This is a genomic window from Paracoccus sanguinis (assembly GCF_900106665.1).
Taxonomy (GTDB): Bacteria; Pseudomonadota; Alphaproteobacteria; order Rhodobacterales; family Rhodobacteraceae; genus Paracoccus; species Paracoccus panacisoli.
Window position 1 is genome coordinate 784,184 of sequence record NZ_FNNA01000002.1, and the last position, 112,921, is coordinate 897,104.

The window sequence follows — 112,921 nt, forward strand, 5'->3', positions numbered from 1 at the left end:
CGCTGACCCGCTTCGCCCCCGACGGCAGCATCGCCCCCGCCCTCGCCGAAAGCTGGGAGGCGAAGGAGGGCGGCAAGGTCTACGAGTTCAAGCTGCACGGCGGGGTCAAGTTTCACGACGGCGCGGACTTCGACGCCTCGGACGTGGTGTTCTCGCTCGACCGCGCGCGGGCGCCCGACTCGGTCAACGCGCAGAAGGCGCTGTTTGCCGACATCGAGGCGGTCGAGGCGGTGGCCCCCGACCTCGTGCGGGTGACGCTCAAGGCGCCGGACGCGGATTTCCCGTGGAAGATGGCCTGGGGCGACGCGGTGATGATGGACCCGGCCTCGGCGGCGGATGCGGCGACGAAGCCGGTCGGCACCGGGCCCTTCAAGCTGGGCGAGTGGACCCAGGGCGACCACGTCACGCTGACCGCCTTTGACGGCTACTGGGGCGAGAAACCGGCGCTGAAGACCGCGACGTTCCGCTTCATCGCCGATCCGACGGCGGCCTTCGCGGCGATGATGGCGGGGGACGTCGACGCCTTCCCGATCTATCCCGCGCCCGAGACGCTCGACCAGCTCAAGGCCGACCCGCGCTTCAAGGTGATCGTGGGCACGACCGAGGGCGAGACGATCCTGTCGATGAACAACCGCAATGCGCCGCTGGACAATCCCAAGGTGCGCGAGGCGATCGCGCTGGCCGTGGACCGGCAGGCGATCATCGACGGGGCGATGTTCGGCTATGGCACCCCGATCGGCAGCCACTTCGCCCCGCATCACCCGGACTACGTCGACCTGCTCGACCGCTCGCCGCATGACCCCGAGAAGGCGCGTGCGCTCCTGGCCGAGGCGGGGGTGTCGGGGCTGAAACTGCGCCTCGCCCTGCCGCCGCCGCCCTATGCCCGGCGCGGGGGCGAGATCGTCGCGGCGCAGCTGCGCGAGGTCGGGATCGAGACCCAGACCACCAACATGGAATGGGCCCAGTGGCTCGAGACGGTCTACAAGAACCACGATTTCGACCTGACCATCATCAGCCACGTCGAGCCGATGGACATCGGCATCTATGCCCGCGAAGGCTATTACATCGGCTATCAGAACCCCGCCTTCAACGCGCTGATGGAGAAGCTCAAGGCGGCGCTGGACCCGGCCGAGCGCAGCGCGATCCTGAAAGAGGCGCAGGAGATGTTGGCCGACGATCACCCGGTGGCGTTCCTCTTCCAGCTCGCCAAGACCGGCGTGGCCGATGCCCGGATCGAGGGCCTGTGGGAGAACGCGCCCTCGCCGGCCAACGACCTGACCAAGGTGCACTGGAAAGAGTGATCCCGGCGCCGCGCCTCGGGGCGCGGTCGCAGAATATGAGGCTGAAAGAAGATGGAGGCGGGCGGTGCCGGGGGGCGCCGCCCGTATCACATCGCGGAACCCCGGGGGCGCGGAGGAGGCCCGGGGCGCGTTCCGCGAACTGGAACGCGACGCGCAGGCGGTTGGGGGCGACAGGCGGCGCGTGCCTCAGTTCTTCAGCACGATGCAGCGGCCGCCGAGGGCGCGGAACTGGTTGCAGAAGGCGTTGGCCTCGCCGCGCGAGGAATAGCCGATCTGGGCCGTGTAGACCTTGCGCCCCGAGCCGGTCATCGTCTTACGCACGTAGCTCACCCGCTTGCCGCCGAGGATCGGGCGCAGTTGCCGGTTCAGCCGGCTCACCTGGCTCTGCGCCCCCGACTGCTTGGGGTGCGAGGCGAGGATCACGCCCCACGGCCACGCCCGCTGCTTGGTCGTGAACTCCTTGAGCGCGCGGTTGCCGGCGAGCTTGATGCAGGCCTCGCGGAAGGGCCGGTCCTTGTCGAGCCGCAGGTCGAGCGTCCCGGGCGGCTCGTCGCGCCATTTCCAGGCGTTGTGGCCGGTGATCGCCTCGACGTAGTCCTGCGTCTCGTAGGGCAGCACCTGTCCGCCGTTGTAGAAGCGCAGCGCCCGGGCCTCGCCGCCGTTATAGGCGACCGCGGCGAGCCCCATGTTGCCGAACCCGTCGATGAGGTAGCGCAGATAGTCGGCCGAGGCGTGGATGGCCTTGGCCGGGTTGAACGGGTCATCGAGCCGGCGGATGCGCGCCGTCTCGGGCATGAACTGGGCGATCCCCTGCGCGCCGACCGGCGAGACCGCCTCGGGCTCGAACATCGATTCCTTCCAGAGCAGGCGGGCGAGGAAGTTGGGGTCGAGCCGGTTCTCGGTCGCGGCCCGCTCGATCACCGTGCAGACGTCCGAGACGTAGGAGGCGACCTTGATGCAGCTCCGCCGGTCCGCCGTGCAGCGCTCGGTGCGGGTGTCGGCGGGCTGGTGCGGGCCGGCCATGGCGGGGGGCGGAGCGGGCGTGGTGGGGTCGGCGGGCGCCTCGGGCGCCGGATCGGCGGCGCGCGCCGGGGCGTTCGCCGCCGCGGCGGCGTCAGTGGGGGGCGCGGGGTCGGGTGACGCCTCGGCGGTGGCGGGCGGGAGCGTGTCGGTTGCGGGTGCGGGCGTGTCGGTCGCGGGTGCGGCAGCGGTTGCGGGTGCGGGCTCAGCAACGGGCGCGGGTGCGGCAGCGGTCGCGGGCGTGCCGGTCGCGGGTGCTGGCTCGGCAGCGGTCGCGGGTGCGGGCGCAGGCGCGGCGCCGGCCGCGCCGTCCTCCGGCGGCAGCCCGGGGTCCGGGCGGACCTCAGCCTGCGGCGCGGGAGGGGCGGTGTCTGGCGAGGCCGCGGGCGTGGGCGCTTCCTCGGCGGGGGTGGGCGCGGCTGCCCCGGGCGTCGGCGCGGCCGCTCCGGGCGTGGCGGGCACGAGCATCACCGAGCCGTCCGGCGCGGCGGCCACGCCTGCGGCCTCTGCCGCGAGCGGCAGGCCCAGCAGCATCGCCACGCCTATGCGGTATCGCCAGCCCACCCTGCCCCCAATCGCGGTTGTCCGCCTCTGAAATAGCAGACCGCCGGGGGCATGGGAACCGGCGGTTGGCGAAGCGCGGGTGTGGTGGGCGGCCGGGTGTCTCGGGCGAGGGCACCGCGGGCGACGGTGAGTCGCGGCAGCGCCGCCACCCAATCGCAGAGGCGAGCGTCCACGCCCCCCGCCACCGCGGGAGGCAGCTCGCAGGGAGCTTAAGACGCTCTCAATGGCGCCGCGTGCGAGGCGGGGCAATCCGCCCCGCCGGTGTGCGCTCAATCAGACAAGTCGCGGCGAGGCGACCAACGAACACCTGCGATGCGGCCCTCCGAGAAAGCCGCTCGCCCCCGCCCCCAACTCAGGCCTTGGACTTCCCGTCCTTGCCCTTGCCCTTCTTCTGCTTCTCGCCCTTGGCCTTGCCGGCCTTCTTCCCGGCCTTGGGCGCTTTCGCAGCCGCGCCCGCGTCCCCCTCGGCAAGGCGGGCGGCCTTGCGGGCGGCCTTTTCGGCGTCCTTGGCGCGTTTGCGCTCGGCCTTCTCTGCCTCCTTCACCCGCTTGCGCTCGGCCTTCTCGGCGGCCTTGCGCGCCTTGGCCTCGGCCTTGGCGTCGAGATCGTCGGCGCGCACCGCGGCGCTGTCGGCCTGCGGCGGGCGCGCCGGTTTCGGCGGCCGCACGTCGGCCGTGCGGGGGTCGGCCGGGCGCACCTCGGCGGCCGGGCGGGGCGTCGCGGCTGCGGCCGCCGCGCGGCCCCGGCCGCGGGTTGCGGCGGCGTCGCGGACGGCCGGGCGGCGCGCCGCCTGAGGGGCCGAGGGCTTGGCGGCCACAGGCTTTGCCGCTGCCTCGGCGGGGGCCGGTGCCGGACCTGAATCGGCCTTGGCCGCGCCCGCGTTGCGCCCCCGGGCCCGGGGCGTCTCGGCTGCGGCGCCCTCGGCGCGCGGCGCGTCGGTCGCCTCAGCCTTCCGCACCGGCTTGCGCCCCGCAGCCTGCGCCGCCTTGCCGGCACCCGGCCGGCCGCGCCGCTCGGCCGGGGCGGGGCTGCCGCCCTCGGACGCCGCGAGCCGCTTCTTCGCCTCGCCCTTGACGCGCCGCAGCGCCGCCGCGATCGCCCGCGCCGCCTCGGGGTCGGCGCCCGCCTCGGCGCTGGCGGCGTCGAGCTTGCGCATCAGGCCGGTCAGCGTGCGGTCGGCGTGCCGCGACAGCGCCGGCTCGCGCGTGCGGTCGATCAGCTTTGCCACGTCAACGGGGGGTTTGGCGGTCGAGGGGGGATTGGCCATGGTCCATACCTTTCACGCGCCGATCCGGCGCAGGCTGTCACGCGCCGATCCGGCGCACAGGATCGCGCCCCGGATCAGGGCGGCAGGATGGCCGGAATCAACCCGCACGCCGCCGCAAATGCAAGACGCCCGGCGATGGCTCGCCGGGCGTCCGTTGCGTTCGTTCGGTGCCTCAGCGCCCGATCAGCGCCCGATCAGCGCCAGGCGGCGGGCACGGCGCTTTCCACGACCGGCACGCCGGCGGGCGACATCGCCACGACCGGGGCAGCGGCGGCGGGCTCGAGATACCCGTCCGGCGTCTCGACCAGCGGGCCTTCCAGCGCGCGCGATTCCGCGGCCGTGCGGACCTTGACGCGGGTGCCGGTCGGCACGCGGTCGAACAGGTCAATGATGTCCTGGTTGAACAGCCGGATGCAGCCGGCCGAGGTCGCCTTGCCGATCGACGAGGGGTCCATCGTGCCGTGGATCCGGTACAGCGTGTCGCGGCTGCCCTGGTACAGGTACAGCGCGCGCGAGCCCAGCGGGTTGTCCAGACCGCCGGCCTTGCCGTCCTTCACCGGGCCGTACAGATCCGGCTCGGTCGCGACCATGTTGGCGGTGGGGGTCCAGGACGGCCAGCGGGCCTTGCGGCCGACGGTGGCGGTGCCCGAAAAGCCCAGGCCCGCCTTGCCCACGGCGATGCCGACGCGGGTGGCGGTGCCGCCCGGCTCGACGAGATACAGGAAGCGCGCGTAGGGATCGACGACGATGCTGCCGGCCGGATCGGGCCCGTTGTAGGGCACCTGGGCGCGGACGTTGCGGTCGCGCAGGTAGGCGGGCTTGATCGCCGCGATCGGCAGCGGCTCACCGCCGGGGCCGGTATCGGTGCGGGCCTGATAGATCGCCGGCGTGACGGCCGGGGTGGCGGGGGTGGCGGGGGCGACCTGCGCGGCCGGGTCGGGGCCGCAGGCGGCCAGACCGAGCACGGCAGCGAGCAGGACGGCAGAGGCGATGCGCATCGCGAGATCCTCATGATTCGGGACGGCCCTCGGCGGCGGACCGCGGTGGGCAGTGAGGTGGCAGCTCACATCGGGCGAATCGCGCGCAAGCACGGCGCGCAGCCCGACGACAGGACGTCCCCATAGGCGGCGCAGGGGCGGAAAGGTCAAGGCAAACCGCCGCACGGGCGGCCTGCGGACGCGGGTTTGCGTTGCAAGAATGTCGCGCGCGCAGGATTTTTACCGGCCGTGATCTGTGGCCCTGATGTCACAACCCGCAGAGTTCCCGAGGCCATCACGTCGAAAAGACCCCATCGGCGGAACCCTGCCGGTTTTCATGGGGTTGTGCCGCCGTCTCCGCCAATGACGGCGGTCAGGAACTGCGCTTCGAAAGGGAATCCCATGGGTCTCATCATCGCCATCATCATCGGCGCCATCGCGGGCTGGCTCGCCGGCCAGATCGTCAAGGGCCACGGCCAGGGCACGCTGATGAACATCATCGTCGGCGTCGTCGGCGCGGTCATCGCCTCGCTGCTCTTCCCGGCCCTCGGCTGGAACCTCGGCGCGGCCCCCGCCACCGGCAACACCGTGGCCGGCACCAACATCCTCGGCTCGATCGTGTTCGCCACCATCGGCGCCGTGATCCTGCTGCTGGTGCTGCGCCTCTTCAACCGGAACTGATCGGCGCCTTGCGCTGAGCAGACAGCGGCCCCGCCCAGCGCGGGGCCGTTTTCGTTTTACCCCGCCGCCTGCCGGCGGATGACCGCCCCCAGATCGAGCGCCTCGCCCGCGCCCAGTCCACCGCTGCCGTCGTGCCCGACGACCCGCTCCCCGCGGTCCAACGCGCCCGCAGCCTGAGCCCCATCCCCGACCGCCCGCACCTCCGTCGCCGTGACCAGCAGCACCGTGCCGCCGGGCAGCCCCGCGCCGCCGTAATGCGCCACCAGCGCCGGGTCGCGCAGCACCACCACCTCGGCGCCGCGGCCGTCCATGATCGCCCTCAGCGCCATCTGCCGGGTCCGCAGCACGGCCGTGTCGGTGTCGGGCTCGTCCATCTCGCTCTCCCCCCTGCCGGGCCTGTTGCCCCACGCGCCGGGGCGGGTCAGAGTGCCGGGCGAGCGCCGATGATGTCCAGACCCGCACCGCCCCCCTTGCGCGATCCCGCCCCGCCTGCGTCGTCCTCGGCGCTGGCGCCGTTCCGGCACGCGGCCTTCCGCAACCTCTGGGCCGCGACGCTGGTGTCGAACTTCGGCGGGCTGGTGCAGGCGGTGGGCGCGGCGTGGATGATGACGCAGCTCACCGACAGCGCCACGCTGGTGGCGCTGGTGCAGGCGTCGAACACCCTGCCGATCATGCTGTTCGCGCTGCTCTCGGGCGCGCTCGCCGACATCTTCGAGCGCAAGCGGCTGCTGCTCGCGGCGCTGGCGATCATGGCGGGGGTGTCGCTGTTGCTGGCCGTGGTGGCGTGGCGGGGCTGGCTCGACCCCTATTCGCTGCTGGCGCTGACCTTCCTGATCGGCGTCGGGCAGGCGCTCTACAACCCGCCGTGGCAGGCGAGCATGGGCGACCTCGTCCCCCGCGCCGACCTGCCGGCGGCGGTGACGCTGAACTCGGTCGGGTTCAACCTGATGCGCTCGGTCGGGCCGGCGGCCGGGGGGCTGATCGTCGCGGCCTGGGGCGCGGCGGCGGCCTTTGCGGTCAACGCCGCCAGCTATCTGCCGCTGATCGTGGCGATGCTGCGCTGGCGCCCCCCGGTGCGCGAGCGCGCCTATGCGCCCGAGCCGCTCGGCCCCGCAGTGGCGGCAGGGCTGCGCTACGTGGTGCTGTCCCCGAACCTGATGCGGGTGCTGGCGCGCGGCGCGCTCTTCGGGTTTTCCGCCGTCGCGGTGCTGGCGCTGCTGCCGCTGATCGCCAAGAGCCATCCCGAGGGCGGGTCGCTGATGCTGGGGCTGCTGCTCGGCTGCTACGGCTTCGGCGCCATCCTGGGCGCGGCCGCCAACCCGCGGCTGCGCGAGCGGATGAACAACGAGAACGTGGTCCGGCTGGCGTTCCTCGGCTTTGCCGTGGCCTGCGCCACGCTGGCCCTGACCGACAACGTCTGGCTGCAGGGGCTCGCGCTCTTGCCCGCCGGGGCCTCGTGGGTGCTGGCGCTGTCGCTCTTCAACGTCACCGTGCAGCTTTCGACCCCGCGCTGGGTCGTGGCGCGGGCGCTGGCGCTCTATCAGACCGCGACCTTCGGCGGGATGGCTGCGGGGGCCTGGGTCTGGGGGATGGTCGCGGGCGCGCAGGGCGTCTCGCAGGCGATGCTGTGGGCGGCCGCGCTGCTGGTCGCCGGGGCGGTGATCGGGCGCTGGTTCAGCCAGCCCGAGTTCGGCAAGCTCGACCTCGACCCCGCCAACCGTTTCCGCGAGCCGGCGCTGGCGCTCGACCTGCGGGGACGCTCGGGGCCGATCATGGTGATGGTGGATTACGTCATCGCCCACGCTGACACGGCCGAGTTCCTGCGCCTGATGGCGCGGCGCCGCGCGATCCGGCGCCGCGACGGTGCGCGGAACTGGGCGCTTCTGCGCGACCTCGAGAACCCCGACCACTGGAGCGAATCCTATCACATCGCCACCTGGGACGAGTACGTCCGCCACAACCTGCGCCGCACCAAGTCGGACGCCGAGGTGACGCTGGCCCTGAGGGCGCTGCATCAGGGCGAGGGCGACCCCAGCGTCCACCGGATGATCGAGCGCCACAGCGTCACCCCCGCCGACGACCTGCCGCTGCTGGGCAAGATCAACGTCCCCGGCGCGTGAGGGGGATGTCCGGGCGTTGAAACGGGTGCGCCGATGGAGTATGTGAATGGCGTGGGTCTGGCCTTCGACTACGAGGCCACCGAGGGGTCCATCGCCACGGCGAGCTTTGTGCTCGACGGGCTCGAGATCCGGGTGATGGCGGACCTGCGGCAGCACGGCCAGACGCTGCGGCTGGCCGGGGTTCACGTGGACGCGGTGGGGCGCAGCCTCACGCGGTCCGATATGCGACGCATCGCCGAGGCGGTGATGGAGGTGTTCGGCTATGACGGCGTTGTCGTTGAAGGAGCGGTTCGAACGACTGGGCGCGGCGCGGGCCGTCGTCCCAAACCGCTCCGGTTCGCCCGTCGAGGCGGCGCTTGAACCCAATGACCGGCGCATCGACATCTTCGCTGCGGTGCCGGCGCTGGTCGAGGCGGGGTTGACCATGCTTCAGGCCAAGCGGCTGGTCGAAAAGGTGATGTATGAGGGACCAGCCCACGCCACCCTGCCGGCGGTGGCCGATCTGGACGCCACCACCCGCACGCTGGCCGCTGCCGGGCTGGCGCTGACCCCCACCGCCCCGCCCGAGACGGTGGACGTGGCCGCGCTGCGCAGCGGGCTGAACCTCACGCAGACCGAGTTCGCGCTACGCTACGGGCTGGACGTCAAGACCCTGCGCAAATGGGAAACCGGCCGCTCGCGCCCGGAGAAGGCGGTGCGCAGCTACCTCAGCCTCATCGCCCGCGACCCCGAGGGCGTGCTGCGGATCGCCGGGCAACGATGACCGCGGGCGGCGCGCCGCAGGCCCCGGCGCCGGACCGAGGGCTGTCTGCCCCCGGACCCCCGAGGATATTTGTCTCCAGCCCGAGGCGCGAGCTGCGGCCATGAGCCTCGGGCTGGACCGAAGTATCCCGGGGTGAGCCGCGCGCGCCCCGCGCGCGGCGAGGGGCAGAGCCCCTCTCTGCGGCGGCCATCGGCGCATGGCGCTGGACCTGACGCCGGACGCCGCCTAGCGTCCGTGCCATGTCGCCGATCCTCCGCCGCCTGCTCTCGCTGATCCTCAGCCTCGCTGTCGCCTCGGCGGTGATCTTTGCCGTGGTCGATCTGGTCCCCGGCGACCCGGCGAGTTTCATGCTCGGCACCGGCGCCCAGCCCGACACGGTGGCGGCGCTGCGCGAACAGATGGGGCTCGACCTGCCGTGGCCGGTCCGCTACGCGCGCTGGCTCGGCGGGGTGCTGACGGGCGATCTGGGCACCAGCCTCGCCTACAAGACGCCGGTGGCGGGGATAATCCTCGCCCGGGTGCAGGTCTCGCTGCCGCTGGCACTGATGGCGCTGGGGCTGGCGGTGGCGGTGGCGTTCCCGGTCGGGATGCTGGCCGCCCGCAAGCGCGGCGGGCCGGCGGACGCGGCGGTGATGGGGGCCACGCAGCTTGGCATCGCGCTGCCGAACTTCTGGTTCGCCATGCTGCTGGTGCTGGTCTTCGCGGTGAAGCTGCGCTGGCTGCCGGCCGGCGGCTTCCCCGGCTGGTCGCACCCCGGCGCGGCGCTGAAGTCGCTCATCCTGCCGGCCATCGCGCTGGCCCTGCCGCAGGCGGCGATCCTCGCCCGCGTGCTGCGCTCGGCGCTGATCGAGACGCTGGGGCAGGACTACATCCGCTCGGCTCGCGCAAAGGGCCTGTCGCGCGGGCAGGCGCTCAGGCGCCACGCCCTGAGGAACGCGCTGATCCCGGTGCTGACCATCCTCGGGATGCAGTTCTCGTTCCTCATGGCCGGCGCGATCATCATCGAGAACGTGTTCTACCTGCCCGGCCTCGGGCGGCTGATCTTCCAGGCCATCACCCAGCGCGATCTGGTGGTGGTGCAGTCGGCGGTGCTGGTGCTGGTCGCGGCGGTGATCCTCGTCACCTTCCTCGTCGATCTGGCCTATGCGGCCGTCGACCCGCGGCTGAGGCGGCGATGACGCGCCGCCTGGGCCTTATCCTTGGACTGGCGCTGACCGCGCTGGCGCTTGGGGCGGCGCTGCTGTCGTGGGTGTGGACGCCCTATGGCGTCACCGGCATCAGCATCGCCGACAAGCTCAAGCCGCCCTCGGCGGCGCACCCGTTCGGGACTGACCATTTCGGCCGCGACATCCTGTCGATGGTGATGGTGGGGGCGCGCACCTCGCTCGCCGTGGCGCTGGTCGCGGTGGGGATCGGCGTGCTGGTCGGGGTGCCGCTGGGCCTGATCGCCGCCGCCCGCCGCGGCGGGTGGCTGGACGAGGCGATCATGCGCGGCAACGACCTGATCTTCGCCTTCCCCTCGCTGGTGATCGCCATCCTGATCACCGCGGCGCTCGGACCCTCGGCGGTCAACGCCATCCTCGCCATCGGGATCTTCAACATCCCCGTCTTCGCCCGCGTCACCCGGGCGGGGGCGATGCCCTTGTGGACGCTCGACTACATCCGCGCGGCGCAGGTGGCGGGCAAGGGGCGGGCGCGCATCAGCCTCGAGCATATCCTGCCCAACATCGCCAACCTGCTGATCGTGCAGGGCACCATCCAGTTCAGCCTCGGCATCCTCGCCGAGGCGGGGCTGAGCTACGTCGGCCTCGGCGCGCAGCCGCCGACGCCGAGCTGGGGGCGGATGCTGGCCGAGGCGCAGACGCTGGTCACGGTGGCCCCGCACGTCGCCATCGCCCCGGGCCTCGCCATCGTCGGCACGGTGCTGGGGCTGAACCTGCTGGGCGACGCGCTGCGCGATGCGCTCGACCCGCGGCTGCGGCTGCGGTCCACCGGGCTGGGGGTGGCATGATCTCGGTCCGCGACCTCGGCGTGACCATCGGCGGGCACCGGGTGCTCGAGGGGGTGACGCTCGACCTCGCCCCCGGCCGCGTCACCGGGCTGGTGGGCGAGAGCGGGTCGGGCAAGTCGATGACCGCGCTGGCGGTGATCGGCCTCTTGCCCGAGGGGGCCGCCGCGACCGGCGAGGTCGTGCTGGACGGCACCAACTTGCTGACCCTGCCCGAGCGGGCGCTGAACGACCTGCGCGGCCGCCGCATCGGGATGATCTTTCAGGAACCGATGACGGCGCTCAACCCGCTGATGACCATCGGCGACCAGGTGGCCGAGGTGCTGACCCGGCATCACGGCATGGGCCGGGCCGAGGCGCTGGCGGTGGCGCGGGCGCGGCTCGACCGGGTGGGGCTGGCGGCGCCGCGGTTCCCGCTGACGCTCTATCCGCACGAGCTGTCCGGCGGGCAGCGGCAGCGGGTGGCGATCGCCATGGCCATCGCCGACGCCCCCGACCTGCTCATCGCGGATGAGCCGACCACGGCGCTGGACGTGACCACGCAGGCACAGATCCTCGACCTGCTGGCCGGGCTGGTGCGCGACGAGGGCATGGCGCTCATGCTCATCACCCACGACCTCGCGGTGGTGGCGGGGGTGGCCGACCGCGTGGCGGTGATGCAATCCGGCCGGATCGTCGAGCAGGGCGAGACCGAGGCGCTGTTCCGCACCCAAAGCCACCCCTACACCCGCGCCCTCTTCGCCGCCGCGCGCCACCAGCCGCCGCGGGTGACGGTCGCGCCCGACGACACCCCGATCCTGCGGGTCGAGGGCGCGGTGCGCGCCTACCGCCTGCCCCGCCCGCGGATCGGCGCGCCGCATGGGGTGCTGCGCGCGGTGGACGGGGTCTCGCTCAGCGTCGCGGACGGCGAGTCGGTGGGGCTCGTGGGCGAGTCCGGCTGCGGCAAGTCCACGCTGACCCGCGCCATCCTCGGGCTCGACCCGCTGCAGGGCGGCCGCATCCTGTTGGACGGCGCGCCGGTCACGGCGCGGATGCCGCGCGCGCTGAGGGCCAAGGTGCAGGTGGTGTTCCAGGACCCCTATGGCAGCTTCGACCCGCGCTGGCGGGTGGACCGGCTGGTGGCCGAGCCCTTCCACCTGACCGGCCGCCCCCGCAACTGGCGCGACCGCGTGGCCGAGGCGCTGGCCGAGGTCGGCATCCCCGCCGAGGCCATGTCCCGCCACATCCACCAGTTCTCGGGCGGGCAGCGCCAGCGCATCGCCATCGCCCGGGCGCTCATCATCCGCCCCCGGCTGGTGATCCTCGACGAGGCGGTGAGCGCGCTCGACGTGCAGGTGCGGGCGCAGGTGCTCGACCTGCTGGCGCGGCTCAGGGCGTCGCACGGGATGGCGTGGCTGTTCATCAGCCACGACCTGTCGGTGGTGCGCCGGATCACCGACCGGGTGTTGGTGATGGAGAAGGGGCGGATCGTTGAGGACGGCCCGACCGAGGCGATCCTGACCGCTCCCCGCCACCCCTATACCCGGCGGCTGGTGGCCGCGACGCCGCGGATTCCCGCCGACTGGACGCCCCCCGACGATGCGGGCCCCGCCGCCGCCATTCCCCCCTTGCAGGCGGCCCCGCCTGCCCTAACTCTGCCTGAACAGAGGTGAGGAGCGGCCATGCAGTGCCCCGTTGACGGCGAGACCCTGGTGATGACCGAACGCAGCGGGGTCGAGATCGACTACTGCCCCAAGTGCCGGGGCGTGTGGCTCGACCGCGGCGAGCTGGACAAGATCATCGACCGCGCCGCGCCGCCCGAGCCGCCGGTGGTGATGCAGCCGCCGCCCCAGCCGGGCTTCGTCGCCCCGCAGGGCTCGGGCGCCTTCGCCCCCGCGCCCGCCGCCCACCCCGCCGCCGCGCCAGACCTGCACGGCGCCCCGCAGTTCCGGGGCGAGCCGGGCGGTGGGCGCCCTGACGATTGGCGCTCGGACGACCGGCGCCCCGATGACTGGCGCCACGACGAGCGGCGCGAGGCCGACCGCTACGGCGACCGCTACGACGGACGCCGCCGCGACCGTGACCGCGACGATGATGACGACGACGACCGCCGCTATCGCAAGCGCAAGCGCGAGTCGTTCCTGTCGGACCTCTTCGACTTCTGAACGGGGCCGTTCGCCCGGCCCCGCCCCTCCCCCGCCCTGATTCTCGACTGCAAGTCCCTGGCTCTTAACGGTTTCTCAATCTCCTGCGCCTAGACGGTTGAATTGGGCCGACGGGTTGTGACAGGTTCGCCCCCTTCACAACCCTGCGAGTCCCGATGACGAGGATGAGATGACAGACCCCACCCGCCAACCCGGGGCGCGTGACCTGACACGCGCCGACACCGACCAAACCGACCCCGCCGCGGATCGCCTTGTCCCCGAGGCGGACCTGGCCGAGACGGCAACCGAGCCCCTGCCCGAACCCGAGGGGCCGACCGAGATCATCGAGACCCCCTACGAGATCGGACAGGACAACGTCAGCCGCGCCGTCACGTTCGAGATCGACATCCACAAGGTGGTCTTCATCGTCTCGGCCGTGGTGATCGCGCTCTTCACCGTCGGCACCCTGGTCGGGCAGATCCTGACCGCCCAGCCCCCCATCGACGGCGTCGCCCAGCCGAGCGGGGTCGAGACCGCCTTCACCAGCCTGCGCGGCGCGCTGACCGGCAACCTCGACTGGTTCTTCCTCGCCGCCGGCAACGTCTTCGTGCTGCTCTGCCTCGGGCTGATCGTCTCGCCGCTGGGCAGTGTCCGGCTGGGGGGCCCCGAGGCGTCGCCCGACTTCTCGCTCTTCGGCTGGTTTGCGATGCTGTTCGCGGCCGGCATGGGCATCGGGCTGATGTTCTACGGCGTCAGCGAGCCGCTGGGCCATTTCGACGCCGCCCTCGGCGGCGTGGTGATCGAGGACGGCGTGCGCACCGACTGGGCCCCGCTCGAGGGCGCCGCAGGCGATCCCATGGCCGCCCGAAGGCTGGCGATGGCGGCCACGATCTTCCACTGGGGGCTGCACCCCTGGGCGATCTATGCGGTGGTGGCGCTGGCGCTGGCGCTGTTTTCCTACAACAAGGGCCTGCCGCTGACGATGCGCTCGGTCTTCTACCCGCTCTTCGGCGAGCGGATCTGGGGCTGGCCCGGCCACATCATCGACATCCTCGCGGTGTTCGCGACGATCTTCGGCCTGGCGACCTCGCTCGGCTTCGGGGCCGAGCAGGCGACGGCGGGGCTGCATTACCTCTTCGGCATCCCGGCCTCGCTGACGACAAAGATCGTGGTGATCATCGCCATCACCATCGTCGCCGGCCTGTCGGTCGGGCTGGGGGTCGAGCGCGGGGTCAAGATCCTGTCGCAGGCGAACATGATCCTCGCCATGCTGCTGCTGGCGTTCATCATCGCGGTCGGGCCGACCTGGCAGATCGCCACCGGCTTCTTCGGCAACCTGTCGGCCTATGCGCGTGACCTCGTGCCGCTGTCGAACCCGTTCGGGCGCACCGACGACAACTTCCGTCAGGGCTGGACGGCCTTCTATTGGGCGTGGTGGATCAGCTGGTCGCCGTTCGTGGGGATGTTCATCGCCCGCGTGTCGCGCGGGCGCACGGTGCGGCAGTTCCTGACCGCGGTGCTGGTGATCCCGGCGCTGATCTCGGTGCTGTGGATGACCGCGCTCGGCGGGACGGCGATCACGCAGTATCTCGGCGGGTTCACCGGCGCGGTGGACGCGGCGCTCGAGCTGCAGCTCTTCCAGATGCTCGGGCAACTGCCGCTCGCGCAGGTGACCAGCCTGATCGGCATCGTGCTGGTGATGGTGTTTTTCATCACCTCGGCCGATTCGGGGTCGCTGGTGATCGACACCATCGCCGCCGGCGGCAAGGTCGACGCCCCGGTGCCGCAACGGCTGTTCTGGGTGAGTGTCGAGGGGATGCTGGCCATCGCGCTGATGCTCGGCGGCGGCCTCACCGCACTGCAGGCGATGGCGGTCTCGACCGGACTGCCGTTCACGCTGGTGCTGCTCGGGGCGAGCTACGCGATCATCAAGGGGCTGATGGGCGAGCGTCGCGAGGTCAAGGCCGCGGACTGAGGCCGTTCCCCGAACAACGAAGGCCCGGCGCGTGCCGGGCCTTTTTTGTTTTGGAACAGTTGTCTGGGGGGATCCCACCGGGCGCGCAGGCGGAGCGTAGTGTTTCCGGCGTGTCGGTGATGCGGGGGATTGGGGCTGCACCGCGTCACGCGAGCCGGGCCTTCAACAGAGACAGGCCCCGCAATGCAGCGGGACCTGTCGCTCCTCCCCCGATTGGCGGCTGGGCCTCCCCGCCGTGCCGCCCGGGTATTCGTCTCGTCAGCGCGTTGCCGCCTCGGCGATCAACTCTGCCTGACGCACGATCACTTGTGCCTGACGAATCGACGCGATGTCAACCAGTCGACCTTTGTATACCGCGGCCCCGGCCCCGGATTTCTGCGCCGCATCCATCGCGGCGAGGATCTCGCGCGCTTCGCCCACCGCGGCCTCGGACGGCGAGAACACCTCGTTGGCGAGCGCCACCTGGCTCGGATGGATCGCCCATTTCCCGACCATGCCCAGCGTCGCCGAGCGCAGCGCCTGGGCGCGGAACCCGTCCTGGTCGCTGAAATCCCCGAACGGGCCATCGACCGGCAGCACCCCGTGGGTGCGGCAGGCGGCGACGATGGCGGCCTGCGCCCAGTGCCACGGGTCGGACCAGTATTTCTGCCCCTCGCGGGCCATGTAATAGTTTTCCTGGGTGCCGCCGATCCCGGTCGTGGCCATCCCCATCGAGGCAGCGAAGTCCGCGGCGCCGAGGCTCATCGCCTGCAGGCGCGGGGTGGCGGCGGCGATCTCCTCGACATGGGAGATGCCGGCGGCGGATTCGATGATGACCTCGAAGGCGATGGGCTTGGTGCGGCCCCTGGCCTTCTCGATCCCGGTCACCAGCGCGTCGACGGCGTAAAGGTCCATCGCGTTGCCGACCTTCGGGATCATGATCTGGTCGATGCGGTCCGAGGCCTGTTCCAGCAGGTCCACCACGTCCCGATACCACCAGCCGGTGTCGAGCCCGTTGATCCGCACCGACAGCGTCTTGGTGCCCCAGTCGACGTCGCCGATGGCCTGGATGACGTTCTTGCGCGCCTGTTCCTTGTCGTCCGGCGCGACCGAGTCCTCGAGGTCGAGGTTGATCACGTCCGCCGCCGAGGCCGCCATCTTTTCAAACAGTTGCGTCCGCGACCCCGGGCCGAAGAGCTGGCAGCGGTTGAGGCGGGCGGGCGGCTGGGGTTGCAGGCGGAAGGACATTTCGGACCTCGGAACGGCAAGGATGTTTCGTCATGAGCTGCGCCGGTGATAGATAATTGCTGCGCCTGCATCAAGCGGTTCTGCGGCTGCACGGGCGCCCGCGGGCATTGAAGCACCGCGCGGATTGGCGCAGAACACCCCCGATCAGAGAAACCCCGGAGAAAGCCCATGTCCCGCATCGTCCATGTCAACGGCGCCCTGCTGCCCGAGGATCAGGCGACCGTCTCGGTGTTCGACCGCGGCTTCCTGATGGCCGACGGGGTCTATGAGGTGGTCAGCGTCCTCGGCGGGAAATTGCTGGACTTTCAGGGGCATATGACGCGGCTGGCGCGCTCGCTGGGGGAGCTCGGGATCGCCAACCCGCATGACGAGGCGACCTGGCTGGAGCTGCACCGCCAGCTCGTCGCCGAGAATGCGCTCGAGGACGGGATGGTCTATCTGCAGGTCACCCGCGGCAATCCGGGCGACCGGGATTTCGCCTTTCCGCCCAAGGAGTTGCCGCCGACCGTCGTGATGTTCACACAGTCGAAGCCGGGGCTCGCGGACAATCCGGCGGCGCATACGGGCTGGAAGGTCTGCACCCTGCCCGACATCCGCTGGCACCGCCGCGACATCAAGACGGTGCAGCTTCTCTATCCGTCGATGGCGAAGATGGAAGCGAAAGCAAGGGGTTGCGACGACGCCTGGCTGGTCGAGGACGGGTTCGTGACCGAGGGCACCTCGAACAACGCCTATATCGTCACGGGCGGCGCGATCGTCACCCGGGCGCTGTCGCACGACATCCTGCACGGGATCACCCGCGCGGCCGTGCTGCGGTTGGCGCGCGAGGCGCAAATGACTGTCGAGGAACGGAATTTCACCGTCGCGGAGGCGCAGGCGGCGGACGAGGCGTTCATCACCTCGGCCTCGGCCTTCGTCATGCCGGTGGTCGAGATCGACGGTGCGACGCTGGGCGACGGCACGCCGGGCAAGCTCGCCCGGCGGCTGCGCGAGATCTACCTCGAGGAGTCGCGCAAGACCGCGGTCTGAGGCGCAACGGCAGCGCGCGCTGCACCGCGCAACGGTGGCGGCGCGCGGGTCGCGGTTCGGGGTGTTTTCCCGGGAAATCGGCGAAAATCGCGATGCACGGCCCATGCAGGGTTCGTGCATCGTTCGTGCGATGTTCATGCACAGTTCATGCGAACGGTTTTGCGTGTCGGGACCGACGCAGAAGGGGGCGCTCGCGCCCCCTCGGCCGCGGGCGCGGCCTCACCCCCCGAGGATATTTTTGTCCAGCCCGAGGCGACGCGCGCCGGCGGCGGAGGCGACCTGCCGCGCGTGAGCGGTCAGGCCGTCACGGCGGTGCCGGGCAGGTCGCCGCGGCGGAGGGGTCAGGCGCCGGTGGCGGTGCTCTCGGCGGCAGGCTGGGCCTGGACCTGATAGCTCACGTCGCGCACCAGCGTGTCGCGCAGCGTGGTGACCAGATCGCCGTCGGCCATCACCCGCACGTTGTCGCCGTCCTGGACGAGCTCGATCCGCGGCGGGGCCTCGGCCGGGCCCTCGTACTGGATCACCACCCGGTCCTCGGGCGAATAGGCGATGGTCGAGTCGGGATAGGAGGTATGGACGAGGTAGTCGTCGCGGTCCTCGCCACCGTCGGCAAAGTCGCCCGCACCCAGCACGATGCGGTCGTCGCCCTCGCCGCCCATCAGCGAATCGGCGGCGTCGTCGGCCTGGTCGGCGGCGCCGATGGTGTCGTTGCCGTCGCCGCCGTCGATGGTGTCGCGGCCCGCACCGCCGTTCAGCACGTCGTCGCCGTCGTCGTTGTCGCCGGGCAGGATCAGGTCGTCGCCGGCGCCCGCATAGACGGTGTCGTCGCCGGTGCCGCCCTCGATCGTGTCGTTGCCGTCGGCCACGTCGGGGCCTGCGTCCGGGTCGCCGTAGAGGTCGTCGCCCTGGCCGAGGAACACCCGGTCGTCGCCCGCGTCCGCGATCACCGTGTCGTCGCCGAGGCCGCCGTAGATCCAGTCGTCGCCTTCGCCCGCGTCGATGGTATCCTCGCCCGCGAGGCCGCGCAGGATCTCGTCCCCGGCGGTGCCGTCGAGCTCGTCCGGCCCCTCGGTGCCGTCGATCATAGGCAGGTCGGGGACCGGCGTGCCCTCGTCGATCGGGTCATCGTCGCCGGTGCTGAGCAGGCTGCCCACGGCGGCAATGCCGAGCACCCCGAGCAGCAGCATGTACATCTGGTTCATCACGTCCCCCGAGCGTTGTGCGCGTTTTCCGAATCAATGCCCGAGAATCTGCGACAAGAACAGTTTGGTCCGTTCGGATTTCGGATTGTTGAAGAATTCGGTGGGGGTGTTCTCTTCGACGATCTGGCCCTGGTCCATGAAGATCACCCGGTTCGCCACCGCCTGCGCGAAGCCCATCTCGTGCGTGACGCAGAGCATGGTCATGCCGCCCTCGGCGAGTTCGATCATGGTGTCGAGCACCTCCTTGATCATCTCGGGGTCGAGGGCGGACGTCGGCTCGTCGAACAGCATGATCCGCGGCTTCATGCAGAGCGAGCGGGCGATGGCCACGCGCTGCTGCTGGCCGCCCGAGAGCTGGCCGGGATACTTGTGCGCCTGCTCGGGGATGCGGACCTCGCGCAGGAAATGCATCGCGGTCTCCTCGGCCTCGCGCCGGGGCACCTTGCGGACCCAGATCGGGGCGAGGGTGCAGTTCTCGAGCACGGTCAGGTGCGGGAACAGGTTGAAGTGCTGGAACACCATCCCGACCTCGGACCGGACCTTGTCGATGTTCTTGAGGTCGTTGGTGAGTTCGGTCCCGTCGACCACGATGCGGCCGGACTGGTGTTCCTCAAGCCGGTTGATGCAGCGGATCAGCGTCGACTTGCCCGACCCCGAGGGGCCGGCGATGACGATCCGCTCGCCGCGGCGCACGGTCAGGTCGATGTCGCGCAGGACGTGGAAGGTGCCGTACCACTTGTTCATCTTGTCGATCTCGATCGCCACCTGATCGCTGACGGTCATGTGGCTGCGGTCGACGGCCCGGTCGGGCAGGCGCTCGGCAAGACGCTCGGACGGGTGGGAGAGGTCGGTCTGGGTCATGGTCTTGGGCCTCTCAGCGGTGCTCGCGCTTCAGCCGCTGTTCCAGATGCATGGCATAGCGGGACATGGCGAAGCAGATGAAGAAGAAGATGGTGCCGGTGAAGACGTAGGGCTCCCAATAGGCGCCCTTCCATTCGAAGGTGGCGCGGATCGTGTCGGCCATCTGCTTCAGCGGGTCGAAGAGGCCGACGAAGGTCACGAGGGTCGTGTCCTTGAACATCCCGATGAAGGTGCCGACGATCCCGGGGATCGAGATCTTGAGCGCCTGCGGCAGGATGATGAGGCGCTGCGCCTTCCAGTAGTCGAGGCCGAGCGAATCGGCGGCCTCGTACTGGCCGCGGGGAAGGGCTGCGAGGCCGCCGCGGATCACCTCAGCCATGTAGGCGCTGGCGAACAGCGTCACCATGATGATGACCCGCAGGATGATGTCGAAGCTGGTGCCCGGCGGCAGGAAGTAGTTGAGCAGGATCGAGGCGACGAAGAGCAGGGTGATGAGCGGGACGCCGCGGATGAACTCGATGAACATCACGGCGAGCATCTTGACCACGGGCATGTTGGATTGCCGGGCCAGCGCGAGGATGATGCCCAGCGGCAGCGACATGACGATGCCCGCGACGCCGATGGTGATGGCGAGGAGGAAGCCGCCGAACATCCGCGATTCGACGTAAGGGATGGCGAGCGGCAGCATCGCCTGAAGGTCGGTGGCGGCTTGGGGACCGAGCCAGAGCCACCAGCCGATGGCGGCGGCGATGCCGAGGGCCGGGGCGAGGAAGCCGAGCCGCGCGGTGACGCGCCAGACGAGGAAGCCCGCGACGAACCCGGCGAGTGCCATGAGCGGCCCCCAGGCCGAGCCGCCCCAGAGCAGCCAGACCCCGAGGAACGGGAAGAGCAGGCTCGCCAGCAGCGACCAGCCGGGGCGGTACTCGATCAGCGCGGTCCAGAGCACGATGGTCGCGGCGAGGATCATCAGCACCCGCGGCGGCGCGCCCAGCGCCACGCAGGCGGCGAAGGCGGTGACGCCCGCCACCGCCAGCACCCCGCGCCTGAGCCGTGGGCTTTCCGAGAAGAGCACCGGGGCCACGGCGAAGAGCAGCAGCCCCCAGGTCGCGGTCGGGCGCCAGTAGAGCTGCGACGGGTAGAAGCCGTAGAGGAACTGGTTCCAGCGCTCGCGGATCACGGCGAAGCAGGCGCCGGTGGCGCCCTCGCCCGCGCGCTCGGCGATGATGCGCCGGCATTCGCCCATGCTGCCGGCGTTCCAGACGGCGTTGGCGAACCACGGCCAGAGGTGCGAGACGAGGTACCAGACCGCCGCCAGCCCCACGAGGGTCAGGATCGTGTTCGGCGGCCCCGAGAACAGGTTCTCGCGCAGCCACAGCACGGCGCCGGACTGGCGCGCGGGCGGGGCGGCCTGCGGCAGCATGGTGTCGCGGACGAAGGGGACGGTTTCGGCGTGCAGCTCGGACATCTCAGCGCTCCTTCAGCTTCACGCGGGCGTTGTAGACGTTCATCACCCCCGAGATGGCGAGGCTGATGGCGAGGTAGATCCCCATCATCACGATCATCGATTCCATCTCGCGCCCGGTCTGGTTCAGCGTCGTGCCGCCCAGGGTGGCGCGCAGGTCCGGGTAGCCCACGGCGATGGCGAGCGACGAGTTCTTGGTCAGGTTCAGGAACTGCGAGATCAGCGGCGGGATGATGACCCTGAGCGCCTGCGGCAGGATGACGAGGCCCATGATCCCGCGCGGTTGCAGGCCGAGGGCGGCGGCGGCCTCGGACTGGCCGCGGCTGACGGCGAGGATGCCGGCGCGGACGATCTCGGCGATGAAGGCGCCGGTGTAGAGCGAGAGCGCCAGCAGCAGGACGACGAAGCCGTTGTCGAGGTTGAGCCCGCCCGAGAAGTTGAAGCCGGTCAGCTCGGGGCGAATGAAGTGGACGCCGAAGACGCGCGACAGCACGATGAGCGGCACGAGATAGAGGGCGAGCGAGAACGGCCAGGTGAGCGGCCGCCGCCCAGTCGCGTCCTGCCGCGCCTGCGCCCAGCCCCTGAGCCAGCGGTGGATCAGCCAGGCCGCGACCAGCGCCACGACGAAGGCGAGGAACACCGTGTCGAGGCTGACCGGCCCCAGCGCCACGCTGCCCGGGTCGTGATCCACGGCGAGCCGCGGCACGGCGGTGTAGCGGTTGGTCGGCGCCACGCTGTCGAAGAGGATCATCTCGGCCTTCGCGTTGCCGTCCGCGTCGGGGCGGTAGTCGCGCGGGCCCGGCATCACCTCGGTGAAGAGGGCGAGGATCACGAGGATCCAGAGCAGCAGGGGGACGTTGCGGAAGATCTCGACATAGACGGTCATCAGCCGCGCCACGAGCCAGTTGCGCGAGAGGCGCAGCACGCCCACCAGCACGCCGATGATCGTGGCCAGCACGCAGCCGAGGGCCGAGACGAGCAGCGTGTTGGTCAGCCCCACCATCGCGGCGCGCAGATGCGTGTCGGCGGACGAATAGGGGATGATGTGGAACGGGATGTCATAGCCCGCCCGGTTCCACAGGAAGCCGAAGTCGAAGGTCTTGCCCTGTCGGGCGAGGTTCTGGACGGTGTTGTTCACCAGCCACGCCGCGAACAGCATGACGATGATGAACACCAGCGTCTGGATGGTGAGCGACCGGAACTTGCGGTCGTAGATCAGCATGGACAGCCGGAACGGGCGGTCCCCCGGCGCGGTGACCGGAGACATGGGCGACTTGGGCGCCATCGTCGACTCTCCCTGCGGGGCGGCGGCTCTGTCGTCCGCCTTGGACCGCGCGTCGTGTTGGGTCGTGGTGGGGGGGTCGGGGCGGCGCGAGGGCCGCCCGCGACCCGGCTCAGGTCAGGCCGCCCCGCGCGCGCCGGGCGCGCGGGGGGACGGCCCCGGCCCTCAGCGGAAGGGCATCGCGTACATCAGCCCGCCCTGGGTCCAGAGCGCGTTCAGGCCGCGCGCCAGCCCGATCGGGGTCTGCTCGCCGATGTTGGCGGCGAAGATCTCGCCATAGTTGCCCGAGGCGGCGATGGCGCGCTTGGCCCATTCCTTGTCCAGCCCCAGCATCGCGCCGTAGTCGTCGGTCGCGCCCAGCATCCGCTGCACGTCGGGGTTGGTCGAGGACTTCGACAGCTCCTCGATGTTGGCCGAGGTCACGCCGTATTCCTCGCCCGAGATGAGCGCGTAGAGCACCCAGCGGACAATGTCGCCCCAGTTGTTGTCGCCGTGACGCACCGCCGGCCCGAGCGGCTCTTTCGAGATGATCTCGGGCAGGATGATGTGGTTGTCGGGGTCGGCGAAGGCCGCCCGGGTCGCGGCCAGGCCCGAGGCGTCGGTGGTGTAGGCGTCGCAGGCCCCGGCCATGTACTGCTGCTCGCCCTCGGCGTTCGAGTCGATGTTGACCGGCTGGTAGGTCATGTTGTTGGCGCGGAACCAGTCGGCGAGGTTCAGCTCGGTCGAGGTGCCGGTCTGGATGCAGATCGTCGCCCCGTCGAGTTCCTTGGCCGAGCTGACGCCCAGGTCCTTGCGGACCATGAAGCCCTGGCCGTCGTAGTAGTTCACCCCGGCGAAATCGAGCTTGAGGTCGGTGTCGCGCTGGAAGGTCCAGGTCGAGTTGCGGGCGAGCACGTCGACCTCGCCCGAGGAGAGCGCGGTGAAGCGGGTCTGGCCGGTGGTGGGGATGTATTTCACCTTGGTCGCGTCACCCAGCACGGCGGCGGCGACGGCCTTGCAGATGGCGATGTCGAAGCCCGACCAGTTGCCGTTGGCGTCCGGCGCGGCGAAGCCGACGAGGCCGGTGTTGACGCCGCAGTTGAGCACGCCGCGCGACTTGACCTGCGCCAGCGTCTCGCCTTCGGCGGCCATCGCGGCGCCCGCCGCGAGCGCCGCGGTGGCGGCGGTGGCCAGGAACAGCTTGTTGAGCATGGGATTCCTCTCTGTTGGGCGCCCGGACTGTGTTGCCCGGTGCGGTTTTCTTGGATCGCTCTGGCCCGCTCGCGCGGGATGTCCCCCCGCGGCGTCGCACCGTATCGGCAGCATCTTGCCGGTCCCTCCCCACAGGTCAACCCTGTCGCGCAGGCCGGCCCCGTCGCGATCCGGCGCTGGTCAGACCGCAGGCACGAGCAGCGCGAGCAGCCGCTCGGCTACCCGCATCGCGTCGAGCCGGGCGGCGGCGGCGGCCTCGGCCTCGTCGTCGCGGCCCCATTGCTCGGCCTGGTAGTCCTCGTCGAGGCGGGCGAGCCGGTGCGCGGTGGCCGCGTCGATCCGCCCCTCGAGGACCGCGAGCCCGAGGATGAGCGAGCCGGGCAGCGTCACGAGGTCATGCAGCGCGGTGAGCTGCCACGGGGTCAGCCGGTCCAGCCGGTCGCGCAGGCGGGCGAGCGTCGCGGGGTCCTGCGGCACCGGGATCACCCCTTCGGTGATCCTGAGCGGCGCCTTGAGCGCCACCGCCGCCCAGTCGATCAGCGGGTCCCACTCGGCCGCCTGCCGGGTCGCCAGCACCTCGGGGTGGTCGGCGCGGTAGCTGAGCAGGTCGGTGCCGCCATACTCGGCCAGCATGTCGGCGACCGCGGCGAACTGCGGCGCGACCTTCTCGATGGCCGAGTTCGCGGCCCGCGTCAGCGGCATCGCGCCGGGGTCGATGCGGTCGGTCTGGGCGTCCCATTCCTCGGCGATGGCGCGGGCCAGCGCCTCGGTCGGCAGCACGAGGGGCAGCTTGCCCGGGGTGCGGATCGGCTTGCCGTCGAGCGTGACCTGCCAGCCGCCCGCGACCGGCTCGGCCGCGGTCCGGGTCCAGAAGCGGCGCGGAGCCCACTCGCTCATGCCAGCCACGCGTCGATCATGCGGCCGAGCGCGTCCATGTCGGGGGCGACGTCCGCCGCGCCGGCGGCGCGCAGCGCCTCGGGCGTGTGGTGGCCCCAGGCGACGCCGAGCGCGCGGACGCCGGCGTTGCCCGCCATCTGGATGTCGAAGCTGGTGTCGCCGATCATCAGCGCCTCACCCGCGTCCACGCCGGCGGCGGCGAGGCACGCCAGCACCATGCCCGGCGCGGGTTTCGAGGGGTGGTCGTCGGCGGTCTGGGTGGTCACGAACAGCCCCGCGATCCCGTGCGCCGCCAGCAGCGCGTCGAGCCCGCGCCGAGACTTGCCGGTGGCGATGGCCATCAGCACGTCCTCGCGCGCGGCCAGCCGGTCGAGGAGGTCGCGGGCGCCCTGAAACAGGGGCGATTCGCCGCCGCTGCGGGCGGTGAAGTAGTGGCTGCGGTAGGTCTCGACCACGCGGGCGCGGGCGGGTTCGTCCGCCTCGGGCAGAAGCGTGGCGACCGCAACCGGCAAGGACAGCCCGACGATGCCGCTGATCGCGGCCGAGGGCAGCGGCGGCAGGTTGGCCGCAGCGATCCCCGCGTTCATCGAATCCATGATGATCGCGTGGCTGTCGACCAGCGTGCCGTCCACGTCCCAGATGATCAGCCGCATCACGCGTCCTCGAACGGGTCGGCGGGCACGTCGTTCTCGTGCCAGCCGAGGGTTTTCCAGGTCCGCGCCATGTGGTCCGGCAGCGGGGCGGTCAGGGTGATCCGCTTGCCCGTGATCGGGTGGTCGAAGCTGATCTGCCGGGCGTGCAGGTGCAGCTTGCGGCTGATCTCTCCACCCAGTTGCGCGCCCCAGCCGTCGCCGAGGTTTTCCTGCCCCGAGCCGCCGTACTTGCCGTCGCCGATGATCGGGTGGCCGAGTTCGGCCATGTGCGCGCGCAGCTGGTGGGTGCGGCCGGTGACGGGGACGAGCGCGCACCACGAGACGCGGGTGCCGAGCCGGTCGAGCACGGCATAGTCGGTGGTGGCGCGCTTGGCGCCCTCGGTCTGGTCGACCTTGGCGGGGTGGACGGCGACCATCTTCTCGCCCTCGCCGCCGCGGCCGTGGCCGGGCGCCTTGACGAGGCCGAAGCGGACCGTGCCCATCGCGGGCGAGGGCACGCCCGCGACCGCGGCCCAGTAGATCTTGCGGGTGGTGCGGGCGCGGAAGGATTCCGACAGCCGCCGCGCCACCCGGTCGGTGCGGGCGAGCAGCAGCACCCCCGAGGTGTCCTTGTCGAGCCGGTGGACCAGCTTCGGCCGGTCCTTGTAGCCGAACATCAGCGCCGGGGTCAGGCCGTCCACGTGCCGGTCGCCCTGCCCCGAGCCGCCCTGGCTCGGCAGGCCCGCGGGCTTGTTCAGCGCGATGATGTGCTCGTCCTTCCAGAGGACGGCGGACTGGATCATCCGCGCGTCATCCTCGCGCGGGGAACGGGCCTGGGCGGGGGCGCGGGGGGCCTCGGGGGCTGCGTCGGGCAGCGGCGGGATGCGGATGTCCTGCCCCGCCGCGATGCGGGTCGCGGGCTTGGCGCGGGCGCCGTCCACCCGCAGCTCGCCCTTGCGGCACATCTTCTCGATGGCGATCTGGTTGAGCTGCGGAAAGCGTTTCCGCAGCCAGCGGTCGAGGCGCTGGTCGCCCTCGTCCTCTCCCACGCGCAGGGTCTGAACGCCACTCATGCCGGCCGCCCGAGGCTGAGGCCGAGCGCCAGCGCGGCGAGCGAGAGCGCCACCGAGGCGGCGACATAGCCGACCGCCAGCCCCTGCGCGCCGCGGGCCCACAGCGTCACCGCGTCGAGCGAGAAGGCCGAGAAGGTGGTGAAGCCGCCGAGCAGCCCGGTCATCAGCAGCGGCACGTGGGCGCCCGCGCGCGGCAGCAGCGCCGCGGCGAGCACGCCCATGGCCAGCGAGCCCGCGACGTTGACGATCAGCGTGCCGAGCGGGAAGCCGGGCGAGACGGCGGCGGCCGCCCGGGTGACGCCGTAGCGCGCCACCGAGCCCGCCGCCCCGCCGAGCGCGACCTGGAGAATGGGGTTCATCATGGGCTGACCTCTAGGGGGGTTGCGCTCAAAGTCAACCGGAACGCCCCGAAGGCCGGGGGCGCTTCGCCCCCCGGACCCCCCGAGGATATTTGGGCAAGGAAGAAAGGGGGGGCTTTGGGGGGCGTGGGTGCCGCGCGTCCGGGTGGTGCGGGGTGAGCTTCGAGGAGGAGCGATTGCGGGTCTGGGCAGATCGCAGGGCATGGCCGCGCGGCAGGCCTACCCCCCGCGCTTCGCCCGTTGGCCCACGAACCAGTCGAGGCGCTTCTTCAGCTCGCGCTCGAAGCCGCGCTCGACGGGGACGTAGAGGACCGGGCGCTTCATGCCCTCGGGGAAGTAGTTCTGGCCCGAGAACCCGTCCTCGGCGTCGTGGTCGTAGGCGTAGCCGGCGCCGTAGCCCTGTTCCTTCATCAGCTTCGTGGGCGCGTTGAGGATATGCGCCGGGGGGGTGAGGCTGCCGGTGCGCTTCGCCTCGGCGCGGGCGGCCTTGTAGGCCACGTAGCCGGCGTTCGATTTCGGCGCCAGCGCGAGGTAGATCACCGCCTGCGCCAGCGCCAGCTCGCCCTCGGGGCTGCCCAGCCGCTCGTAGAGCGCCCAAGCGTCGAGGCATTGGCGCTGCGCCGCGGGGTCGGCGAGGCCGATGTCCTCGATCGCCATGCGCGTCAGGCGGCGGGCGAGGTAGCGCGGGTCCTCACCCCCCTCGAGCATCCGCGCGAGCCAGTAGAGCGCTGCGTCCGGGTCCGAGCCGCGCACCGACTTGTGCAGCGCCGAGATCAGGTTGAAGTGCTCGTCGCCCGACTTGTCATAGCGCGCGGCGCGGCGCATGAGCCGCTGCGCCAGCGCCTCGCGGTCGAGTTTGGCGTCGGTCTTCCACGCCATCACCTGCTCGACCAGGTTCAGGGCTGCCCGGCCGTCGCCGTCCGCCATCTCGAGCAGCGCGTCGCGGGCCGGGCCGTCGAGCGGCAGGGCGCGCCCCATCTCGCGCTCGGCCCGCTGGGCGAGCAACTCGAGGTCGGCGAGTTCGAGACGGCGCAGCACAACCACCTGCGCGCGGCTCAGCAGTGCGGCGTTCAGCTCGAACGAGGGGTTCTCGGTGGTGGCCCCGACGAGGAGGATCGTGCCGTCCTCCATATGCGGCAGGAAGCTGTCCTGCTGGGCCTTGTTGAAGCGGTGGATCTCGTCGACGAAAAGCAGCGTGCCCTTGCCGTCGGGCTGCTCGCGGCGCAGACGGGCGGCGTCGAACACCCGCCGCAGCTCGGCCACGCCCGAGAAGATCGCGGAAATCTGGACGAACACCCGGTCGGTCTGGTCGGCCAGAAGCCGGGCGATGGTGGTCTTGCCGACCCCGGGCGGGCCCCACAGGATCAGCGAGGACAGGCTGCCCGCGGCGAGCATCGCGCCCAGCGGGCCGGCCTCGCCCAGCACCTCGTCCTGGCCGATGACCTCGGACAGGCGTTGCGGCCGCAGCCGGTCGGCCAGCGGCCGGTGGGCGGCCCTGCCCCCGTCCGCGGCGGTCTGGCGGTCCCGTGACCCACCCTTCCCGCTGCCGTGGGGCTGCAGCGGGGTCGGGGCGGGCGCGGAATCGAACAGGTCGGGCATGGCGCGAGACTATGCCCGACCGCCGGCAGAGTGTATCCCCCGCCGGCGGTGTCGCCTCAGTGCATCTTCCCGGCGAGATTGATGGCGGTGCACTGGTAATACCCATCGTCGATCCAGCAGAGACGGCCGATCGCCTCGGCCTCGATCTTGCAGCGCGAGAACACCCGCGGCCACGCCTCGCCATTGAGCGACAGCAGCCGGGTCGCGCCGACGCCGCGGGCGCAGCTCACCATCGTGTCCACGAGCTGGGCGTGCACCCGGCGGCGGATCGACTGGGGGGTGTCGTGGCTGACGAAGAGGCGCGTCGCCTCCCATGTGTGGTCGTCGACCGGGGCCTCGCCATAGAGCAGGTCCTGCGGGATCGAGCCGCCGAGGATGCCGCGCTGCGCGTCCCGGATCATGTAGGAATAGATGCCGCAGCTTGCGGTGGTGGGGGTCAACCGCATCCCGGCCAGCACCTTGCCGCCGTCATGCACGGCCACCCAACGCGACTGGGGGGTGTCGTACTGGTCGAACTCCATCCCGTCGACCTGGGGAAGGTCCCAGTTGCGCTGGATGATGAAGCTCTGGCGGCGGGCACGGAAGAAATTGGCGAACAGCTCGCCGTAGTTGTGGAGGTTGGTGAACGAGAGGGTCGTGGTTTGCATGGGTCTTCTCCTGGTTGATCGTGTCAACCCGTCGGAGCGCCCGCGTCGAAAGTCCCGTGGCCTTACAGCAAGCGGTAGTCCTTGGCGCGTTGCAGCGCCTCAGCCGTCGTCTTGGCCATCAGGCGTTCGCGGACCGAGATGAGCCGGGCCTTGAACGCGCTTTCGGTGATCCCAAGTTTCGCCGCCGCCGCCGCGTGACGGTCCCCCTCCGCGATGCACCGAAGGGCTTCTTGCTGAGCCTTCGTCAGGCTCTCCGGCGGCTCTGTCGCATCGTGGAGCCGTCGTACCAGTGTCGAGATCGCCTCGATCTCGTCATCCGTGAATTCACGCTTGTCATGCGCGCAGCCGGCAATCGTCCGCGACTTGAGCGAACCGCACGACACGATGACACCGTAGTTGAGCCCGAATCGCGCGCCTTCGGCGATGATCCCGAACGGGTCGGGGATCGGCAGCACCGACCACCGGATCGAGCCGGTGGTCGAGAATCCCCAGGCGATGGTCGGGTCGCGCAGCGCGTAGCCGCGCTCGGCGTAGTGATCGGTCCAGGCCTTGGGATAGGCCTGGAACTGCATGATCGGTGCCGCATAGCGGATATGGAGCCCGATGAAATACCCCATCGGCGCCAGCTTGCGCAGGCGGGCGAGGGTCGCGGTGATTTCTGCTCTGGAGGACATATCTTTTTAGATAAACTGCACACACTAACGTCAATCGGATACAGGAGGTCCGCCCCATCCGATCCATCTTTCCACGCCTCGCCCCGACCACCCGGCCTGATTTCGCCGGACTGAGGCTTTCTTGCACATAACTCGTTAACAAAAAGAGAATCCCGCCCGGGACGGGGCGGGATTCTTTTCGACGTTGCGACGATTTTCGCCTCGGGCGGGTGCGGCAAACTTGCGCACCCGCGGGGCGCGAATCAGGCCTCGTATTCGGTCTCGGCCTCGGCCTCGAGCCGGGCGCGGTCGGCGGCGCCCTTGGCGCTCACGTCGCGGTCAACGAACTCGATGATCGCCATCGGCGCCATGTCACCATAGCGGAACCCGGCCTTGAGGACGCGGACGTAGCCGCCCTGGCGGTCCTTGTAGCGCGGGCCGAGGATCTCGAACAGGCGCGCGACGTGCTGGTCCTGCTTGAGCTGGGCCGCAGCCTCACGGCGGGCGTGCAGATCGCCGCGCTTGGCCAGCGTGATCAGCTTCTCGATCACCGGGCGCAGTTCCTTGGCCTTGGGCAGGGTCGTCTTGATCTGCTCATGCTCGATCAGCGAGCCGGCCATGTTGGCGAACAGCGCCTTGCGGTGCTCGTGGGTGCGGTTGAGGCGGCGGTAGCCGCGGGCGTGACGCATGATGGTCTCCTGGCGTTTTGCTTTGTCCGGCCCCCGTGCGTGGCGGGGACTCTCCTTGGGGCGGGATTGCCCGGGGTGGTGCGGCGGGGGGTGCCCCCCGCCGACTGCTCAAAACTGGTCGTCGAACCGCTTGGCGAGGTCCTCGATGTTCTCGGGCGGCCACTCGACCACGTCCATGCCGAGGTGCAGGCCCATGCCCGAGAGCACTTCCTTGATCTCGTTGAGGGACTTGCGGCCGAAGTTCGGGGTCCGCAGCATCTCGGCCTCGGTCTTCTGGATGAGGTCGCCGATGTAGACGATGTTGTCGTTCTTCAGGCAGTTGGCCGACCGCACGGAGAGCTCGAGCTCGTCGACCTTCTTCAGCAGCCGCGGGTCGAACTCGAGCCCGTCCTCGGCGTCCGAGCTGCGGGCCGATTCGGGTTCCTCGAAGTTGACGAACACCGCGAGCTGGTCCTGCAGGATGCGGGCGGCATAGGCCACCGCGTCCTCGGGCGACAGCGAGCCGTCGGTCTCGACCCGCATGGTCAGCTTGTCATAGTCCAGCACCTGGCCCTCGCGGGTCGGCGTGACCTCGTAGCTGACCCGCTTGACCGGCGAGAAGATCGCGTCGATCGGGATCAGCCCGATGGGGGCATCCTCGGGGCGGTTCTTGTCGGCGGCGACGTAGCCCTTGCCGACCGCGACGGTCAGCTCCATGTGCAGGTCCGCGCCCTCGTCGAGGTGGCAGATCACGTGGTCGCGGTTCAGCACCGTGATGCCCGCGGTCTCGGAGATCTGGCCGGCGGTGACGGCCCCCGGCCCCTTGGCCGAGAGGGTCAGGCGCTTCGGCCCGTCCACGTCCATCTTGAGCGTCACGCCCTTGAGGTTCAGCACGATGTCGGTCACGTCCTCGCGGACGCCGGCGACCGACGAGAACTCGTGCAGCACGTTGTCGATCTGCACCGAGGTGATCGCGGCGCCCTGCAGCGACGACATCAGCACCCGGCGCAGCGCGTTGCCGAGCGTGAGGCCGAAGCCGCGCTCGAGCGGTTCGGCGACGACGGTGGCCACGCGCGCGGCCTGTGCGCCCGGACGGACGTCAAGCTGCGCCGGCTTGATCAGCTCGGCCCAATTCTTGTGGATCATGCGATTGCCTCCATTCCTGTTTCCGGCCCCATGTCCAGCCGCCGGAAACGCCCGAGGTATAAAATGCGACGACCGGCCCCCGCCGGGACGGGCGGGGGCCGGGCAGAAATCGGTCGGGTCAGACGCGCCGGCGCTTGGGCGGGCGGACACCGTTGTGGGCGATCGGCGTCACGTCGCGGATCGCGGTGATGTTGAAGCCGACGGCGGCCAGCGCGCGCAGCGCGGATTCGCGGCCCGAGCCGGGGCCCTGGACCTCGACCTCGATGGTCCGCATCCCGTGCTCCTGCGCCTTCTTTCCGGCGTCCTCGGCGGCCATCTGGGCGGCGTAGGGGGTCGATTTGCGCGAACCCTTGAAGCCCATGGTGCCGGCCGACGACCAGGCGATGGCGTTGCCCTGCACGTCCGAAATCAGGATCTTTGTGTTGTTGAACGACGAGTTCACATGCGCCACGCCGGTGGCGATGTTCTTGCGTTCCTTGCGCTTCATGCGCGTCTTGTCGCGTGCCATGTTGCGCTCTCCTTATTTCTTCTTGCCGGCGATGGGTTTCGCCGGGCCCTTGCGGGTGCGGGCGTTGGTGTGGGTGCGCTGGCCGCGCACCGGCAGGCCGCGGCGGTGGCGCAGCCCGCGGTAGGACCCGAGGTCCATCATCCGCTTGATGTTCATCTGCGTCTCGCGGCGCAGGTCGCCCTCGACGGTCAGGTTCGCGTCGATGTATTCGCGGATCTGCAGCACTTCCGCGTCGGAAAGCTCGTTGACGCGGCGGGCGCGGTCGATGCCGACGGCCTCGCAGATCTGTTCGGCGTACATGGCGCCAATGCCGTGGATATATTGCAGCGCGATCGGAACACGCTTGCCGGTCGGGATGTTGACGCCAGCGATACGAGCCAAGTCCGGTCTTCCTTTTCGTTGCGGGTCCGTAGCACCAGACCCTTTTTTCACAACCAATGGCCCGCGGCGGTCAGCCGTCGGGCCAGGGCTCACCCCGGATGGGTGATTCTCGCATGGAGATGGCGGTTTTTAGTCGCTGGTGACCGGAGCGTCAACCCCGTGGACCCTGTCGGGCGCCGGGATCTGGTCGGGCGGCAGGCCGCTGGAGCCGGGGTAGAAGTGCTCGCAGGCGCAGGCGGCGCGCAGGTTCTGGCCCCAGTCTACCGCCAGCGGGATGGAGTTGCCGGCGTCGCCGATCCCCTGCTCGACCGCCGAAAGGTCGCGCAAGCCCCCCGTGCCCCGCAGCGCCGCGAGGCGGCTGGCGTAGGCGGTCGCTTCGGGCAGCGGCCACGCGGTGCCGGGCGCGATGGCGCGGTCCGAGACGAAGAGCTCGGTGCCCGCGCGGCAGTCCACCAGCTCGATCTCGCGCGAGGCGGAGTGCCCCGAGACCTCGGTGAGCTGGCTGACGAACCCGCCCCCATCGTCCCGCGCGGCCGCGATGTGCCAGGTGCTGCCGGGGTCGTCGCCCTGGGCCGGATAGACCAGCTCGTGCCCGCAGGGCGCCAGCAGCCCGAGCGTGGGGGGCGGCGCGTCGGCCCGCGCTGCCCCCAACGGCAGCGCGACGAGCAGCGCCGCGAGCGCCACCCCGCCGTGGCTCACCCGCTCAGACCGTCCATGATGCCCGCGACCTGCCGGCCCACGGCGTCCATCTCGGCCATGCCGTCGACCGGGTGCAGCTGGCCCTTGGCGTAGTAGTAGCCGATCAGCGGCGAGGTCTTTTTGTAGTACTCGAGCAGCCGGGTCCGCAGGCTGTCGGCGTTGTCGTCGGCGCGGCGGCGCAGGTCGGTCGAGCCGCAGACGTCGCACTTGCCCGGCTCGGTCGTCGGCTTGGTGGTGTCGTGATAGACCTCACCGCAGTTGCCGCAGGTGAAGCGGCCGCTGATCCGGTCCACGAGGGCGGCGTCATCCACCTGCATCTCGATCACCGCGTCGATCTTGCGGCCCATGCCGGCGAGCAGCTCCTCGAGCGCGTCGGCCTGCGGCAGGGTGCGGGGGAAGCCGTCGAAGATGAAGCCGGGGGCGTCCACGGTCTCGAGCTTCTCGCGGATGAGGCCGATCACGATCTCGTCCGTGACGAGCTGGCCCTTGTCCATCACATCGGCCACCACGCGGCCCATCTCGGTCCCCGAGGTGCGCGCCTCGCGCAGCATGTCGCCCGTGGACAACTGCACGAGGCCACGATCCTCGACGAGCGTGCGGGCCTGGGTGCCCTTCCCGGCGCCGGGCGGACCCAGCAGGATGATGTTGATGGTCAATTCGTCCCCCCCTTTAACATGACACCGCGCGCGCCCGGACCGGGCACGCGCGAAGGTTGCGTCAGCGGCGGGCCGGCAGGCGTTTCGGCTTGGCCTCGCCCGGCTTGCGCTTGCCGCGCAGCTGCGACCGCTCGATCAAAGCCTCGTATTGATGCGCGAGCAAGTGGCTTTGGATCTGGTTGATGGTGTCCATCGTCACCGAGACGATGATCAGCACCGACGTGCCCCCGAAGTAGAACGGGATCGACAGCTGGTGGCGGATCACCTCGGGCAGCATGCAGACCGCGGCGAGGTAGAGCGAGCCGATCACCAGCACCCGGTTCACCACGTAGTCGAGGTATTCCTCGGTCCGCTTGCCCGGCCGGATGCCGGGGATGAAGCCGCCCTGGTTCTTCAGGTTCTCGGCCACGTCGTCGGATTTGAAGGCCACGTTCTGGGTGTAGAAGTAGCTGAAGAAGATGATCATCGCGGCGAAGAACAGCAGGTAGAGCGGCTGTCCGGGGCCGAAATAGGCGAGGATCGTCGACATCACCGGGCCGGTCTGGTTGCCCGAGAAGGTCGAGATGGTGATCGGCAGCAGCAGCAGCGAGCTGGCGAAGATCGCCGGGATCACGCCGGCCGGGTTGACCTTGATCGGCAGGTGGCTCGACTGGCCGTCATAGACCTTCATGCCGACCTGGCGGCGGGGATACTGGATGCGGATCTTGCGCAAGGCCCGCTCCATGAACACCACGAAGGCCATGACGACGACGACCAGCACGATCACGCCGAGGATCACCGGGGTCGAGATCGCGCCCGAACGGCCTTGCGCGAAGAACTGCGCGAGGTGGCCGGGGATCTCGGCCAGGATGCCGACGTAGATGATCAGCGAGATGCCGTTGCCGATGCCGCGGGCGGTGATCTGCTCGCCCAGCCACATCAGGAACATCGTCCCGCCGACCAGCGTGATGACCACCGCGGCGCGGAAGAACCAGCCCGGCTCGTGGGCCATGCCGCCCGCCTCGAGGCTGACGGCGAGGCCGTAGGCCTGGAACAGCGCCAGCAGCACGGTGCCGTAGCGGGTGTACTGGTTGATCTTCTTGCGGCCCTGTTCGCCCTCTTTCTTGAGCTGCTCGAGCGAGGGGACCATCGACGCCAGAAGCTGCACGATGATCGAGGCCGAGATATAGGGCATGATGCCGAGGGCGAAGACGCCCATCCGGCCCAGCGCTCCCCCGGTGAACATCGACAGGATGCCGCCGATGCCGGCCTGCGCCTGCTCCATGAAGTTGCGCAGCGCGCCGCCGTCGATGCCCGGCACCGGGATGTAGGTGCCCAGGCGATAGATGATGAGCAACCCGATGGTGAACCAGATCCGCTGGCGGAGTTCGGTCGCCTTGCCGAGCTGGCCCCAGCTCAGGTTCGCGGCCATCTGTTCTGCGGCTGACGCCATGACTGCCCCTTGTCGTTCCGGCCCGCGGGTCGGCATATGTGTCCGGCCGTGGCCGGATTTGGCAGCGCCGCCGGACCCGTTCCGGTCGCGGCGGCGCTGTCCGTCAACTCGGACGCTATCTATGGGGCGGCGCGCGCCCCTTCAACAGCTTTCCGCCCCTCCGCTGCGCCGGGCGTCAGGCCTCGGCGCTCGCCTCGGTGGCGGTCTCGCGCACCGGACGGGTCAGGGTCAGCGAGCCGCCGGCCTTTTCCACCGCCTCGGCCGCGGCCTTCGACGCCCCCGCGAGGGTCAGGTTCAGCGCCGCGGTCAGTTCGCCCTTGGCGAGCAGGCGGATGCCGTCGAGCTTGCGCTTGGTGGCGCCGGCTTCGATCAGCGCGTCCTCGGTGATCGCGTCGCCCGCGTTCAGCTTGCCCGCATCGACCATCGCCTGCAGCTGGCCGAGGTTGACCACCGCGAACTCGAGCCGGTTCGGCTTGTTGAAGCCGCGCTTCGGCAGGCGGCGGTAGAGCGGCATCTGGCCGCCCTCATAGCCCCCGAGCGCCACGCCCGAGCGCGAGGTCTGGCCCTTGATGCCGCGGCCGGCGGTCTTGCCCTTGCCCGAACCCGGGCCGCGCGCCACGCGCTTCTTCTTGCGGTTGGCGCCGTCGTTGTCGCGCAGTTCGTTCAGTTTCATGTCGCTTCTCCTGATGCCGGAAACGTCCCCGGAAGCGAAGGGCGGGACGCACACGGCCTGATGGGTAGGAATCGCCCGCGGACGTGTGCCGAGGACGAACCCGGGGGCCATAAGCGAGAACCGCCCCGGACGCAAGCGCTCAGGCGTCGGGCGCGGGCTCGGGTGCGGGCTCGGGTGCGGGCTCGATGCGGCGCCCGAAGAGCACGAGGTGGTGGTCCACGATGCGGTAGCCGTAGCGCGCCGCGACGCGGGCCTGCAGAGCCTCGATCTCGGCCGAGACGAACTCGATCACCTCGCCCGAATCGACGTCGATCAGGTGGTCGTGGTGGGCCGCGGGCTCGGCCTCGAAGCGGGCGGGACCGGCGTCGAAGCGGTGCTGGCGCAGGAAGCCCTTGTCGGTGAGCGTGGCGAGGGTGCGGTAGGTCGTCGCCTGCGAGACGCTCGGGTCGATCCGGCGGGCCCGGTCCAGCACCGCCTCGGCGTCGGGGTGGTCGGCGGCGCGCAGCAGCACCTCGGCGATGGCCTGGCGCTGGCGGGTGACGCGCAGCCCGGCGCCGCGCAGCATCTCGTCGATCTGCGCCCGCGCCGCGGCGGGATGGTCGGGCAGCGGGGGCGCGGCGGGTGGAGGGGTGAGGGGCGGGTCGCGGTCGGTCATGGGACAAGGGTAGCGCCGCAGGCCGCACCGATCAAGATGAGAGCGGTTCTCGTCTGGCTTGACAGTTGAGAACCGTTCCCGATAACTGGCGGGCAGCGCCCCCGCTGGCGCGCGAAGGATGAGGGTGCAGGCGTGACGGCGACAGGCAGATGGCTGGCGGCAGGGGCGGTGCTGATGGCGCTGCTCGCGGGGCTGATGCTCGCCGCCGGCGGTTCTGGCCCCGGCACGGCGCCCGCGGCCCGCGCGGCGGACGGGCGTCTGGTCGTCGTGACCACCTTCACGGTGCTCGCCGACATGGCCCGCAACGTGGCGGGCGACCACGCCGAGGTCGTCTCGATCACCAAGCCCGGGGCCGAGATCCATGGCTACGAGCCCACCCCGCAGGACATCGTGCGCGCCACCCGCGCCGACCTGATCCTGTGGAACGGGCTGGGGCTCGAGCGCTGGTTCGCGCAGTTCCTCTCGACCCTGCCGCCGACGCCCGCGGCGGTCGTCTCGGACGGGCTGGCGCCGATCGCCATCGCCGGCGGCCACACGGCCGGCGCCCCCAACCCGCACGGCTGGATGGGGGTCGAGGGCGCGCGCATCTACGTCACCAATATCGCCGACGCGCTGGCGCAGGCGGACCCGGCCAATGCCGACGCCTACCACGCCAACGCGGCCGCCTATCTGGACCGGATCGAGGCCGCGCTCGCCCCGGCCCGCGCCCGGATCGCGGCGCTGCCGCCCGAACGGCGCTGGCTCGTGACCTGCGAGGGCGCGTTCCCCTATCTCGCCCGCGACCTGGGACTGCGCGAGCTGTACCTCTGGCCGATCAACGCCGACCAGACCGGTACCCCGCAGCAGGTCCGCGCGGTGGTGGACGGGGTGCGCGCCCATCGCGTGCCGGCGGTGTTCTGCGAAAGCACCGTCAGCCAGAAGCCCGCCCGCCAGGTCGCGCGCGAAACCGGCGCGGCCTATGGCGGCATCCTTTACGTCGACAGCCTGACCCCCGCCGACGGGGCGGTGCCGAGCTACCTCGACCTCTTGCGCGTCACCACCGACACCATCGCCCGCGGGCTGACCGGAGCCGCCTCATGACCGCCTCACCCCCCGTGGACAGCGCCGCGGCCGTCCCGATGGACGGCATCGTCGCCCGCGACGTGACCGTGACCTACCGCAACGGCCTGACCGCGCTGTCGCACGCGAGTTTCGCCGTCCCGCGCGGCACGGTGACCGCGCTGGTCGGCGTCAACGGCGCCGGAAAATCCACGCTCTTCAAGGCGATCATGGGCTTCGTGCCGACCGGCGCGGGCGAGATCACGCTGATGGGCCGCCCGGTCGCGCGGGCGCTGCGCGAGAACCTCGTGGCCTATGTCCCGCAGGCCGAAGAGGTGGACTGGTCCTTCCCGGTGCTGGTCGAGGACGTGGTGATGATGGGCCGCTACGGCCACATGGGGCTGATGCGCCGACCCCGCGCGCCCGACCGCGCCGCCGTCACCGCGGCGCTGGCGCGGGTGGGGATGGAGGCGTTCCGCCACCGCCAGATCGGCGAGCTGTCCGGCGGCCAGAAGAAGCGCGTGTTCCTCGCCCGGGCGCTGGCGCAGGACGGGCAGGTGATCCTGCTCGACGAGCCCTTCACCGGCGTCGACGTGACGACCGAGGAACAGATCGTGGCGCTCTTAGGCGAACTCAGGGCCGAGGGGCGGGTGATGCTGGTCTCGACCCACAACCTCGGCTCGGTGCCGCGGTTCTGCGACCGGGTGGTGCTGGTCAAGGGCACGGTGCTGGCCTACGGCCCGACCGAGACGACCTTCACCCGCGCCAACCTCGCACGCGCCTTCGGCGGGCAGCTGCGCGAGGTCTCGCTGGGCGGGCCGGACCTGCACCACGACGACCACGCCGACGACCGGCGGCTGACGATCCTGACCGACGACGAGCGCGCGGTGGTCCATTACGGCGGCCGCCCGCTGGTGCCGGGGGACGAAGGATGAGCGCGGCGTTCGAGCCCTTCGCCTATCGTTACATGATCGACGCGATCTGGGTGGCGGCGCTGGTCGGCGGGGTCTGCGGGTTCCTGTCCTGCTATCTCATGCTCAAGGGCTGGTCGCTGATCGGCGACGCGCTGAGCCATTCCGTCGTGCCCGGCGTCGCCATCGCGGGCCTTCTGGGCCTGCCCTTCGCACTCGGCGCCTTCGTCGCAGGCGGCCTCGCCGCCGCTGCGATGCTGGCGTTGCAGGACCGCTCGGGGCTCAAGAGCGACGTGGTGATCGGGCTGATCTTCACTGCCTTCTTCGGGCTCGGCCTCTTCATCGTCTCGGTGGCGCCGATGGCGGTGTCGATCCAGACCATCGTGATGGGCAATATCCTGGCGATCCCCCCCGCCGACACGGTGCAGCTGGCGCTGATCGGCGGGGTGACGCTCGCCGTCCTACTGGTCCGCTGGCGCGACCTCGTGGCGGTGTTCTTCGACGAGATCCACGCCCGCACCATCGGCCTGCGGCCGGCCCGCCTCAAGGCGCTGTTCTTCGCGCTGCTCGCGGCCTCGGTGGTGGCGGGGATGCAGACGGTGGGGGCGTTCCTCGTCATCGCGCTGGTGGTGACGCCGGGGGCGACGGCGTATCTGCTGACCGACCGCTTCCCGCGGCTTCTGGCGCTGGCGGTGGCGATCGGGGCGGGGACGAGCGCGCTCGGCGCCTATCTCAGCTATTTCCTCGACGGGGCGACGGGGGGGATCATCGTGCTGCTGCAGACGGCGCTGTTCGTCGCGGCGTTCGTCCTCGCCCCCACCCACGGGCTGCTGGCCGCCCGCGCCCGGGCCCGCGCCGCGCTGAAGCCCCATCCGGCGGCGAGGGCGGAATGAGCACGCTCGCGGCCTTTCAGTTCGACTTCATGCAGAACGCGCTGATCGCGGCGATGCTGATCGCGCCGGCGGCGGCGATGCTGTCGTGCTTTCTGGTCCTCAAGGGCTGGGCGCTGATGGGCGACGCGGCGAGCCACGCCACGGTGCCCGGAGTCGTCGTCGCGTGGCTGCTGGGCTGGCCCTACGCGGTGGGCGGGTTTCTGGCCGCGATGGCCTGCACCGTCGCGGTCGGGTTCGTCTCGGAGAACAGTCGGGTCAAGACCGACACGGTGATGGGGGTGGTCTTCGCGGGGATGTTCGCGGCCGGCATCGTGCTGCACACGGCCACCGGCTCGGGACTGCATCTCGACCATATCCTCTTCGGCAACATGCTGGGGATCGAGCCGGCGGAGCTTTGGACGGCCGGCGCGATCTCGGTCGCGGTGGCCGGGCTGCTGCTGGTCAAGTGGCGCGACTGGCTGCTCGCGGCGTTCGACCCGGTGCAGGCGCGCGCCTCGGGGCTGCGGACGGGGGCGCTGCACTACGGGATGCTGGCGATGCTGTCGGCGATGATCGTGGCGATGCTGTCGGCGATCGGGCTGATCCTCGCGGTCGGCCTGCTGATCGCGCCGGGGGCGACGGCCTTCCTGCTGACCCGCCGGATGGGCGAGATGATGGCGGCGGCCTGGGTGATCTGCCTTGCGGCGATGGCCGGCGGGGTGGCGCTGAGCTTCCGGCTCGACAGCGCGCCGGCGCCGACCATCGTGCTGATCCTGACGGCGATGTTCCTCGCCGCGCTGGGGTGGCGGCAGGTCCGGGTGCGGCGCGCTACCCGCTGAAGGGTTCGAGCGGCAGGTCGTGCGCCTCGGCCAGCGCCCGGACCTCGTCCATGCTGCGGGCGGCGAGGAAGCCCGCCACATCTTCGCCCGCGACCTCGGTCAGCCGGGCCGAGAAATGCGGCTCGAGCGCCGCGCAGGCCACGAACCCGTCGGCGCAGGGATAGATGCGGTAGTCCCGCCCCGCGCCGGACAGAAGCCCGCCGCCGACCGTCGCCCCGTGCCGGACCGCGGCGGCAAAGCGCTGCGCCACCTGCGCGAGGCCGACGCGCGCGTGCCGCCCCGGCAGCCCCCGTTCGCGGCCCAGAAGCAGGGCGCAGGCGGCGGCCGCGGCGGCCTCGGCCCCGCCGAGATCGGCCAGCAGCGTGCGCGGCATGGCGCGCGGATCGACGAGGCCGGCGGCGGCCTGATAGGTCAGGTCGTGGCCCGGCACCTCGGGCGCTTCGGTGTCGCCGACGATTTCCACCCACACCAGCGCCGGGTTGACCTGCGCGAGCGCCGGGACGGTGATCCCGAGCCGCGCCAGCGCCGCGGGGCGGTGGCTCGAAATGAGCACATCAGCGCCGGTCAGGAGTTCGCGGAACCGCGCCTGCCCGGCCTCGGCACGCAAATCCACGGTCTCGACGCGGGCGGCGGCGTTCAGCTCGGCATACCAGCCGGGCATGATGGTGGCGGTCATGTCGCCCGCGGGCGGCTCGATCTTGATCACCGCCATGCCTTGCGCGGCCAGCAGCGCCGCGGCCGCGGGGCCCGGGACGTTGGCGGCCATGCAGACGCAGGTGAGGCCGGCAAGCGGCAGGGTCGGGTCGGGCGAATCGGTCATGGGGGCTCTCCTCGCGCCGAGGGATAGCGCGAAGCGGGGCGGCGATCACCCGGCCTCGTCGGTGCTCTCGTCGGTGCTTTCGTCCGCGGTCAGGTTGACGAAGCTGACCGCCCAGCCGGCGGGGGACGCCTCGATCCGGGTCAGCGACAGCGGCGCGATGCGGAACGCGAGCGCCGCGCCGGGGCTGCCGAGCGCGCGGGCGAGCGCCGCCCGGACGGTGCCCGCGTGCGCCACGACCGCGACCCGGCCCCCGCCGGCAGCCAGCGCTTCGAGCGCCGGGACGATGCGGGCGCAGGCGTCGGCGAAGCTTTCGCCTCCGGGCGGCGCGGTGGCGGCGAGGTCGTCGGCCGAGAGCGGCCCGAGATCGGGCAGATGGGCGTAGGACGCCCCCTCCCACGCGCCGAAATCCTGCTCCCAGAGCGCGGGAAGCTGCGCGGCGTCGCGGTCGGGCCAGAGGGCGGCCGCGGTCTGGCGGCAGCGCATCGCCGGCGACACGGCGATCCGGTCCACCGGCCCGATCCGGCGACCCAGCCGCGCCACCGCGGCGGGGTCGATGCGGATGGTCAGGTCGCGGCGTCCGACCAGCCGGCCCTGATCCTCGACCGGCCCGTGGCGGATGAGCAGCAGCGTGGCCGCGCCGTCGGGGACGGCAGGAGCAGTCGCGGGGGGGCGCGGGGCGCGGGGGGGCTTGGCGGGCATCGGGGTCTCCACCCCCCGGATGTGCCGGAGCGGGGGGCGTGCCGCAACCCTGCGCGGGGTGGGGGGGGCGGTGGGAGGCGTTACGCGTCGGTCCGGGGGATTGCAGCCGCGGGGGCGGCTAGCATGTGTCAGTCCTCGCACAAACCGACGCCGCGCGGCATACCCCGTAGGCCAACGCCGCTCCCAACCCCACAATCGCCCCCACCTCAACGCCCCTGCCCGCTACGCGCGATCTCCTCGCGCACCAGCGCCCGCATCCGTTCGGCGGCGGGCGAGAGGCTGCGGGCCGCGCGCGAGATGAGCTGGCAGGGCGACAGCTCGAACGGCCGGGCGAGCGACAGCGTGGTGAAGCGGTGCCCCTCGCCCTGCGCCAGCCGCGCCACCTCGGCCGAGACCGGGCACAGCGCGTCGGTGTCCTGCACCAGCGCCAGCGCCAGCAGCGGCGAGGACGAGGCGGTGATGTCGGCCGGCGGGTCCAGCCCCTCGGCCCAGAAGGCGCGCTCGACCGCGACGCGGATCGGCGCGCCGCGGTCCTGCAGCACCCACGGATAGCGCGCCGCCTCGGCCATCGGCACGCCGTCGCGCCCGGCCAGCGGGTGGCTGCGGCGGATCAGGCAGCACAGCGTCTCGGCCACCCCCGGCTCGACCCGCAGCCCGTCGGCGGGGTGGCCGTCGGGCACCCGCGCCAGCAGGAAATCGAGCGCCCCCTGCTCGAGCAGCGTCAGCAGAGCGGCGGAGGGCGCGACCTCGACGGCGATCTCGATCCGCGGGGCCAGCGCCTTGAGATGGCGCAGCGCGGGCACCACGCAGCCCAGCGCCGGGCCGGTCACGGCCCCCACGCGGACCACGCCGGACAGACCGTCCCCCATCTCGTCCAGCTCGCGGCCGAGGTCGCTGAGGCCCGTCAGCAGCGCATGGGCGCGCCGGGCGACGATCTCGCCCGCGGCGGTCGGGGTCATGCCGCGCGGGTGGCGGTCGAACAGCGCCGCGTCGAGCAGCCGCTCGATCTCGGCCAGGCTGCGCGAGGCGGCGGGCTGGCTGATCCCCAGTGCCTCGGCGGCGTGGATGATCTGGCGATGCCGGTCGATGGCCGCGATCAGCCGCAGCTGCGAGAGCTTCAGCGACTGGACGGCGCGGACGGACATCAGCCCCCCTGACATACCCGAAATGTCATACCGACCGCGTGTAATCGCATTTGCCGGCGCGGGCAAATGCCCGCTAGCGTGAGGGGCAAGGGCCAGCCGGCGGGGAACCGGCCGCCCTGCGACCAACACGGGGAGGAAACCCATGACGTTCAAGACCCTGATCGCCAGCGCGGCGATGGGCCTCGCGCTGCTGTCCACTGGCGCGTTCGCGCAGGACAAGGGCCTCGTCGGCATCGCCATGCCGACCAAGTCCTCGGCCCGCTGGATCGACGACGGCAACAACATGGTCAAGGAGCTGCAGGCCGCCGGCTACCAGACCGACCTGCAGTATGCCGAGGACGACATCCCTACCCAGCTGAGCCAGGTCGAGAACATGATCACCAAGGGCGCCAAGGCGCTGGTCATCGCCTCGATCGACGGCACCACGCTGACCAACGCGCTGGAGAACGCCAAGGCCGCCGACATCAAGGTGATCGCCTATGACCGGCTGATCCGCGACAGCGACGCGGTCAGCTATTACGCGACCTTCGACAACTTCAAGGTGGGCGTGCAGCAGGCGGAATCGCTCGTCCGCGGCCTCAAGGAGCGGTTCCCGGACGTGAAGCCCTGGAATGTCGAGCTGTTCGGCGGCTCGCCCGACGACAACAACGCCTTCTTCTTCTACGACGGCGCGATGAGCGTCCTGCAACCGATGATCGACGCGGGCGAGATTGCCATCCCGTCGGGCCAGACGGGCATGGACAAGGTCGGCACGCTGCGCTGGGACCCGGCCACGGCGCAGTCGCGGATGGACAACATCCTGTCGGCGAACTACGGCGACAAGCCGCTGCACGGGGTGCTGTCGCCCTATGACGGGCTGTCGATCGGCATCCTGTCGTCGGTCAAGGGCGTGGGCTACGGCTCGGGCGACCTCAAGATGCCCGTCGTCACCGGCCAGGACGCCGAGGTGCCCTCGGTGAAGTCGATCGAGGCGGGCGAGCAGTACGCGACGATCTTCAAGGACACGCGCGAACTCGCCAAGGTCACGGTCGGGATGGTGGACGCGGTGCTCGGCGGGAAAGAGCCGCAGATCAACGACACCAAGACCTATGACAACGGCAAGATGGTGGTGCCGTCCTACCTGCTCGAGCCGGTGCCGGTGTTCAAGGACAACTACAAGCAGGTTCTGGTCGACTCGGGCTACTACAAGGAAGATCAGCTGAAGTGATCCGGCGGGCGGGGCGCACGGCCGCCCCGCCCCCACGACAAAGCCGGCCGCAGATGCCGGCATGACATACGCGAGCGTAACGGCACCCTGGGGAGGAGATTGCCATGACGACACGCAGACACTGGATGCTTGCCGGCGCGCTGGCGCTGGGACTGCCGGCCGCGGCTCTGGCCCAGGGCGGGGGCCTCGTGGGCATCTCGATGCCCGAAAAGGTCACCGCACGCTGGGTCGCGGACGGCGACAACATGGTCAAGGATTTCGAGGCCGCCGGCTATCAGACCGACCTGCAATACGCCAACGACGACATCCCCGCGCAGCTGAGCCAGATCGAGAACATGGTCACCAAGGGCGCCAAGGCGCTGGTGATCGCGGCGCTCGACGGCACCACCCTCTCGAACGCGCTGGAAAGCGCGCACGCGGCGGGAGTCAAGGTCATCGCCTACGACCGGCTGATCCGCGAGACGCCGAACGTCGACTATTACGCCACCTTCGACAACTACAAGGTCGGCGTCATGCAGGGCACCGCACTCGTCGAGGGCCTGAAGGAGCGCTTCCCCGACCAGAAGCCCTGGAACGTCGAGCTGTTCGGCGGCAGCCCCGACGATAACAACGCCTATTTCTTCTACGACGGCGCGATGAGCGTCCTTCAGCCGCTGATCGACGCGGGCGAGATCGCGGTGCCCTCGGGGCAGATGGGGCTCGACAAGGTCGGGACGCTGCGCTGGGACGCGGCCACGGCGCAGGCGCGGATGGACAACATCCTGTCCGCCAACTACGGCGACAAGCCCGTGCACGGGGTGCTGTCGGCCAACGACGGGCTGGCGCGCGGCATCATCTCGTCAGTCAAGGGCGTCGGCTACGGCTCGGGCGACCTCAAGATGCCGATCATCACCGGCCAGGACGCCGAGATCCCCGGCATCAAGGCGATCATCGACGGCGACCAGTATGCGACGGTGTTCAAGGACACCCGCGAGCTGGCCAAGGTCACGGTCGGTATGGTCGACGCCATGATGGCCGGCAAGGAACCCGAGGTGAACGACACCAAGACCTATGACAACGGCGTCAAGGTCGTGCCGTCCTACCTGCTGGAACCCGTGTCGGTCACCGCCGCCAACTGGAAGCAGGTGCTGGTCGACTCGGGCTACTACACCGAGGACCAGCTCAAGTAAGGGCGCGCGCGGCCCGCCGTCCGTGGCCGGGCCGCGCCACCGCGACAGGGGGACGCGCCATGACGGCGATTCTGGAAATGCGCGGCATCGGGAAAAGTTTTCCGGGCGTCCGCGCGCTCGATCAGGTCAATCTCAGCGTCGCACCCGGCGAGATCCACGCCATCTGCGGCGAGAACGGGGCCGGGAAGTCGACGCTGATGAAGGTGCTGTCGGGCGTCTATCCGCACGGCAGCTATGACGGGGAAATCCGCTACGAAGGCCACCCCGTCGCCTTCCGCGACATCCGCGACAGCGAGCGCGAGGGGATCATCATCATCCACCAGGAGCTGGCGCTGGTGCCGCAGCTTTCGGTGGCCGAGAACATGTTCCTCGGCAACGAGGTCGCCCGCGGCGGCGTGATCGACTGGAAGCGCAGTTGGGCCGAGACCCGCCGCCACCTCGCCAAGGTGGGGCTGCGCGAGGCGCCGACCACGCCGGTCGGCAAGCTGGGCGTCGGCAAGCAGCAGCTGATCGAGATCGCCAAGGCGCTGGCCAAGGACGTGCGGCTGCTGATCCTCGACGAGCCCACCGCCGCCCTGCAGGAAAACGACAGCGCGAAGCTTCTGGACCTGATGCTGGAACTCAAGGCGCAGGGGGTCACGCAGATCCTCATCAGCCACAAGCTGAACGAGATCCGCCGGGTGGCCGACCGGGTGACGGTGATCCGCGACGGCTCGACCGTCTCGACGCTCGAGCGGGGCGAGATCACCGAAGAGCGGATCATCCGCGACATGGTCGGCCGCGACCTCGCCCACCGCTACCCCGACCGCACCCCGCAGATCGGCGAGGTGCTGATGCGGGTCCGCAACTGGACCGTGTGGCACCCCGACCAGCCGCGCAAGGTGATCGACGGCGTGTCCTTCGACGTGCGCCGCGGCGAGATCCTGGGCATCGCCGGGCTGATGGGATCGGGGCGCACCGAACTGGCCATGAGCCTCTTCGGCCGCAGCTACGGGCGCGACATCACCGGCCACGCCGAGATCGCGGGCCGGCCCGCCCGGCTCGGCTCGGTCACCGAGGCCATCGCCTCGGGCCTCGCCTACGTCACCGAGGACCGCAAGGAGCTGGGTCTGATCCTCGAGGAGCCGATCCAGCGCAACATCAGCCTGGCGAACCTCGCCGGGATCTCGTCGTCGGGCGTGCTCTCGGCGGGGCGCGAGCAGGCGGTGGCGGAACGCTATCGCCGCGACCTGCGCATCCGCACCCCCAGCGTGGCGCAACGGGTGATGAACCTTTCGGGCGGCAACCAGCAGAAGGTCGTGCTCGCCAAGTGGCTGTTCACCGACCCGCAGGTGCTGATCCTCGACGAGCCGACGCGCGGCATCGACGTGGGCGCCAAGTTCGAGATCTACGCCCTGATGAACGAGCTGGTGGCGCAGGGGCGGGGCGTGGTGATGATCTCGTCCGAGATGCCCGAGCTGCTGGGGATGTGCGACCGCATCCATGTGATGAACGAGGGCCGCTTCGTGGGTGAGCTCACCCGCGCCGAGGCGAGCCAGGAAAGGATCATGGCGCTGATCCTGCAAAGCGAGGGGAAAGCCGCATGACCACCACCGACCGCGAGGGGCAGCAGCCCGGCATCGGCGCCCAACTCGGCGGGCATCTGCGCGAGAACGGCATGGTGCTGGCGCTACTGGTCATCGTGCTCTTCTTCACGGTGCTGATCCGGTCGATGCAGGGCGTCGATTTCCTGTCGGCGCAGAACATCACCAACCTGTTTTTGCAGAACTCCTACGTCATCATCATGGCGCTGGGAATGCTCCTGGTGATCGTCTCGGGCCACATCGACCTGTCGGTCGGCTCGGTCGCGGCCTTCACCGGGGCGGTCTCGGCCTTCCTGACCGTCAAGCTGGGCTGGCCGGTCTGGGCGGTGATCCCGGCCACGCTGCTGATGGGCGGGCTGATCGGGGCGGCGCAGGGCTACTGGATCGCCTTCTGGAAGATCCCCAGCTTCATCGTCACGCTGGCGGGGATGCTGGTGTTCCGCGGTCTGACGCTGTGGCTGTTGCAGGGCCAGAACATCGGCCCCTTCCCGCGCGCCTTTCAGGCCATGTCCACGGGGTTCCTGCCGGACGTGTTCGGCGCCGGGCGGCCCAACATCACCGCGCTGGTGATGGTCGGCCTCGCGGCGCTCGCCATCGTCTGGTCGGGGGTCCGCGGCCGGCGCGCCGACGCGAGCTTCGGGATCGAGCCCGAGCCCGCGGCGCTGTTCTGGGGCCGCCACCTGATCGTCGTCGCGGCGCTGATGTTCGTCGGCTGGAAGCTCGCGCAGTTCCGCGGCCTGCCGAACGTGCTGATCGTCATGTCGGTGCTGATCGTGCTTTACGCCTTCTTCACCGAGCAGACGGTGATCGGACGGCGCATCTATGCGCTCGGCGGCAACGAGAAGGCCGCGCGCCTGTCGGGGATCAAGACCGACCGGCTGGTCTTCGCCACCTTCGCCAACATGGGGGTGCTGGCGGCGCTGGCGGGTATGATCGTGACCGCGCGGCTCAACAGCGCGACCCCCAAGGCGGGCACGGGGTTCGAGCTCGACGTGATCGCCGCGGTCTTTATCGGCGGGGCGTCGATGGCCGGCGGCTCAGGGCGGATCATCGGGGTGGTGGTCGGCGCGCTGATCATGGGGGTGATGAACAACGGCATGTCGATCATGGGGATCGGCATCGACTATCAGCAGGTCATCAAGGGGCTTGTGCTGCTCGCCGCGGTGATCTTTGACGTCTACAACCGCAACAAGCAGGGCTGAGCCGGGATGCCCGACCCCACACGGATCGACACCACACGGATCGCCACCACGCGGATTGCCACCACGCGGATTGCCATCGTCGGGATGGGCAAGATCGCCCGCGACCAGCACGTCCCGGAGATCGCGGCCTCGCCCGCCTTCACGCTCGCCGCGACCGTGGACCCGGTGGCGCGGCTCGAGGGGGTCGAGGGCTACGGCGACCTCGACGCGCTGCTTGCCGCGCGGCCCGACGTGACGGCGGTGGCGCTCTGCACCCCGCCGCAGGTGCGCTTCGCGCTGGCACGCGCGGCCCTGATGGCGGGGCGCGACGTGCTGCTGGAAAAGCCGCCCGGCGTGACCGTGGCCGAGGTGCAGACGCTGGAACGGCTCGCCGCCGCGCGCGGGCGGGTGCTCTTCACCGCCTGGCACTCGCAGTTCGCCCCGGGGATCGAGGCCGCGCGCGACTGGCTCGCGTCCCGCCGCGTCACCGGGATCGAGGTCATCTGGCGCGAGGACGTGCGCTGGTCGCACCCCGGCCAGGACTGGATCTTCGAGCCCGGCGGCACCGGGGTCTATGATCCCGGGATCAACGCCCTGTCGATCCTGACCCGGATCGTGCCCGCCGACCTGCGGGTCGTCTCGGCCGAGCATGACCTGCCCGCCAACCGCGCCGCCCCCATCGGCGCGCGGCTGGTGATGGCGACCGAGGACGGCGCGCCGGTCACGATGGACATGGATTTCCGCGAGGCAGGCGAGGCGCGCTGGGACATGGTGATCCGCACCGACCGGGGCGAGCTCAGGCTCTCGCGCGGGGGGGCGGTGGTGTCGGCGCCGGGGCTTGACGTCGCGCGCACCGGCGGGGCGCTGCCGGACGAATACCGGCGCATCTACGAACGCTTCGCCGACTTGATCGCGCTGCGCCGCTCGGACGTGGACGCGGCGCCGCTGCAACTGACCGCCGACGCCTTCCTCGCCGCCCGCTGGGCGCCGGCCGACGATTTCGCATGGTAGGCGGGGCGGTGTCGGACTGGATCGCACCCGACTGGATCGCGGCGGATTGGGGCACCTCGCGGCTGCGGGTCTGGGCGATCGGCGCGGACGGCGCCATCCTCGACCGGCGCGAGAGCGACGCGGGCATGGGCGGCCTGGCCCCCGCGGGGTTCGAGCCGGCGCTGCTGGCCCTGATCGACGACTGGCTCACCCCCGGCCGTGCCACCGACGTGATCGCCTGCGGCATGGTCGGCGCGAGGCAGGGCTGGGTCGAGGCCGCCTATCGCCCCCTCCCCTGCCCGCCCGTCGGCCCGCCGCTGACCCCGGCCCCCGTCTCCGACCCGCGGCTCAGCGTCGCCATCGTCCCCGGCCTCTCGCAGACCCGCCCCGCGGCGGACGTGATGCGCGGGGAGGAAACGCAGATCGCCGGCGTCCTCGCCGCCGCGCCGAACTGGGACGGGGTGGTCTGCCTGCCCGGCACCCACAGCAAATGGGCCGAGGTCTCGGCGGGTGAGGTGGTCAGCTTCCGCAGCTTCCTGACCGGAGAGCTGTTCGCGCTCCTCGCCGGCCACTCGGTGCTGCGCCACGGGATGGGAGACGGCTGGGACGAGGCGGGGTTCGACGCGGGCCTCGCCGAGGGCATGGCCCGGCCCGAGGCGCTGACCGCGCGGCTGTTCGGGCTGCGCGCCGAGGGGCTGCTGTCGGGCCTCGCGCCCGACACCGCCCGCGCCCGGCTGTCGGGGCTGCTGATCGGCGCCGAACTGGCCGCAGCGAAGCCGTGGTGGCTCGGCCGCGACGTGGTGATCGTGGGCGAGGGACGCCTCGCCGCGCTCTACGCCCGCGGGCTCGTCGCGCAGGGGGTGGCCGCGCGGCGCGCGCCCGCCGAGGCGGCGACGCTCGCCGGGCTCGCCCGCGCCCGCAGCCTCGCCCTGCCGCCCGCCGCCGCAGGTGCCCCATGACCCGCCCCCTCATCGCCATCCTGCGCGGCATCACGCCCGCCGAGGCCGAGGCCCATGCCGCGGCCCTGATCGCCGCCGGGATCACCACGCTCGAGGTGCCGCTGAATTCGCCCGACCCGTGGGACAGCATCGCGCGGCTGCTGGCGCGCTTCGGCGCGCAGGCGCGGATCGGGGCCGGCACGGTGCTGACCCCGGCGCAGGTCCAGCGCCTCGCCGGGATGGGCGCGCATCTGGTCGTCTCGCCCAACGCCGACCCGGCGGTCATCGCCGCCACCCGCGCCGCGGGGATGGAGAGCTGGCCGGGGGTGATGACGCCGACCGAGTGCTTCGCCGCCCACGCCGCCGGCGCGACCGGGCTGAAGCTCTTTCCCGCGTCACTGATCGGCCCGGCCGGGCTGTCGGCGCTGCGCGCGGTGCTGCCGCCCGCGCTGCCGGTCTACGCCGTGGGCGGCGCTGGCCCCGCCAACTTTGCCGAGTGGCGCCGCGCGGGGGCCGCGGGCTTCGGCATCGGTACCGCCCTCTACCGCCCCGGCCAGCCGGTCGAGGCCACCGCCCGCGCCGCGGCCGAGATCGCCGCCGCCTGGGACGCCAGCGGCTGATCCCGCCGCGATCCCGACCGGACCCTCACCGGACCCTTACGGAGCCTTCGATGCAGATTTTCGACGACACGCGCTGCGAGCTGGGCGAGGGCGCCCTCTGGCACCCCGAACGGCAGAGCTTCTTCTGGTTCGACATCCTCGGACGCCGCCTCTACGAGCGCGGCCCCGCCGGCCGCACCGAGTGGGAGATGCCCGAGCTGACCTCGGCGATGGGCTGGGTCGGCGGCGGGCTGGTGGTGCTGTCGTCCGAGAGCGGGCTCTGGCTCTTCGACCTCGACCGCGGGCTGCGCGAGCCGCTCATCGCGATCGCCGCAGACGCGGCCGGGTTGCGCTCGAACGACGGGCGCGCCGACCCGTGGGGCGGGTTCTGGCACTCGACGATGGGCAAGGCGGCCGAGCCGGGCGCGGGCGGCATCTGGCGCTGGCACCGCGGCACGCTGCGCCATCTTTATCGCAACATCACCATCCCGAACGCGATCTGCTTCGACGAGGAGCGGCGGCTTGCCTATTTCGCCGACACCGCGGCGCAGGTGGTCTGGGTCCAGCCGCTCGACGCGGCGGGCTGGCCCGCGGGGCCGCACCGGGTGTTCCTGGACCTCGGCGCCGAGGGGCTGAACCCGGACGGGGCAGTGACGGACGCCGAGGGGCGGGTGTGGATCGCGCTCTGGGGGGCGGGGCGGATCGACGCCTTCGACCCCGAGGGGCGGCGCGTCGGCTCGGTCCCCGTGCCCGCGCGGCAGGTGAGCTGCCCGGCCTTCGGCGGCCCCGACCTCGGCGCGCTGATGGCCACCTCGGCGTGGGAGGGGCTGGACGCCGCCGCCCGCGCCGCCGACCCGCAGGCCGGGTGCTGCTTCGTCGTGCAGTCCACGGCGCGCGGGCTTCCGGCACCGCGCGTGCGGGTGGACTAGGGGTGAGCCGGGGGCGCGGGCGGGGGGGCGCGGGGCTAGAGGGCGGGGGAGCGCGCCGGCGTCTGGTTCGCGCGGCGTTTCGTTCTGTCGCCTCCCGCAGTCCCACCTGTGTATTGGTCCAGTTCTCGGAGCGGTGCAGTAGCGCATGATAGCGCGGGCACGGGATAAGCGGCGGAGGCGCCTCCCGCTGGGACACGCGAAGCCTCGTGCAGATCGGCAAAGCGCAGAGGAGGCTCAGGTGTCCATGCCGACGCTTTCCAGACCGACGCTGTCGGCTCATACGATACTGTATTGGAGCCGACGCACCGTGAGCAGCGTGCCCGACTCTGCCAGTGTCATTAATCCCAGCGGCGCCGCGGTTTTGCGGTAGCATGGGCGTCGGCGCGTCACGTGCCGTCCCCGCCGACGCTGGCGGCCAGCCCCCGGCGCGCCGGTGCCCCCTCCCCGCCCGCGTTGCAATCCATCGGGCGGCGGATCATATATCCGGCGAACAGCGGAAAGGCCGTCCATGACCTATCTCGAGTTTGAAAAGCCCCTCGCCGATCTCGAGGGCAAGGCCGAGGAGCTGCGGGTGCTGGCCCGCAAGGGCGAGGGCGTCGATCTGGAAAAGGAAGCCGCCGCGCTCGACCGCAAGGCCGAGGATCTGCTGCGCGACCTCTACCGCAACCTCGATCCGTGGCGGAAGACGCTGGTCGCGCGCCACCCCGACCGGCCGCACTGCATCGACTATATCAACGCGCTGTTTTCCGAGTGGACGCCGCTGGCCGGCGACCGGACCTTCGGCGACGACCACGCGGTCATGGGCGGTCTCGCACGCTTCCGCGACCAGCCGGTGGTGGTGATCGGGCACGAAAAGGGCAACGACACCAAGTCGCGCATCCACCGCAACTTCGGCATGGCCCGGCCCGAGGGGTACCGCAAGGCGATCCGGCTGATGGACATGGCCGACCGCTTCGGGCTGCCGGTGGTGACGCTGGTGGACACCCCCGGCGCCTATCCCGGCAAGGGCGCCGAAGAGCGCGGCCAGTCCGAGGCGATCGCCCGCTCGACCGAGAAATGCCTTCAGATCGGGGTGCCGCTGGTCAGCGTGATCATCGGCGAGGGCGGCTCGGGCGGAGCGGTGGCCTTTGCCACCGCGGACCGGGTGGCGATGCTCGAGCACTCGATCTACTCGGTGATCTCGCCCGAGGGCTGCGCGTCGATCCTGTGGAAGGACGCCGAGAAGATGCGCGAGGCCGCCGAGGCGCTGCGCCTGACCGCGCAGGACCTGACCCGGCTGGGCGTGGTGGACGCGATCATCCCCGAGCCGGTCGGCGGCGCCCAGCGCGCCCCCGCAGAGACAGTCGCCCGCGTCGGCGACGAGATCGCCCGGTTCCTGAAAGAGCTGTCCGGCCGCAAACCCGCCGAGCTTCTCCGCGCTAGGCGCCGGAAATACGTCGAGATGGGCGCGAAGGGCCTCGCGGCCTGACCGCTTTAGCGGAGGCGCGGGGCGGGCCGCTCTGGTCCCGCCGAAGCCTTGGCGCTGGTTCCCGATAGGGATTCATAGAGTTCCTCCGACAAGTTTAGACTTGCTTGGCAGAGGCGTTCATACCGACTTGATCGAAGCGCTTTCACCTGCGCAAGGGAAGCGCTATTACGATTGCGCGCGACGCATTCTCACCTGCGCCAGAAACGTTTTTCGCCTCATGCGCGGCGGAACCTTACGCACCGGCGGGCGATGCATGACGCTTGACTGTTCCGGTGAAGCGGAAAACTCACGCAAACCAACGCCTCAGGCAAACAGACGCCCCACGCGCACTGACCGCTGCGGATCGTTCCATCCGGTTTGACGTTTGCCCTTCGACCGAACGAACACCGCTACCCTCCCCCCTGATATCCTCGCACCAACGCGGACGCGAGGAGCCCCCAGCCGTCGACCGCCACGAAGAATGCGAGCTTGAAGGGCAGCGCGACCACGGTCGGCGGCACCATCATCATGCCCATCGACATGAGGATCGCCGACACCACCAGGTCGATGATCAGGAACGGCAGCGACACGAGGAACCCGATGGCAAACGCCTTCTGGATCTCGGACAGCATGAACGACGGCACAATCAGCGACAGCGGCGCCGTCTGGGGGTCGTCAGTCACAGGCGCGGCGCCCGCGGGGGTCGGTGCCACGTCGGCGAGGGCCGCCATGGTGTCGGGATCGATGCGCTCTGCCATGAACCGTCGGAACGGCTCGACCCCGCGCTCGAATGCGACGGGGAGGGTGATCTCGCCCCGCTGGAGGGGGGCGCCCGCGACCTGCCAGGCGTCGCGCAGCACCGGGTCCATGACATACCAGCTGAGGAAGATGGCGAGGCTCACGATCAGCATGTTCGGTGGCGACTGCTGCAGCCCGATCGACTGGCGCAGGATCGACAGCACGGTGACCACGAACGGGAAGCAAGTCACCATGATCGCGAGCCCCGGCGCCAAAGACAGCAGCGTAAGCCCGCCCACCAGCAGGATCGCATTCCGGCCGAGCCCGCCCAGCGCCTCGCCCCCTGCGCTGAAGCCCGGGAGGTCCTGCGCCGCAGCCGGGCCGGTCAGCGCGAGACCGATCAGAAGTGCTGCGATGGCCGCGGCGAATTGTGAGGCGCAGCGGGAGGCCGAAACTGATCCGAACACACGGGTGTGCAGACAGATCGCCATGCGCCACAGGGGGTGACTGAACTCAACTATGCAGCATGGGAAAAGGCCTTGGCTGGGATCGCCCGCCGACAACGCGGGTTCCCGACAGCGCGAAACCCCGGTCTGCGACGGGGATCCGCCGGAAAGGATCGGGACAACGAAGTGCACCGAGAGGGCTGAGAACACCGAAACTGCGGACCACACCAGCGTCGCCAGCAATTTTGAGTACTGAGAAGCGCTTAGGACACCGCTCGCCGCGCTGATCCGGCCGCTGCGATGGTGTCCCAGCCGCACCCGCAGACCGACCACCCCCTCCGACACCGCCACGCCACCCCGCCGGGAATGTCCTCGCCAGCCCTGCGGCGGCTCGCCCAGCCGTCGCCCTGCTCTGCCGCAGCTCATGGCGCCGCCGGTCCGACGATCCGCACCGACAGCCGTCCGTCGTCGCCCTCCTCCACCAGTTCGCCCCGGGCCACCACCCGGTCGCCGATGCAGATCTCGACGCCGTCGAGGGCGTCCTGGTCCAGAGGCAGCACATCGTCCGGCTGAAGCCGGGCCAATTCGGCGACCGAGAGGCGGGTCCGGCCAAGCCGGATGCTGATCTCGACCTGAATGTGATGGGTGGGGATGAGGCCGGGTTCCACGTCCATGTCAGTTCGCTTCCATGATGTCCTGAACGATGCCGCGCAGCTGCGCCGCGACCGCCGCCTCGTCCCAGGCGATGACGCCGCCCAGAACCTCGGCCGTGACCGTCCCCGCGGGGCCGGTGGTGTCGATCTCGACCGCCGCGATGCCCGCCGCGGTCAGGCTTGCGGACACGAACGGCTCGAGGTCCGCCCCGCAGCAGAGGCGCAGTTCGAGCGGCGTGACCGTCTCGGCAAGCCGGAGGAGTTCGTCGAGCAGCGCCGCCTCGAGCCGGGCGCGCGCCAGTGCCGGCAGCACGCCGTCCACCAGGGCCCGCACCAGCGGGGCGAGAGCCGCCCCGGCGGCCCGACCCTCCTCGCGGCGCCGGGCATCCCCCGCGGCCATCGCCGCGACGGCGTCAGAGAGGGCCGCGCGCAGGGCGTCGCTTTCGGCCGTGCGCGCAGCAGCCTCGCCGTCGGCCCGGCCGCGGGCATAGGCAGCGGCCAACTCGGCCGGGCCGTAGAGCTCCGGGGCCGCGGACGCGGGGGCCACGTCGAACCGCTCGAGTTGCAAGACGGCGCCCATGATCACGCCTCCTCCCGCGCGCCGATCCAGCCCGACAGCAGCCGCAGGCTTTCATCCTGCCGCTCGCGCATCAGGTCGCGCAGCCGCGCCACGGGGTCGGCGACCGTGCCGGCCGGCGTGAACTCGAAATCCGGCACGTTGAGGGCGAGGTTGGGCAGGGCCAGCGCGCCGTCGGACGGCTCGACCTCGCGCGGGCTCAACGCGGCCGGGGCAAGCAGCTCGGGCATCGCCGGCCCCGAGCTATCCAGCGCCGGCGCTGGCAGGGCGGCCGCGGCGCGGGCCCGCAGGACCGGGCGCATCACCACGAAGGCGAGCGCCAGCGCGAAGAACCCGATGATCGCGAGCCGCGCCAGGTCGTTCAGCGCAAGCCGGCTCAGAAGCCCGCCCGCCTCGGCCGCGGTCCCCTCGCCCCCGACCGCCGAGAAGGGCAGCGACTTGACGGTGATCACGTCGCCCCGCGCCTCGTCAAACCCCACCGCCGAGGCGACCAGCTCGCGCAGCGCCTCGAGCTCGGGCTCGGCCCGCGGCACGATGCTCTGCGTTCCGTCCGCCGCGGTCTGGACCGTGCCGTTGACCAGCACCGCCACCGTCATCCGCCGTGTGGCCCCGGGCTGGCGCACCACCTCGCGGGTCAGCTTGCTCACCTCGTAGTTCTGCCGCTGCCGGGTCTCGGAGCTCGCGGACTTGCTCTGCTCGCCCTGGCTGCCGGTGCCCTCGGGCAGGTTCGAGGACGCCGTCACCGCGCCCTTGTCGGCGTTCGAGGACTGATCCGTCGTCTCTTCGTTCTCTTGCGAGACCAGCGCCCGCGCGTTCGGATCGAACTTCTGCTCGGAGAGCTGCTCGGTCTCGGTCACCAGGTCGACGTTCAGCTCGACGATGGCGTTGCCGGGGCCGACGTGCGGCTCGAGGATGCGTTCGACGTTGCGCTTCATCTCGGCGGCGCGGTCGGCGGCCACGGTCTCCTCGCCGGTCGAGACGATGCCGCGGGCGCTGTCGATCACCTTGACCTTCTCGGGGTCCAGCCCCGGCACGCCCGAGGCCACCAGGTATTGCAGCGACCGCGCCTGACGGCTGTCGAGCGTGCCGCTGGCCATCGTCACGGTGACCGAGGCCGCGCCGCCCGATTCGCGCCGGTAGCCGCGGGTGGCGGGCACGGCGATGTGGACCCGCGCCGCCTTGACGCCGGGCACGGCGAGGATGGTGCGCGCCAGCTCACCCTCTTTCGCGCGCCAGTAGGCCGCGTCGAACATCTGCGAGGTGGTGCCGAAGCCCGACATCCCGTCCAGGATCTCGTAGCCTGCACCGCCCGCCGAGGGCAGCCCGAGGCCCGCCATGACCATCCGCAGCCGGTCGCGCTCGCCCGATTCGACCCAGATCGCGTCGCCGCGGATCTCGGAGGGGACGCCGGTCTTGTCGAGTTCGGCCATGACCTCGCCCGCCCGCGCCGGGTCGAGCCCGGCATAGAGCAGCGCCATCGACGGCCGGTTCGCCACCCAGGCGAAGCCCGCGACGGCCAGGAAGGTCAGCACGAAGGCGGCCGCGATCAGCGCCTTCTGGCTCGTGGACCGCTCGCTCCAGTATTCGGCCAGCTTCTGCATCCGTCCCCCGGTGTCTCGAATCGTTCTCGGCTCGACAGGGAGGGTGATGGCACGGCGCGGATTAAGATTCGGTTAGTGGGCTGCTGTTAGACCGATCCGGCAATGACGGAGAATCAGATGACCGACATCGCCCTGCCCACCCCAGCCGATCCGCCGCGGTCGCGGTTGCGCCGGATGCTGCCGCTGGCCGTGCCGCTGCTGGCGCTGGGGGCGGGTTTTGCCAGCACCTACATGGGGTTGTGGTCGCCGATGGGGCTGATCGGCGAGGGCGACCCGCCCCCCGAGGCGGTGGCGGTCGCCCCTGCGGTCACCTTCGTCGACGTGCCGCGAATCATCCTGACGGTGCCGGGGGAACGTACCCAGACCCTCGCGCTCACGGTCATGATCGAGGTGCCGCCCGAAGGCCGCGCCCAGGCCGAGGCGCTGATGCCGCGGATCACCGACAGTTTTAACGAGTTCCTGTCGCGCATCGACGCCGCCGCCTTCAGCCGCCGCGGCATCCTCGAAATCATCCGCGCCGAGCTGGCGACCCGCACCCGCTTCGTGCTGGGCGATGCCGCCGTCCGCGACCTTCTGATCACGGAGTTCAGGATTCAATGACACTCGCTGTTGCCCTGCAGGCGGCGCTGGTGGCCGCCGGGCTGGTGCTCGCCGCCTTCTGCTGGGAGCTGTCGCGCCGGCTGCGCAAGCTCAACGACCTCGAGACCGGGCTCGGCGGGGCCATCGCCGTGATGGCGGCCGAGATCGCCCGGCTCGAGGCGGCGCTCGCCGCCGCACGCTCGGGCGCCACGACCGCCAGCGACGGGCTCGCGCGCGAGATCGAGAAGGCCCGCTCCGAGCGCGCCTACTGGGCGCTGCAGCGCCAGTTCCTGCCCCCGGGGGCAGAGCCGCGCCGCACCCTGCGCCGCCGCCGTCCGGTCGAGGTGAAGGATGTCTAGCCCCGTCCTCTGGGCCGCGGGCCTCTCGCTCGCCGGGCTCGCAGCGCTTGCCGGCCAGTCCTGGCTCGGGCCCCTGACCGCGCAGGCGGCGCCGGCGGCGCTGCTCGACGGGTGCACCGACGTCCCCGAGGCGATGGCGCTGGCCGACCGGCTGCGCCAGCGCGGCATCGCCGTGGACCGCGCGCTCGCCGACCTCGACGGCCGCAAGCAGGAGCTTGCCGCCGCCGAGGCGCGGATCAAGACCCGGCTCGATGCGCTCAAGGCCGCCAAGGCGGCGCTGACCGACGCGCGCGGCGCCCGCGCCGACGGCACCGCGGCGGGGATCGAGCGGCTGATCGCGGTCTATGACGCGATGAAGCCGGCCGAAGCCGCGACCATCCTTGCGGCCCTGCCCCCCGATTTCGCCGCCGAGATCCTGATGCGCGTCCAGCCCGAGACCGGCGCCCGGATCATCGCCCGCATCGACCCCGGTCAGGCCGCCGTGCTGACCGCCCACATGGGCGCGCGCCGCCCGACAGGAGGCTGACGTGTTCGCCATCATCGGCATCGTCCTCACCTTCGCCATGGTCTTCGGCGGCTATGTCATGGCCGGCGGCAAGATGGCCGTCATCACCCACTCGCTGCCCTACGAGATGATGATGATCGGCGGGGCGGCGATCGGGTCCTATCTGCTGTCGAACGACGGCGCGGTGCTCAAGCACACGGTTCCGGGCATCCTGCGCGCCTTCAAGGGGCCGCGCTGGCACGAGAGCGACAACACCCAGGTCCTCTGCCTGCTGTTCCAGCTGCTCAAGCTCGCCCGAGCCAACCCGGTCGAGCTGGAGGAGCACGTCGAGAACCCGCACAGCTCGTCGATCTTCCAGGCCTACCCGGCGGTGCTGAACGACGAGAACGCCGTGACGCTGATCACCGACACGCTGCGCTCGGCGAGCCTGAACTACGACGACCCCTATCAGGTCGAGGACATGCTGACGCGGCGCATCAATCTGTTGAAGGAAGAGGCGATGCACGTCCCCCACGCTCTGCAGAACATGGCCGATGCGCTGCCGGCGCTGGGGATCGTGGCGGCGGTGCTGGGGGTGATCAAGACGATGGCCTCGATCGACCAACCGCCCGAGGTGCTGGGCGGGATGATCGGCGGGGCGCTCGTCGGGACGTTCCTCGGTGTGTTCCTCGCCTACGGGCTGGTCGCGCCGCTGGCGCAGCGGCTCGGCGCGGTGATGAAGCAGGACCTCGCGTTCTACGACGTCATCAAGTCGGTGCTGATCGCGGGGCTCCACCACCACGCCACCAACCTCTGCGTCGAGGTCGGCAGGCAGGCAGCGCCCGAGCATCTGCGCCCGAGCTTCGTCGACGTCGAGACGGCGCTGCGCGACATGAAGAAGGCGGCGTGATGGGCGGGCAGGTGCGATCCGGCGCGCGGAGGGTCGGGCGGCGGGCCGGGATGGGTCGGGGTATTCAGCGTCGGGCGGGGATGGTGGCGATGGACACGGATCGGCGGCTGATTGGCCGGTCGGGTGGGCGGGGCCTGGACGATCTTTGCGCCGCGCTGTCGGGCCGGCGATCATTTCCGGTCGTCGTCAGCTTCCCTCTCAGGATCGTCGCGAACTGCGCCGGGTTGCGTCTACCTGCTGGTCATCTCCCGCATCGGGTTTCGCGGATCCCAAGGTCTGTTCTGGCTCTCTCGCTCGCAATCGTCGCTGTGGACGCAGTCGCATCTGGCACCGTTCACGCCGAGACTGCCACAGCCTCGCCGCCCGCCGTGATCGCTCCAGGCTTAACCCCCGCCGTGCAGGTGTCCCCGCTCCAAAGCCCCGCGACACCCGAGACGCTGCTGTCCGCCGAGGCCCAACGCTTCATCGATGACGCCACCAACCGGCTGATCGCCGGCGACGAGCTGCCGCGCGATTATCCCATTACCCTCAAGAGCCTTCCGCCTGCCGACCGGCTGCTGGTCATCGTGCACCTGCGCCGCATGGGTTTCCTCACGACGGTCGAGATGCCGATCGACTGGGTGATGGACCCCGCAGTCCCCCCGTCCGCCCAACCGGCAGCGGTGCCCCAGGCGACGGCCCCAAAGTCCGAGACGACGCGATGAGCGCCGTCTCCGCCGTCAGCGGCCGGATCGGCGCGTCGGGAAAGCCGCTCGTCATCACCGGCGCGCTGGTCCTCGTCGTCATGTCGATGGTCATTCCGATCCCGGCCGCGCTGCTCGACGTGGGGATCGCGCTGTCGATCGCCACGGCCACGCTGATCCTCGTCATGGCCAGCGTGGTCACCCGGCCCACCGACTTCCAGGCCTTCCCGGTGATGCTGCTCATCTCGCTGCTGATCCGCTTGTCGCTGAACGTCTCGTCGACGCGACTCATCCTCACCGAGGGGCACACCGGCCCGGATGCGGCGGGCGAGGTCATCAGCGGGTTCTCGGAATTCGTCGCCGGCGGTTCGCTGATGGTCGGCATCACCGTCTTTGCGGTGATCTCGATCGTCAACTTCATGGTCATCACCAAGGGCTCGGGGCGGATGGCCGAGGTCTCGGCGCGCTTTGCGCTCGATTCACTGCCCGGCAAGCAGCTGGCCATCGACGGCGACCTGAACTCGGGCGCAATCACCCACGATGAGGCCAAGCGCCGCCGGCTGCAGGACCAGCGCGAGATCAGCTTCTACGGGTCGCTCGACGGGGCGTCCAAGTTCGTCAAGGGCGACGCGGTCGCAGGTCTGGTGATCACGGCGGTCAACTTCTTCGTCGGGCTGGCGGTAGGGGTGGTCTCGCACGGCGTGCCGATCTCCGAGGCGCTGGCGACCTATTCCCAGCTCACCATCGGCGACGGTCTGGTGAGCCAGGTGCCGGCGCTGATCACCTCGATGGCGGCGGCGCTGCTCTTGTCGCGCGGCGGCTCGACCGATTCCACCGCCGACCTGCTGTCGCACCAGTTCACCCAAGGCTGGCACGCGCCGGCACTGGTGGCGATGGGGATGGGGGTGCTGGGTTTCGTGCCGGGGATGCCGACGCTGGTCTTCCTTGCCATCGCGGGCATTGCGGGCTGGTTCTCCTGGCGCAACGCCACCCGCCCCCCGCCCCAGCCCGAGGCCGCCGCGGCCCCCGTCCTGCCCGCCGATACCCGCCCGCGGATCGGGGATGTCATCGACACCGACGAGATCTGCGTCGAGATCGGGGCCGACCTGATCGCCGCGGCGCTCGATCCGACCCGGGGCCTCGGCGGGCGCATCAACAACCTGCGCATCCACATCGCCCGCAGCTACGGCGTGATCCTGCCCGAGGTCCGGATCACCGACGCGGTCGGGTTGCCGGGCGGCGACTACGTCATCCGCGTCCACGGGGTCATCCGGGCGCGCGGGCGCCTCATCCCCAATCTCGTCCTCGCGCTCGGCGGCGAGGACATCCTCGCCGACATCCCCGGAGAGCCGACGCGCGAGCCCGTCTATGACAGCCCGGCCCGCTGGATCACGCCCGCGCACCAGGACGAGGCCTCGATCGCCGGGGCGAGCGTCGTGACCCCGATGGAAGTGCTCTCGACCCATCTGATGGAGACGGTGAAGTCGCAGCTTCCGGCGCTGCTGACGCTCGGCTCGCTGCAGCGGTTGATGCAGGAGCTGCGCGGCCTCAGCGACGAGGGCCGCGCCCAGTCCTACCAGCGTGTGTTCGACAATCTCGTGCCCGAAAAGGTCGCGCCCGAGCAGTTGCTGGCGGTGTTGCGGATCCTGCTCGAGGACCGCGTGTCGATCCGCAACCTCGGTCTGATCATCGAGGCCATTCACGAATCCCGCAGCTCCGACCCCGAGGTCGCCGCCGAGTTCGTCCGCCGCCGCCTGCGCGGGCAGATCACCGAGGCGCTCTGCGACCCCGACGGGCGGCTCGACGTGGTCCAGCTTCAGCCGGGGTGGGAGGCCGAGTTCCTGCGCGCCGAGGCCGAAACCGGCCGCGGGGCCGGGCTGCTGACGGCGCCGCTCATGCAGCGCATGACCGAAAAGCTGCGCCTGACGGCCGGCGGTCTCACGCCCGACGGTCAGCCGGCGCTGGTCGTGCCCGACCACAGGCGACGGATGGTGCGGGCGATGGTGGCCGCGGCAGGCCTCGGCTGGCCGGTGCTGGGCTTCGACGAGGTGGACCCGCAGGCGCGGGTGAGACTGGTCGGCACGGTCGAGACATGAGCAGCATCGACCTGCCCGCCTGGGCTCTGCCGATCCTGCTGATCTACGGGCGGGTCCAAGCCTTTCTGCTGGCCATGCCCGGCACCGGTGAGAGACTGCTTCCGGTCAGGGTGCGGGCGGCGCTCGCCATGGCCATCACGCCGCTGTTCGCCGCGGTTCCGGCGCCGGTGGCGGCCTCCCCAACCGAGCTTGCGGCCCTCATGGCAGCCGAGATCGTCACCGGGCTGGCCCTGGGGCTCATGGTCCGGGTGGTGGCCATGGCGCTCGACATCGCCTCGACCACGCTCGCGCAGAGCGCCTCGCTGTCGGCGATGCTGGGGGTGTCCGAGGACATGCCGCCGCACCCGATGGGACACCTCATGCATCTCGCGGGCCTTGCGGTGTTGATGGCGATGGGGTTGCCGGTGCTGATCTGCCAGCTGCTGGCCGACAGTTTCGCGCTTCTCCCCCCCGGCACGCCGCCCGCGATCGGGTCGCTCTGGCCCGGCTTTCTCGGCCTCGTGACCCACGGCTTCGTGCTGGCGATGCTTCTGGCGTCTCCGTTCATCCTCGGCGGGCTGCTGTTCCAGATGCTCTCGGGCGTCGTCGCGCGGGTCATGCCGGCGATGCCGGTGGTCTTCGTGGCCGCGCCCGGCGCGGTGCTGCTGGCGCTCGCGGCGATGGCGCTGCTGGTCCCCGGCATCCTCGCGATCTGGGCCCGCGACGTGCTGTCGATCCAGCTGCCGGTGCCGCAATGAGCGAGACCCCGGACAAGGACGACAAGCAGTATGAGCCGAGCGAGCAGAAGCTGCGCCGCGCGCGTGAGAAGGGGGACGTGCCGCGCTCGACCGAGGCCACGACGGCGCTCGTCTGGCTTGGCTTTTTCGGGGTCTTCGTGGTTGGCGTCCCGGCGCTGCTGCCGTCGTGGATGGCCAGCGCGTCGCAGCTGATCGCCGCCGCGGCGAGCCCCGAGACCTCCGCGGCGGCCGTCCGGGGGGCGGCGCTTCTGTCGATGGGGGCCGTCCTGGGGGCGGCCCTGCTGCCGGCGATGCTGGTGGTGCTGGGGCTGGTGCTGCAGCGCGCACTTCTGTTCACGCCGTCGCGGCTGGCGCCCGACCTCAAGCGGATAAACCCCCTCCACAATGCGGGCCAGAAATTCGGCCGCACGGGGCTGGTCGGCTTTGCGATCTCGCTGGGCAAGCTTGCGGCCGTGTCGGCAGGCGGGGTGGTGCTGTTCGTCACGCTTGGATCGCTGATCGCCGCTGCGGCGGCGACGACCGCTGCGGCGTGGATCGCCGCGCTGCCGGTCCTGATCCGGCAGGTGCTCATGCTGGCGCTGGCGGTGGCGATCGTCTTTGCCGCCGTCGATCTGGTCTGGAAGCATCTCGACTTCCGCCAGCGCAACCGGATGACCCGGAAGGAGATGGAGGACGAGCACAAGGAGAGCGAGGGCGACCCGCATCTCAAGGCCGCGCGGCGACAGAAGGCGGTGGACCTCGCGCTTGGCTCGATGCTGGCGGATGTCGAGCGCGCCGACGTGGTGATCGTGAACCCGACGCACTACGCCGTGGCGCTGGAATGGAAGCGGGGCAGCGGCAAGGCGCCGGTCTGCCTGGCCAAGGGAGTGGACGAGGTGGCCGCCCGCATCCGTGAGCGCGCCCGCAGCCATCAGGTGCCGATCTGGTCCGATCCCCCCTGCGCCCGCGCGCTGCACGCCACGACGAAGATCGGCGAAGAGGTCCCGCGCGCCCAGTTCGGCCCCGTCGCGGCAGCGATCCGCTTTGCCGAAGCCATGCGGCTTAAGGCGCGGCGGGGGTATGGCGGGGTGCTCGAGGGGGGTGTGCCGTGATCGGGAGGGGCTGCTGTGGCGTGATTGGGTGGGCTGGTGCTCGCAGGTGGCGCGTCGGTTCCAACGCGGGCACGCGGGGCCACCGGGGGTGGGGTGCCGGAAGGCGGAGACCGGGCGCGGCCGGGCAGTCGGACGGGAGCGGCATTGACGCGGGCTGCGGAGCGATCGGAAGGTCTGTGCCGGGTGGGGCGGCACGCGCGAGGGTGTCCTCGCCGCACCGCCAGATGCGCGGTCCCGCGGATGCGAGCGGCTCGCGAGAGCCTCATTCTTCCGCGAGGCCCTGGGGCGGCACCGGGGGCCGCGCATGAGAGCGAAATCAGAGCAGCTTGGGCAGCTCGCGCGGATCGCGCGGGCGCGGGCGGACTTGGAGTTGCGCCGCTATGCCGCCTGCCGGGCGCAGTCCGACGCGCTGCGCGCTCATGTCGAGGCGATCCGCGCGGAGCTCGCCGCCGCGATCGGGGCGCCCGTCGCGGACTCGGTGGACCAGTGGCGGCGGACCACGGCCCTCGTCGCCTACAGGGCCGGTGAGGTTCACCGCGCGGAAGGCGCGCTGGCCCGGATGCAGCCTGCCATCGACGCGGCCCGGGCGGCCGCTGCGCAGGCTTTTGGCCGAGCGGAGGCGATCAGCGAGCTTCGCTCCCTGCAGCGCAGCGCAGACGCTCAGTCGCGGGCAAGGCGGAGCGTATGAGGGCGTATGGCGAGGTCTGGCGAGGGGGGCAGGAGCCGTTGCGTCGGGCAACGCTCCGCGCCAACCTTTCGATTCCTGAACACGGCGTGATCAGTGGTCGCTCAGGCGACAACGGTCTTATCTTCTGGCCATCTTGTTGAGTCGCAGTCACCCACAGTTCTACGCTTTATTGCGTCGATCAGCCCTTCCCTGGTCAGGTCAAATTGGAGACGGGTTGGGGGGTGCGGCACCGGGAAGGTGCTCATTACCGCTCTTGCCGGGCGCCGGTGGGCGCCTGATTTTTCGGAGTTCTGTTCGGGTCACTCAGCCAGCCTTTTCTTCATTTGCCAGCTGAAGGCGGCAGCGAGGGTGGTTTGGAGAAGGTCGCGTCGGTCGGGGGCATCGGCCACCACTGGTCCCCGAGGAGGGCTAACCCAGTTGCCGAACAGGGACATTGAGTCGGGGTGACGGGTCAAGAGCATCAGTATCTACTCCCCCGGCCTTTTGCCCACCCTTTTGGCGGCAAATCCTGCCTCTGGTGGTCTCATCCCCGGCGGAAAAGCGGAGAGGCGGTTATGGAGGATGGTGAAGCGCTTATGGCGAGAAACATCGCTCGTACCTGCGCCAGCACGCGAGCATTCATTGCGCGCCGCGGCATCAATCTTGAGATCAATAATTTCAAAGCCGGTTCAAGTCCCGCACCCGAGATGCTGATGAAGGTCGCGTGTGATGCTCTCCAGAGGTTCGCGGGTCAAAGCACACGTGACTTTCGTGCCGGCCTGAAAAGGGCGCCCACCCTGCAGTCGTAATTGATGTCAAACCCGCACCCGAGGGGGAAGATCTCATTTGTGCCAGCCCCGTAGTACGGCGACGCGGTCAGCCGCACTGCGGAACCTCGGGCGACGTGTTGGTGAACGCCTCGCCGCCTTCCGGTCGCTCTACACTTGCGGGCCGCCAGCGCGACGGCCTCCTTTCCCTCAATTTGAACCGCAATGTGTCAGGTCACGCCGCAGGACGAGCGCATCGATCCCGTCGCCATAATAGCCGCGGCGGCGGCCCGCCTCGGACCAGCCGGTCGCGGCATAGAGAGCAATCGCGGTGGTGTTATTGGCGGCGACCTCGAGGAAGGCCGTATCGGCGCCTTGCGCGCGGGCGGTGGTGAAGAAGCGGGTGACGAGGGTGCGGCCCTGACCTCGCCGGCGCACGGCGGGGTCCACGGCTAGGGTGAGGAGTTCCGCCTCCGGCCCGATCACCCGTCCGAGGAGAAAGGCGGCGCCGTCCGTTAGAAGTAGGGATCCCGGCGCCTCGGACAGATTGCGGAACTCGGTCGCGCTCCATGGCCGGGGGCGGGTGAAACACAAAGCGTGCAACCGCGCGAGGTCGTCAGGGGTCATACGAGGATACCTAGCTGCGAGGGCAATGGGGAAACCCGTTGATGGGCACCGCCAATCGAAGTGGTGCATCGCTGACTGGACGCACCGGCGCCATGCGGCCGCGCACACAACCGATCCCAACGCTCATCTCGCCGTCTGCACGGTCACCGCCGAACCCCGGGCCGCCCATGCCGGGGGAGTAGCCGCGCCCCGCGCAAATCGAAAGAGGCAAGCCGACCCCAACGCCGCGCCAGCAACACCGGCGGCGCGTGGCGGCGTGGGGCGGCGTCTGTGGGGCGCAGGTAGAGCGGCGCCCTGCAGAAGCACAGCCCCGCTGATGCTGAGCCAGTCGCCGCGCCCCGCGTAAATCCAGTCCGGGCAGCCGACCCCAGCGCAGCGGCCTGCACACGCTCGACGCACCGCGCTCGGCCAAACCAAACCACCCTCCCAGTCACGCCAGCAACACCGGCGGCGCGTCGCGTGGTGGCGCGGCGTCGGCGGGACGCAGGTAGAGGGGCGCCGGTCGGGGCAGCGGCGCACCGTGGCCCAGGCGCCCGGCGGCGACGAGGGCGATGCCCACGGGCAGCGGCCAGCGCGGCGTCCGCGCCGCCGGCCCCGGCGGAAGCGTCCCGGCCGGGGCCAGCGCAGGGCCAGTGCCCGCCTCGGCGCCGAAATCCTCCCACACCACATCGTCGCCGCGCAGCGGGACGACGGCGCGGCAGGGCCGGGGATGACCGGCGGCGGCGGCCTCGGTGGCGGTGACGCCGATGGCGGGGACCTTCAGCGCCAGCGCCAACCCCCTCGCGGCCGCGACCGAGATGCGGATGCCGGTGAAATTGCCCGGCCCCACCCCCACGCCGATCGCCGAGAGCGCGGGCCAGTCGACGCCGGCCTCGCGCAGCACCGCCTCGAGCAGCGGCATCAGCGCCTCGGCCTGGCCGCGGGTCATCGGCAGGGTGCGGGAAGCGAGGACCTGCACCCCGGCGCCGTCGCCCAGAACGCCCCCGCCCGAGACGACGGCGGCCGCGCAATGCGCGGCCGATGTGTCGAACCCCAGGACGAGAGGGCCGGCGTCAGGCAACCGGACGGACCTCGGTCACCTCGGGGATATAGTGACGCAGCAGGTTCTCGATCCCCATCTTCAGCGTCAGGGTCGAGGACGGGCAGCCGGCGCAGGCGCCCTGCATGTGCAGATAGACCACCCCCCGGTCGAAGCCGTGGAAGGTGATGTCACCGCCGTCCTGGGCGACCGCAGGCCGCACCCGGGTGTCGAGCAATTCCTTGATCTGGCTCACGATCTCGGCGTCCGGCCCGTCGTGGGTCGCGTGGCCGCCGGCGGCCGGGGCGGCGCCGGTCTCGAGCGCCGGCTCACCGGACTGGAAATGGTCCATGATCGCGCCGAGGATCGACGGCTTGATCTGGTCCCAGATCGCCGCGTCACCCTTGGTCACGGTCACGAAGTCGGACCCGAGGAACACGCCGGTCACACCGGGCACGGCAAAGATGCGGCGCGCCAGCGGGCTGGTGCCCGCCGCGGTGGCCGCGGGAAAGTCGGCGGTGCCGGAGGCCAGCACCGTCTCGCCGGGCAGGAACTTCAGCGTCGCGGGGTTCGGCGTGGTCTCGGTCTGGATGAACATCGGCGGCTCCTCATGCCTGACCGATATGGTTGCCCGCACCCGGCTTCGTCAAGCCCGCAGCAGCGGCAGGCCGGGTTGCCGTCAGGTGATCTCTTCCAGCCGCTCGCGGGTGATGTCGCCGGGCACGATGGTCAGCGGACAGGGCAGAAGGGCAAGGTCGCGCATCAGCCGGGTGATCAGCGGCCCCGGCCCGCCGCTGCCCGAGGCGGCGGCCAGCACCACCACCCCGATGTCGGCGTCGTCAGCGATCTGGGCCAGCAGCTCGCCCCCCGGGTCGCCCTCGCGCACCACCAGCTCGGGCTCGATCCCGGGGCGGTCGCGCATCCACTTGGCGTAGACCTCGAACTGCGCCTCGATCCGGTCGCGGGCCTCGGCGCGCATGACCTCGGCCACGCCGAAGCCGTGCTGGATCTCGGCGGCCGGGATCACCGACAGGACCTGCACCCCGCCCGCGGTCGAGGCCGCACGAAGGGCCGCATAGCGGATCGCGTTCAGGCATTCCTTGCTGTCGTCCAGCACCACCAGAAACTTGCGCATCGCCCGACCACTCCCCGCCGTTATCCGCCTGCCTGCCGGGGGCGCGCGGTGGCGCGCCGGGCGACAGGCCGGCCCGACAGCGTGACAAATGCGCCCCAGCCGCGCAAGGGTCACGAACAATTCGGTGCGCGTCGCGTTTTCATTGGCGTGCCTCTGTGTTAATCGCCCGTTAACCGGCCGGGAGTCTGGACGCGTGACGATCCATCATGACTGGAATGCGACCGAAGCGGTCGGGATGCGTCCCGTCCGCCCCGGCGTGTGTCCGGATGACTGGGTCGCCGATCACCGCGCCGGCATGACCTGGTCGAAGCGGCTGTTCGACATCGTCTTCGCGCTGCTGCTGCTGATCCCGCTGTCGGTCGTGATGCTGGCCGTGGCCACGATCCTTGCGATCTACGAGGGGCGGCCGATCTTCTACGTGTCCGAGCGGATGCGCGCGCCGGGCGAGGCCTTCAACCTCATCAAGTTCCGCACCATGGCGCAGGTGGACGAGGACGCGGGGGCGACCGGCGCTCACAAGGCGTGGCGGATCACCCGGCTGGGCAAGTTCCTGCGGCGCACGCGGATCGACGAACTGCCGCAGCTCTTCAACATCCTGCGCGGCGACATGAGTTTCGTCGGGCCGCGCCCGCCGCTGCGCGAATATGTCGAGCGCTTCCCGCGCCGCTATTCCGAGGTGCTGCGGACGCGGCCGGGCGTCACCGGCCTCGCCACGCTGATCTATCACGCCCACGAGGACCGCATCCTCGCCAAGTGCCACACGGCCGAGGCGACCGAGGCCGCCTATTACCGCCGCTGCATCCCGACCAAGCTGCGGCTCGACCGCATCTACCAGCGGCGGCGGACGCTGGGGCTGGATCTCTGGATCATCGCCAACACGGTGATGACCGTCATCCGCCCGGGCTGGGTCCGGCGACGCTGATCCCGGCGAAGGGGTCGTCGGGGTAGTCCACCCCGCTCAGATACAGTCCCGAGGGCGGGCAGACCGGCCCGCAGGCCGCCCGGTCACGCGCGGCGAGCGCCTCGGCCACGCGCGCGGGCGGCCACGCCCCCTGCCCCACCCGTTCGAGCGTGCCCACGATCGACCGCACCTGATTGTGCAGGAACGACCGCGCGGCGAGGTGGAAGCGGTATTCGGTCCCGCGCGGCACGGGATGGGCGGTGATCTCGATCCGGTCGAGCGTCTTGATGGGGCTCGCCGCCTGACACATGGTCGAGCGGAAGGTGGTGAAATCGTGCCGCCCGAGCAGATGCGCCGCGCCCGCCTGCATCGCCGCAAGGTCCAGCGGATGCGTCACCTGCCAGACCCGCCCGCGGTCATGGGTGGCCGGCGCGCGCCGCGACAGCAGGCGGAAGAGATAGCGCCGCCCGGTGGCGGAGAAGCGGGCGTGAAAGTCGTCCCCCACCCGCGCCGCCGCCAGCACCGCGACCGGGGCGGGCTTCAGATGCCAGTTCAGCGCCTCGGAAAGCCGGAACGGGTCCCAGTCACGCACCAGGTCCGCGTGGGCGACCTGCGCCGTGGCGTGGACGCCCGCATCGGTGCGCCCGGCCGCCGCCACCCGCGCCCCGGCCGCGAAGCCGGGGTCGAGCCTCGCCAGCGCCGCCTCGAGCGCGCCCTGCACCGAGGGCTGGTCGGCCTGCGCCTGCCAGCCTGCGAACGGCCCGCCGTCATATTCGATCCACAGCGCGAAACGGGGCATGGTCAGCGCGAGCGGTCGCGCAGGCTCTCGCGCAGCTTCTGGCCGAAGGTCTCGGCGGCCGTGGGCTCGGACCGCGCCTCAAGCGCGGGGCGGGCGGGAGCGTCGGGCGCGGGGCGGACGCCCTCGCGGGCCAGCCGGTCGCGCAGCACCTCGATCTCGATGTCCATGTCGGTGCGCCCGCCCTCGTGCAGCCGCTGGGCCAAGGCCGAGAAGCTTGCCTCGAGATCGGCCAGCAGCGCCTCGTAATCCGCAAGCGCCCGCGGGTCGCGGGTCTGGGCGTAGAGGTCGGCGAACTTGATCGTCGCGTCGCGCGCCCCCTCGAGGTAGACGCCGAGATAGCGCCGCGCCGGCGCGAGCCCGCCGGGGTTCTGCTCGACCTGCTCGAAAAGCTGCCGGGCGGTGGCCGCGAAGAGCCCCACCCGCGCCTCGAGCCGCCGGTCGCCGGTCCGCAGGATCGCCTGCGACATGGCGCGGAGGTTCGCCTCGGCCGCCTCGACCATGCGCGCGGCGCGGTCCTGCTGGAAGGCGTCCACCCCCTCCATCCCCTTGTCGGTCATCGGGTCCGGGCCGAAGGCGAGCCAGTGCAGCACCGCCCCCGTCACCCCCATCACCGCCGCCGGCGCGAAGCTGCCCGGCTCGGCGGTGCCTACGGCCAGCCCCAGCCCGGTCAGGATGCCGCCGAAGAGCTTGCGCGGGATCGCCGGGCGCCGCGCCACGCGGCGGGCGTCATAGGCGGCCTCGGCCTGCAGCCCCTCGCGCGTAAGCCACATCGCCCCCGCGGTGATCCCGAAGGCGGCGAGGTTCGCGGCCATGCCGACCGGGTCGTGGAACGGCGCGGCGAGCAGGAAGGGCGTGGCCATCGCCGTCACCCACGAGGTGCGCGACTCGTAGGGGTGGCGCAACCGCTCGGGCGGGCGAGGCAAAGCGCCGCCGGTCTGCCCCGGGACGGGCGAGTGCGGGCCGCCGAACCGACGCGCCATCAGCCCAGCCCCAGCGAGGCGTAGAGCGTGACGCCCATCAGCAGGAAGAACGACAGGCGCTGCATGGCGCGACGGGACATCGGCGGACCTTTCCTTGCGGCTCGGGCCGCCCGGCCGGGCAACCCTCCGGCCATCGGCCGGTGCGCTGCGAATATGGGGGATCGGCGGGGTGGGGAAAAGGGCACCGACCCCGCGGCAGGTCTGGATTGCGGTGCCGGCCCCGGTTGCCGCGCCGCGCCGGGCGGGCGATGATCGGGCATGGCCGACCCGCATCTGCGCCCCGAACTCTTCCTGCGCCTCTACCTTGCCCCCGACGCGATGCTGGGGCCGGGCAAGGCCGCGCTGCTGGCGGGGATCGACCGCACCGGCTCGATCTCGGCGGCCGGGCGCGCGATGGGGATGAGCTACAAGCGCGCCTGGTCGTTGGTCGAGACGATGAACGCGATGTTCGAGGCCCCGCTCGTGGACAGCGCCCGCGGCGGGCCGGGCGGCGGCGGGGCGACACTGACCGAAACCGGGCAGCGCGTCCTCGCCCTCTACCGCCGGATCGAGGCGGACGCGTCCGCCGCCGCCGCCCCCTCGGTCGCGGCGCTCAAGGCGCTGCTGCGAGGGCAGGAGGCGTAATGGAACGCGTCTCCCCGGCCGCTGGGCGCAGCACCCATGCAAACGCCGGCCCCGTGCAGAGCCCCGCGCTCGCTCTCGGTAGGCGCGTTCGGCCGACATGAGCGCCGTGGTCTTCGATCTCGACGGGACGCTGGTGGACAGCGCACCCGACATGCACGCGGCGATGAACCGGGTGCTGGCGGCGCGCGGTCAGGCGCCGCTGTCGCTCGACCGGGTGCGCGGCTTCGTCGGCGACGGGGTGCCGATGCTGGTGCGGCGCACGATGGCGGCGGTGGGCGCCGAGGAGGCGGGCTTCGACGACTGGCACGGCGACTACCTGACCCGCTACGGGGCCGAGGTCTGTCTGCTCACCCGTCCCTACCCTCGCGTTCTCGACGCGCTCGACGCCGTGTCCGGCGCCGGATCGCGGCTGGGCATCTGCACCAACAAGCCGCAGCGCCTGGCCGAAGCGCTCGTTGCGGCGCTCGGCCTCTCGGGGCGCTTCGATGCGCTGGTGGGCGGCGACACGCGCTTCGGCCGCAAGCCCGCGCCCGAGGGGCTGCGCGAGGTCGTCCGTCGCCTGGGCGGCGGGCCCGCCGTGATGGTCGGGGACAGCCGCGCCGATGCGCAGGCGGCGCGCGCCGCCGGGCTGCCGGTGCTGCTCTACACCGGCGGCTACCGCAGCCACAGCGTCGAGGAGATCGCGCCCGACGCCACCTTCGACGACTGGTCGGAGTTGCCGGGTCTGGTGCGGGATGCGCTGGGTGGGTGAACGCGGCGGCTGACAGGGTGCCCGCTGCCCGCAGAGGCACCGCACGTCGCTTCAGGGTCGGGGATTGGAGCGGGTGATGGGAATCGAACCCACGTATTCAGCTTGGAAGGCTGCTGCTCTACCATTGAGCTACACCCGCGCCCGCCCGGACTAGCGCAGCCCCGCCTGCGGCGCAACCCGGCCTGCGGCGCAACCCGGGCGGCGTGCGGCGCGTCGCGCAGGCTCTCACCGGCGCAACCGAGGTCGGCGCGCTTGACCGCTCGCATGGCTGCGGGCAGTCAGGGCGCCATGATCGACGTCCGCCCCGTGATCCACGCGATTTCCAAGCTCGCCATCGTCATGGGCGTGATGATGGCCGCGCCGGCGGCGGTGGACTGGTCGGCGGGCGCCGCGAGCTGGCGGATCTTCGCCGCGACCGGCGCGGGCACGGCGCTCGTCGCCTGGATGGTGATGCTCGCCACACGGCATGAGGGCCGCACGCTGACGCTCGAGCAGGCGTTCCTGCTGACCTCGGGCCTGTGGCTGGTGCTGCCGGTCATCGGGGCCATGCCGATCCGCGCCGCGGTCGCCGGCGCCGGCTTCACCGACGCCATGTTCGAGGCGATGTCCGGCCTCAGCACCACCGGCGCCACCGCCTTCCCCGAACTCGGGGCGCTGAGCGACGGGGTGCATCTCTGGCGCGGGCTGCTGCAATGGTCGGGCGGGCTCGGGATCGTCGTGGTGGCGATGGTGTTCCTGCCGGTCATGCGGGTCGGGGGGATGCAGTTCTTCCGCTCGGAAGGGTTCGACACGATGGGCAAGGTCATGCCGCGCGCGGGCTCGATCGCGGCCGAGATGACCGAGCTCTATCTCGGCATCACCATCCTCTGCGCGATGATCTATGCCGGGCTGGGGATGAGCGGGTTCGACGCGGTGATGCACGCGCTCACCACCTGCTCGACCGGCGGGTTCAGCAACCTCGACGCGAGCTTCGGCGCCTTCATCGGCGCGCCCGAGGTTGCCGCGACGGTCTTCATGATCCTCGCCTCGCTGCCCTTCGTGCGGATGGTGCAGGCGATGCACGGCGATTTCGCGCCGCTGTGGCGGGACAGCCAGATCTGGACCTTCCTCGCCATCATCGCCGTGGTCTGCACGCTGATCGTGATCTACCAGTCGCTGTGGCTGGACGTGCCGCCGTCGCCGGGCCTGCTGCGGGAGGTGGCCTTCAACGTGGTCACGATCATGACCGGGACCGGCTATGCCTCGGTCGACGTGACCCAGTGGGGGCACCTGCCCTTCGTGCTGCTGATCACCGTGGGGCTGATCGGCGGCTGCACCGGGTCCACCTGCTGCTCGGTCAAGGTGTTCCGCTATCAGGTGCTGTTCCAGGCGCTCAGGGCGCAGCTCGCGCAGATGCAGTCGCCGAACCGGGTGCGGCTCTTGAGTCTGCAGGGGCGGCGGCTCGACCCCGAGGTGGTCAACTCGGTCATGGCGCTGTTCACGCTGTTCGTGCTGACCTTCGGGGTGCTGATCGTCGGGCTGGCGCTGACCGGCCTGCACCCGCGCACGGCGCTGACCGCGGCCTGGACCGCCATCGCCAACGTTGGCCCGGCCTGGGGCCCCGAGGTCAGCGGCAACGGCAGCGTGGCGAACTTTCCCACGACCGCCAAGTGGCTGATGATCGTGGGGATGTATCTCGGCCGGCTCGAGCTGATCACCGTCTTCGTGGTGCTCATGCCGCGGTTCTGGCGGCAGTAGTCAGTTCGCCGGGGCCGGCGGGGTGTCTTCCGCATGGGCCTCGCCCGCGGCGGCGGCGTCCGTCGCCGCGCCCGAGGCCTCTGCCGCAGCCGGCTCGGCCGCTTCGGGGACCGCGGTGGGGGCGAGGCTGTCGAGCATCTCGCCCGCCACCCGCGGCTGGTCGGCGGCATCCATCTTGGGCCAGATCAGCACCACGCCCTCGACCCGGCCGTTTTCGACCCGCGCCTCGGCCTGGCCGATGTGGGTCTCGTTCTCGCCCTTGAGGCGGGCGTGGCCGGGATCGATCTTGCGCTCGGGCGCGGGCACCCAGCCCAGCGCGGTGACGAGGCCGGTGAAGTCCAGCATCTCCTGCTGCCCGCCCGGCGCGGCATAGAGGATCAGCGCCGCGCCCGAGCCGTCCTTCGGCCCATAGATCGACATCCCCTGCTCGTTGCGGTCGAACTGCAGCCGGTCCATCGGCGCCATGACCGACAGCCCGGTCTGCGGATCGTCCAGCCGCGTCAGCCCCATCTGCGCGTTCCACGCCACGCGCCGGTCGATCAGCGCCTGCATGGCGCTGGCGGCATCGGGGGCGGCGCGCAGGCCGAGGACCTCGGCGGCGATGGCGGCCTGGGTCTGCGGGCCGTCCTTGCCGTCGATGCGGCCCTCATAGTGCCCCGCCCAGCGCAGCGCGCGCTGGATGTCGATCAGCGCCGGCATCTCGGCCGTGCCGGGCCCGGGCAGGTCGATGGGCTGGCCGGCGTCGATCCCGGTGCCCAGCTCGGACGCCGGCAGCACCGCGCCGGGGCGGCCCACCCGTTCCGCATTGCGGAACGCGGTCAGCCATGCCGCCGCCGCCTCGGGCGCCAGCGGGCCGAGGGTGATCGCATAGCCGCCGTCCGGCTGCTGGTAGAGCCCGGCCTCGGGGAAGTCGCTGCGCCAGGTCTGCAAGGCGGTGTCGGCGGCCTCGCGCGTGTCGAAGCGCTGGAGGCGGAGGTAGTCGCCGGGGGCCGGGGCGGTGAGGGTGACCGCTGGTCCCGCGCCGTTGGCCGGGGCGGCCGGTTCGGTGTCCGCAGGCGGCGTGTCCGTGGTCGGATCGGTCGCCTCGGGAGCGTTCGCCGCGACGTCGGTCGCGCCCGCCTCGGTCGCGGTGGCCTCGCTCGCGGGCGGCTGGGCCGGACTGTCGGCGGCGGCCTCCGGGCTCGCTGCCGCTTCCGCACCCGGCGCCACGAAGGTCGAGGCACCCGCCGCCGGGTTCCCCCCAGCCATACCGTCCGCCGCCATCCCCTCGGCCGCCCCGGGCTCAGCCGGCGCCGCACCCGCGTCGGGCGCCACCGCTGCCACGACCTCGGCCGGGGCGGGGGCGATGAAGCTGTCGCCGGGGATCTCGCCCGCCGCCTTCAGCCGCGCCATCTCGGCCTCGGCGGCGGCACGCTCCATCGGGCCGAGGCCGATGCCGGTCCAGCCGCCCGGCAGTTGAAACGCCACGACATTCGGGAACCGGCCCGCCCAGGCGGCGATCGCCGCCTCGCTCTCGACGCCGCGCTTGGCCTCGATCCTGAGCACCACCGGCTCGGCCAGCGCGGGTGCCGCGACCGACAGCGCCACGACGACGGGCAGGGTGGCGGTCATCAGTCTGGCAAGCGTGCGCATCGGGCGTCCCCATCAGGTGCGGGCAGATTGACCCGCCCCCGGCCGCATCCTATGAGCGGCCTGCATTCGCGCCAGTTATGCGAAAGGACGCCGCCATGACCAGCCCCCAGCCCGCTGCGGCCGCTTCACAACCGCGTCCCCCCTCGCCCGCCGAAGCGAACCGGCCGCGCTGCTTTCAGGACGTGATCCTGCGGCTGCAGAGCTATTGGGCGGCCACCGGCTGCGCGATCCTGCAGCCCTACGACATGGAGGTCGGCGCCGGCACATTCCACCCGGCCACCACCCTGCGCAGCCTCGGGTCGCGCCCCTGGGCCGCGGCGTATGTCCAGCCCTCGCGCCGCCCCACCGACGGGCGCTACGGCGAGAACCCGAACCGGCTGCAGCACTACTACCAGTATCAGGTCATCATCAAACCCTCGCCGCCGGACCTGCAGGACCTCTATCTCGGCAGCCTGCGCGCCATCGGGCTCGACCCGCTGGTCCATGACGTGCGCTTCGTCGAGGACGACTGGGAAAGCCCGACGCTCGGCGCCTGGGGCCTCGGGTGGGAGGTGTGGTGCGACGGGATGGAGGTGTCGCAGTTCACTTATTTCCAGCAGGTCGGCGGCCACGACTGCCGCCCGGTGTCGGGTGAGCTGACCTACGGGCTCGAGCGGCTGGCGATGTATGTGCTGGGCGTGCAGCACGTCATGGAGATGCCGTTCAACGACCCCGATGCGCCGATCCCGCTGACCTACGGCGACATCTTCCGCCAGACCGAGCGCGAGTATTCGCGCTGGAACTTCGAGCAGGCCGACACGGCGATGCTGTTCCAGCACTTCAAGGATGCCGAGGCCGAGTGCGACCGCATCCTGACTGCCCCCGAGGAAGACGCCGCCGGGCGCCGCATCCCGATGGCCCACCCGGCCTATGACCAGGCAATCAAGGCGAGCCACCTCTTCAACCTGCTCGACGCCCGCGGGGTGATCTCGGTCACCGAGCGGCAGGCCTATATCGGCCGGGTCCGGGCGCTGGCCAAGCGCTGCGCCGACCTGTTCGTGACGACCGAGGCGGCGACCGGCGTGGCCGGTGACGCGCGCGCCGCCGGAGCGGACGGCGCGGCCACGGTGGCGCCGTCGGCAGCCGATGCCGGGCCGGATGCCGCGACGCCCGCGGCTGTGGCGGCCCAAGAGCCGTCCACCACCGCCCCGTCCACCGGCACCCCGGCCGCTGAGCGCACCCCCGCGGCCCCCGGCCCCAGCGACGCCGACCCCGCCCCACGCGGGACGACCCCATGACCTCTGGCAAGATCATGGCCTCGATGCTGGTGCTCGTCGCGCTGCTCGCCGGCGTGGCGGCGTGGTATCTGCAAGTCTACGGCTTCTATGACGAGGTGGACGAGATCACCGGCGCCGCCGACATCATGGTGACCCGGCCCGACGGCACGACCCACCCGGTCGCGGTCGCGGGCTTCCGCGCCATCGACGCGACCAGCTCGCCCATCCGCTACCGTGCCTGCATGACGCTCGACCCGGCCGCCGTGGCCGACGCCGCCCCCTACCCCGCCGCGACGCCGCTGAACGGGCCGGGGTGGTTCCAGTGCTATTCGGCCAAGGCCCTGACCCTCGACCTCGAGGCCGGCCACGCCCGCGCCATCCTCGGCCAATCCGAGGTCCGCCCCGACGTGGACCGGGTGCTGATCGTCTATCCCGACGGCCGCGCCTTTGCCTGGCACCAGCTGAACGACAAGACGCCCGCCCGCGGAGTGATGGACTGATGGACCTGCTGATCGAGCTGTTCTCGGAAGAAATCCCGGCCCGGATGCAGCCGCGCGCCCGCGACGACCTGCGCCGCCTCGTGACCGAGGGGCTGGTAGAGGCTGGGCTGACCTATCGCAGCGCCGGGGCCTTCTCGACCCCGCGGCGGCTGGCGCTGGCGGTCGAGGGGCTGGACGCGCAGTCCAAGCCCGTGCGCGACGAGCGCAAGGGCCCGCGCACCGACGCCCCCGAGGCCGCGATCCAGGGCTTCCTGCGCGCCACGGGCCTGACGCTCGACCAGCTCGAGCGCCGCGCCGAGAAGAAGGGCGAGGCGTTCTATGCCGTGGTCGAGCGCCCTGGCCGCCCGGCCGCCGAGATCGTGGCCGAGGTGCTCTCCCGCACGATCCGCGACTTTCCCTGGCCCAAGTCGATGCGCTGGGGCTCGGGCAACCTGCGCTGGGTGCGGCCGCTGCACTCGATCCTCTGCCTGCTCAGCGACGAGGCCGGGGCGCAGGTCGTGCCGCTTGAGGTGGACGGGATCGCCGCCGGCAACACCACCCGCGGCCACCGCTTCATGGCGCCTGACGCCTTTGCGGTGACCGGCTTCGACGACTACGCCGCCAAGCTGCGCCGCGCGCGCGTCATGCTCGACCCCGCCGAGCGCGAGGCCGCGATCCGGCAGGAGGCCGCGAACCTCGCCTTTGTCCGCGGGTGGGAAATCGTGCCCGGCGACGGGCTGATGACCGAGCTTGCCGGGCTGGTCGAGTGGCCGGTGCCGCTGATGGGGGTGATCGAGGCGCGCTTCCTCGACCTGCCGCCCGAGGTGCTGCAGACCTCGATGAAGGAACACCAGAAGTTCCTGTCGGCCCGCAACCCCGCCACCGGGCGGATCGAGGGCTACGTCACCGTCGCCAACATCGAGACCCCTGACCACGGCGCGACGATCCTCGCCGGCAACCAGCGGGTGCTGGCCGCGCGGCTCTCGGATGCGGCGTTCTTCTGGGGCAATGACCTGCGCGAGGCGAAGGGCGGGATGACCGGCTGGGCCGAGGGGCTGCAGGCCGTCACGTTCCACGCGAAGCTCGGCAGCCAGGCCGACCGGGTGGCACGCATCGCCGCGCTGGCCCGCGAGATCGCGCCCGCGGTGGGGGCGGACCCCGATCAGGCCGAACAGGCGGCGCGGACCGCCAAGCTCGACCTGCGCTCGGCGATGGTGGGCGAGTTCCCCGAGCTGCAGGGCACGATGGGCCGCTATTACGCGCAGGCCGCGGGGCTGGGCGAGGCCGTGGCCGACGCCGCCCGCGACCACTACGCCCCGCTCGGGCCGTCGGACGCGGTGCCTTCGGCGCCGGTGTCGGTGGCGGTGGCGCTGGCCGACAAGCTCGACACGCTGACCGGGTTCTGGGCCATCGACGAGAAGCCCACCGGGTCCAAGGACCCCTTTGCGCTGCGCCGCGCGGCGCTGGGGGTGATCCGGCTGGTTCTGGGGAATGGGGTCCGCGCCCCGCTCACGGCATGGATCGCCGCCGGCGATGCGGCGCAGCAGGGCGATGAGGCGCAGAATCAGGCTCATGCCGCCGAGCCTAGCGCCCAATCCTTGACGAACCGTCACCACGACCTTCTGTCCTTCCTCCACGACCGCCTCAAGGTGCACCTGCGCGACCAGGGCATTCGCCATGACGTGATCGACGCGGTCCTCGCCATGCCGGGGAACGACGATTTGACGCTCGTCGTCGCTCGGGCCACGGCGCTCAACGCGATGCTGGCGACCGAGGACGGGACGAACCTCCTGCAGGGGCTCAAGCGCGCCGCCAACATCCTCGCCCAGGCCGAGGCGCAGGACGGCGTCGAATACAGCTTCGGCGCCGACCCGAAGTTCGCCGAGACCGACGCCGAGCGCACGCTCTTCGCCGCCCTCGACGCCGCCGAGCCGCAGATCGCCGCCGCCGTCCGGGCCGAGGACTACCCGGCCGCGATGGCCGCCATCGCCGCGCTGCGCGCCCCCATCGACGGCTTCTTCGAGGCGGTGCAGGTCAACGCCGACAACGCGGTGCTGCGCCGCAACCGCCTGAACCTGCTGCACCGGATCCGCGAGACCGGCCGCCGGATCGCCGATTTCGGCCGCATCGAGGGCTGATCCCGGCTTCCCCTGCGGTGGTTCTCACCTATCCTCGGGGCATGCCCGCAGGGACCGGGGGCACACCGCCCCCGTCCCCGGGCACGACAGGAGCCGCCATGACCGACTTTGCCGCCACCCGCGCCGCGTTCCACCTGCCTGACGGGGTCACCTACCTCGACGGCAACTCGCTGGGCCCGATGCCGGTGCGCGCGGCCGAGCGGGTCGCGGCGATGATGCGCGACGAGTGGGCCGAGATGCTCATCACCGGCTGGAACCGCGCCGGCTGGTACGTGCAGCCACGCCGGGTCGGCGACCGCATTGCCCGGCTGATCGGGGCGGGCCCGGGCGAGGTCGTCATGGGCGACACGCTGTCGATCAAGGTCTTCCAGGCCCTCAGCGCGGCGTTGACGCTGAACCCCGGCCGGCGGGTGATCCTGTCGGACAGCGGCAACTTCCCCTCTGACCTCTACGTGGCCGAAGGTCTCGCGCGGACCGTGGGGGCCGAGCTGCGGGTCGTGGCACCCGAGGCGGTGGCGGGGGCGATCGACGCCGATCTGGCGGTGCTGATGCTGACCGAGGTGGATTACCGCACCGGGCGGCGACACGACATGGCGGCGCTGACCGCGCAGGCGCACGCGGCGGGCGCGCTGACGGTCTGGGATCTCGCGCACTCGGCCGGGGCCATCGACGTGGACCTGCGCGGCGCGGACGCGGATTTCGCCGTGGGCTGCACCTACAAGTACCTCAACGGCGGGCCCGGCGCGCCGGCCTTCATCTGGGTCCACCCGCGCCACGCCGAGGCCGCGCGCCCTTGCCTGCAGGGCTGGATGGGCCATGCCGCGCCCTTCGCCTTCGATCCCGACTATACCCCCGCGCCGGGGATCGAGCGGATGCGGGTCGGCACGCCCCCGGTCATCGCGCTCGCCGCGCTCGAGACGGCGCTCGAGGTCTGGGACGGGGTCGGCATGGCCGAGCTGCGCGCCCGCTCGGTCGCGCTGACCGAGGCGTTCATCGCGGGGGTCGAGGCCGCGTGCCCGGGCGTCACCCTGTATTCCCCGCGCGACCCCGCGGCGCGGGGCAGCCAGGTCGGGTTCCGCCACCCCCAGGCCTATGCGGTGATGCAGGCGCTGATCGCCCAGGGCGTGATCGGCGACTTCCGCGCCCCCGATGTGCTGCGCTTCGGATTTGCCCCGCTCTACAACGGGATGGAGGATGTGGCGCGCGCCGTGGCCACCCTGTCCGACATCCTGCGCACCGGCAGTTGGGACCGCCCCGAGTACCACCGCCGGGCCGCCGTCACCTGACCTAGGCGACCCCGCGCCGGGCGCGCGCCGTTCACGCTCGGTTCACCCTCTTCCCAATTGCCGGGTTCCCTTTGAGCCGCGGGCGTGGCATAGGAATGCGGAGATTGAAAGGCGCATGTCATGCGATCCGGATTTTTGCTGCTGCCGCTGTTGCTCGCGGCCGGGGTGCCGCTTGCGGCCGAGACCCCCTCCGCCCCCTCCCCGCCGGTCGCCGAGGCTGCGCCGCAGGCGCCCGCCGGGGGACCGCTGCTCGCCGTCGAATACGTCCCGGTCGAGACCCGGCCGCTGACCCTCGGGGTGCAGCTCACCGGCACCATCGGCGCGCAGGACAGCATCGATTTGTCCTTCCCGAACGGCGGCCGGATCACCGAGATCCTGGTCGAGGCCGGGAACCGGGTCAGCGCCGGGATGCCGCTGGCGCGCACCGACGCGGTCCAGCAGCAGCAGGCGCTGAACCAGGCCGAGGCCGGGGTCACCGCCGCCGAGGCCGCCGCGCGGCAGGCCGGGCAGGCCGCCGAGCGCGCCGACGAGATGCTGCGCCGGGGGGTGGGCACCCGCGCCGCCCGCGACGCCGCCCAGCAGGCGCTGTCGGCGGCCGAGGGCCAGCTTGAAAGCGCCCGCACCCGTGCCGATCAGGCGCGCCGGGCGCTGGACGACGCGGTGCTCAAGGCGCCCGAGGAGGCCGTGGTCACCGCCCGCACCGCCGAGCCCGGGCAGGTCGTCGGCGCCGCGCAGCCGATCCTGTCGCTCGCCGCGCTGACCGGGCTCGAGGCGGTGTTCCGGCTGCCCGATTCGCCCCGGCTGGACGCGTGGAAAGGGGCGCAGGTGAGTCTCAGCCCCATCGACCACCCCGACCGGCGCCTCAACGGCACGGTCAGCGAGATCGCGCCGCTGGTCGATCCGGCCACCGGATCGGTCGCGGTGCGGGTTGCGATCGACGGCCCGCTTGACCCCGCGCTGCTCGGCGCGGCGGTGGTGGGCACCGCCGAGGTGCCGGCCGGCGAGGGGATCGAGCTGCCCTGGACGGTGCTGACCGTCAGCGGCACCTTGCCCGCCGTGTGGCGGATCGGCGCCGACGACCGCGTGGCCATCGCCCCGGTCGAGGTCGAGCGCTACGAGACCGGCGTGGTCGTGGTCCGCGCCGGCGTGACCTCGGGCGAGGTCGTCGTCGGCGAGGGCTCGCAGCTCATGTATCCGGGCCGCCAGGTCCGCCGCGGGACACCCCGGCCATGAGGGCGGCGTGGGTTCTCTGCGCGGCGCTGCTTGCAGCCGCCGCGGGGCCGGCGGGCGCGCTCGAGCTGCCGTTTTTCGGCCGCGGCGAGGCCGAGGCGCCGCCGCCCGCCCCGCCGCGCCCGGTGGTGACCGAGTTCGCGGCCGATACCGCCGCCTTCAACCGCTCGATCCCCGGGGTGGTGGCGGCCGTGACCGAGGTGCGCATGGCGTTTCAGACCCTCGGGCGGATGACCGCCCGGCCCGTGGACGTGGGCGACCGGGTGGCGCAGGGCGACCTGCTCGCGCGGCTCGCGCCCGAGGACCTCGAGGGCGGCGTCCGCGCGGCCGAGGCCGCCGTCGCCGCCGCCGAGGTGAACCTCACGACCGCCGAGAACACCGCCGAGCGCGCCCGCGCGCTGGCCAGCCGCAACGTCGCCTCGACCGCGCAGCTCGAGCAGGCCGAGCAGGGGCTCGCCGCCGCGCAGTCCGCGGTGGCCCAGACCCGCGCCCAGCTCGAGAGCGCCCGCAATGCCGAGGGGTTCGCGGTGATGACCGCGCCCATCGCCGGGGTGATCTCGGACGTGCAGGCGGCGCCGGGTGCGGTGGTCGCGGCAGGGGACCCGATCATGACACTTTCATCCGAAGACCGGCTCGAGGCGCGGATCGACCTGACCGAGACGCAGCTGCGCGGCCTCGCGCCCGGCGACCCCTTCACCATCTGGCGCGACCCGGCGACCGAGGCCGGCCGCGCCGAGGCCGAGGGCGAGGGCGCCGAAGTGCCCGACCCGGCGCAGGCCGCGTCGGCCGCGGCCGCCCAGACCAGCCCGCCGGTCGAGGGCATCGTCAGCCGCATCGCCCCCGTCGCCGACGCCCAGACCCGGCTGCGGCGGGTCCACCTCGCCCTGCCGATGGCCGTGGGCGAGACCTCGGGGCTCAGGATCGGCAGCCTGATCCGCGCCCGGCGCGCCGGCGCCGACGCGCTGCGCCTGACCGTCCCCGCCGCCGCCGTGGTCGTGGGGCCGGAGGGCGGCGCGGGCGTCTGGACCGTGACGCGTCAGGGCGACGGCGGGACCGTGGCGCTGACGCCGGTGACGCTCGGCGCGACCGAGGGCGGCCGGACCGAGGTCACCGGCGGCCTTACCCCCGGGGCCGAGGTGGTGGTGCGCGGGGTCCACTCGCTCACCCAAGGACAGGCCGTCGGGCCGAGGGTGGCGCCATGATCCGCCGCCGCAGTTTCAACCTGTCGGACTGGGCGCTGCACCACCGCTCGCTGGTGTGGTTCCTGCTCATCGTGTCGATGGTCGCGGGGATCATCTCGTATCGCAGCCTCGGCCGCGAAGAGGACCCCAACTTCACCATCAAGGTCATGGTGATCTCTGCCGCCATGCCCGGCGCCACCATCGGCGAAACGCTGGACCAGGTCACCGACCGGATCGAGACCAAGCTCGAGGAGCTGGACGAGCTCAAGTTCACCCGCTCGGTCACCATGCCCGGGCAGGCGGTCGTCTATGTCGAGCTGCTCGACACCGTGCGCGGCGGCGACGTTGCGCGGACGTGGCAGCGGGTGCGCAACATGATGGGCGACCTGCGACCCGAGTTCCCGGCCGAGTTCGCGGGCTTCCAGTTCAACGACAATTTCGGCGACGTGTTCGGCAACATCTACGCCTTCACCGCCGACGGCTTCACCCAGCGCGAGCTGCGCGACCGGGTCGAGGCGATCCGCAAGCAGGTTCAGGGCCTGCCCGCCGCCGGCAAGACCAGCCTGCTGGGCGTGCGCGAGGAACAGATCTACCTCGAGTTCTCCTCGACCCGCCTCGCCGCGCTGGGGCTGCGGCAGGAGCAGGTGGTCCAGACGCTGGCCGCGCAGAACGCCATCGCACAGTCGGGGATCGTGCAGGCGGGGCCCGAGCGGGTGCTGGTCCGCGTCGGCGGCCAGTTCGACACCGCCGAGTCCATCGCCGCCGTGAACCTGCGGATCGGCGACCGGTTCTTCAACGTGGGCGACGTGGCGACCGTCACCCGCGGCACCGCCGACCCGCCGGCCGCGCTCTTCCGCTACAACGGGCAGGAGGCCATCGGCCTCGAGGTCGCCATGCGGCAGGGCGAGAACATCCAGACCTACGGCGCCCAGCTGGACGCGATGATGCAGACCATCGCCGCCGACCTGCCCATCGGCATCGAGATGCACAAGTTCGCCGACCAGCCCCATGTGGTGACCGAGGCGGTCGGCCATTTCGTCAAGGCGCTGGCCGAGGCGGTGGGGATCGTGCTGCTGGTCAGCTTCGTGAGCCTCGGGTTCCGGGCCGGGTTCGTTGTGACGCTGACCATCCCGCTGGTGCTGGCGATCACCTTCGTGATCCTCGACATCTGGGGGATCACGCTGCAGCGCATCTCGCTCGGCGCGCTGATCATCGCGCTGGGGCTTCTGGTCGACGACGCGATGATCGCCATCGAGACGATGATCTCGCGCCTCGAGCTGGGCGAAAGCCGCAGCGAGGCGGCGAGCTATGCGTGGACCTCGATCGCCTTCCCGATGCTGTCGGGGACGCTGGTGACGGTCGCGGGCTTCATCCCCATCGGGCTGAACAGCTCGGCGGCGGGCGAGTTCACCTTTTCGCTCTTCGTCGTCATCGCCGTGTCGCTGCCGGTGTCGTGGATCGTCGCGGTGCTGTTCGCCCCGCTTCTGGGGGTGACGCTGCTGCCGGCGAAGATGGCCCATCACGCCGGCCGGGCCGGGCCGCTGCGGCGGGCGTTCCACGTCATGCTGCGCGCCGCGATGCGGTTCCGCTGGGCGACGGTGATCGCCACGGCGCTGATCTTCGTGGGCTCGGTCTGGGGGATGCGCTTCGTCGAGCAGCAGTTCTTCCCGACCTCGGACCGCACCGAGATCATCATCGACGTGACCGAGCGCCACAACGCCTCGATCGCCCGCACCGACGCCTCGATCGCCCGGATCGACGCCTTCCTGAAAGAGCAGCCCGAGGCGAAGTTCTGGACCAGCTACGTCGGCCGAGGGGCGCCGCGCTTCGTGCTGGCGATGGATGTGCCGACCCCGGGGCCGTTCATGGGGCAGGTGGTGATCCAGACCGCGAACCTCGTGGACCGCGACGCGCTCAAGGCGCGGCTGAACGCCTGGGCCGCGACCGAGATGGTCGGCACGGACGTCTATGTGAAGAACCTCGAGATCGGCCCGCCGGTCGGCAAGCCGGTGCAGTACCGGGTCAGCTCGAACGACCTGAACGAGGCGCGCGACGCGGCCCGCGGCCTCGCCGCGGTGATGGCGGCCGAGCCGCGGCTGCGCGACATCTCGCTCGACTGGAACGAGCCGGCCCGCGTGGTCCGGGTCGAGGTCGATCAGGACCGAGCCCGGCAGCTCGGCCTCTCCTCGACCGACATCGCCGGCGCGCTGGCGGCGCTGTACTCCGGGAAGGGGGTGACCCAGCTGCGCGACGGGATCTTCCTGATCGACGTGGTGGCGCGCGGGGCCGAGACCGACCGGCAGTCACTCGATTCGATCCAGAACCTCGAGCTGGCGACGACGACCGGCACGCCCATCCCGCTCGCCGCGCTGGCGCGGCTGAGCTATGAGACCGAGCAGCCGCTGATCATGCAGCGCGACGGCCGCCCGACCGTGACGGTCAAGGCGGCGGTGGCGACCAAGGACCAGCCTGCGACGCTGGTCACTGCCCTGACGCCGGCGGTTGAGGCCTATGCCGCGACCCTGCCTCCCTCGGTCCAGATCGTGATCGGCGGGACGGTGGAAAGCTCGGGCCAGAGCCAGGCGCCGATCGCGGCGGTGGTGCCGGTGATGCTGCTGATCATGGCGACGCTGGTGATGATCCAGATGCAGAGCTTCCGGCTGTCGCTGATCGTCTTTGCCGCCGCCCCGCTGGGGCTGATCGGCGTGGTCGCGGCGCTGGTGCCGTTCCGGGTGCCGATGGGGTTCGTGGCGATCCTCGGCATCCTCGCGCTGATCGGCATCCTGATCCGCAACTCGATCATCCTCGTCCACGAGATTCAGGCGCTGCTGGCGCGCGGGCGGTCCAAGTGGGACGCGGTGTTCGAGGCCTCGGACAGCCGCGCCCGGCCGATCCTGCTGACTGCGGCGGCGGCGAGCCTCGCGCTGATCCCGATCTCGCGGCAGGTGTTCTGGGGGCCGATGGCGTTTGCGATGATGGGCGGAATCATCGCCGGGACGCTGATCACGCTGCTGTTCGTGCCGGCGCTCTACTGCGTCGTGTTCGGGGTGCGGCGGCCGCAAATGGAGACAGGCGGGCCGGGGGCTCTGCCCCCGGACCCCCGGGATATTTAGGTCCAGCCCGAGGAGGGCGGGGCGAGCATCCCCGGCAGGGCCGCGACGAGGCCGGGCCAGCCGCGCGGGCGCCAGCCCAGAGCGGTGAGCCGCGCGCAGCCCATCTGCGAGACCGGCGTCTTCGCCCGGGGCGGCGGGGCGTAGGGGCAGCCGGTGAGGCGCTGCACCACGGAGAGCAGGTCGTGGCGGTCCACGAGCAGGTCCGAGACGTGGAACGCGCCCCGGCCCTGCCGGTCGAGCACCAGCGCCAGCGCGGCGGCGAGGTCGTCGCCGTGCACCTCGGTGCCCCGGCGGGGGGCGATGGGGCGGCCGTCGCGGTAGTCGGCGAACAGCGTTTCCCATTTGTGCCCCGCGCCGGGGCCATAGACGCCGGTGGCGCGCAGGCTGGCGGCGGCGAAGCCGGGGCCGTCGAGGGCGGCGAGGCCCGCCTCGGCCTCGACCTTGACCTTTGCGTAGAGGCTCGCGGGCATGGGCGGGGTGCCGTCGGGCAGCGGGGTGCCCTCGGGTCGGCCGTCATGGACGGCGCGGGATGACAGGAACACCACCTGCCCCACCCCCGCCGCCTTCGCCTCGGCAAAGAGCCGCAGCGAGGCGTCGAGGTTCAGCGCGACGAAGCGGTCGGGGTCGTCGCCCTCGCCGCCCCGGTATTTGCCAGGGACATGGGCGAAGGCGGCGTGGACCAGTGCTGCGCAACCCTCGAGCGGGGCCGGCTGGCCGAGCCGCCAGCCGGGAAGCGGGTCGACCTCGTGCCCCGCCGCCGCCAGGCCGCGGGCGAGGAAGCGCCCGACCAGGCCGCTGGCGCCGGTAAGCGCGACCTTCATGCGGGATCAGGCACGGGAGGGTTGGGCAGGCTGCGGCTGTCGGGCACCGGCCCATCGCCGGCATAGGCGCGCCAGAGGTCGATCAGCGGCGCCAGCCGGTCGGCCTTGGCGTGGTCCTGCCACGGCTTTTCATACTGGAAATGCAGCACCCGGATGTCCGCCCACGACCACAGCGCCGGCAGATTGAACCACACATATTGCAGCATGTTGTCGAACACCGGCAGCCCGTGCCAGGCGGGGAAGGCCGCCTGCAGGAACGTCTGGTCGGTGCGCCGCCAGAACGCGCCGGGCACGTCGAGCTGCGCCATAAGCCGCTCGAACGTGGCCGGATCGGGCCGGGCGGTGAACACGCCCGAGTTCATCCGGTGGAAATCCTCCAACCCCTCGTAGACGTTGGGGGCGGCGCAAAGCTCGGGGTAGTCGAACAGCCGGTCGATCGGTTGCAGCACCAGCGTGTCGGCATCGAGGAACACCACCCGCTCATAATCCAGCTGCCACAGCCGCAGCTTGGCGAAATTGTCGAGCGGGGTGTGGAAGGCGGGCTTCTCGCCCCTGGTGAAGGGCGCGAGGCCGTGGATGCGGTCTCGCGCGTGCGCGGCGTTGAAGGCGTCCGAGGTCGGCAGCAGCTCGACCCGGACCAGCCGCGGCTCGAAGGCCCTGAGCGGCGCCAGCGCCGCCTCGGACACGCCGCCGGTGTGCATGACGCAGAGATCGGCGCGCGTCCCGGTCAGGCGCAGCGAGCGCAGCAGCGCCCGCGCGCCGCGTGCGAAGTCGTCGTTGGTGACGAGCGTCACATAGGCGTTGCGCGCGCCCCGGTCGCGCGCCGCGTCGAGCCCCTCGGGCAGCACTCAGACCGCCTTGAGCCGCTTGCCCTCGGGGTCGTGGTCGACCCGCTGGGCGATGTCGCGCGTCCAGGCGCTGACCGCGGGCACCCGGGTCCGGTCGATCCGGTGGGCATACTTGCGCGCCACGTCCACCACCTCGGCCAGCAGCCCCTCCTGCAGGGTGATCGGGTTGAGGCCGAGCGACAGGAACTGGTCATTCTTGACCAGCAGGTCGTTCTCGTCGGCCTCCTTGCGGGGGTTGGGCAGGAACTTGACCTCGGCGCCGGTCAGCCGCGCGACCAGCTGCGCGAGGTCGCGGACCCGGTGCGTCTCGGTCATCTGGTTGAAGATGCGGACGCGCTCGCCCGCCTTGGGGGCGTCCGACAGCGCCAGCTCGATGCAGCGCACGCAGTCCTGCAGGTGGATGAAGGCGCGGGTCTGCCCGCCGGTGCCGTGCACCGTCAGCGGATAGCCGATCGCCGCCTGGATCAGGAACCGGTTGAGCACCGTGCCGTAGTCGCCGTCATAGTCGAAGCGGTTGATGAGCTGCTCGTGCCGGCGGGTCTGGTCGGTGTGGGTGCCCCAGACGATGCCCTGATGCAGGTCGGTGATCCTGAGCCCGTCGTTCTGGGCGTAGAACTGGAACAGGATCTGATCGAGGCTCTTGGTCATGTGATAGACCGAGCCGGGGCGCGTCGGATACAGGATCTGCTGCGGCTTCTTGCCGGTCGGCGTGTCGATCTCGATGTCGAGATAGCCCTCGGGGATCGGCGCGCCGACCGAGGAATAGCCATAGACGCCCATCGTCCCGAGATGGACCAGATGCGCGTCGATGCCGGTTTCCACCAGCGCCGCCAGCACGTTGTGGGTCGCGTTGACGTTGTTGTCGACGGTGTAGACCTTGTGGCGGTCGGTCTTCATCGAATAGGGCGCGGCGCGCTGTTCGGCGAAATGGATCAGCGCGTCGGGCTTGTGGTCCGCGAGCCACGCCTTGAGCCGCTCGTACTCGGTGGCGAGGTTCAGCAGGTGGAAGTGGATGGTGTTGCCGCTCTCCTGCTTCCAGATCCGGCAGCGCTCCTGGATCGAGTCCATCGGGGTCAGCGACTGCACGCCCAGTTCGGTGTCGATCCAGCGGCGGCTGAGGTTGTCGACGATGTGGACCTCGTGCCCGAGGTTGGAGAGGTGCAGCGAGGTGGGCCAGCCCACGAATCCATCGCCACCGAGAACCGCGATCCGCATTGAGGTCATCCTTCTTCATCGGGTGCGCAGGGCGGCCCCAGGCCGGGTGCGCGCTGCCGCCCCACTTATGGCGACAGCGTGACGGTTTCACGACAACGCGGCAAGGGCGCGCCGGTTGCCACCCGGCGGCGTGCAGCCGATGCTGCCTTGACCCCGGGAGAGAGAGCCATGACCGCACCCCCAGCTTCCACCATACCCCTCGCCGCGCTCGAGCGGTTCTGCTGCGCGGCCTTCGCCGCCATCGGGGCCGATGAGCCGACGGGTGAGGCCGCGACCCGCGCCATGCTGCACGCCACCAAGCTGGGGGTGGACAGCCACGGGGTCCGGCTCCTGCCGCATTACCTCAAGGCGCTCGAGGGCGGGCGGCTGAACAAGGCGCCGCGGCTCACCCGCGCGGGCGGGCTGGGCGCGGTCGAGGTACTCGACGCGGATCACGCGCAGGGTGCGCTCGGCGCTTATCGGGGGATGGAGCGCGCCTGTGACCTTGCCGCCGACTTGGGGGTGGGGGCGGTGGCGGTGCGCAACTCGTCGCATTTCGGCGCCGCCGGGGCCTATGCGATGGCGGCGGCCGAGCGGGGCTTCATCGGGCTGGCGTTCTGCAACTCGGACAGCTTCGTGCGGTTGCACGACGGCGCCGAGCGGTTCCACGGCACCAACCCGATCGCCGTGGGTGTGCCGGTGGCCGGGTCGGACCCGTGGCTGCTCGACATGGCGACGAGCGCGATCCCCTACAACCGGGTGCTGCTCTACCGCAGCCTCGGGACGGTGCTGCCCGAACAGGTCGCCTCGGACGCGGGGGGCGCGGACACACGCGACGCCGAGGCGGCCGAGATGCTGGCCCCGCTGGGGGCCGCGTTCGGGTTCAAGGGCGCGGGGCTGGCCGGGGTGGCCGAGATTCTCTCGGCAGTGCTGACGGGGATGCAGCTCAGCTTCGACATCCCGCTGATGGAGGGGCCGGATTTCGCCACACCGCGGCGGCTCGGCGCCTTTCTGCTGGCGCTGAACCCCGAGGCGTTCCTGGACCGGGCGCAGTTCGACGCCGGCATGAGGCGCTATCTCGACCGCCTGCGCGGCTCGGCGGCGCGCGCGGGCGGGCGTGTGATGGCCCCGGGCGACCGCGAATGGGAGGTGGCGGCCGAGCGACGGATCGCGGGCGTGACGCTCGACCCGGCGACCGCGGCGGCGTTTGCCGAGATCGCGAGGGACCTAGGGATCGACCCGGCCGCCTGACATCGGCAAAACGGTATACCATATTTTTCTTGACGTGGGGATGATTCGTCCGCCATGTGGCGGAAGTGGTCTGACCAGTTGACCGCCCGTCGCTGCGAGGAGGTAGCCGGGCAGCGCCGTCCGACCCGATCCGATCGGAGCCCTGGGGAGGTCGCCCGATGCCCACCGACACGCGCAGCCATCGCGCCTGGCGCCAGACCGCCGACCTGATCCTGACCCTGGTCGAGGCGCACCGGCTTGCACCCGGCGACCGGCTGCCGGGCGAGCGTGATCTGGCCGAACGGCTGGGCGTCTCGCGCCCGTCGCTGCGCGAGGCGCTGATCGCGCTCGAGGTCGAGGGGCGGATCGACATCCGCATGGGGTCGGGCGTCTATCTCGCCGCCGCCCCCGCGGCCGGGACCTGGCGCGCGGGCGCCATCGCGCTGCGCAGCGACGACGACGGGCCGTTCGAGATCCTCGAGGCGCGGGCGATCATCGAAAGCGCGGTCGCGGACGAGGCCGCGCGGCGCACCACGCCGGAACTCGTCGCCGGGCTGGACGCGATCCTGGCGCGGATGGAGGCGGCGACGACAGACCGTCCGGCGGCGATCCGCCTCGACGCGGCCTTTCACCGCGCCATCGCCGGCGCGACCGGCAACCCGGTGCTCGCCAACCTGACCAGTGACGTGTTCGACAAGCGGCTGACGCCGCTGTTCGACCGGCTCGCCGGGCATTTCGAGGGCCCCGGCACCTGGCGCGTGGCCCTGGCCGAGCATCGGGCCATCCGCGATGCCATCGCCGCAGGCGACCCCGACGCGGCCCGCGCCGCGATGCGCCGGCACCTCGAGCGGTCGCAACAGCGCTTCATCCAGACCTTCGCCGAGGCTCGCCCCGCGTCGCAGCCCGTCGACGGGCCGGCCGCCCGAGAGGACGCCGACACCACCGCCGCCTGACCACGACACTCATGCCAACTGGGAGGAACCGCATGAAGACGACCCTCAAGGCCCTGATGGCCCCCCTGCTGACCGGCGCCATGCTTCTGGCCGGCACCACCCTCGCCCACGCCCAGACGACGCTCAAATGGGGCCATGTCTACGAGACGTCCGAGCCGTTCCACACCGAATCCGTGTGGGCGGCCGAAGAGATCGGCAAGCGCACCGACGGGCGCTACAAGATCGAGGTGTTCCCGGCTTCGCAGCTCGGCAAGGAGGCCGACCTGAATCAGGGGCTCAAGCTCGGGACCGTGGACATCATCATCTCGGGGTCGAGCTTTCAGGCCCGCGAGTTCCCCCGCATCGGGGTGACCTACTACCCCTACATCTTCCGCAGCCCCGACCACCTGCTCGCCTACACCAAGAGCGACATCTACAAGACGCTGACGGGTGGCTATGAAGAGGCGACCGGCAACCACATCGCCGCCACGACCTATTACGGCACCCGCCACACCACCACGTCGGACCGCGTCATCGCCAAGTGCGCCGACATGGCCGGGCTGAAGATCCGCGTCCCCGACGTGCCGGCCTATCTGGCGATGCCACGCGCCTGCGGCGCCAACACCACGCCGATCGCCTTTGCCGAGGTCTATCTCGCGCTGCAGAACGGCACGGTCGAGGCGCAGGAGAACCCGCTCACCACGATCGACGCCAAGAAGTTCTACGAGGTGCAGAAGAACATCGCGCTGACCGGCCACATCGTGGACCACCTGAACACGGTGGTCAGCAAGACGCTGTGGACCAGCCTCTCGGACGCCGACAAGCAGGTGTTCACCGAGGTGATGATGGAGGCCGCCGAGCGGGCCACCAAGATCGTCGAAGAGCGCGAGGGCAAGCTGGTCGAGGATTTCCGCGGCCGCGGGCTGAACGTGACCGAGGTGGACAAGGCCGACTTCGAGAAGACGGTGCTCGAGAAGGTGCCGTTCGCCGAGTTCGGCTACGAGCAGGCCGACTGGGAGGCGATCCGCGCCGTCCAGTGACCCGAAGGGCCAGGGGGCGGTGCGATCCCGCCCGCCCCCGCGCCGCCGCCGCCTTCCCCGCCCGAGTGCAACCCGAGGACCGGCCCGATGCCCCACGCGCCGCACGACCCCGCCCATCGCCACGTCCCCACCGACCTGCACGCCGCCCCCCACGTGCCTATCAGCGTCGAGGAGATGGCCCATGCGTTCGAGGACGACGACGCCCATGCCGTCGACCTGTCGATCTATGCCGTAGAGGACTGGGTCACGATGGCGCTGTTCTGGCTGATGGGGCTGTGCGTCTTCCTGCAGTTCTTCACTCGCTACGCGCTGAACAACAGCCTCGCCTGGACCGAGGAGATCGCCGCCAACTGCCTCGTGGTGATCGTGTTCCTGGGCTCGGTCATGTGCGTGCGGCTGGGCCGGCACATCGCCGTGGACCTGCTGTACCGCTATGTGTCGCCGCGGACGCGCCGGGTGCTCGAGATCGCGGTCGACGTGCTCTCGATCGCCTTCTACGCCTACATGAGCTGGCTCATGTGGCGCTACATCGCCATCGTCGGGTCCGAGCGCATGGTGACGGTCAAGCTGCCGCGCGGGATCGTCTTCTACACCGTCTTCGCCGCCTTCGTGCTGATGTTCCTTCGCGCGGTCCAGCGCTTCGTCCACGACCTGCGCGCCGGGCGCAGCGTGCGCGAGGCCGCTGACGACCTCGGCCCGACCGGAGTCTGACCATGCTGCTGCTGATCGGTTCGTTCCTGCTGCTGATGATCGTCGGCGCCCCTGTCGCGGTGGCGATGGCGGTCGCCTCGCTGACCTACATCCTCGTCACGGGCGTCGCCCCTGACATCGTCGCCGCCCAGCGCATGATCGCGGGCGTCGAAAGTTTTCCGCTGATCGCGGTGCCCTTCTTCATCCTGGCCGGAAACCTGATGAACATCGCGGGCGTGACCGGGCGCATCTATCACTTCGCCCTGTCCCTCGTCGGCTGGATGAAAGGCGGGCTGGCGCAGGTTAACATCATCGGCTCGGTCATCTTCTCGGGGATGTCGGGCACGGCGCTGGCCGACGCGGCCGGGATCGGCACCATCGAGATCAAGGCGATGAAGGACCACGGCTATCCCACCGAGGCCGCGGTGGGGGTCACCGCCGCCTCGGCCACGCTGGGGCCGATCTTTCCGCCGTCCCTGCCCTTCGTGATCTACGGCATGATGGCCAACGCTTCGATCGGCGCGCTGTTCATGGCGGGGATCCTGCCCGGGCTGGTGATGACGGGGCTGATGATGCTAACCGTCTGGTTCTTCGCCCGCCGCTACGGCTGGGGGTCGGACACGCCCTTCGACCTGCGGGAACTCGCGCGCGCGGGCATCGAGGTGCTGGTGGTGATGTGCTTCCCGCTCGCGGTCTGGCTGCTGATCCTTGCGGGGGTGTCGGTCAACGTGGCCGTGATCGTGGCGCTGGGGGCGCTGATCGCGCTCGACTGGTATTTCGACTGGCACGCGGTGATGGCGCTGATGGCGCCGGTGCTGCTGATCGGCGGCATGACGATGGGTTGGTTCACCCCCACCGAGGCCGCCGTGGCCGCCGTTCTCTGGTCGCTGTTCCTCGGGCTCGTGCGCTACCGCTCGATGACCTTCCGCACGCTGGCCAAGGCCTCGTTCGACACCATCGAGACCACCGCCTCGGTCCTCTTCATCGTCACCGCGGCGTCGATCTTTGCCTGGCTGCTCACCGTCAGCCAGGCAGCGCAGCTGTTCTCGGACGCCATGTTCGCGCTGACCGAGAACTGGTGGACGTTCCTCATCGTCGTCAACATCCTGCTGCTGGTCGTGGGGGCGTTCCTCGACACCATTGCCGCGATCTCGATCCTCGTGCCGATCCTGATGCCGGTCGCCGCGCGCTACGGCATCGACCCGGTGCACCTGGGCGTGGTGCTGACGCTGAACCTGATGATCGGGCTGCTGACCCCGCCGGTAGGCATGGTGCTGTTCGTCCTGTCGCGCATCTCGAAGCTGTCGGTCGAGCGGACCGCGCTGGCCATCCTGCCGTGGATGATCCCGCTGTTCGCGGCGCTGACCCTCATCACCTTCATTCCGGCGCTGACGCTGTGGCTGCCGACCCAACTGGGGCTGATCCGATGACCACGACCCGCGTTGCGCGGCTTTACGCCCCCCACGACCTGCGGGTCGAGACCGCGCCCGTCGCCGCCCCCGGACCGGGCGAGGTGCTGCTGGCGATGGAGGCCGGGGGCATCTGCGGCTCGGACCTGCACTACTACCACGACGGCGGCTTCGGCCCGGTCCGGGTGCGCGAGCCGATCATCTCGGGCCACGAGGCGTCGGGCCGGGTGCTGGCGCTCGGCGCGGGGGTCGGTGGCCCCGCCCCCGGCACCCTGGTCGCGGTCAACCCCTCGCAGCCCTGCGGCGCCTGCGAATACTGCCGCACGGGGCTGCCGATCCACTGCCTCGAGATGCAGTTCATGGGCAGCGCCATGCGCCTGCCCCATGCCCAGGGAATGTTCCGCGACCGGCTCGTGGTTGCCGCCTCGCAGGTCCATGCCTTCCCCGAAGGCGTGAGCGCCGCCGAGGCGGCCTGCACCGAGCCGCTGGCGGTCTGCCTGCACGCGGTCGGGCAGGCGCGGGACCTCGTCGGCGATCTGGCCGGGCTCAGGGTGATGATCACCGGCGCCGGTCCGATCGGGCTGCTCGTCCTCGCCGCCGCCCGCCACGCCGGGGCCGAGGGGGTGATCGTCACGGACCTGAGCGACGCCGGGCTGGCGCGGGCGCGCGAGATGGGCGCCGGGCAGACGATCAACGTCGGATCGGACCACGGCGCGCTCGCGCCGCTGTCCGAGGGCAAGGGGCAGGTCGATCTGGCGTTCGAATGCTCGGCCGCGGGACCGGCGCTGCGCGATGCCCTTGCCGTCCTGCGCCCGCGCGGCGTGCTGATCCAGGTCGGCGTGACCGGCGACATGACCATCCCGCTCAACACCCTCGTCGGCAAGGAGATCACGTGGCGCGGCTCGCAGCGCTTCCACGACGAATTCGCCGTGGCCGCGGGGCTGATCGGGCGGCGCGAGATCGACGTGCGGCCGATCATCAGCCACGCCCTGCCGCTGGCCCGCGCGGACGAGGCGTTCCGCCTCGCCTCGGACCGCACGACGGCCTGCAAGGTGCATCTGACCTTCGGGGCCGAGACATGAGGCCGACCTGGCGCTGGTTCGGTCCGGTCGACCGCGTGAGCCTGAGCGACGCGGCGCAGGCGGGGGCAGTCGGGATCGTCAGTGCGCTGCACCACATCCCCACCGGCACCGTCTGGCCCGAGGACGAGATTGCCCGCCGCCACGCCGAGATCCGCGCCGCGGGCCTCGTCTGGGACGTGGTCGAAAGCATCCCCGTGAGCGAGGCAATCAAGACCCAGAGCGGACCATGGCGCGGGCACGTCGCCGCCTGGTCCGAGACCCTGCGCCGGCTGGCCGCAAGCGGCATCCGCACGGTCTGCTACAACTTCATGCCGGTGCTCGACTGGACCCGCACCGACCTGCGCCGGGAAACGCGAGCCGGTGCCCGGGCGATGCGCTTCGATCTGCCCGACTTTGCGGCGTTCGACCTGCATATCCTGCGCCGACCGGGCGCCGCCGAGGACTATCCCCCGGCGCTGGTCGAGGAGGCCGGGCGCCGCCACGCGGGCTTTTCGGCGGCGCGGATCGCCGAGCTCGGGCGCAACATCGGCGCGGGGCTGCCCGGGTCGGCGGACGGCTATACGCTGGACGAGCTGCGCGAGCGACTGGCCGCCTATGACGGCATCGGCGCCGACCGGCTGCACGGTCACCTCGTCGACTTCCTGGCCGAGGTGGTGCCTGTGGCCGAGAACCTGGGCGTCAACCTCTGCGCCCACCCCGACGATCCGCCGTGGCCCCTGCTGGGCCTGCCCCGCATCCTCTCGACCGAGGGCGACTACCGCGCGATGCTTGACGCGGTGCCCTCGGCCGCGAACGGGGTGACGTTCTGCACCGGCTCGCTCGGGGCCCGCCCGGACAACGACCTGCCGGGGATGGCGGCGCGGCTTGGGCCGCACATCCATTTCGTCCACCTGCGCAACGTCACGCGCGAGGCCGAGGCGACGCCCTGTTCCTTTTTCGAGGACGAGCATCTCGAGGGTGGTACCGACATGGTCGCCGTGATCGCCGCGCTGCTGGACGAAGAGGCGCGCCGCCGCGCCGAGGGCCGTGCCGATGCCCGGATCCCCATGCGCCCCGACCACGGGCAAGAGATCCTCGACGACCTGACCCGCGGCGCGCAGCCGGGCTATCCGGCCATCGGCCGCCTCAAGGGCCTCGCCGAGCTGCGCGGGGTCGAGCGGGCCCTGACCCACCCGGCGCTGCGCCGCGCGGGTGCCGTCCCGGCCGAGGGGGCGGCATGAGGGCACTCGTCTGCGACGCACCGGGGCAGTTGCGCCTGGCCACCCGCCCCGATCCGGTCGCGGGCCCGGGCGAGGTGCTGGTCCGCATCCGCCACGTCGGCATCTGTGGAACCGATTTCCACATCTTCGCGGGCAAGCACCCGTTCCTCGAGTACCCGCGGGTCATGGGGCACGAGCTGTCGGGCACGGTCGAAACCGCCCCGCCCGGCAGCAGACTTGCGCCGGGCGATGCCGTCTATGTCGTCCCCTATCTCGCCTGCGGGCGATGCGCGGCCTGCCGCCGGGGACTCACCAACGCCTGCATGGCCATCGCAGTGCTGGGGGTGCACACCGACGGCGGGATGGCCGATCTGGTCGCGGTGCCGGCGGCAAATGTCGTCCCGATCGGGGACATCCCGCTGATCGACGCCGCGATGATCGAGTTCCTCGCCATCGGGGCCCACGGCATACGGCGCGGCGCGGTGACGGCCGGGGACCGGGTGCTCGTCACCGGCGCCGGGCCGATCGGGATCGCCGCGGTGCTCTTTGCCCGCGCGCGCGGGGCCGAGGTCACGGTGATGGACACCCGCGCCGACCGACTGGCCTTTGCCGCAGACATGCTCGGCGCATCGGCGACGGTGGACGCCGCAAGCTCCGGGGCCGAGGCGGCGCTGGCCGGGCTGACCGGCGGCGACGGGTTCGACGTGGTGGTGGACGCAACCGGCGCCGCCCAGCCCATCGAGCGCGGCTTCGGCTTTCTCGCCCACGGGGGACGCTATGTCCTGCTGTCGGTGGTGCGCGACCGGATCAGCTTTTCCGACCCCGAGTTCCACAAGCGCGAGGCAACGCTTCTGGCCAGCCGCAACGCCCTGCCCGAGGATTTCGCCGAGGTGGGGCGGCAGATGCGGGCAGGCCGCATCCCGACGGCGGCGCTGAACACCCACCGCGGGCCGCTCGACGACGCGGTGGGGTTGTTTCAGGCCTGGTCACGCCCCGAGGCGGGGGTGATCAAGGCGATCCTCGACCTCTGAGCCCCCTCAGGTCGTCACGTCCGGCGCGTCGCGGCCGGTGTGTTCGCGGATCAGCGCCAGTGCCTCGGCGGCGGCGATCACGGGGGCGAGCGCCTCGGCGGGATCAAGGTCGTGGCGGCCGCCCGGGCCCTCGTGCCGCTCGAGGTAGACGCGCAGGGTGGCGCCCTCGGTCCCGGTGCCGGACAGGCGGAACACCGCCCGGCTGCCGTCCGCGAAGAGCACCCGGATGCCCTGCCGGGCCGAGGTCGAGCCGTCCACCGGGTCGGCATAGGCGAAATCATCCGCCTCGGCCACCGTGAGCCCGGCGAAGGACTGCCCCGGCAGCGCGGCGACCATGCCGCGCAACCGCTCGATCAGCGCGCTCGCGCGGGCGGCGTCCACGCCCTCGTAGTCGTGGCGGCTGTAGTAGTCGCGCCCGTAGCGCGCCCAGTGATCGGCCATCACCGCCGCCACCGGCTGCTGCCGCGCCGCGAGGATGTTCAGCCACAACAGCACCGCCCAGAGCCCGTCCTTCTCGCGCACGTGGTCCGAGCCGGTGCCCGCGCTCTCCTCGCCGCAGATCGTCACCCGGCCGGCGTCGAGCAGGTTGCCGAAGAACTTCCACCCGGTCGGCGTCTCGTAGAGCGCGATCCCCAGCGCCTCGGCCACCCGGTCGGCGGCGCGGCTGGTCGGCATCGACCGGGCGATGCCCTTGAGCCCGCCGGCGCAGGCCGGGGCGGCGGTGGCGTTGGCGGCCAGCACGGCGAGGCTGTCCGAGGGCGTGACATAGACCCCGCGGCCAAGGATCATGTTGCGGTCCCCGTCCCCGTCCGAGGCGGCGGCGAAGTCGGGGGCGTCCGCGCCGAGCATCAGCTCGACCAGATCCCGGGCCCAGACCGGGTTCGGGTCGGGGTGGCCGCCGCCGAAATCGGGCTGCGGCACGGCGTTGACCACGGTGCCCGGGGCCGCGCCCAGCCGGCGCTCGAGGATCTCGGTCGCGTAGGGGCCGGTGACGGCGTGCATGGCGTCGAAGCGCATGGTGAAGCCGCCCGCGAAGAGCGCGCGGATGGCGGGAAAGTCGAACAGCCGCTCCATCAGCGCGGCGTAGTCGGCGACCGGATCGACGATCTCGACCACCATCTCGCCCAGTCGCGCCTCGCCCACCGCGCCCAGATCGAGGTCGGGGGTGTCGAGCGTGTGGTAGGCGTCGATGGTCGCGGTGCGGGCGAAGATCGCGTCGGTGACCGACTCGGGCGCGGGGCCGCCGTTCGGGCCGTTGAACTTCATCCCGAAGTCCTCGTCCGGGCCGCCGGGGTTGTGGCTCGCCGACAGGATGATCCCGCCGTCCGCGCCGTTGAGGCGGATCAGATGCGAGGCCGCGGGGGTCGAGAGCAGCCCCTCCTGCCCGACGATCATCCGCGCGACGCCGTTCGCCGCCGCCATCCGCAGGATGGTCTGCACGGCCGCGGCATTGCCGAAGCGGCCGTCGCCGCCCAGGACCAGCGTCAGCCCCGCCACCCCGCCGAGCGAGTCGAACAGCGACTGGGTGAAGTTCTCGAGATAGCCGGGCTGCATGAACTCTCGGGTCTTCTTGCGCAGGCCCGAGGTGCCGGGCTTCTGCCCCGCGATGGGACGGGTGGGCACGGTCCGGGCAGAGGGGGCGGTCATGGCGGGCAGCTCCTGTCGGTCATGTCGGGGTCGCCATAGCGCAGTCGGGCGGGGCGCGACAGGGGCGGCCGCGCGGGCCTGCGGGCGAGTTGAGGCGAGAGTCGACGGCGGGTGCGACAGTTTGCCCAGCCACCCGGCACGGGCCGCCGCCGCCCGGCCCCGGAACCCAGCGGAACGCCCGCCCGGTCCCGGTGCGGGCTTGTGCTTTCCGCAGCACCGGCACAGGTTTGCCGCTCAAGCCAGCAGGATCCGCCATGACGATGCCCAGCTCCCCCGCGCGCAGCAGCCGCCGCCGGTCCGCCCGCTCGAGCCTTGCCGAGGCGCTGCGCCTGCACCGGCGCGCGGGACGGGGGCGCAGCGATCTGCCCCGCGACTGGCAGGACGCGCCGAACCCGATCCGCTTCGACGTCTGGACCGGGCGCTCGCTCTATGACGCAGGGCGCGAGCTGGCGGCGACGCCGCGCCCCGACCTGCCCGACGCCCCCGCGCGGCCGGTGCGGCGGCTGCGCGAGAACCAGGACGCGATCCGGCGCAACTACCTTGACGGGGTGGCGGCCGAGGATGACGGGCAGGCGATCACCCCGGCGGCCGAATGGCTCATCGACAACCACCACATGGTCGAGGAAAACCTGCGCCAGCTGCGCCAGGCCTTCGGGCCGAACTTTCTCGACCGGCTGCCGCGGGTGCCGCTGTCGGGCGGCGGGACGGCGCCGCGGGCGCTGCTGCTGGCGTGGTATTTCGTCGCGCTGACCAACTCGGAAATCACCGCCGACGACCTGACCAGCTTCCTGCGCGGCTACCAGTCGGTGCAGACCCTGACCATCGCCGAGCTGTGGGCGGTGCCGACCTTCCTGCGTTATGTGCTGGTCGAGAACCTGCGCCGCCTGTCCGACCGGGTGTCGCTGGCGCGCGAGCGGCGCAGCGCGGCGAACCGGATCGCCGATGCGCTGGCCGATGCCGAGGGCTCGGCCGCCTGCGCCGCGGTGATCGACCGCAACGCCGCGCTCGTCGTGGACGACACGGTGGCCGCGCAGCTCCTCTACCGGCTGCGGGACGGGGGGCCGGACAGCCAGGCGGCGCTGATGGCGCTGGAACGCCGGCTCGGCGGGCCGCAGGCGGGCGAGCGGGCGGTGCAGACCGAATACGCGCGCCAGTCCTCGGGCAACGTGACGGTCGGCAACATCATCCGCAGCCTGCGGCGCACCGGCGAGATCGACTGGCTCGACTGGTTCGAGGGGGTGAGCCACGTCGACGCGCTGCTGACCCAGGCGACCGAGTTCGACCGCGTGGACCAGGGCACCCGCGCCAGCTACCGCGCCGCGATCGAGCGCATCGCCCGCCGCTGCGACCTGACCGAGACGCAGGTGGCGCAGCGCGCCATCGACCAGGGCCGCGCCGATGCCGCGCAGGACCGCGCCGACGGGGGCGCCGCGCTGGCGCCGCTGTCGCCCGCCGCGGACCCCGCCCGCGCCCCCGCGCCGGGCCGCACCGAGGTCGGCCACCTGCTGGTGGGCGAGGCGCAGGCGGCCTTCCGCAAAAGCTGCGGCTACCGCCCCGGCTGGCGCGAGCGCATCGCCCTGCCCCGGCGGATGGTCGGCTGGTGGACGCTGGTCCTGACCCTCGCGGCGCTGACCGCGGTGCTGGTCGCGGCACTCTCGGGCGCGCTGCCGGCCGGGCTGCCGCGCTGGCAACTGGCGCTGCTCATGACGCTCGCGGTGCTGCCGGCCTCGGACACGGCGATGCAGGCGATCGGCTGGCTCGCCGCCAAGGTGCTGACCCCGCAGCGCCTGCCGAGCTACGATTTCCGCGCCGGCGTCCCGCCCGAGGCGCGCACGCTGGTCGTGATCCCCGGCATGATCACCTCGATCGACGCCATCGACGAGCTGGCCGAGATGCTCGAGTCGCACTACCTCGCCAATCCGCTGGGAGATGTGACCTTCGCGCTGCTCACCGACTGGAAGGACGCGCCGACCGAGACCCTGCCCGAGGACCAGCGCCTGCTGGACCATGCGCAGGCCCGCATCGACGCGCTGGCCGAGCAGTATGACCACGGCGGCGTGCGGCGCTTCTTCCTGCTGCACCGGCGGCGGCTCTGGAACCCCTCCGAAGGCGCCTGGATGGGGTGGGAGCGCAAGCGGGGCAAGCTGACCGAGCTGAACAAGCTGTTGCGCGGCCACGCCGGCACCAGCTTCGTGCCGACGGGCCCGACCCCGCCCGAGGGCATCCGCTACGTGGTGACGCTGGACAGCGACACCCGCCTGCCGCGCGACACCGTCTCGGCGCTGGCGGGCAAGATGGCGCACCCGGTCAACCGGCCGGTGGCGCGCGCCGACGGGGTGGTGATCCGCGGCCACGCGATCATGCAGCCGCGGGTCACGCCCTCGCTGACCACGGGCGCCGAGGCGTCGGTGTTCCAGCGCATCTTCTCGGCCAACCGGGGCCTCGATCCCTACGTCTTCACCGTCTCGGACCTCTATCAGGACCTGCTGGGCGAGGGCAGCTTCACCGGCAAGGGCATCTACGACGTGGACGCCTTCGAGGCCGCCATCGACGACCGCCTGGCCGAGAACGCGATCCTGTCGCACGACCTGCTCGAGGGCAGCCTCGCCCGCGCGGCGCTGGTGACGGACGTCGAGGTGGTCGAGGATTTCCCGATCCGCTACGCGACCGAGGCGAGCCGCCAGCACCGCTGGACCCGCGGCGACTGGCAGCTGCTGCCGATGATCGTGGCGCCGGGCAATGGCCTGTCGGGGCTGGCGCGGTTCAAGATGATCGACAACCTGCGCCGCGCGCTGGTGACGCCCGCCTGGGTCGGGGCCTCCATCGCGGGATGGCTACTTCTGCCCGGCGAATGGGCGCTCGGCTGGCAGGCGGCGCTGATCGGGCTGGCGGCGCTCGTCCATATCCTGCAGGTCGATCTGCGGATCTTCAGCCCGCAGTACGGCGTCTCGTGGGACTATCACCTGCGCCACGTCCTGCGCGACGCGGCCGCCTATGTCACCCAGCTCGGGCTGCGGCTGGCGACGGCGGCGCACCGGGCCTGGGCCTCGCTCGACGCCATCACCCGGACGCTGTGGCGGATGACCGTCAGCCGCCAGCACCTGCTGGAGTGGACGACCGCCCGCGACGCGGGCCGTGCCGGCGGCGGGCCGCGGGCCGAATACCGGCGGATGATCGCCTCGCCCTTGATCGGCACGGCGGCGATCCTGGCCACCGCGGTGCTGAACCCGACCGCCCTGCCCGTGGCGCTCTTCGTCGGCGGGGTCTGGATCGCCGCGCCCTGGATCATGGAGCGTGCCTCGCGCCCGCTCGGGACCGAGGACCGGCTGGCCCTCGCCCCCGGCGACGAGGCCGAGCTGCGCCGCATCGCCCGCCGCACCTGGCGCTACTTTGAGACCTTCGTCAGCGCCGAGACCAACCACCTGCCGCCCGACAACTGGCAGGCAACGCCCAGCCCGAAACTGGCCGAGCGCACCTCGCCCACCAACATGGGCCTGTATCTCATGTCGGTCATGTCGGCACATGACTTCGGCTGGATCGGGCTCGACAACGCGCTGGCCCGGATTGACGCGACGCTGGCCACGATGGAGCGGATGCCCCGCTTCCGCGGGCATTTCTTCAACTGGTACGACACTCGCAGCCTGGCCGTGCTGCCGGCGCCCTACGTCTCGGCGGTGGACAGCGGCAACCTGTCGGGGCTGCTGATCGCGCTGGCCGCGGGCTTGCGCGGCTGGGCCGACAACGCCCCCTCGGTGCGCCGCCGGCGGACGGTGGGGCTGGCCGACACGCTCGCCAACCTGCGGATGGAACTCGACGCCCTGCCCGACGACCGCAAGAGCCTGCACGACCTGCGCGCCGCGCTCGACGGTGCCATCGCGGGGTTCGAGGGGGTGCTGGCGCAGACCGCCGGCGGGCCGCTCGCCGACCCGCTCGCCGCCGCGCAGCTCACCACCCGCGCGACCGAGATCGCCCGGCTGGCCGCCGATCTCGACGCGGCGATGGCCGACGAGGCCGGGGCCGAGGTGCTGGCCTGGGCGCGGGCACTCGCGCGCGACGCGGGCGACGTGATGGTGCCCGCCTCGGAAGGGCGCGAGTCCATCGACAGCTTCGTGCTGCGCACCCGGCTTCTGGCCGAGCGGGCGCGGCTGCTGGCGTTCCAGATGGACTTCGGCCTCTTCGTGCAGCGCGACAAGATGCTGCTGTCGATCGGCTACCGGCCGCAGGACGACCAGCTTGACGAAAGCTCCTACGACCTGCTCGCCTCGGAGGCGCGGCTGACCAGCTTCCTCGCCATCGCCAAGGGCGACATCCGCAAGGAGCACTGGGCGCGGCTCGGCCGCCCCTTCGCCACGGTCGGTCACCAGGGGGTGCTGCTCTCGTGGTCGGGCTGCATGTTCGAATACCTGATGCCGCCGCTGCTGCTCAAGGAACGCCAGGGCGGCATCCTCAACCACTCGAGCCGGATGGCGGTCGAGGTGCAGATGGAGTGGGGGCGCTCGCACGGGCTGCCCTGGGGGATTTCGGAAAGCGCCTTCAACGCCCGCGACCGGGACATGAACTATCAATACTACGCCTTCGGCGTGCCGACGCTGGCGCTGAAGCGGTCGGGGGGCGACTACGTGGTGGCGCCCTATGCCTCGCTGATGGCGGCGCAGGTCCAGCCCGAGGCGGCGGTCAAGAACCTGCGCGCCCTGCAGGCGCTGGGGGCCGAGGGGCCTTACGGCTTCTATGACGCGGTGGACTTTGCCCCGACCCGGCTGCGCGACCGACAGCGCCATGCGGTCGTGCGCAACGTCATGGCCCACCACCACGGGATGTCGATCATGGCCATCGCCAACACGGTGATGGACGGCATCCACCGCGAGCGTTTCCACGCCGACCCCGTCGTGCGCGCCTCCGAGCTGCTGCTGCAGGAGAAATCGCCGCGCGACATCACCCCGGTCACCCGCGCGCCCTCGGCCGAGGGGCTGGGGCGCGGCTCGATGCTGGCCGCGGGCGACACCCAGACCGCCGTGACCGAGCCCGGCCGGGCCGAGCGCGAGGTGGCGCTGATCACCAACGGGCAGTTCTCGACCATCATCAGCTCGACCGGCGCCGGGCGCGCCATGCTGGGCAAGCGGGCGCTGAACCGCTGGTCGCCCGACCCGACGCTGGATGACGGCGGCATCTTCCTCTTCATGCGCGACGTGCAGTCGGGCGAGTGGTGGTCGGCGAGCCACGCCCCCTGCTCGGGGCGCGACGAGCGGTCCTCGGTCGTGTTCTCGGACCACAAGGCCGAGTTCTTCAAGACCGCCAACGCCATCGAAAGCCGGATGGAGGTCATCGCCGCGACCGAGGGCAACGCCGACGGCCGCCGCCTGACGCTGCGCAACCGCTCGGGGTCCGACAAGACCATCGAGGTCACCTCGTACGGCGAGATCGTGCTGGACGACCCCGCCTCGGACCGGGCGCACCCGGCGTTCTCGAAGATGTTCGTCAAGACCGAGATCCGCGACGGCGGGGCGCTGATCGTGGCGACCCGGCGGCCGCGCGACCCGCGCGGCGCGGCGGTGCACCTCGCCCATCTCGTCGCCGGGCCTGACGGGGCGATCACCCCCTCGGCCGAGGCCGAGACCGACCGGCGCGCCTTCATCGGCCGCGGCCGGACGCTGGCCGACGCCGCGGCCTTCGACGCCGGCGCGTCGCTCGGCGGCTCGCAGGGCCACACCCTCGACCCGATCTTCGCCATCCGCCGCCGGGTCCGGGTGCCGGCCGGCAAGACCGTCTCGCTGACCTTCTGGACCCTGATCGCCGAGACCGAGGCCGACCGCGACCGCATGGCCGCCCACTACGCCCGCCCGGCGGTGTTCGAGCACGAGCTGCGGCTCGCCTGGACCTATTCGCAGGTCCAGCTGCGCCACCTGAACGTCACCCTGGACGAGGCCAAGCTGTTCCGCAGCTACGCCAGCCTGCTGATCTGGCCCGACCTGCGGCTGGCGGCGACGCCCAAGCGGCGGACCGAGCTGGGACCGCAGGCCGACCTCTGGCCGATGGGCATCTCGGGCGACGACCCGATCCTGCTGCTCAGGACCGACGACGAGGCCGACCTGCCGATGATCCGCGAGGCGCTGCGGATGCACGAGTTCCTGCGCCACCGCGGGGTCGCCCACGACGTGGTGATCCTGAACGAGCGCGCCTCGAGCTATGTGCAGGACCTGCAGCACGCGATCCAGCAACTGGTGGATGCGGCGTGGCAGGCGGCCGGCCCCTCGGCCCCGCGGCGGGTCCATGCCGTCCGGCGCGACCAGATCAGCAAGGCGAGCTTCGACACGCTGGTGTCGGCGGCGCGGATCATGCTGCACACCCGCAACGGCAAGCTGGCCGAGCAGCTCGACCGGCTGCGCGAGGGCGCGCCCGCGCCGGAGCGGGCGCCCACCCGCCGCCGCCTCGCGCTGCTGGACGAGATCCGCGGCCCCGGCCCCCGGCCAGACGATCCCCCGACCTCGCCGCTCAGGTTCTGGAACGGCTTCGGGGGCTTCTCGCCCGACGGGCGGGAATACGTGCTGCGACTGGCGCATGACCGGCACACGCCGCACCCGTGGATCAACGTCATCGCGCGCGAGGATTTCGGCTTCCACGTCTCGGCCGAAGGGGCGCCCTACACCTGGGCGGTCAACTCGCGCGACTACCAGATCACGCCGTGGTCGAACGACCCGGTGACCAACCGCCCGGGCGAGGCGATCCTGATCCACGACCCCGAGACCGGGCGCACGGCGACCCCGTTCCTCGGCCTCTCCGACGATCAGGATGCGGTGCACGAGACCGCGCACGGCTTGGGCTATTCGCGCTTCTCGGGCGATTACGGCTGGGTCCGGGTCGAGGCGACGATGACGCTCGACCCGCGCCACCCGGCCCGGCTGACCCGGCTGACGGTCACGAACCGCACCGACCGCCCGCTGAGCCTGCACGGGGTGGCCTATGCCGAGCTGGTGCTCGGCACCGACCGCGCCCGGACCGCGCCGATGGTGCAGACCGGCTTCGACCCCGAAACCGGCGCCCATGTGGCGCGCAACAACTTCTCGACCGACTTCGCCGAGCGGCTGACCGCGCTGGCGCTCGACCGGCCGGTGGACGGGTTCTGCGGCGACCGCACCGCGTTCCTCGGCCGCGGCGGCGGGCTGCGGCGCCCGCAGGCGCTGGCGCGCTGGACCGAGGCCGAGGCGGCGGGCGACCCGTGCCTCGCGCTGCGCTGGGGGATCACGCTGGCGCCGGGGCAGTCCGAGACCGCCACGCTGGTGCTGACCAACGCGCCGGCCGACGCGCTGCCCCAGGTGCTGGCCGACACCCGCGCCGAGGGCGCCGTGGACCGCGCCCTCGCCGCCCAGCGCGACGAGTGGGACCGGGTGCTCGGCACGCTGCAGATCGAGACGCCGGACGAGCAGCTGAACCTGATGGTCAACACCTGGCTGCCCTATCAGGCGATCACCTGCCGGGTGCGGGCGCGCACCGCCTTCTACCAGGCCTCGGGCGCCTTCGGCTTCCGCGACCAGCTGCAGGATACCAGCGCGCTCCTGCTGCAGGACCCCTCGCTCTGTCGCCGCCAGATCCTCAACGCCGCCGCCCGGCAGTTCCCCGAGGGCGACGTCCAGCACTGGTGGCTGCCGCGGACCGGCGCGGGCGTGCGGACGATGATCTCGGACGACGTGGTGTGGCTGGGCCATATCACCGCGCTCTACGTCGCGGCGACCGGGGACGCGGCGATCCTTGACGAGCCGGTGCCGTTCGTTGCCGGCCCCGCGCTCGAGCCGGGCGAGCACGACCGCTTCTTCGTGCCCCAACCGGCGGGCCAGGCGCCGCTCTACGACCACTGCGCCCGGGCGCTGGACCTCGCGGTCGAGCGGACCGGCCCGCACGGGCTGCCTTTGATCCTCGGCGGCGACTGGAACGACGGGATGAACCGCGTGGGAGAGGCGGGGCGCGGCGAAAGCGTGTGGCTCGGCTGGTTCCTCTGCGACACCATCGCGAGCTTCGCGCCGCTCGCGCGCGCCCGCGGCGACGCCCCCCGCGCCGCCGCATGGGAGGCGCACGCCACCCGCGTCGCCGCCGCACTCGACGATGCCGGCTGGGACGGCGCGTGGTACCGGCGCGGCTATTTCGACGACGGCACCCCGCTGGGGTCGGCAGCGAGCGCCGAGTGCCGGATCGACTCGATCGCGCAAAGCTGGGCGCTGATCTCGGGCGCGGGCCGCGCCGACCGGGCGCTCGACGCCGTGAATGCGGCGCTCGGGCAGCTCTTCGACCGGGACGGGCAACTCTTGCGGCTGTTCACCCCGGCGTTCCAGAACACCGACGCCGAGCCGGGCTACATCAAGTCCTACCCGCCCGGGGTGCGCGAGAACGGCGGCCAGTACACCCACGCCGCGGCGTGGATGGTCTATGCGCTGGCCCGCAGCGGCGACCGCACCCGGGCGCACTGGCTGCTCACGGCGCTGAACCCGATCAACCACGCGCTCGACGCGCGCTCGGCCGAGATCTACCGGGTCGAGCCCTACGTCGTCGCCGCCGACGTCTACGCCGGGCGCGACAAGATCGGGCGCGGCGGCTGGACCTGGTACACCGGCTCGGCCGGCTGGGTCTACCGCGCCGCGGTCGAGGGGCTGCTGGGCATCGCCCGCCACCCCGAGGGCGTGACACTGACCCCCGGTCTGCCCGACAGCTGGAGCGGCCTATCCGCCACCCTGCGCCGCGAGGGCGGCGAGCCCATCCGCATCGAGGTCCGCCGCGCGGGCTCGGGCCTCGCGGTGACGGCGAACGGCCAGACCGTCGGAGCGGACGAGGTGTTGCGGTTCGGATGAGCGGCGGGGCGGCGGGGCGGATGATCCGCCGCGCCGCCTCGGGGCCCGAAGGAAGGCAAACGGCCAGACCGTCTCGGCGGACGAGGTGTTGCGGTTCGGGTGAGCCGGGCGTGGTGCGGCGCGGCGCATAGTCCGCCATCGGGGTGTGACGCGGGGCTCCAGGCTGCCGACAACGGGAGAGTCCTCGCCGCGACTGTGCGCCCGGTAGGGGAGCCGATGTTGTTGGTCCGCCTCATAGGGGCGGGGCTTGGTGTCGGTCAACGGTTAGCTCATCTACCGGGACGAAGTGTTGCGGTTGAGGCGAGGGATTGCGGTTGGTTTCGAGCCGTTCGAGGTTGCTGATCACCGGCAGCTCGTTCAGCCCGCCACAGACCCCGTCGTTCAGGAACAGCGCGACGCATCGATCCTGGGTCGGATCACCCGCCCTGGGTGACGGCCGACCGCGGCGGCCCAGCCGGTCGTCGCCAGAGCGGCGACTCATGCGCACCGGGGCCGCGGGACCTGAACGGCGGTGCGTCAAAGCGGTTCGCAAGACTGCGCTGAGCGGGAAGGTGCTCGCCGGGCGGGCAAAGTCGAGGCCTTGTCCACCTCGCGGAGGGTCTCCCGTGTTCTCCGCGTATGCTCGACGCATTTCTTAGTAAGGGGCCCACAATCTCGGCCCAAATACTCCCCAGTGATCCGAGCGATGCCAAGTGATACGCTACGCTGGCCTCAACAAGCCCGGCACGTAGCGCACCTTGGAACAAGCACGGCAGGCGGCGCACATTAAGAGACTATCTCGCACGGAGGCCTGAACAATTGACCGGCACGGTCTCCGCCCGTCCCGGTGTCCCTCACCCTCTAGCTTTGTGCGCAGATCAACTTTCGAGATTAGCGAACGAGCCCCGGCCTCCTCAATTCACGATGAACTCGGCATGAAGCGCCCCCGCCGCGTGGACTGCCTTGAGGATGTCGATCAATTCGCGCGGCCGGACCCCGAGTGCGTTCAGCCCGGCGACGACGTCCGACAGCGAGGACTCCCCGCTCACCTCGGCAAAGCCGATCCCCGGCTCCTGCGTGATCTGCGCATCCGTCCGCGGGACGACCACCGTCTGGCCCGGCGCAAAGGGGTTCGGCTGCGACACGACCGGGGTCTCCCGCACCCGCAACGTCAGGTTGCCCTGCGAGACCGCCACACGCGAGATCCGCACGTCCTCCCCCATCACGATCGTGCCGGACCGGTGATCGACCACGACGCGGGCGCGGCTCTCGGGCTCGACGGCAATGTTCTCGATCCGGCCGACCAGCCGCGCCGGGTTCACCCGTCCCATCGGCGTTGAGTCGATCGAGATCGTCGCCGCGTCCATCAGCGTCGCTACCCCGTCGCCCAGATCGTCGTTGATCGCCTTCTCGATCCGCGCCGCGGTGGTGAAATCCGCCGTACGCAGCGCCAGTCGAAAGCTGCTCAACTGCGAGAAGTCGAAGTCGACCTCGCGCTCGACCCTCGCCCCGGACGGGATGGTGCCGGACGTGGGGACGCCCTGGACGACCGAAGCGCCCTCGCCCTCGGCGGACACGCCACCGGCGATGATGGACCCCTGCGCGACGGCGTAGACCTCGCCGTCCGCCGCGTTGAGCGGGGTCATGATCAGCGTCCCGCCCAGCAGGCTCTTGGCGTCGCCGATCGCGGCCACGCTCACGTCGGTCTGGCTGCCCGCCCGCGCAAAGGGCGGCAGGGTCGCGGTCACCAGCACGGCGGCGACGTTCTTGGGGCGGAAGCTCTCGCCCGTCACGTTCACACCCAACCGCTCGAGCAGCCCGCCCAGCATCTCTTCGGTGTAGGGGGCGTTGCGCAGGCTGTCGCCCGTGCCGTTCAGCCCCACCACGAGCCCGTAACCCACGAGATCGTTGCCCCTGACCCCGTCGACGGTGGCCAAATCCTTGATGCGCACCGGGGCCGCCCACGCCATTGCGGGAAGCAGGACGAGGGTCAGGACGAGCCGCCAACACCTCATCGGATGTAATCCGTCAAACTCAGCTTCGTCATCCGTGCGGTGAGCGCGTAGAGATTCTGCAGATTGGCCTCGGTCTGGGTCAGTTCGGACGCGGTCTGATACGGGTCGGCGGCGAGGATGTCCGAGCGCGCGATGGACAGCGCGCTGCCTTCGGCCGCATTGCGGGCGAGGGCCTGATCGATCGACTCCTGTTGCATCCCGAGGGTGGCCCGGGTCCGGACGATACCGAGGCTGGCCTCTGAAAGCTCGCGGCCGGCGGCGCGGATCAGCACCGACTTGGCGCCATGCGGCAGGGCCGCGGCAGGCTCTCCGGCTAAGGCAGCCATCGCCAGTCCCTTGAGCAAAGTGCGGAACTCCGATGCGCTGGCGTTCAGGTCGCGTTGAATCGTGGTGTCGGGCGAGACACCTGTCGAGGTCGCCTCAGTATTTCCCCGGAAGGCCTGATCCAGAAACCCGCCCGCCGAGTCCGAGCTGAACCACGCATCGAGCGTGCCCGAGATCGCGACGGGATCCGTCATCCCGGCAACCTGTGTCTGCGCCAGCGCAAGAATATCTTCTGCGGGCGCAAGCGGCGCCGTGCCGACCTCGGTGCCGGACAGGGCAAACCGGCCCCCCGCCTCGGTGTTGATCAGCCGGACCGCCGTGCGGAAATCCTGCGCCGCCTGGGCCGCGCGCATGTCGAGCGCCGCCTCATCCTCCATCGCTGCGGCCGCCTGCAACTCGGGGCCGCGATTGGCCAACCCGGCAATCCCTTCGAGCGCCGCCTGCAGGGCGCTCGTCTCGGACTGCGCCAGGCTGGCGTTGCGACTGAAGCTCTCGAGCGTGGCGAGGCGGCCCTGCACCTGGGCCAGCCGACCGAGATTGCCCCCGGTCGCGGCGGGCACATCGGCCTTGAGGCCGGTGGTCATCTCTTGTGAGAGCACGCTCAACCGGGTCTTGAGCTGCGCGTTCGATTGCCGCAGCAGGACGAAGCGGGACAGGTCGCCGACCGATGTGAACCCCGTCATGTCAGCCTCAGGATGGTCTGGAGCATGTCATCCACCGTTTGCAGAACCTTGGCGTTGGCGGCGTAGGCGCGCTCGAGCGCAAGCAGCGCCTCCATCTCGCGGTCACTGTCCACGCCGTCCTGGCGCAGCATCGTCTCGTAGCTGTTCGACTGGGCGGCCGCGCCAGCCAGAACGCCCTCGGCATCCAGCCGTCCCACCGCGGCGGTCGAGCTGATCTCGGCGGCCAGCGTCGTGGCCGACCGACTCATCGCCGCCACCGCGGGTGAGGCGGTCGGCCGGGATGCTGCCAGCGCGCCTCGCATCCGGTCGAGCAGCGCGGACTGACCGACCGGTCCCGGCGCGGCGGCCCCGAGACCGTCGCGCAAGCGCCAGAGGCCGCCGCCGGCTGCGGGGACGATTGCGTCTGCGACGGCCAGCCGCTGGGCAATCCCCCGCTCATTGGCGACAGTGAAGGCCGCCCCGCCATCGGTGAAGAGACCGCCGCCCGGGGGGGCGGTCGAGTCGATCGCGGGGTCGGCGAAGCGTTCGATCAGGTCGCGCGCCGCGGCATCGACGCGGGCTTGGGCGGCAGGAGCATCGACATCGCGGATCTGGAAATTCGCGCCCAGCCGGCCGCCCGAGAAGCTGCGCATCTGCCCCGGCGAGAGGGCCAGCCCATCCACCGTCAGGCCGCTGACGGGCGGCGCGCCCGCCGTCATGTCGGGTCGGAAGGCCCCGGCAGGCGTGAAGCCGAACGTCACCGGGGTGAAGCCGTCGAGGAGCACCCCCCCCCCGGAGGTGAAGAGCGCCACGCGGCCGTTCTCGCGGGGAAGCTCCTGGATCGGCATGATCTTCGAGAGACCGTCGATCACCTTCTGCCGCTCGTCCTCAAGCGAGGCCACGTCGCCGCCCGAGGCGGTCTGCTGGACGATCTGGCGGTTCAGCGCGACAACGCGTCCCAGCCCCTCGTTGAGGTTGCGCACATCGTCGGCGATGGCCCGGTCAGCCTCGGTCCGCGCATCCTGGATGCGGTCGCCCACCGTGCCATAGCCACCCGCGAGCGCCTGAGCGGTCGTAAGGACGCGGTTGAGCGCCGTCTCACTCTCCGGCCGCGCGGCGGCGCTGATCAACGCGGCGTCGAAGCTTGCGAGCAGCGTGCCCAGCGCACCCGCCTCGCCGGGGACGCCGATCGCCTCGGCCATGCCCTTGTGAAAGCTGGCGAGCGTTTGGGCGCGCGTGGTTTCGGCCCCGGCGGTGCGGCTCTGGCCGAGGATGGCGGTGCGCACGACGCGCTCGACCCCCTCGATATGGACGCCGCCGCCCCCGCCGATCCACGGTCGTGCGGACAGCTGGACTTCGCGCCGGGCAAATCCGGGGGTCATCGCGTTGGCGAGGTTCGAGGCCACCACCTCGGTGCCGCGCGACGCCGCGACGATCCCCGAGACGGCATTCGCAAGGGCGTTCGACAGGCTCATGGCTCAACCCGCGGCCTAAAGGCCGCGGCCTCCGCGCGCGTCAGCGCTTGATGTTGGTGGTTTCCTGCAGCATCTCGTCCACGGTCTGGATGACCTTGGCGTTGGACGAATAGGCGCGCTGGGTCTGGATGAGGTCGGTCAGCTCGGCCGCGACGTCGGTGGTCGAGCCTTCGCGGGCATACCCCACGACCGCGCCGGTCGGCCCGTCGCCCGCATCCCACAGGAAGAACGAGCCCGAGTTCGGCGACACCTGATAGGTCTGGTTGTTCAGCGCGATCAGCCCGTTCGGGTTCGGCACATCGACCAGCGGGATCTGGTAGAGGGTGCGGATGAAACCGGTGTCGTAGGTCGCCCGCATCATCCCGTTCTCGTCCACCTCGACCGCCGTCAGGTTGCCGACCGGAGAGCCGTCCTTGGTGATGTTCGTGGTGGCGAAGTCGTCGTCGAGCTGGGTCAGCCCGTTCGGGTCGCCGAGCCGGCCGATCGAGACGGTCATCGGCCCGCCCGCCACGTTCAGCGCCAGCTGCCCGGTCGCCGGATCGTAGGCGCCCCCCGACAGCGTGGTGACCGAGGCGAGCGTCCCGCCCATCGTCTGGCTGTCGTCGAAGACCAGTTCGTAGCTGCCGATCAGGTTCGAGGCGGGATCGCTGGCGGAATCCCGGATCTCCATCGTCCAGGTGTTCGAGAGGCCCGAGCCAGCCGCGACCGTCGGGGTGAAGGTCACGTTGAGCGATTCGGAGGTGCCGAGGTTGCCGAAATACTCGATGCTGCGGGTCCACGGATCGCCGCTGGCGCCCGCCTTGGTCTCGAGCGCGGGCAGGTTGATGCCGATGGTCATGGCGGTGGTCGGATCGGCCGAGGTCTGGTTGGCGTTCAGTACCACCGGTTGCAGCCCGGCCACCGAATCGCGCGACATCACCGGAATGTTGCCGTCCTGGTTGGCCGGCCAGCCCATCAGGACGAGGCCCGAATCGGTGCGCAGCACCCCCTCTGCATCCGGGCGGAAGGCCCCGGTCGAGGTCATCGTCATCGGCTTGTCGCCGCCGCCGCGGTTGGCAAGGTCCACCGACTGGATCACCGGCAGGAAGCCGCGTCCCGAGATCGCCAGGTCGAGCGGGTTCTTCGAGGAGACCAGC

Annotated in this window: 100 protein-coding genes, 1 tRNA gene and 2 pseudogenes (2 of these 103 cut by a window edge); 53 read left to right on the forward strand and 50 right to left on the reverse strand. The window is 71.3% G+C overall.

The window, feature by feature from the left end; genetic code table 11:
- Window positions 1-1,301, forward strand: partial view of an ABC transporter substrate-binding protein gene (locus BLW17_RS10275; RefSeq protein ID WP_036735979.1) — the 3' portion only. The gene continues 175 nt to the left of window position 1, outside the view; 1,301 of the gene's 1,476 nt are visible here — the last part of the coding sequence; its start codon lies off the left edge, out of view; it ends in the stop codon at window positions 1,299-1,301.
- A gap of 186 nt (window positions 1,302-1,487) precedes the next feature.
- On the opposite strand, the gene BLW17_RS18590 is transcribed toward BLW17_RS10275, so the two are convergent.
- The 3 genes from BLW17_RS18590 to BLW17_RS10290 form a co-directional block, all read right to left on the reverse strand.
- Window positions 1,488-2,855: a lytic transglycosylase domain-containing protein gene (locus tag BLW17_RS18590; protein WP_074826542.1), complete on the reverse strand. Its 1,368-nt coding sequence runs from the start codon at window positions 2,853-2,855 to the stop codon at window positions 1,488-1,490.
- Window positions 2,856-3,237: 382 nt separating this feature from the next.
- Entirely contained in the window at window positions 3,238-4,152 is a 915-nt protein-coding gene (locus BLW17_RS10285; protein WP_052176402.1) for a hypothetical protein, read from the reverse strand.
- A gap of 194 nt (window positions 4,153-4,346) precedes the next feature.
- A complete protein-coding gene (locus BLW17_RS10290; RefSeq protein WP_074826545.1) occupies window positions 4,347-5,150 on the reverse strand; it encodes a L,D-transpeptidase in 804 nt (267 codons plus the stop codon).
- A 381-nt stretch (window positions 5,151-5,531) separates the two neighbouring features.
- Here BLW17_RS10290 and BLW17_RS10295 point away from each other — a divergent pair, with 381 nt between their 5' ends.
- Window positions 5,532-5,810: a GlsB/YeaQ/YmgE family stress response membrane protein gene (locus BLW17_RS10295; RefSeq protein ID WP_036705893.1), complete on the forward strand. Its 279-nt coding sequence runs from the start codon at window positions 5,532-5,534 to the stop codon at window positions 5,808-5,810.
- A 56-nt stretch (window positions 5,811-5,866) separates the two neighbouring features.
- Here the strand turns inward: BLW17_RS10295 and BLW17_RS10300 are convergent, their stop codons facing one another.
- Window positions 5,867-6,184, reverse strand: a complete 318-nt coding sequence (locus BLW17_RS10300; protein WP_036733850.1) for a hypothetical protein — start codon at window positions 6,182-6,184, stop codon at window positions 5,867-5,869.
- A 72-nt stretch (window positions 6,185-6,256) separates the two neighbouring features.
- Here BLW17_RS10300 and BLW17_RS10305 point away from each other — a divergent pair, with 72 nt between their 5' ends.
- From BLW17_RS10305 to BLW17_RS10335, 8 genes and pseudogenes are all read left to right on the forward strand, one after another.
- On the forward strand, window positions 6,257-7,930 hold the full coding sequence (locus BLW17_RS10305; RefSeq protein WP_036733868.1) for an MFS transporter: 1,674 nt from the start codon (window positions 6,257-6,259) through the stop codon (window positions 7,928-7,930).
- A gap of 33 nt (window positions 7,931-7,963) precedes the next feature.
- Entirely contained in the window at window positions 7,964-8,290 is a 327-nt protein-coding gene (locus BLW17_RS17390; protein WP_052176403.1) for a hypothetical protein, read from the forward strand.
- A gap of 34 nt (window positions 8,291-8,324) precedes the next feature.
- Window positions 8,325-8,693: a helix-turn-helix domain-containing protein gene (locus BLW17_RS10310; RefSeq protein WP_052176404.1), complete on the forward strand. Its 369-nt coding sequence runs from the start codon at window positions 8,325-8,327 to the stop codon at window positions 8,691-8,693.
- Between the two features lie 239 nt (window positions 8,694-8,932).
- On the forward strand, window positions 8,933-9,871 hold the full coding sequence (locus BLW17_RS10315) for an ABC transporter permease (protein ID WP_036733853.1): 939 nt from the start codon (window positions 8,933-8,935) through the stop codon (window positions 9,869-9,871).
- Window positions 9,868-10,704, forward strand: a complete 837-nt coding sequence (locus BLW17_RS10320) for an ABC transporter permease (RefSeq protein WP_036733855.1) — start codon at window positions 9,868-9,870, stop codon at window positions 10,702-10,704. The genes BLW17_RS10315 and BLW17_RS10320 overlap by 4 nt, the downstream gene beginning before the upstream one ends.
- Window positions 10,701-12,353 carry an ABC transporter ATP-binding protein gene (locus BLW17_RS10325; RefSeq protein WP_081969141.1) on the forward strand — a complete coding sequence of 551 codons (1,653 nt, stop codon included), beginning with the start codon at window positions 10,701-10,703 and terminating at the stop codon, window positions 12,351-12,353. Before BLW17_RS10320 ends, BLW17_RS10325 begins: the two co-directional genes overlap by 4 nt.
- 9 nt (window positions 12,354-12,362) lie before the next feature.
- Window positions 12,363-12,509 (forward strand): annotated as a pseudogene (locus BLW17_RS18595) (TFIIB-type zinc ribbon-containing protein); the annotation flags it as partial.
- A gap of 505 nt (window positions 12,510-13,014) precedes the next feature.
- On the forward strand, window positions 13,015-14,799 hold the full coding sequence (locus BLW17_RS10335; protein WP_081969142.1) for a BCCT family transporter: 1,785 nt from the start codon (window positions 13,015-13,017) through the stop codon (window positions 14,797-14,799).
- A 258-nt stretch (window positions 14,800-15,057) separates the two neighbouring features.
- On the opposite strand, the gene BLW17_RS10340 is transcribed toward BLW17_RS10335, so the two are convergent.
- On the reverse strand, window positions 15,058-16,026 hold the full coding sequence (locus BLW17_RS10340) for an L-malyl-CoA/beta-methylmalyl-CoA lyase (protein ID WP_036733857.1): 969 nt from the start codon (window positions 16,024-16,026) through the stop codon (window positions 15,058-15,060).
- A 168-nt stretch (window positions 16,027-16,194) separates the two neighbouring features.
- Between BLW17_RS10340 and BLW17_RS10345 the strand changes: the two genes are divergently transcribed.
- Window positions 16,195-17,055: a D-amino-acid transaminase gene (locus tag BLW17_RS10345; protein ID WP_036733858.1), complete on the forward strand. Its 861-nt coding sequence runs from the start codon at window positions 16,195-16,197 to the stop codon at window positions 17,053-17,055.
- 341 nt (window positions 17,056-17,396) lie between these two features.
- On the opposite strand, the gene BLW17_RS10350 is transcribed toward BLW17_RS10345, so the two are convergent.
- The 21 genes from BLW17_RS10350 to BLW17_RS10450 all read right to left on the reverse strand — a co-directional run bounded on the left by BLW17_RS10350 (window position 17,397) and on the right by BLW17_RS10450 (window position 35,641).
- Window positions 17,397-18,257: a calcium-binding protein gene (locus tag BLW17_RS10350; RefSeq protein ID WP_052176405.1), complete on the reverse strand. Its 861-nt coding sequence runs from the start codon at window positions 18,255-18,257 to the stop codon at window positions 17,397-17,399.
- Window positions 18,258-18,290: 33 nt separating this feature from the next.
- On the reverse strand, window positions 18,291-19,118 hold the full coding sequence (locus BLW17_RS10355) for an amino acid ABC transporter ATP-binding protein (protein ID WP_052171906.1): 828 nt from the start codon (window positions 19,116-19,118) through the stop codon (window positions 18,291-18,293).
- A gap of 13 nt (window positions 19,119-19,131) precedes the next feature.
- A complete protein-coding gene (locus tag BLW17_RS10360) occupies window positions 19,132-20,583 on the reverse strand; it encodes an amino acid ABC transporter permease (protein ID WP_036733860.1) in 1,452 nt (483 codons plus the stop codon).
- A gap of 1 nt (window position 20,584) precedes the next feature.
- The gene (locus BLW17_RS10365) at window positions 20,585-21,847 is read right to left on the reverse strand and encodes an amino acid ABC transporter permease (RefSeq protein WP_036733875.1); all 1,263 of its coding nucleotides are present in this window, start codon (window positions 21,845-21,847) and stop codon (window positions 20,585-20,587) included.
- Between the two features lie 180 nt (window positions 21,848-22,027).
- On the reverse strand, window positions 22,028-23,053 hold the full coding sequence (locus tag BLW17_RS10370; RefSeq protein ID WP_036703421.1) for an amino acid ABC transporter substrate-binding protein: 1,026 nt from the start codon (window positions 23,051-23,053) through the stop codon (window positions 22,028-22,030).
- A gap of 180 nt (window positions 23,054-23,233) precedes the next feature.
- Window positions 23,234-23,950, reverse strand: coding sequence for an ATP12 family chaperone protein (locus BLW17_RS10375; RefSeq protein ID WP_036733862.1), 717 nt, complete (start codon window positions 23,948-23,950; stop codon window positions 23,234-23,236).
- A complete protein-coding gene (locus BLW17_RS10380) occupies window positions 23,947-24,603 on the reverse strand; it encodes an HAD-IA family hydrolase (protein WP_036710619.1) in 657 nt (218 codons plus the stop codon). The genes BLW17_RS10375 and BLW17_RS10380 overlap by 4 nt, the downstream gene beginning before the upstream one ends.
- Window positions 24,603-25,655, reverse strand: coding sequence for an RluA family pseudouridine synthase (locus BLW17_RS10385; protein WP_074826548.1), 1,053 nt, complete (start codon window positions 25,653-25,655; stop codon window positions 24,603-24,605). Before BLW17_RS10385 ends, BLW17_RS10380 begins: the two co-directional genes overlap by 1 nt.
- Window positions 25,652-26,017, reverse strand: a complete 366-nt coding sequence (gene crcB / locus BLW17_RS10390) for a fluoride efflux transporter CrcB (RefSeq protein ID WP_036735663.1) — start codon at window positions 26,015-26,017, stop codon at window positions 25,652-25,654. Before crcB ends, BLW17_RS10385 begins: the two co-directional genes overlap by 4 nt.
- Before the next feature lie 216 nt (window positions 26,018-26,233).
- A complete protein-coding gene (locus tag BLW17_RS10395; RefSeq protein WP_081969222.1) occupies window positions 26,234-27,613 on the reverse strand; it encodes a replication-associated recombination protein A in 1,380 nt (459 codons plus the stop codon).
- A 56-nt stretch (window positions 27,614-27,669) separates the two neighbouring features.
- Entirely contained in the window at window positions 27,670-28,260 is a 591-nt protein-coding gene (locus BLW17_RS10400; protein WP_036704559.1) for an acyl-homoserine-lactone synthase, read from the reverse strand.
- A 62-nt stretch (window positions 28,261-28,322) separates the two neighbouring features.
- Window positions 28,323-28,934 (reverse strand): autoinducer binding domain-containing protein, encoded by a 612-nt coding sequence (locus BLW17_RS10405; protein WP_036735661.1) that lies wholly within the window; start codon window positions 28,932-28,934, stop codon window positions 28,323-28,325.
- Between the two features lie 242 nt (window positions 28,935-29,176).
- A complete protein-coding gene (gene rplQ / locus BLW17_RS10410; RefSeq protein WP_036735659.1) occupies window positions 29,177-29,602 on the reverse strand; it encodes a 50S ribosomal protein L17 in 426 nt (141 codons plus the stop codon).
- A 108-nt stretch (window positions 29,603-29,710) separates the two neighbouring features.
- Window positions 29,711-30,727, reverse strand: a complete 1,017-nt coding sequence (locus tag BLW17_RS10415) for a DNA-directed RNA polymerase subunit alpha (protein WP_036704562.1) — start codon at window positions 30,725-30,727, stop codon at window positions 29,711-29,713.
- 118 nt (window positions 30,728-30,845) lie between these two features.
- A complete protein-coding gene (gene rpsK, locus BLW17_RS10420; protein ID WP_036704563.1) occupies window positions 30,846-31,235 on the reverse strand; it encodes a 30S ribosomal protein S11 in 390 nt (129 codons plus the stop codon).
- A 12-nt stretch (window positions 31,236-31,247) separates the two neighbouring features.
- On the reverse strand, window positions 31,248-31,616 hold the full coding sequence (rpsM, locus tag BLW17_RS10425; RefSeq protein ID WP_036704565.1) for a 30S ribosomal protein S13: 369 nt from the start codon (window positions 31,614-31,616) through the stop codon (window positions 31,248-31,250).
- A 129-nt stretch (window positions 31,617-31,745) separates the two neighbouring features.
- Window positions 31,746-32,315, reverse strand: coding sequence for a hypothetical protein (locus BLW17_RS10430; protein ID WP_036735656.1), 570 nt, complete (start codon window positions 32,313-32,315; stop codon window positions 31,746-31,748).
- On the reverse strand, window positions 32,312-32,971 hold the full coding sequence (locus BLW17_RS10435) for an adenylate kinase (RefSeq protein ID WP_139305975.1): 660 nt from the start codon (window positions 32,969-32,971) through the stop codon (window positions 32,312-32,314). The genes BLW17_RS10430 and BLW17_RS10435 overlap by 4 nt, the downstream gene beginning before the upstream one ends.
- 61 nt (window positions 32,972-33,032) lie before the next feature.
- On the reverse strand, window positions 33,033-34,403 hold the full coding sequence (gene secY, locus BLW17_RS10440; RefSeq protein ID WP_036711910.1) for a preprotein translocase subunit SecY: 1,371 nt from the start codon (window positions 34,401-34,403) through the stop codon (window positions 33,033-33,035).
- A gap of 175 nt (window positions 34,404-34,578) precedes the next feature.
- Window positions 34,579-35,076 (reverse strand): 50S ribosomal protein L15, encoded by a 498-nt coding sequence (gene rplO / locus BLW17_RS10445; RefSeq protein ID WP_036704569.1) that lies wholly within the window; start codon window positions 35,074-35,076, stop codon window positions 34,579-34,581.
- A 139-nt stretch (window positions 35,077-35,215) separates the two neighbouring features.
- Window positions 35,216-35,641: a Fur family transcriptional regulator gene (locus BLW17_RS10450; protein WP_036735668.1), complete on the reverse strand. Its 426-nt coding sequence runs from the start codon at window positions 35,639-35,641 to the stop codon at window positions 35,216-35,218.
- A 264-nt stretch (window positions 35,642-35,905) separates the two neighbouring features.
- On the opposite strand from BLW17_RS10450, the gene BLW17_RS10455 reads away from it, so the two are divergent.
- From BLW17_RS10455 to BLW17_RS10470, 4 genes are read left to right on the forward strand one after another with little or no spacing between them, the layout of a single operon-like run.
- Window positions 35,906-36,811: a metal ABC transporter substrate-binding protein gene (locus BLW17_RS10455; protein ID WP_036736493.1), complete on the forward strand. Its 906-nt coding sequence runs from the start codon at window positions 35,906-35,908 to the stop codon at window positions 36,809-36,811.
- Entirely contained in the window at window positions 36,808-37,704 is an 897-nt protein-coding gene (locus BLW17_RS10460; protein WP_036736495.1) for a manganese/iron ABC transporter ATP-binding protein, read from the forward strand. Before BLW17_RS10455 ends, BLW17_RS10460 begins: the two co-directional genes overlap by 4 nt.
- Complete coding sequence (locus tag BLW17_RS10465; RefSeq protein WP_036736497.1) at window positions 37,701-38,573, forward strand: metal ABC transporter permease; 873 nt, start codon at window positions 37,701-37,703, stop codon at window positions 38,571-38,573. Before BLW17_RS10460 ends, BLW17_RS10465 begins: the two co-directional genes overlap by 4 nt.
- Window positions 38,570-39,391, forward strand: coding sequence for a metal ABC transporter permease (locus BLW17_RS10470; RefSeq protein ID WP_036736498.1), 822 nt, complete (start codon window positions 38,570-38,572; stop codon window positions 39,389-39,391). The genes BLW17_RS10465 and BLW17_RS10470 overlap by 4 nt, the downstream gene beginning before the upstream one ends.
- On the opposite strand, the gene BLW17_RS10475 is transcribed toward BLW17_RS10470, so the two are convergent.
- The 3 genes from BLW17_RS10475 to BLW17_RS17795 form a co-directional block, all read right to left on the reverse strand.
- Window positions 39,381-40,211, reverse strand: coding sequence for a CoA transferase (locus BLW17_RS10475; RefSeq protein WP_036736499.1), 831 nt, complete (start codon window positions 40,209-40,211; stop codon window positions 39,381-39,383). The two genes, BLW17_RS10470 and BLW17_RS10475, sit on opposite strands and share 11 nt — an antisense overlap.
- Window positions 40,212-40,256: 45 nt before the next feature.
- Window positions 40,257-40,910, reverse strand: coding sequence for a histidine phosphatase family protein (locus BLW17_RS10480; protein ID WP_083388357.1), 654 nt, complete (start codon window positions 40,908-40,910; stop codon window positions 40,257-40,259).
- Between the two features lie 206 nt (window positions 40,911-41,116).
- Complete coding sequence (locus BLW17_RS17795) at window positions 41,117-42,055, reverse strand: LysR family transcriptional regulator (RefSeq protein ID WP_036735893.1); 939 nt, start codon at window positions 42,053-42,055, stop codon at window positions 41,117-41,119.
- 142 nt (window positions 42,056-42,197) lie between these two features.
- On the opposite strand from BLW17_RS17795, the gene chvE (BLW17_RS10490) reads away from it, so the two are divergent.
- From chvE (BLW17_RS10490) to BLW17_RS10530, 9 genes are all read left to right on the forward strand, one after another.
- Window positions 42,198-43,262, forward strand: coding sequence for a multiple monosaccharide ABC transporter substrate-binding protein (gene chvE / locus BLW17_RS10490; RefSeq protein WP_036735895.1), 1,065 nt, complete (start codon window positions 42,198-42,200; stop codon window positions 43,260-43,262).
- A 104-nt stretch (window positions 43,263-43,366) separates the two neighbouring features.
- Complete coding sequence (gene chvE, locus BLW17_RS10495; protein WP_036735898.1) at window positions 43,367-44,431, forward strand: multiple monosaccharide ABC transporter substrate-binding protein; 1,065 nt, start codon at window positions 43,367-43,369, stop codon at window positions 44,429-44,431.
- A gap of 59 nt (window positions 44,432-44,490) precedes the next feature.
- Window positions 44,491-46,017: a multiple monosaccharide ABC transporter ATP-binding protein gene (gene mmsA / locus BLW17_RS10500; protein ID WP_036735900.1), complete on the forward strand. Its 1,527-nt coding sequence runs from the start codon at window positions 44,491-44,493 to the stop codon at window positions 46,015-46,017.
- Window positions 46,014-47,216 carry a multiple monosaccharide ABC transporter permease gene (gene mmsB / locus BLW17_RS10505; RefSeq protein ID WP_036704979.1) on the forward strand — a complete coding sequence of 401 codons (1,203 nt, stop codon included), beginning with the start codon at window positions 46,014-46,016 and terminating at the stop codon, window positions 47,214-47,216. The genes mmsA and mmsB overlap by 4 nt, the downstream gene beginning before the upstream one ends.
- Window positions 47,217-47,222: 6 nt before the next feature.
- Window positions 47,223-48,206: a Gfo/Idh/MocA family protein gene (locus BLW17_RS10510; RefSeq protein WP_052176584.1), complete on the forward strand. Its 984-nt coding sequence runs from the start codon at window positions 47,223-47,225 to the stop codon at window positions 48,204-48,206.
- 20 nt (window positions 48,207-48,226) lie between these two features.
- Window positions 48,227-49,144 (forward strand): 2-dehydro-3-deoxygalactonokinase, encoded by a 918-nt coding sequence (locus BLW17_RS10515; protein ID WP_139305998.1) that lies wholly within the window; start codon window positions 48,227-48,229, stop codon window positions 49,142-49,144.
- Entirely contained in the window at window positions 49,141-49,743 is a 603-nt protein-coding gene (locus tag BLW17_RS10520) for a 2-dehydro-3-deoxy-6-phosphogalactonate aldolase (RefSeq protein ID WP_036735902.1), read from the forward strand. The genes BLW17_RS10515 and BLW17_RS10520 overlap by 4 nt, the downstream gene beginning before the upstream one ends.
- A gap of 50 nt (window positions 49,744-49,793) precedes the next feature.
- Entirely contained in the window at window positions 49,794-50,651 is an 858-nt protein-coding gene (locus tag BLW17_RS10525) for an SMP-30/gluconolactonase/LRE family protein (RefSeq protein WP_074826551.1), read from the forward strand.
- Between the two features lie 508 nt (window positions 50,652-51,159).
- Window positions 51,160-52,119, forward strand: coding sequence for an acetyl-CoA carboxylase carboxyltransferase subunit alpha (locus tag BLW17_RS10530; protein ID WP_036736146.1), 960 nt, complete (start codon window positions 51,160-51,162; stop codon window positions 52,117-52,119).
- Window positions 52,120-52,508: 389 nt separating this feature from the next.
- Here BLW17_RS10530 and fliP read toward each other — a convergent pair whose 3' ends face one another.
- From fliP to fliF, 4 genes are all read right to left on the reverse strand, one after another.
- On the reverse strand, window positions 52,509-53,252 hold the full coding sequence (gene fliP / locus BLW17_RS10535; RefSeq protein WP_036736161.1) for a flagellar type III secretion system pore protein FliP: 744 nt from the start codon (window positions 53,250-53,252) through the stop codon (window positions 52,509-52,511).
- Between the two features lie 452 nt (window positions 53,253-53,704).
- Window positions 53,705-53,956: a FliM/FliN family flagellar motor switch protein gene (locus BLW17_RS10540; protein ID WP_036704629.1), complete on the reverse strand. Its 252-nt coding sequence runs from the start codon at window positions 53,954-53,956 to the stop codon at window positions 53,705-53,707.
- A gap of 1 nt (window position 53,957) precedes the next feature.
- A complete protein-coding gene (locus BLW17_RS10545) occupies window positions 53,958-54,515 on the reverse strand; it encodes a hypothetical protein (RefSeq protein ID WP_036736148.1) in 558 nt (185 codons plus the stop codon).
- 2 nt (window positions 54,516-54,517) lie between these two features.
- On the reverse strand, window positions 54,518-56,113 hold the full coding sequence (gene fliF, locus BLW17_RS10550) for a flagellar basal-body MS-ring/collar protein FliF (protein ID WP_052176610.1): 1,596 nt from the start codon (window positions 56,111-56,113) through the stop codon (window positions 54,518-54,520).
- Between the two features lie 117 nt (window positions 56,114-56,230).
- Between fliF and BLW17_RS10555 the strand changes: the two genes are divergently transcribed.
- From BLW17_RS10555 to BLW17_RS10595, 9 genes are all read left to right on the forward strand, one after another.
- Window positions 56,231-56,713: a flagellar basal body-associated FliL family protein gene (locus BLW17_RS10555; protein ID WP_036736163.1), complete on the forward strand. Its 483-nt coding sequence runs from the start codon at window positions 56,231-56,233 to the stop codon at window positions 56,711-56,713.
- Window positions 56,710-57,051: a hypothetical protein gene (locus tag BLW17_RS10560; RefSeq protein ID WP_036736153.1), complete on the forward strand. Its 342-nt coding sequence runs from the start codon at window positions 56,710-56,712 to the stop codon at window positions 57,049-57,051. The genes BLW17_RS10555 and BLW17_RS10560 overlap by 4 nt, the downstream gene beginning before the upstream one ends.
- Window positions 57,044-57,577 (forward strand): MotE family protein, encoded by a 534-nt coding sequence (locus BLW17_RS10565; protein WP_036736155.1) that lies wholly within the window; start codon window positions 57,044-57,046, stop codon window positions 57,575-57,577. The genes BLW17_RS10560 and BLW17_RS10565 overlap by 8 nt, the downstream gene beginning before the upstream one ends.
- A 1-nt stretch (window position 57,578) precedes the next feature.
- Window positions 57,579-58,445, forward strand: coding sequence for a flagellar motor stator protein MotA (gene motA / locus BLW17_RS10570; RefSeq protein WP_036736158.1), 867 nt, complete (start codon window positions 57,579-57,581; stop codon window positions 58,443-58,445).
- 89 nt (window positions 58,446-58,534) lie between these two features.
- Window positions 58,535-59,149: a hypothetical protein gene (locus BLW17_RS17800; protein ID WP_139305977.1), complete on the forward strand. Its 615-nt coding sequence runs from the start codon at window positions 58,535-58,537 to the stop codon at window positions 59,147-59,149.
- Window positions 59,146-61,224, forward strand: coding sequence for a flagellar biosynthesis protein FlhA (locus tag BLW17_RS10580; protein WP_074826553.1), 2,079 nt, complete (start codon window positions 59,146-59,148; stop codon window positions 61,222-61,224). The genes BLW17_RS17800 and BLW17_RS10580 overlap by 4 nt, the downstream gene beginning before the upstream one ends.
- Entirely contained in the window at window positions 61,221-61,961 is a 741-nt protein-coding gene (locus BLW17_RS10585) for a flagellar biosynthetic protein FliR (protein ID WP_036734884.1), read from the forward strand. Before BLW17_RS10580 ends, BLW17_RS10585 begins: the two co-directional genes overlap by 4 nt.
- A complete protein-coding gene (gene flhB / locus BLW17_RS10590; protein ID WP_036734886.1) occupies window positions 61,958-63,052 on the forward strand; it encodes a flagellar type III secretion system protein FlhB in 1,095 nt (364 codons plus the stop codon). The genes BLW17_RS10585 and flhB overlap by 4 nt, the downstream gene beginning before the upstream one ends.
- A gap of 370 nt (window positions 63,053-63,422) precedes the next feature.
- Window positions 63,423-63,740, forward strand: a complete 318-nt coding sequence (locus BLW17_RS10595; RefSeq protein ID WP_139305978.1) for a hypothetical protein — start codon at window positions 63,423-63,425, stop codon at window positions 63,738-63,740.
- 956 nt (window positions 63,741-64,696) lie between these two features.
- Here BLW17_RS10595 and BLW17_RS10600 read toward each other — a convergent pair.
- The 4 genes from BLW17_RS10600 to BLW17_RS10615 all read right to left on the reverse strand — a co-directional run bounded on the left by BLW17_RS10600 (window position 64,697) and on the right by BLW17_RS10615 (window position 67,266).
- The gene (locus BLW17_RS10600; protein ID WP_036734891.1) at window positions 64,697-65,113 is read right to left on the reverse strand and encodes a GNAT family N-acetyltransferase; all 417 of its coding nucleotides are present in this window, start codon (window positions 65,111-65,113) and stop codon (window positions 64,697-64,699) included.
- 430 nt (window positions 65,114-65,543) lie between these two features.
- On the reverse strand, window positions 65,544-66,173 hold the full coding sequence (gene tsaB, locus BLW17_RS10605; protein ID WP_036734892.1) for a tRNA (adenosine(37)-N6)-threonylcarbamoyltransferase complex dimerization subunit type 1 TsaB: 630 nt from the start codon (window positions 66,171-66,173) through the stop codon (window positions 65,544-65,546).
- Entirely contained in the window at window positions 66,166-66,729 is a 564-nt protein-coding gene (locus tag BLW17_RS10610) for a NifU family protein (protein WP_036734901.1), read from the reverse strand. The genes tsaB and BLW17_RS10610 overlap by 8 nt, the downstream gene beginning before the upstream one ends.
- An 81-nt stretch (window positions 66,730-66,810) precedes the next feature.
- Window positions 66,811-67,266: a universal stress protein gene (locus BLW17_RS10615; RefSeq protein ID WP_036704707.1), complete on the reverse strand. Its 456-nt coding sequence runs from the start codon at window positions 67,264-67,266 to the stop codon at window positions 66,811-66,813.
- A 295-nt stretch (window positions 67,267-67,561) separates the two neighbouring features.
- Between BLW17_RS10615 and BLW17_RS10620 the strand changes: the two genes are divergently transcribed.
- Complete coding sequence (locus BLW17_RS10620) at window positions 67,562-68,188, forward strand: sugar transferase (protein WP_036708488.1); 627 nt, start codon at window positions 67,562-67,564, stop codon at window positions 68,186-68,188.
- Here BLW17_RS10620 and truA read toward each other — a convergent pair.
- The 3 genes from truA to BLW17_RS18815 are packed head-to-tail and all read right to left on the reverse strand — an operon-like array spanning window position 68,157 to window position 70,080.
- Window positions 68,157-68,966, reverse strand: coding sequence for a tRNA pseudouridine(38-40) synthase TruA (gene truA / locus BLW17_RS10625; protein ID WP_036734903.1), 810 nt, complete (start codon window positions 68,964-68,966; stop codon window positions 68,157-68,159). The genes BLW17_RS10620 and truA overlap by 32 nt on opposite strands.
- 2 nt (window positions 68,967-68,968) lie before the next feature.
- Complete coding sequence (locus BLW17_RS10630) at window positions 68,969-69,946, reverse strand: 5-bromo-4-chloroindolyl phosphate hydrolysis family protein (RefSeq protein ID WP_081969182.1); 978 nt, start codon at window positions 69,944-69,946, stop codon at window positions 68,969-68,971.
- Entirely contained in the window at window positions 69,946-70,080 is a 135-nt protein-coding gene (locus BLW17_RS18815) for a hypothetical protein (protein WP_269429093.1), read from the reverse strand. Before BLW17_RS18815 ends, BLW17_RS10630 begins: the two co-directional genes overlap by 1 nt.
- Before the next feature lie 124 nt (window positions 70,081-70,204).
- Between BLW17_RS18815 and BLW17_RS10635 the strand changes: the two genes are divergently transcribed.
- On the forward strand, window positions 70,205-70,570 hold the full coding sequence (locus tag BLW17_RS10635; RefSeq protein ID WP_036734904.1) for a winged helix-turn-helix domain-containing protein: 366 nt from the start codon (window positions 70,205-70,207) through the stop codon (window positions 70,568-70,570).
- Window positions 70,571-70,667: 97 nt separating this feature from the next.
- A complete protein-coding gene (gene gph, locus BLW17_RS10640; protein ID WP_036734905.1) occupies window positions 70,668-71,321 on the forward strand; it encodes a phosphoglycolate phosphatase in 654 nt (217 codons plus the stop codon).
- A gap of 65 nt (window positions 71,322-71,386) precedes the next feature.
- Here the strand turns inward: gph and BLW17_RS10645 are convergent.
- Window positions 71,387-71,460: transfer RNA gene (locus tag BLW17_RS10645), tRNA-Gly, on the reverse strand.
- Between the two features lie 149 nt (window positions 71,461-71,609).
- Between BLW17_RS10645 and BLW17_RS10650 the strand changes: the two genes are divergently transcribed.
- A complete protein-coding gene (locus BLW17_RS10650; RefSeq protein ID WP_036734907.1) occupies window positions 71,610-73,058 on the forward strand; it encodes a TrkH family potassium uptake protein in 1,449 nt (482 codons plus the stop codon).
- Here the strand turns inward: BLW17_RS10650 and BLW17_RS10655 are convergent, their stop codons facing one another.
- Window positions 73,059-74,669: a peptidoglycan-binding domain-containing protein gene (locus BLW17_RS10655; protein ID WP_211656936.1), complete on the reverse strand. Its 1,611-nt coding sequence runs from the start codon at window positions 74,667-74,669 to the stop codon at window positions 73,059-73,061. It abuts the gene before it with no gap.
- 116 nt (window positions 74,670-74,785) lie between these two features.
- Between BLW17_RS10655 and BLW17_RS10660 the strand changes: the two are divergent.
- From BLW17_RS10660 to BLW17_RS10690, 7 genes and pseudogenes are all read left to right on the forward strand, one after another.
- Window positions 74,786-75,742, forward strand: a pseudogene (locus BLW17_RS10660) (glycine--tRNA ligase subunit alpha); the annotation flags it as partial.
- A gap of 221 nt (window positions 75,743-75,963) precedes the next feature.
- Entirely contained in the window at window positions 75,964-76,446 is a 483-nt protein-coding gene (locus BLW17_RS10665; RefSeq protein ID WP_036734952.1) for a DUF6446 family protein, read from the forward strand.
- Window positions 76,443-78,563, forward strand: a complete 2,121-nt coding sequence (gene glyS, locus BLW17_RS10670) for a glycine--tRNA ligase subunit beta (protein WP_036734967.1) — start codon at window positions 76,443-76,445, stop codon at window positions 78,561-78,563. The genes BLW17_RS10665 and glyS overlap by 4 nt, the downstream gene beginning before the upstream one ends.
- Window positions 78,564-78,661: 98 nt before the next feature.
- The gene (gene kynU / locus BLW17_RS10675; RefSeq protein ID WP_036734955.1) at window positions 78,662-79,849 is read left to right on the forward strand and encodes a kynureninase; all 1,188 of its coding nucleotides are present in this window, start codon (window positions 78,662-78,664) and stop codon (window positions 79,847-79,849) included.
- Between the two features lie 120 nt (window positions 79,850-79,969).
- A complete protein-coding gene (locus BLW17_RS10680) occupies window positions 79,970-81,082 on the forward strand; it encodes an efflux RND transporter periplasmic adaptor subunit (RefSeq protein ID WP_074826556.1) in 1,113 nt (370 codons plus the stop codon).
- Window positions 81,079-82,281, forward strand: coding sequence for an efflux RND transporter periplasmic adaptor subunit (locus tag BLW17_RS10685; protein WP_036734957.1), 1,203 nt, complete (start codon window positions 81,079-81,081; stop codon window positions 82,279-82,281). Before BLW17_RS10680 ends, BLW17_RS10685 begins: the two co-directional genes overlap by 4 nt.
- Window positions 82,278-85,373, forward strand: coding sequence for an efflux RND transporter permease subunit (locus BLW17_RS10690; RefSeq protein ID WP_052176503.1), 3,096 nt, complete (start codon window positions 82,278-82,280; stop codon window positions 85,371-85,373). The genes BLW17_RS10685 and BLW17_RS10690 overlap by 4 nt, the downstream gene beginning before the upstream one ends.
- On the opposite strand, the gene BLW17_RS10695 is transcribed toward BLW17_RS10690, so the two are convergent.
- The 3 genes from BLW17_RS10695 to BLW17_RS10705 are packed head-to-tail and all read right to left on the reverse strand — an operon-like array spanning window position 85,370 to window position 88,257.
- Window positions 85,370-86,194 (reverse strand): NAD-dependent epimerase/dehydratase family protein, encoded by an 825-nt coding sequence (locus tag BLW17_RS10695; protein ID WP_036734959.1) that lies wholly within the window; start codon window positions 86,192-86,194, stop codon window positions 85,370-85,372. The genes BLW17_RS10690 and BLW17_RS10695 overlap by 4 nt on opposite strands.
- Complete coding sequence (locus tag BLW17_RS10700; protein ID WP_036734974.1) at window positions 86,191-87,039, reverse strand: glycosyltransferase; 849 nt, start codon at window positions 87,037-87,039, stop codon at window positions 86,191-86,193. Before BLW17_RS10700 ends, BLW17_RS10695 begins: the two co-directional genes overlap by 4 nt.
- Window positions 87,040-87,042: 3 nt before the next feature.
- Window positions 87,043-88,257 (reverse strand): NAD-dependent epimerase/dehydratase family protein, encoded by a 1,215-nt coding sequence (locus BLW17_RS10705; RefSeq protein ID WP_036703662.1) that lies wholly within the window; start codon window positions 88,255-88,257, stop codon window positions 87,043-87,045.
- A 168-nt stretch (window positions 88,258-88,425) separates the two neighbouring features.
- Between BLW17_RS10705 and BLW17_RS10710 the strand changes: the two genes are divergently transcribed.
- From BLW17_RS10710 to BLW17_RS10745, 8 genes are all read left to right on the forward strand, one after another.
- Window positions 88,426-89,487: an Ldh family oxidoreductase gene (locus BLW17_RS10710; RefSeq protein ID WP_036734961.1), complete on the forward strand. Its 1,062-nt coding sequence runs from the start codon at window positions 88,426-88,428 to the stop codon at window positions 89,485-89,487.
- Between the two features lie 158 nt (window positions 89,488-89,645).
- Window positions 89,646-90,419 carry a FadR/GntR family transcriptional regulator gene (locus tag BLW17_RS10715; RefSeq protein WP_074826559.1) on the forward strand — a complete coding sequence of 258 codons (774 nt, stop codon included), beginning with the start codon at window positions 89,646-89,648 and terminating at the stop codon, window positions 90,417-90,419.
- 32 nt (window positions 90,420-90,451) lie between these two features.
- Window positions 90,452-91,438 (forward strand): sialic acid TRAP transporter substrate-binding protein SiaP, encoded by a 987-nt coding sequence (locus BLW17_RS10720; RefSeq protein ID WP_036734964.1) that lies wholly within the window; start codon window positions 90,452-90,454, stop codon window positions 91,436-91,438.
- A gap of 87 nt (window positions 91,439-91,525) precedes the next feature.
- Window positions 91,526-92,149, forward strand: coding sequence for a TRAP transporter small permease (locus BLW17_RS10725; RefSeq protein ID WP_081969132.1), 624 nt, complete (start codon window positions 91,526-91,528; stop codon window positions 92,147-92,149).
- A gap of 2 nt (window positions 92,150-92,151) precedes the next feature.
- A complete protein-coding gene (locus BLW17_RS10730) occupies window positions 92,152-93,558 on the forward strand; it encodes a TRAP transporter large permease (RefSeq protein WP_036733627.1) in 1,407 nt (468 codons plus the stop codon).
- Window positions 93,555-94,619 (forward strand): L-idonate 5-dehydrogenase, encoded by a 1,065-nt coding sequence (locus BLW17_RS10735; RefSeq protein ID WP_036733624.1) that lies wholly within the window; start codon window positions 93,555-93,557, stop codon window positions 94,617-94,619. The genes BLW17_RS10730 and BLW17_RS10735 overlap by 4 nt, the downstream gene beginning before the upstream one ends.
- A complete protein-coding gene (gene uxuA / locus BLW17_RS10740) occupies window positions 94,616-95,839 on the forward strand; it encodes a mannonate dehydratase (RefSeq protein ID WP_052176383.1) in 1,224 nt (407 codons plus the stop codon). The genes BLW17_RS10735 and uxuA overlap by 4 nt, the downstream gene beginning before the upstream one ends.
- The gene (locus tag BLW17_RS10745) at window positions 95,836-96,849 is read left to right on the forward strand and encodes a zinc-binding alcohol dehydrogenase family protein (RefSeq protein WP_036733621.1); all 1,014 of its coding nucleotides are present in this window, start codon (window positions 95,836-95,838) and stop codon (window positions 96,847-96,849) included. Before uxuA ends, BLW17_RS10745 begins: the two co-directional genes overlap by 4 nt.
- 6 nt (window positions 96,850-96,855) lie before the next feature.
- Here the strand turns inward: BLW17_RS10745 and BLW17_RS10750 are convergent, their stop codons facing one another.
- A complete protein-coding gene (locus BLW17_RS10750; RefSeq protein ID WP_036733618.1) occupies window positions 96,856-98,496 on the reverse strand; it encodes an alpha-D-glucose phosphate-specific phosphoglucomutase in 1,641 nt (546 codons plus the stop codon).
- 254 nt (window positions 98,497-98,750) lie between these two features.
- Here BLW17_RS10750 and BLW17_RS10755 point away from each other — a divergent pair, with 254 nt between their 5' ends.
- A complete protein-coding gene (locus tag BLW17_RS10755; protein ID WP_052176382.1) occupies window positions 98,751-107,330 on the forward strand; it encodes a glycoside hydrolase family 94 protein in 8,580 nt (2,859 codons plus the stop codon).
- Window positions 107,331-108,223: 893 nt separating this feature from the next.
- On the opposite strand, the gene BLW17_RS10760 is transcribed toward BLW17_RS10755, so the two are convergent.
- The 4 genes in view from BLW17_RS10760 to BLW17_RS10775 are tightly spaced (at most 40 nt apart) and all read right to left on the reverse strand, a layout consistent with a single transcriptional unit that may run on beyond the window.
- Window positions 108,224-109,324, reverse strand: coding sequence for a flagellar basal body P-ring protein FlgI (locus tag BLW17_RS10760; RefSeq protein ID WP_036733615.1), 1,101 nt, complete (start codon window positions 109,322-109,324; stop codon window positions 108,224-108,226).
- Window positions 109,321-110,331 (reverse strand): flagellin N-terminal helical domain-containing protein, encoded by a 1,011-nt coding sequence (locus BLW17_RS10765; protein ID WP_036733612.1) that lies wholly within the window; start codon window positions 110,329-110,331, stop codon window positions 109,321-109,323. Before BLW17_RS10765 ends, BLW17_RS10760 begins: the two co-directional genes overlap by 4 nt.
- Complete coding sequence (gene flgK, locus BLW17_RS10770) at window positions 110,328-111,785, reverse strand: flagellar hook-associated protein FlgK (RefSeq protein WP_036733609.1); 1,458 nt, start codon at window positions 111,783-111,785, stop codon at window positions 110,328-110,330. Before flgK ends, BLW17_RS10765 begins: the two co-directional genes overlap by 4 nt.
- A 40-nt stretch (window positions 111,786-111,825) precedes the next feature.
- On the reverse strand, window positions 111,826-112,921 hold the 3' portion of the coding sequence (locus BLW17_RS10775; RefSeq protein WP_036703467.1) for a flagellar hook protein FlgE. The gene runs 224 nt beyond the window's last position; only the last 1,096 of its 1,320 coding nucleotides appear in the window; its start codon lies off the right edge, out of view; it ends in the stop codon at window positions 111,826-111,828.

Bases quoted from the DNA above. Each gene is read 5' to 3' on its own strand.
- BLW17_RS18590 (WP_074826542.1), bottom strand. From the start codon at position 2,855: ATGCTGCTGGGCCTGCCGCTCGCGGCAGAGGCCGCAGGCGTGGCCGCC.
- BLW17_RS10285 (WP_052176402.1), bottom strand. From the start codon at position 4,152: ATGGCCAATCCCCCCTCGACCGCCAAACCCCCCGTTGACGTGGCAAAG.
- BLW17_RS10290 (WP_074826545.1), bottom strand. From the start codon at position 5,150: ATGCGCATCGCCTCTGCCGTCCTGCTCGCTGCCGTGCTCGGTCTGGCC.
- BLW17_RS10295 (WP_036705893.1), top strand. From the start codon at position 5,532: ATGGGTCTCATCATCGCCATCATCATCGGCGCCATCGCGGGCTGGCTC.
- BLW17_RS10300 (WP_036733850.1), bottom strand. From the start codon at position 6,184: ATGGACGAGCCCGACACCGACACGGCCGTGCTGCGGACCCGGCAGATG.
- BLW17_RS10305 (WP_036733868.1), top strand. From the start codon at position 6,257: ATGTCCAGACCCGCACCGCCCCCCTTGCGCGATCCCGCCCCGCCTGCG.
- BLW17_RS17390 (WP_052176403.1), top strand. From the start codon at position 7,964: ATGGAGTATGTGAATGGCGTGGGTCTGGCCTTCGACTACGAGGCCACC.
- BLW17_RS10315 (WP_036733853.1), top strand. From the start codon at position 8,933: ATGTCGCCGATCCTCCGCCGCCTGCTCTCGCTGATCCTCAGCCTCGCT.
- BLW17_RS10320 (WP_036733855.1), top strand. From the start codon at position 9,868: ATGACGCGCCGCCTGGGCCTTATCCTTGGACTGGCGCTGACCGCGCTG.
- BLW17_RS10325 (WP_081969141.1), top strand. From the start codon at position 10,701: ATGATCTCGGTCCGCGACCTCGGCGTGACCATCGGCGGGCACCGGGTG.
- BLW17_RS10335 (WP_081969142.1), top strand. From the start codon at position 13,015: ATGACAGACCCCACCCGCCAACCCGGGGCGCGTGACCTGACACGCGCC.
- BLW17_RS10340 (WP_036733857.1), bottom strand. From the start codon at position 16,026: ATGTCCTTCCGCCTGCAACCCCAGCCGCCCGCCCGCCTCAACCGCTGC.
- BLW17_RS10345 (WP_036733858.1), top strand. From the start codon at position 16,195: ATGTCCCGCATCGTCCATGTCAACGGCGCCCTGCTGCCCGAGGATCAG.
- BLW17_RS10350 (WP_052176405.1), bottom strand. From the start codon at position 18,257: ATGAACCAGATGTACATGCTGCTGCTCGGGGTGCTCGGCATTGCCGCC.
- BLW17_RS10355 (WP_052171906.1), bottom strand. From the start codon at position 19,118: ATGACCCAGACCGACCTCTCCCACCCGTCCGAGCGTCTTGCCGAGCGC.
- BLW17_RS10360 (WP_036733860.1), bottom strand. From the start codon at position 20,583: ATGTCCGAGCTGCACGCCGAAACCGTCCCCTTCGTCCGCGACACCATG.
- BLW17_RS10365 (WP_036733875.1), bottom strand. From the start codon at position 21,847: ATGTCTCCGGTCACCGCGCCGGGGGACCGCCCGTTCCGGCTGTCCATG.
- BLW17_RS10370 (WP_036703421.1), bottom strand. From the start codon at position 23,053: ATGCTCAACAAGCTGTTCCTGGCCACCGCCGCCACCGCGGCGCTCGCG.
- BLW17_RS10375 (WP_036733862.1), bottom strand. From the start codon at position 23,950: ATGAGCGAGTGGGCTCCGCGCCGCTTCTGGACCCGGACCGCGGCCGAG.
- BLW17_RS10380 (WP_036710619.1), bottom strand. From the start codon at position 24,603: ATGCGGCTGATCATCTGGGACGTGGACGGCACGCTGGTCGACAGCCAC.
- BLW17_RS10385 (WP_074826548.1), bottom strand. From the start codon at position 25,655: ATGAGTGGCGTTCAGACCCTGCGCGTGGGAGAGGACGAGGGCGACCAG.
- crcB (WP_036735663.1), bottom strand. From the start codon at position 26,017: ATGATGAACCCCATTCTCCAGGTCGCGCTCGGCGGGGCGGCGGGCTCG.
- BLW17_RS10395 (WP_081969222.1), bottom strand. From the start codon at position 27,613: ATGCCCGACCTGTTCGATTCCGCGCCCGCCCCGACCCCGCTGCAGCCC.
- BLW17_RS10400 (WP_036704559.1), bottom strand. From the start codon at position 28,260: ATGCAAACCACGACCCTCTCGTTCACCAACCTCCACAACTACGGCGAG.
- BLW17_RS10405 (WP_036735661.1), bottom strand. From the start codon at position 28,934: ATGTCCTCCAGAGCAGAAATCACCGCGACCCTCGCCCGCCTGCGCAAG.
- rplQ (WP_036735659.1), bottom strand. From the start codon at position 29,602: ATGCGTCACGCCCGCGGCTACCGCCGCCTCAACCGCACCCACGAGCAC.
- BLW17_RS10415 (WP_036704562.1), bottom strand. From the start codon at position 30,727: ATGATCCACAAGAATTGGGCCGAGCTGATCAAGCCGGCGCAGCTTGAC.
- rpsK (WP_036704563.1), bottom strand. From the start codon at position 31,235: ATGGCACGCGACAAGACGCGCATGAAGCGCAAGGAACGCAAGAACATC.
- secY (WP_036711910.1), bottom strand. From the start codon at position 34,403: ATGGCGTCAGCCGCAGAACAGATGGCCGCGAACCTGAGCTGGGGCCAG.
- rplO (WP_036704569.1), bottom strand. From the start codon at position 35,076: ATGAAACTGAACGAACTGCGCGACAACGACGGCGCCAACCGCAAGAAG.
- BLW17_RS10450 (WP_036735668.1), bottom strand. From the start codon at position 35,641: ATGCTGCGCGGCGCCGGGCTGCGCGTCACCCGCCAGCGCCAGGCCATC.
- BLW17_RS10455 (WP_036736493.1), top strand. From the start codon at position 35,906: ATGGCGCTGCTCGCGGGGCTGATGCTCGCCGCCGGCGGTTCTGGCCCC.
- BLW17_RS10460 (WP_036736495.1), top strand. From the start codon at position 36,808: ATGACCGCCTCACCCCCCGTGGACAGCGCCGCGGCCGTCCCGATGGAC.
- BLW17_RS10465 (WP_036736497.1), top strand. From the start codon at position 37,701: ATGAGCGCGGCGTTCGAGCCCTTCGCCTATCGTTACATGATCGACGCG.
- BLW17_RS10470 (WP_036736498.1), top strand. From the start codon at position 38,570: ATGAGCACGCTCGCGGCCTTTCAGTTCGACTTCATGCAGAACGCGCTG.
- BLW17_RS10475 (WP_036736499.1), bottom strand. From the start codon at position 40,211: ATGACCGATTCGCCCGACCCGACCCTGCCGCTTGCCGGCCTCACCTGC.
- BLW17_RS10480 (WP_083388357.1), bottom strand. From the start codon at position 40,910: ATGCCCGCCAAGCCCCCCCGCGCCCCGCGCCCCCCCGCGACTGCTCCT.
- BLW17_RS17795 (WP_036735893.1), bottom strand. From the start codon at position 42,055: ATGTCCGTCCGCGCCGTCCAGTCGCTGAAGCTCTCGCAGCTGCGGCTG.
- chvE (WP_036735895.1), top strand. From the start codon at position 42,198: ATGACGTTCAAGACCCTGATCGCCAGCGCGGCGATGGGCCTCGCGCTG.
- chvE (WP_036735898.1), top strand. From the start codon at position 43,367: ATGACGACACGCAGACACTGGATGCTTGCCGGCGCGCTGGCGCTGGGA.
- mmsA (WP_036735900.1), top strand. From the start codon at position 44,491: ATGACGGCGATTCTGGAAATGCGCGGCATCGGGAAAAGTTTTCCGGGC.
- mmsB (WP_036704979.1), top strand. From the start codon at position 46,014: ATGACCACCACCGACCGCGAGGGGCAGCAGCCCGGCATCGGCGCCCAA.
- BLW17_RS10510 (WP_052176584.1), top strand. From the start codon at position 47,223: ATGCCCGACCCCACACGGATCGACACCACACGGATCGCCACCACGCGG.
- BLW17_RS10520 (WP_036735902.1), top strand. From the start codon at position 49,141: ATGACCCGCCCCCTCATCGCCATCCTGCGCGGCATCACGCCCGCCGAG.
- BLW17_RS10525 (WP_074826551.1), top strand. From the start codon at position 49,794: ATGCAGATTTTCGACGACACGCGCTGCGAGCTGGGCGAGGGCGCCCTC.
- BLW17_RS10530 (WP_036736146.1), top strand. From the start codon at position 51,160: ATGACCTATCTCGAGTTTGAAAAGCCCCTCGCCGATCTCGAGGGCAAG.
- BLW17_RS10540 (WP_036704629.1), bottom strand. From the start codon at position 53,956: ATGGACGTGGAACCCGGCCTCATCCCCACCCATCACATTCAGGTCGAG.
- BLW17_RS10545 (WP_036736148.1), bottom strand. From the start codon at position 54,515: ATGGGCGCCGTCTTGCAACTCGAGCGGTTCGACGTGGCCCCCGCGTCC.
- fliF (WP_052176610.1), bottom strand. From the start codon at position 56,113: ATGCAGAAGCTGGCCGAATACTGGAGCGAGCGGTCCACGAGCCAGAAG.
- BLW17_RS10555 (WP_036736163.1), top strand. From the start codon at position 56,231: ATGACCGACATCGCCCTGCCCACCCCAGCCGATCCGCCGCGGTCGCGG.
- BLW17_RS10560 (WP_036736153.1), top strand. From the start codon at position 56,710: ATGACACTCGCTGTTGCCCTGCAGGCGGCGCTGGTGGCCGCCGGGCTG.
- BLW17_RS10565 (WP_036736155.1), top strand. From the start codon at position 57,044: ATGTCTAGCCCCGTCCTCTGGGCCGCGGGCCTCTCGCTCGCCGGGCTC.
- BLW17_RS17800 (WP_139305977.1), top strand. From the start codon at position 58,535: ATGGACACGGATCGGCGGCTGATTGGCCGGTCGGGTGGGCGGGGCCTG.
- BLW17_RS10580 (WP_074826553.1), top strand. From the start codon at position 59,146: ATGAGCGCCGTCTCCGCCGTCAGCGGCCGGATCGGCGCGTCGGGAAAG.
- BLW17_RS10585 (WP_036734884.1), top strand. From the start codon at position 61,221: ATGAGCAGCATCGACCTGCCCGCCTGGGCTCTGCCGATCCTGCTGATC.
- flhB (WP_036734886.1), top strand. From the start codon at position 61,958: ATGAGCGAGACCCCGGACAAGGACGACAAGCAGTATGAGCCGAGCGAG.
- BLW17_RS10600 (WP_036734891.1), bottom strand. From the start codon at position 65,113: ATGACCCCTGACGACCTCGCGCGGTTGCACGCTTTGTGTTTCACCCGC.
- BLW17_RS10610 (WP_036734901.1), bottom strand. From the start codon at position 66,729: ATGTTCATCCAGACCGAGACCACGCCGAACCCCGCGACGCTGAAGTTC.
- BLW17_RS10615 (WP_036704707.1), bottom strand. From the start codon at position 67,266: ATGCGCAAGTTTCTGGTGGTGCTGGACGACAGCAAGGAATGCCTGAAC.
- BLW17_RS10620 (WP_036708488.1), top strand. From the start codon at position 67,562: ATGACCTGGTCGAAGCGGCTGTTCGACATCGTCTTCGCGCTGCTGCTG.
- truA (WP_036734903.1), bottom strand. From the start codon at position 68,966: ATGCCCCGTTTCGCGCTGTGGATCGAATATGACGGCGGGCCGTTCGCA.
- BLW17_RS10630 (WP_081969182.1), bottom strand. From the start codon at position 69,946: ATGGCGCGTCGGTTCGGCGGCCCGCACTCGCCCGTCCCGGGGCAGACC.
- BLW17_RS18815 (WP_269429093.1), bottom strand. From the start codon at position 70,080: ATGGCCGGAGGGTTGCCCGGCCGGGCGGCCCGAGCCGCAAGGAAAGGT.
- BLW17_RS10635 (WP_036734904.1), top strand. From the start codon at position 70,205: ATGGCCGACCCGCATCTGCGCCCCGAACTCTTCCTGCGCCTCTACCTT.
- gph (WP_036734905.1), top strand. From the start codon at position 70,668: ATGAGCGCCGTGGTCTTCGATCTCGACGGGACGCTGGTGGACAGCGCA.
- BLW17_RS10650 (WP_036734907.1), top strand. From the start codon at position 71,610: ATGATCGACGTCCGCCCCGTGATCCACGCGATTTCCAAGCTCGCCATC.
- BLW17_RS10655 (WP_211656936.1), bottom strand. From the start codon at position 74,669: ATGACCGCCACCCTGCCCGTCGTCGTGGCGCTGTCGGTCGCGGCACCC.
- BLW17_RS10665 (WP_036734952.1), top strand. From the start codon at position 75,964: ATGACCTCTGGCAAGATCATGGCCTCGATGCTGGTGCTCGTCGCGCTG.
- kynU (WP_036734955.1), top strand. From the start codon at position 78,662: ATGACCGACTTTGCCGCCACCCGCGCCGCGTTCCACCTGCCTGACGGG.
- BLW17_RS10680 (WP_074826556.1), top strand. From the start codon at position 79,970: ATGCGATCCGGATTTTTGCTGCTGCCGCTGTTGCTCGCGGCCGGGGTG.
- BLW17_RS10685 (WP_036734957.1), top strand. From the start codon at position 81,079: ATGAGGGCGGCGTGGGTTCTCTGCGCGGCGCTGCTTGCAGCCGCCGCG.
- BLW17_RS10690 (WP_052176503.1), top strand. From the start codon at position 82,278: ATGATCCGCCGCCGCAGTTTCAACCTGTCGGACTGGGCGCTGCACCAC.
- BLW17_RS10695 (WP_036734959.1), bottom strand. From the start codon at position 86,194: ATGAAGGTCGCGCTTACCGGCGCCAGCGGCCTGGTCGGGCGCTTCCTC.
- BLW17_RS10705 (WP_036703662.1), bottom strand. From the start codon at position 88,257: ATGCGGATCGCGGTTCTCGGTGGCGATGGATTCGTGGGCTGGCCCACC.
- BLW17_RS10710 (WP_036734961.1), top strand. From the start codon at position 88,426: ATGACCGCACCCCCAGCTTCCACCATACCCCTCGCCGCGCTCGAGCGG.
- BLW17_RS10715 (WP_074826559.1), top strand. From the start codon at position 89,646: ATGCCCACCGACACGCGCAGCCATCGCGCCTGGCGCCAGACCGCCGAC.
- BLW17_RS10720 (WP_036734964.1), top strand. From the start codon at position 90,452: ATGAAGACGACCCTCAAGGCCCTGATGGCCCCCCTGCTGACCGGCGCC.
- BLW17_RS10725 (WP_081969132.1), top strand. From the start codon at position 91,526: ATGCCCCACGCGCCGCACGACCCCGCCCATCGCCACGTCCCCACCGAC.
- BLW17_RS10730 (WP_036733627.1), top strand. From the start codon at position 92,152: ATGCTGCTGCTGATCGGTTCGTTCCTGCTGCTGATGATCGTCGGCGCC.
- BLW17_RS10735 (WP_036733624.1), top strand. From the start codon at position 93,555: ATGACCACGACCCGCGTTGCGCGGCTTTACGCCCCCCACGACCTGCGG.
- uxuA (WP_052176383.1), top strand. From the start codon at position 94,616: ATGAGGCCGACCTGGCGCTGGTTCGGTCCGGTCGACCGCGTGAGCCTG.
- BLW17_RS10745 (WP_036733621.1), top strand. From the start codon at position 95,836: ATGAGGGCACTCGTCTGCGACGCACCGGGGCAGTTGCGCCTGGCCACC.
- BLW17_RS10750 (WP_036733618.1), bottom strand. From the start codon at position 98,496: ATGACCGCCCCCTCTGCCCGGACCGTGCCCACCCGTCCCATCGCGGGG.
- BLW17_RS10755 (WP_052176382.1), top strand. From the start codon at position 98,751: ATGACGATGCCCAGCTCCCCCGCGCGCAGCAGCCGCCGCCGGTCCGCC.
- BLW17_RS10760 (WP_036733615.1), bottom strand. From the start codon at position 109,324: ATGAGGTGTTGGCGGCTCGTCCTGACCCTCGTCCTGCTTCCCGCAATG.
- BLW17_RS10765 (WP_036733612.1), bottom strand. From the start codon at position 110,331: ATGACGGGGTTCACATCGGTCGGCGACCTGTCCCGCTTCGTCCTGCTG.
- flgK (WP_036733609.1), bottom strand. From the start codon at position 111,785: ATGAGCCTGTCGAACGCCCTTGCGAATGCCGTCTCGGGGATCGTCGCG.